Below are 115,343 nucleotides of genomic sequence, written 5' to 3' on the forward strand. Positions count from 1 at the left end.
CGCGACGCGACATGCTGACACGCGCGGCGGCGCTGAGCACTATCACTGCCGCCCCGGCCGCAATGGCGCGCGTTGCCGCCCCGCCCCGCTCGGTGGAGCGCTGGGGCGTTTACGAGATCGCCTTGGACGGCCCGCGCGAGGGTAAACCGTTCGACGACGTTCAGGTCGCCGCCACGTTCGAGGGGTGGGGCACGCGGGTCAAGGTTCCTGGCTTCTATGACGGCGACGGCGTCTATCGCATCCGCTTCAGCCCGCCCGAACTTGGCCAATGGCGTTGGACGAGCGAAAGCAACAATGCCTCGCTCGCCGGGCGTTCAGGCAGTTTCGATGCCATCGCGCCGGCGAAGGATAATCATGGCCCGGTTCGCATCAGCAAGGACGGCTATCACTTCGCCTATGCTGACGGCACGCCGTTCCGGCAGATCGGTACGACCTGCTATAGCTGGGCGCTGCAATCCGATGCGAAATGCGCCGAAACGCTGAAAACGCTGGGGAGCGCACCATTCAACAAGATGCGGATGCTGGTCTTCCCCAACGTGGAATCGGTCGCGACCAACCCGTTCGCGCGCACCGGTGATGGCCTGCGCGCCTGGGATCCGACGCGCTTCGATCCCGCCTATTTCCGGCGTTATGAGGATCGCATCCAGCGGTTGGGTGCGCTCGGTATCGAGGCTGATGTCATCCTCTACCACCCTTATGACGAAAAGCGGGGCTATTCGGACATGAAGCGGGAGGATGACGAGCGTTATGTGCGCTACATTTCCGCCCGTTTCGGCGCCTATCGCAACGTCTGGTGGTCGATGGCCAATGAATATGACGATGTGGAAAGCAAATCGATCGAGGATTGGGACCATCTGTTCCAGATACTCGTCGCGGCCGACCCGCATGATCGGCTGCGATCGATCCATCAGATAAACACCTATTATGATCATCGAAAGCCATGGATCACCCATGCCAGCATCCAGAACGGAGCGGCGGTGCTGGATGATTTGCGAGCCGAACTGCATCGCGCCTTCACGCTGAAGCCGGTGATTTTCGATGAGGTCGTCTATGAAGGCAATTTGGCGGAACGCTGGGGTCAACTGACCGGCGAGGAAATGGTCGAACGTTTCTGGTTCGGGCTGATCGGCGGCACCTATGTCGGGCACAGCGAAACCATTGATCCGGGCCGCAACGCCGATTCGTCCTGGCTGGGCAAGGGCGGCAAACTGGTCGGCAACAGCGCTCCGCGTCTCGCTTTCTTGCGGCGCATCATGGAGGAGGGACCGGTTCCAGGGATCGAGCCGATCCAGCCATGGTGGAACTATCATATCGGCGGCAAGCAGCACGAATATTTCCTGAAATATTTCGGATCGGAACAGCCGACCGAATGGCAGGTGGTCTTGCCGGGGCGCGGCGAAGCGGCGCTGCAAACCTATCGTGCCGATATCATCGATAGCTGGAACATGACGATTACGCCGGTCAATGGCGTGTTCAGGATGGCGCGCAAGAACCAGTATGACGTCCACGACCCCGCACGGCCGACGCTGCCCCTTCCCGGCAAGCCGTGGATCGCGGTGCGTATGGTCAAGGTGTGACGGGCATGTAGGTGACGCGGCGGGAAAACCTGGCGATGGCGTTGGGCGGAACCCTGCTCGCGGGTCATATGGCGGGATGCGGTGAGGCAATGGTGGGGCTTCCGGCGCGGCAAGTCCAGCCACCCCAATGGCGGCGTGGCTTCGATCGTCAGCGGATTGCCGATCTGGGCGACGGGCGCTTTCTCAATCCGCTGCTGTCCGGCGATCGGCTCGATCCAGCGATCTTACTCCGCGCGCTCTAGGACGCCGATAGTGCTTGTAAACCTATTGTGGCGCCAGCGCTACAATGCCATGAAAACTGCTCAAATAATCATCATACCAATTTACAACATTGCAACCAACCTGTAACTTGGTTTCAAACGAGCGAGCAGGGCCGTTTGAAGTACAGGAGGGGATATGGATATGCGCAAAAGCTATCTTTTTGCGAGTGCGGCTATTGCAATCATCAGTTGTCAATCATGGGCCGCCTATGCGCAGACGGCGGAAGGGGCAGGGGGTGCCCTGCCGCAACGTGTCGAAGACCAGTCTGATTCGGATCTGACCCGCAACATCGTCGTCACCGGCAGCCGCCTGCGCAGCCCGACTCTGACCTCGCCCAGCCCGCTGCAGGTGATCGACCAGCAATCGATCAAGCGCGAAGCCTTCATCAATGTGCTGGACGCGATCCAGCTCAATCCGACCTTCGGCAATCCCGGCAACAGCCGCACCTCCTCAAACGGCAGCCGGTCGGGCACCGGATCGTCGCAGATCGGTTTGCGCAATGCGGGGCCGGGCCTGACGCTTACACTGATTGATGGTCGCCGGATGGTGTCCAACGATGTCGGCTTTATCCCGACCGGCTTCGTCGACCGGATTGAGGTCCTCACCGGTGGCGCTTCGGCCGTCTATGGGTCGGACGCGCTGGCGGGCGTCGTCAACTTCATTTTCAAGAAGGATTATAACGGCCTGCAGGCGAACGTGCAGGCGGGCCTGTCGGAACGCGGCGACAATGGCGAATATCAGGCCGACCTGACGCTGGGCCGCAACTTCGCCGATGGTCGCGGCAACGCGCTTTTCTATGTCGGTTGGTCGAAGCAGGAACTCGTCTCTGCCGCGAACCGCGACTTCAGCGCAGGCGGCTTTACCAGCCTTGGCACGACTCAGCGGCGCGGGACGCGGGATGACAACAACCTCATCGCTGCGCAGAATCTGTTCGTGCCAGTGCCAATCTATTCGCAGACGACCCCTGCAGGCCTGTTCACGGCGGGCGGACGCAACTTCACGGTTGGCGCAGACGGTATGGCACGCCCACCATTGGCCAGTGAAACCTTTAACGGCGCGCCCTTCGGTGCGCTCGCCAATCCGCTCCAGAGGTTGAATTCCGCTGCGCGGATCAATTACGAGTTGAACGATAATATCAATCTGTTTGCGCAGGGCACCTATGCCCGCACCACCACCACCGCCTATCTGAACCCATTGGGGCTGGTGTCGGGCGGTGGGCTAGGCGTGTTTGGCAATGGCGGCGTCTACAATATCGAATCCTACATCACGTCGCAGGCCGGGACCACTAGCAAGGTGCGTAACGCATTCGTGCCCGATGCGATCTTCAATGCCGCAACCGATACCAACCGCGATGGCCTGCGCGACATCAGCTTCAGCAAGCGATTGAGCGACTATGGCGGCTTCACTTCCCGTCAGGAACGCGAAACCTATCAGGTGACCGTAGGGGCCGAGGGTGATCTTGGCTCGGACTGGCGGTATGAGGCCTGGTATTCCTATGGTGTTGCACGCGCGAACCAGAATGGCAGCGGCGTCGTCAACGCCGATCGCTACGCGCAGGCGCTGGAGGCCGTCCGTGACATCAACGATTTTGACCGCGACGGCGATGTATCGGAGGTCATCTGCGCCAGCGCCGTCGCCCGCGCGGCGGGCTGCGTACCCGCCAATATTTTCGGAGAAGGCCGCCTTTCTTCTGACGCAATTGCCTATACTCGCGGTACGGTGCTGCGCGATTCACGCCAGACGCTGTCGGACTTTTCGGCCAACATCAACGGTCCGCTGTTCCAGCTATGGCCCGCCGGTCCCGTCCAGATCGCTGCGGGCATCGAACATCGGCGCGAAACCAGCAGCGAGATTTTCGATCCGATCGCCAATGCCGGGCGCAACGGCTATGCGCAGCAGACCAACACCGCCGGGGCGATCACCATCAAGGAAGCCTATGGTGAATTGCAGGTGCCGTTGCTCGCCAATATCCCCTTCTTTCACAATCTGACGGCGCGCGGTGCGGCGCGCGCGTCCAAATATTCGCAGCTTACCCGCACTTTCATCGGCTATAATGTCGGCTTTGAATATGCGCCGGTCCGCGACATCCGGTTCCGCGGCGTCTACGCCCGCGCGATCCGCGCGCCGGGGATCAGCGAGCTGTTCCGCCCCGCGCAGGTGACAATCGACACCGTGGCCGATCCGTGCCTTGGCGTCACGCTCACCAGCGCCGACGCGACGAGCGTGAATTGCCGTCGCGATGCGTCGGTTGTCGCGAACATCAACGCCAATGGCGGCGTCTTCTCGCTCAACACGCAGGATCGGGGGGCTTCGGTGACCACCCTGACCGTGCCGAATCCCGACCTGAAGGAGCAATATGCGATCACCCAAACGCTGGGTGCGGTCATCAACCCGGTGTCGATCAATGCGCTGCGCAATCTGACCGTCACCGGCGATTATTATAAGTTGAAGATCACGGGCGGTTTCGGCGCTAACAATGTGAGCACTACCGCAAACCTCTGCTACGTTCAGGGTTTTGATCAGTTTTGCGACCAAATCATCCGCCGCACCACTCCGGTCGGTCCGTATAGCGTCGGCTCGATCGACCAGTTCCGTGGGCAGCTTGTCAACGGTACCGGCGTCCGCATTGTCGAGGGGCTGGACTTCAGCATGTCCTATTTCACCACGCTTGATAATGTGGGCATCAACGGCAGGCTCAGCGTCTCGGGCAGCTACAGCCACCTCCTGCGCAGCTACACCACGCCGACAGCGGGCGCGGCCAAGCGCAACCTGAAGGGTGAACTTGGCACGCCGTCTGATCCGGCGTCGGGCACCATCAGCTTCGACACCAAGTCGTTCGGCTTCTCGGTCACGGGCCAATATGTGTCGGCCGCCTATCTGGAGGAACCGTTCCGCGCCAACTATCTGATGGCAGATGGCACACCGGTCGATCGCAAATATTTCAAGATCCCGCATTATTTCTACACGAACGTCCAGTTGCGCGTGAATGCGGGCGAAAAATACCAGATGTTCTTCGGCATCAAGAACCTGACCGATACGCAGCCGTTCGTGCTGTATGCAGGCCTGCCGGGCAATGGCTACACCTATGATCCTTTTGGGCGTCGCTTCTACGCCGGCGTGCGTGTGACGATGTAAGCGCCTTCCCTCCTCCCCCCTTGGAACCCGATCCGGCAAACTGCCGGGTCGGGTTTTCTTTGGATTGGATCGGGTGATCGAATGTCGCCGGTCAGGATCGACCGGTCACGGCTATGCGATCCGGGCGGACAGCCGCTTGAGCTTTGCCGAACGGGCAACCACCTTACCGTCGACCAGCAGGGTCAGCCCCTTGCCCTTGCGATAGCGCGCGCCGTCCCGGTCCCACAGGATCGTCAATATGCGCCCGCGATACGGAACCCCGTCAAGGGCGAACCAGTCCCAGGCATCGTCGGGCACCAGCGGATGTACGACCAGCCGCTCTCCCGCTTCAGGCCGCACGCCTACCAGCCCGTTGATCACCAGGTCGCAATAGGTAGAATGGTTATAATATCGGCCGCGTTCCAGATCGTTGTGGAGATATCGGCCCGTCACCTCATCCAGATATTCGCCGATATAGGGCTTGCCGTCACGATAGGTCGCGCGGGCATAGGTGCGCAATGCATCGAAATAGTCGCGCGTGGCGACATGCGGCTGCGCGCCCTTATTCAACAGGTTGCCGAGCGCCGTCAGCGTCTGCGACGTCGCGAATGGCCAGACCGGCCCGTTCCATTCGCACCGCCCCTCGACCCGGTATCGAAAACGCGGATGCCGCCGCTCTGCCGTGGTGATGCCGAAGGGTGCGTCGAAGCCCTGGGGATCGCGAAGCTGCGCCCACGCCGCCTCATAGCCGCGCTCTCGGTCGGGCAGGTCGAAATACCAGGGGATGAAGCCTAACGCCTCGCGCGCATCGCTTAGCGTGCCGTCGTCGGGCTGGCCGGGGTGGACGAAGCGCACTTTGAAGAAATCGGCGCGCTTATCCCACAATCTATCCTGCACCACATGCTTGAGTGTCGCGGCCTTGTCGCGGTAGCCGCGCTCCAGTTCGGGCCGTCCGGTCAGCCGGGCGATCGCCGCCATCGCGACGGCGTTGCCGTACATATAGCTGTTGAGCGGCGGGCGCAGATTGCGATCCGTGCGCGAACCGCTGATCGATTCCTCCATCGCGTCGCGCACGTCATATTGCCAGAATGACCCGTCCGGGTTCATCCTTTCCCGCTCCCAGCCCTGATAATAGATTTGGAACGCATCGAACATGGCGGCCATCCCGGCGGTATCGCCAGTGACCAGCCAGCGCTGCCAGGCGGCCCAGATCGTCCAGCCGCTATATTTGAACAGATCCTTGGGCGCCGCCCCATCGGCACGATCGCCCAGCCAGTAGCGCAGGATGTTGTCGACCCAGCTTGGGTCGCGCAACCATCGTCCTTCCATCACATGATGGCCGACGGCGCTGCTGACCGGTGCGCGATGATAGAATTCCGTGGCGTTTATGCCCTCGGGCGTGCGGACCAGCGCCTTGCGATAGCTCCACCAGCGGAACCAGTAGATTTCCTCAACCTGGGGGTCGGGACATTCGAAGGCCGGGACGTTGCGCATCATCCATTCCCATGCCCCGCTGTTGGGGATCAGGTTGAACGGGCGTTCCGGATCCTGCGCATTGAACCGATCGACATGATGCCCGAAACGCGCATAATCGAGTATGGCGAGTGGTTGCGGTTGCGCAGCGAGTGCGGGAGCGGCGGCGATCGCCACGCCGCCCGCTCCCAGCCCCAGCAGCGCGGCGATTGAGCGAATGGCCCGTTGCCGGGAAAATCCTGTTCTGGGGCATGGCGCTATCCATCCAGCATGTGCGCCGACCCCATGGGGTGACAGCCGACTTCGTGGTGAGCAGGCTACAAACATATAAACATGTTGTAAACCTGTACATCCATCATATCGACCAGCCGCCGTCGATATTGTGAATCTGTCCCGTAGTATAGGTTGCGCCCGCCAGATAGACGACCAGATCGGCGATTTCCTCTGCCTGACCCAGCCGTCCAATCGGCTGCCGCGCGACGAAGGCGGCACGGGTTTCCTCATAATCCCCCTGCGCCGCCAGCCGCGCGTTAAGCGAAGGCGTGTCGACCGTACCGGGACAGATGGCGTTGCAGCGAACGCCCATTCCCACATAATCGGCGGCCACTGCCTTGGTCAGGCCGATTACCGCTGCTTTGGTCACGCCATAGACGAAGCGATTGGGCACGCCCTTCACGCTGGAAGCGACCGAGGCCATGTTGATGATGGCGCCTTCGCGCCGATCGATCATGCCGGGCAGGCAAGCGCGGATCATCCGGGTCATCGCCTTGATGTTCAGGGCATAGGCAAAGTCGAGATCGTCGTCGGAGGCTTCCAGCAGCGTCCCGCTATGGACTACGCCCGCGCAGTTGAACAGGATGTCCGCGCGGGCCATCCGGTCGGCCATGCCGTCGATGGCGGCCGGGTCCAGCACGTCCAGCCGCGCCGTTTCCACCGACGCACCGCTCAGTCCTTCCAGAGCGTCTTCGTCGATATCGGTGGCGATGACATGCGCGCCCGCTTGCGCCAGCGCCAGGACGGAAGCACGGCCTATGCCATGGGCGGCGGCGGTGACGAGGGCGGTCTTGCCCGACAGGTCGATCACGATTTGGCTCTCCTAATATCCGGGCACAGGCGTGCCGGGGCGGGTGTTGGATTGATAACAGGCCTCGACCAGCGCCATGCTGTGCCAGGCATCCTCGACATGGGTGGCGAGGCGGTCATCCTCCCCCGCGGTAAAGCGCTGGAGATTGGCCATCGGGCCGATGAACGCGTCGGGAAACCAGCCGCCGTCCAGCGAATGTTGTTCCCATGGTCCGCCACGCGGGGCAGTCCATAATTCATCTGCCTCGCCGGTGGGATAGTCGAGCAACAGGCCGAGCTTGATCATCGCCGCGCCCTGCGTCCCTTCGATGCGGAAGGCCGCGTCCTGGAAACGACGGCCAAAATCATGATGATGATTGATCGACAGGACCGCGCGCAGCGCACTGCCATAGTCCAGTATCGCGCTGGTGCGCGTGTCCGCCAGCGGGCTGGACGGATGGCCGTAGCTGCGTGCCATCACTGCCAGGGGATTGCCCGCCAGCGCACGTATCGCATCCAGATAATGGATCGAATGCGACACGATTTCCACGCGCGGATTGGCATTGAGATGGGGGAACAGATGCCATGGCGTGACGAGGTTGATATGGACCTCAATCTCGACCAGTTCGCCCAGATCGCCGCGCGTGATCGCATCGGCGACCGCCAGCATCATCGGTGCATAGCGAAGCTGGAAATTGACGGCGGCGATCAGCCGTCGGTCCCGGCATAGCTGCCGGATCGCGGTTGCTTCGGCCAGGTCCAGCCCCATCGGCTTCTGCAACAATATGCTTGCGCCTTCGGGCAGGGCGGACAGGATAGCCCGATGCGCGACCGGCGGCGCAGCCACGTCGAATATGGCATCCGCCGCCGCCGCTTCCTCCAGCGATCCAAAGACGATCGGCACATTCCACGCATCAGCCAGTTCCTGCGCCCGGTGTCGATCGGTATCGAACAGGCCCGCGACGACGAACCCCGCCTTGCGATAGGCTGGCAGATGCGCGTCGCGCACGATCCCGCCTGCACCGATGATGACGATGGGCCGGGGCGCCGTCGGCATCGGCCAATGTTGCTGCAGGGCGCTCATACGATCTGCTCTGCGCGCGTCTGTGCCTGCGCCAGCAACTGCGCAGTCGGCGCGTTACTGGTCATCGCCTGGCCCAGCATGTCATCGACGATCTGCGATATCGCCGCCAGATGCGGCGTCAAAGGCATCTGGCGGGCATGATCGTGCAGCCAGTCGAGCCGGTGGTAATAGGGGATCATGGCGTTGATGTCCGGATCGCTCCAGGTCGACCGGCGCACGCCGATAGCGCCTTCCATCGCCGTGATCCGGTCCATCGGCGCGCTGGCGCAATGGCGCAGGAAATCCCAGGCCAGCGCCTTGTGCCGCGACCCCGAACCGATGCCCAGCACCCAGAAGACGTTGAGCGATACGCTCTGGCCGGACGGGCCAGCGGGCAGGGGAGCGACATCCACCAGCCCGCGCACCCGGCTGTCGTCGGCCGTGTCGGCATAGGCGGCGAAACCGAACCAGTTGGCCATCAGGGCAACCTTGCCCTGCGCGAACAACATGCCCGACGCGACGCTGTCCAGCGTCCGCGCATCGGGCGCGATCGCCCCGTCATCGGCCGCCAGCGCGCGCAGATAATCAAGCGCCGCATGGGCCGGGCCGCTGGTGAAATCCGGGCGTCCGGCCGCGTCGAACGGCTCGCCGCCCCGCGACCAGATGTGGATGCAGAAATCGTAGAAGCCGTTATGCCCATCGGGAAACAACGCCAGCACGGTTCCGTACAGATCGTCCTGCGGCCGGTGCAGCGCTCGCGCCGCCGCATGATAATCATCCCATGTCCGGGGCACGTCCAGCCCGGCGGCGTCCAGCAGGTCGCGGCGGTAGATCAGGCATTCCGGTCCGTCATGATAGGGCATCCCCCAATAGCCGCCGGCAAAGCGCTGCATGCCCGTTAGCGACGGACTCCAGGCCTGCGGAAAGTCCGGCACTGGCGCGCGTGTCATGTGCGGCGCCAGATCCTCCAGCAGACCCGCCGCTTGCGCTTCGGCCAGCCAGTCGGTCGCCATGAAGGCGATGTCCCACGCGCCGCTGGCAAGGCCGCGCTGGCCGATGATGCTCTCATGCAGCGGATTGAGGTCCATCGGCACCGCCTCGATCGACGCATCGATGCCTGTGACCGCCAGGAAGTCGGCAAATTGTTTGATGATGGCGCTCTCGAACGGCCCGAACCGCCGGACGGCGACGCGCAGCGTGGGGGGGGTCATGCCGCTGCTCCCTGTGCGGAAGGGGGTGGGGAGGTGTCGGCTTTTGCCGGACGCCGCGCCCGGCCCGCGCCCACCGTGTAGATCGCCGCCGCCGTGATCACGACGATGCCTTCGATAAGCCCCTGATAGTTGGCGCCCAGGTTGAGGATGTTGAACCCGTTGGTCAGGGTGAAAAGCAGGAAAGCGCCGACCACGGTCTTCAACACGCTGCCAGCGCCCCCCAGCAGCGATGTGCCACCCAGGATCGCGGCGGCGATCACCGTCAGTTCCGTCCCCTGCAGCGCGGTCGGGTTGATCGCTCCCAGACGGCAGCCGAACAATATCCCCGCAAAGCCCGCGGCGGCGCTGGACAGAACGAAAGCGCCGATGCGGTAGGCGTCGACATTTATGCCCGACAGCCGGGCCGCCTCCGCATTGCCGCCCACCGCATAGATGCGGCGGCCCATGACGGTGAAGCGCAGCACGAAGCCGATCAGACAGGTGAACAGTGCCAGATAGAGGACTGGCGCGGCGAGGCTGAGGCCGGGACCGGCCGCCAAAGCCACCGCGCCCAGCGCCGCGCCGCCCAGCACCGTCGGCCCGTGCCGCCGCCATGCGCCGAGCGCGAGAAGCACTCCTGCAAGGATCAGCATCGGCCAGAAGGCGGCGATGCGCGTACTCTCAAACGCCAGCATCTGCGCCAGCACCTGCGGCTGCTCGACCATCAGCGATCGCCCGTCGGTCAGGATTAACACCAGCCCCCGCACGGCGGTCAGCGTGCCCAGCGTGACGATGAAGGCGTTAATGCCGACGAACTGGACGATCGCGCCATTGAGCAGCCCGATCGCGGCGGCGGTGCAGAGCGCGGCGACGGCGGCGGGTACGAAGCCGATCTGACCCGCCAACGCAACCAGCACCGCCGCCGCCAATGCCGCCACTGACGCCACCGACAAGTCAAAGGCGCCGGTGATCAGCATCACCGTCATGGCAACACCCATGATGCCGACCAGCGCAGCCTGATAGGCGATATTGCCCAGATTCTGGCCGCTGATATAGGCGGGCAGGCCGCGGTTGGCGGCGATCGCGGCCAACACCGCGATCAGCAGCGCCAACGCATAATAGACGCCGGCTTCGCGCAATCCGAAGATGCGACGCCAGTCGGTAGGGGCGGTCATGGGGCAACTCCCTGAACAGGATCGGGCCGACGTCCGCCGCCGGCGATGAGGAGGAGGTCGGCTTCGTCCACGCGGTCAGGATCGACGTCGGCGACCACATGGCCGTCGCGCATCACCAATATGCGGTCGCAGATAGCGATCAGCTCGGCAAATTCGGACGAAACCAGCAAGACCGGGAGGCCGTCGTCGGCCAGTGAACGGATCAGCCGCAATATGTCGGTGCGCGCGCCGATGTCGATCCCGGCGGTCGGCTCGTCCAGCATCAACACACGCGTGCGCGGCTTCAGCCATTTGGCGATCACCACCTTCTGCGCGTTGCCGCCTGACAGATCGGTCGGCAGGGCGTCTATATCCTTCGCCCGGATCGCCAGTTGCGCGACCGCTTCGGCGGCGTGTGCGCGTTCGTCGCGCGATGGCTTTATGAACCCGCCGGGGTCGGCCAGCGCGATATTGTCGGCCAGCGACAGCAACGGGACATAGCCCTGTTTCGCCCGATCCTCCGGCACCAGCGCCAATCCGGCAGCGACTGCCTCGTCGGTGCGATGCAGGACGGATTGTTTGTCGACCAGCACCGTGCCGGTGGCATCGCGATCAGCGCCGAAAATGGCATGCAGCAATTCGCTGCGTCCCGATCCCAGCAGGCCCGCCAAGCCGATAATCTCGCCTGCGCGCAACATGAAGCTGGTGGGAGCCAGCCGCCCCGGCGCGGCCAGATCGCGCACCTCCAATATGGCGTCGCCGAAGGCGCGCTTATGGCCGTCGCGCTGCAGGGCCTGCACCGCGCGCCCGGCAATGGCGTCGGCCACGGCCTTTTCACTGAGCTGCGCGGTCGGCGCGTTCAGGACCGCCCGACCGTCGCGCAGGACCGTGACGCAATCGGTCAGGGCGATGATCTCGTCGATGAAGTGGGAAATGAACAGCACCGTCCGGCCCTCTGCCTTCAACCGGCGAATGGTGGCATAGACATTGTCGCGCTCATGGCCTGCGAGCGAAGCGGTCGGCTCGTCCATGATGATGAGTTGCGCATCGGCCGCCAGCGCCTGAACGATGGCGACCATCTGCCGCTTGCCGATCGGCAGGTCGGCGACCAGCCCATCAAGCGGAAAGGGGTTGCCCAGATCGTCGACGATGGCCTGCACATGATCCCGCGCGACCAGATCGCGACGCCACAGGCCGGAACGGTCGAGCTGGATATTCTCGATCGCGGACAGGGTCGGGACCAGCGGTACATGCTGGTAGATGGTGGCGATGCCCGCCGCCCTGGGTGCGGCGGGGCCGGTCCACGTGACGGGCGCGCCCTGCCATTCCATCCGGCCGTCGCTGGGTTGCAGGGCGCCCGCCAATATTTTGATCAGCGTCGACTTGCCCGCGCCGTTGGCGCCCAGCAGGCCATGGACCGTGCCCGGCGCGACGGTCATGTCGACGCCCTTCAGCGCGGCGGTGCCGTTGGGGTAGGTCTTGGCCAGCCCCTGCAGGGTCAGGATGGGCATCACCATTGGCCGACACACGCATCGACATTGGCGCGGGTGACGGCGGGGATGGGATAGGTCAGAAAACGGTCGCCTCCTGCCTTTGCGCCGTTGGCGGCGCGATGCAGCGCGGCGAAGGCAAGCGCGCCCAACGCTTCTGGCTTGAAACAGACGGTGCCGTCCACGGCCCCGGCCTTGATCGACGCGATCGCCAGCCGCGATCCGCCGACCCCGATGAGCCGCGCCTTCGACCCGGCGGCGCGCACCGCGCGGGCGCATCCGATCACCATGTCGTCGGCCTCATTGAAGATCAGGTCGATCCGGGGTTGGGCGGTCAGGATATTCTGGCAGGCCGCCTCGCCCCCCTGCGACGACCAGTTGCCGGGTTGAGAGGCCATAATGCGATAGAGGATGCCCGCCTTGTCCAGCGCCTGCCGGAACCCGCGCGCCCTTTGTTCGACTTCCGGGAAACCGGCGGCGCCCTCGATTACCGCTATCCGTGCCGGTCGGCCGGTCGGCAGCAGGCGCGCGGCGAGCTGGCCGGCCGCTTCGCCCGCCGTCACCTCGTCCTGCGATACCAGCGCGGTCAGCCCCGGATAGACGTCGCGCACCGATCGTTTGCGCGGATCGCCGATCAGTGCTGCGACCGACACGACCGGAATCGCCTGCCGCCCGATGCGGTCGACCCAGCCCTGCGCCACTACGGAATCGATCGGCATGATCGCGATGCCTTTGGCGCGCTGGGCGATCAGGTCGTCAATATCATTGGCCTGCTTTTGTACGTCGCCCTTGGCGTCAAGCACGACCGCCATAGCGCCCGCGCGCGCGGCGGCGTTGCTGAATCCCTTGGCGATGGCGGCGGCGAATGGATAGCTGAGGCCCACGGTGGACAGGCCGTACCGGTCCCCGCCGACCTGCACAGGGGGGGAGGCGGGGCGGCCCGCCTGCACCGTCTGCCGCACCGCGATGAGCGATGCGCCCGCGATCAGCAGGACGACCAGCGACAGCGCGCGCAGGACATGACGGCTCCGCAATATCATGGTTTCAGGCGGCCGCGTCGCGCCGCAGGACCAGATACAGATGCTCGCACGCCAGCACGGTTTCGTCGCGCTGGTTGCGGATGTCGACCGCTTCGGTGACGACGCCATGGTCGATCCGCTTGGCGTGGTCGCGCTTGTCGGCGATGCGGGTGATCGTGTGGATCGTGTCGCCGATATGGACCGGGCGGATGAAGCGCAGCCGGTCATAGCCATAGGACATGGCATGGGGGTTGATGACCGTGGCGGTCAGGCCGATGCCGATGCTGAAGATCATCGTGCCATGGGCGATCCGCTGGCCGATATCCTGTGTCGCGCACCAGTGGGCATCCATATGGTGCGGGAAGAAATCGCCGGTATGGCCAGCATGGACGACGAAATCGGTTTCGGTGATCGTGCGGCCGAAGCTCCGGCGTTCCGACCCGATATCATAGTCCTCGAAATACTGTTCCACGATCATGCGGCACCTGTGATGTCTGACTGGATGGCCTGGCTGTCGGCGCCCAGTCGGGGCGCCGCGCGTTCGTTCTTGATGATCCGGCCATCGATGCGAATGGGGCAGCGGGTCAGCGACAGGGACGCGCCATCAGGCGACGTGACGGACTGCACCGCGTCCAGCGCGGCAAAGCCGGGGTCGGCGATCAGCGTTGGCCAGTCCAGCACCGGCGCGGCCCAGATGCCGGCAGGTTCGAGCCGCGACAGCCAGTGGGCGGTGGATTGGCCAACGAGATGATCGCGCAGCCGCGCCTTGATCGCGTCGCGATCCGCGAACCAGCGGTTTGGCGCGAAATCGGTCAGATCGGCGCAGTCGATCAGCGCGCCCAGCCGGTCGACCGGCGCCATGGCCAGCGCCATATGGCCGTCCGCCGTCCGATAGATGCCATAGGGCGCGGCCAGATAGCCCGCCTTATTCACCAAAAGTGTCCTGAAGGGTTGGCGGGAGTGGCGTAAGCCTCTGATCTGAATTAGGAACTGGGTGTCTAAGCCGAACCTGCCGCAGGGCAGAAAATGCCACGGGCCACACCCGCCATGAACGATGATATCGCAAGCTCATTTGGATTCCCAGCAGTCGGCCGCAAGAAAATCACAGCTGCGTTCGACGGTGGCCGGCTTACCTCGGATGGCGGTGTTCTACTGCTTGCACAGGCCGAGCGCGCGATGGGGATTTGCCAGCGCCTGGCGGCTTGTATTGCCGATCCGCGCGATCCAGCGCGGGTGATCCATCGCCTGGATGACATTCTGCGTGCCCGTGTGTTCGCGATTGCGTGCGGCTATGAGGATGCCGATGATCTCGATGCTCTGCGCGACGATCCAGGCTTCCGCCTGGCGCTCGGCAAGCTGCCGGAATCGGGCGCGGGGCTGGCCAGCCAACCGACGATGAGCCGGTGGGAAAATGCACCGACTACGCGCGAACTGGCCAGCATGATGGCCGCGATGATCGACATCTACTGCGCCAGCTATCCCGCCCCTCCGACAGCGGTCACGCTGGATATCGACGACACGTGCGACGTCGTGCATGGCTATCAACAGCTCTCGTTCTGGAACGGGCATCATGGGGAGCGCTGCTTCCTACCGATCCATATCTACGACACCGCGACCGGCAGGCCGGTGGCCATGCTGCTGCGCACAGGCAAGACGCCTTCTGGAAAGGAGGCGGCGGGGCACATCCGACGCCTGGTGCGTCACCTGCGCCGTAATTGGCCCGATACCCACATCACTATCCGCGGCGACGGGCACTATGGTCGACCCGAGGTCATGGCCTACTGCGATGCGGCCCGCGTCGATTACGTGTTCGGCCTGCCCACCAATTCAGCGCTGCGCGCCGATCCCGCCATTGTTGCGGTCGCCGATGCCTGCGCGGTCAAGCGCGCCCAGCGTCAGTGTCCCGTCCTGCGCAACTATGCCGAGACCCGCTATGGGGCAAAGACCTGGAAGTGCCAGCGTCGCGTCGTTGCACGGATCGAGGCCAGCACGCTGGGCATGGACATCCGCTATGTCGTCACCTCGTTGGCAACAGGATCGGCCGAGCACATCTACGACACGCTCTACTGCGCGCGTGGTCAGGCCGAGAACCTGATCAAGCGCCACAAGTCCCAGCTCGCCAGCGACCGAACCTCGTGCCGCTCGGCCAATGCCAATCAGATGCGCCTGATACTGCACACTGCCGCATACTGGCTGCTATGGCGCATCCAGCAGGCGATGCCCAGGACCGCTGCTCTGGCAAGCGCGGAGTTTACCACCTTGCGCCTGCGGCTGCTCAAGGTCGCTGCGCGCGTCGTAGAAAGTGCTAGCCGCATCCGCATTGCCTTCGCTTCCGCCTGTCCGGATGCCGACCTGTTCCGCGCCCTCGTTCTCCGGCTGAAGCCTGCGCCGACGTAGCCCATGCGGCAGCGCCGCAGAACTCCGAGCCCAGCCCTTCAACCCGAAAAGCCCATCAATCCGAATGCGGTGAAACAAACGCCAGCGATGCCGGTCGTCCGCGCAATACAGCCAGCCGCAGCAAATGCCCAGAGCGGGCCCGAAACCGAGCGTCGTGAATAAGAGAGGATAGAGGTTGGCATTGGCCACCGCGCTACGCTGGGGCATGTCGCCCCCGCGATTGAGATAAACAGCCAGATGCTCGAATTGCAGGTCGATGGCGGTTTCGATCAGGCTCACATCGACGCGCCCGCCTTCGCCAGTCACGCCCCGGCGCACCAGCAGGGCAAGGATGCCCTGCACCAGTTGCGCGCCCGCCATCATGTCGGTGATGGACAGCCCGGCGGGGATGGGCGGTCCGTCGCCATTCCCCGTCAGCCAGGCGATGCCCGACAGCGATTGGACCAGCAGGTCCTGCCCCGGCCGGTCGCGCCATGGTCCTTCCGGGCCATAACCACTGACCCCGGCATAGACGAGGCGCGGATTGACGGCGCTGACCTGATCCCAGCCCAGCCCCAGCCGGTCCATGATGCCGGGGCGAAAATTGTGGATCAGCACATCGGCGCGCGCCACCAACCGCAGCACCATCGCCAGATCGTCGGCGTCCTTCAGGTCGGCGGTCAGGCTCTGCTTGCCCCGGTTGATGGCATGAAACAACGCGCTGTCCCGATCGAACGCCAGGTCGGCAAGGTAGAGATTGCGGCTGGCGTCGCCGCCGTCGGGCCGTTCCACCTTGATGACCCGCGCGCCCAGATCGCCCAGCCGCAGTGCTGCCGAAGGTCCAGCCAGAAACTGGCTGAAATCCAGGATCGTCACGCCTTCCAGGGGAAGGGACATCGGTCGATCGCTGTTGCCCGCTGACAAAAAACCACCCTCTCAAAAATATTTGTCATTTAATATGATATTTGTTCAGGCTATGGATACGGCCATAGTGAGTCAACAGATTTCGTGGCCGGGAGAGAGTATCTGTGCGAGGCATGACATGGGACCATCCGCGCGGTTATGATCCGCTGGCGGCGGCCACGCGCGAATGGCGGGCGCAGACCGGGCAGGACATCCAGTGGGATCGCCGCTCGCTGCAGGATTTCGAGACATTTTCGGTCGAGGAACTGGCGCGTCAATATGATCTGATCGTGATCGATCATCCCCATGTCGGGCAGGTCGCCGACGCCGGATGCCTGCTGGCGCTCGATACAGTCTGCGATCCCGCGTCGCTGGCCGCCATCGCCGCCGGGTCGGTCGGCGCCTCCTTTCCCAGCTATCACTGGAAGGACCATCAATGGGCGCTGCCGATCGATGCGGCGACGCAGGTGCAGTCCTGGGTGCCGGGCAGGTTGCCGGGGCCGGTGACGACATGGGATGCGGTGATGGCCCTTGCCGGGGCGGGAGGGATCGCGCTCGCCCTGCGCCCGCCCCATTCACTGATGTCGCTCTTCACCCTGTGCGGGCTTCAGGGACTGACCCTCGACGTGACGGGGGTGGACCTTTTCCCACCCGAAGCGCGGCTTGCCTATCAGCGCCTGTCGCAACTGGTCGCGCTGCTCGATCCGCAGGCCTATGATCAGGACCCGATCGCCGTGCTGGAGGCGATGGGCGAGGCGCGATCCCGCATTGCGGCGTCGCCGCTGATCTACGGTTATGTCAGCTATGCGCTGGAGGATTTCCGCGACACGCGCATCGCCTTCCACGACCTGCCCCTCGTCGGTGCGGCCGGTCCCGCCGGATCGGCGCTGGGCGGCACCGGCATTGCGGTTTCGGCTAATAGCGAACACCGGGACGAAGCCGCCGCCTTCGCCCTGTGGGTCGCGAGCGGTCCCATCCAGACGCGCGTCTATGCGCCATCTGGCGGTCAGCCCGGTCATGCGCAGGCGTGGGAGGATGCGGCGCTCAACCGCCAGACTATGGATTTCTACACCGCCACACGTGCGACGTTGGACGGGGCCTGGCTGCGGCCGCGCCATGCGGGCTATATGGGTTTTCAGCAGCAGGCATCTGATCGCCTCAATGACGCCCTGCGTGGTGGCGAGGATGCGGACGGGACGATCGCCGCGCTGAACCGGCTGTACCGGGCCAGCCTTTGATGGAGGCCGATCCATTGCCGCCGGACCTGCCCCTTGACGGCTTGCTGGTGCTCGACATGGCGCAATTTCTGTCGGGACCGTCCGCCGCCCTGCGTCTCGCGGATCTGGGCGCGCGGGTCATCAAGGTGGAGCGACCGGGCGCGGGCGATATCTGCCGCAGCCTTTACCTGACCGATACCGATATCGGCGGCGATTCGACCCTGTTCCACGCAATCAACCGCAACAAGGAGGGGATCGCGCTCGACTATCGGATGGAGGCCGACCGCGAAACGCTGTTCCGGCTGGCCGATCGCGCCGATGTCGTGATCCAGAATTTCCGGCCCGGCGTCGCGGACCGGCTGGGCATCGGGCCAAAGGCGCTGGGTGCGCGAAACCCCCGCCTCGTCGTCGGCACCATATCGGGCTATGGCGAGGATGGACCATGGGCCGGATGGCCGGGACAGGATCTGTTGGCGCAGGCCCTGTCGGGCGCGATGTGGCTGAGCGGCAGCGCCGACGACGGGCCGGTGCCCTTCGGCCTGTCGGTCGCCGACATGCTCGCCGGTCATCTGCTCACCGAAGGCCTATTGGCTGCGCTGGTTCGCCGGAGCATCAGGGGACAGGGCGCCCATGTCGAAACCAGCCTGCTGGAAGCGATGATCGATTTCCAGTTCGAGGTGCTGACCACCCATCTCAACGATGGCGGACGCCTGCCCCGGCGGGCGCAGGTGCGCAACGCCCATGCCTATCTCGCCGCGCCCTATGGGGTCTATCGCACGCGCGACGGTTGGCTGGCGCTGGCGATGACGCCTTTGCCTCGATTGGAGGAGGCGTTCGCTATCCCGCTCGCGGGGGACGCCTTTCGCGACCGCGATCGGCTGCGTCAGCTCCTGGCCGATCGCATCGCGCAGGAGGATAGCGAAAGCTGGCTTGCGACGCTGCGAGCGCGCGACATCTGGTGCGCGCCGGTGCTGGACTGGCCACAACTGATGGCGGACGAAGCCTTCCGCCGGCTGGAGATGCTGCAACCCATCGGGCGGGACGGCGACACATTGATGACCACGCGCTCACCGCTGCGCTTCGACGGGCTGCGGGCGCGCAACGGTCGCGGCGCCCCGCATGTCGATCAGCATGGCGCCGCCATCCGCCGGGAAATGGGCGAGGCCTGATCGGACCTAGACGGGCGCGCGCGGATCGATTAGCCCCGCGTCGCGCATCGCGGCCCACAGACTGCCAGGCACGGGTTCGGCCAGATGCGCGATGGCCGCATCCACCTCGTCCTTGCCCGCAAAGCCCGCGACCACCGTGCCGACGACGGGGTGTCTGAGCGGGAAGTGCAGGGCCGCGCGACCCAGCGGCACGCCATGGCTGGCGCACAGAGCATCCAGTCGCTGCACTCGATCGACGATCGCAGGCGGCGGAGCGCCATATTCATAATGGGCCTGACCGGCTTCCCCATCCCGCCCTGCGCTACGCGCCAATATGCCCGAATTATAAGGGCCGCCGATCACCACCTGAACCCCTCGTTCTACGCAGAGCGGGAACAGCCGATCCAGCGGCTCCTGCTGTAGCAGCGTGTAGCGCCCTGCCAGCAGCAGGATGTCGATATCGGCATGGGTCAGCATCTCCTCGCACACCGCCACTTCATTGACGCCGATGCCGATCGCCCGCACCGCGCCTTCGTCGCGCAACCGCCGCATCGCGCGAAAACCGCCGTCCAGAAAGGCGCGCATCTGCGCGGGATGATCCGCGCCATGGGCGAGGCGGCCGATATCATGGGCATAGAGAATGTCGATCCGCTCGCGCTTCAGGCGCTTCAGGCTCTGCTCGTGGGATCGCATCACCGCGTCATGGCTGTAGTCAAATCGGCTTTCAAAGGGTTCGGGTGACAGAAAGCCTTGCCGCACCGCATGCAGGTCGGCTTCGGGAAAGGGGTCCAGCCGCCGTCCGACCTTGGTGGAGATGATTGCCTCGCCACGGGGGTCGAGGAGAGCCAGCGCTTCGCCGAGCCGCTTCTCGCTTAGGCCGAAGCCATAATGGGGTGCGGTGTCGAAATAGCGCAGGCCCGCCGTCCATGCCGCCGCGATTGTCGCTTGCGCCTCGTCATCCGATATGGCGCGGAAGAGGTTGCCGATCGCTGCCGCGCCGAAGCCCAATGGGCCGATGCCGGATATCATGCCATTTTCTCCGTTAGGCCGTAAAAGGCGTGGGCAGCGCCACGGAACAGGCGGGCGCGCTCCTCAATCGACAGCGGCCCGCACAGCCGGAGCGTATCGCGTACCCCATCGGCATAGCTGTCCCCCGCGTGCAGCAGGACCGGCCAGTCGCTGCCCCACATCGTCCGATCACCGAAACTGGTCAGGATATGGCGGACATAGGGGGCAAGGGCATCGGCGGACTGGTCCGGCGCCTGCTGGGTGCGCAGGCCGGACAGCTTGCACCAGATATGCGGCCAGTCGGCCAGTGCCGCCAGATCGTCGCGCCACGGGTCGATTGCGCCGTGCGCGGCGTCGGGCTTGGCGCCATGGTCGATGACGATCGGCAGGGTCGGCCAGCGGTCGGCCAGCCGGGCGATAATGGGCAGGTGGCGCGGCTCGATCAGGGCGTCAAGCCGCAGACGATGATTCACCATCGCCTGCAGAGCGGGCGCGACGGCATCGGACAATATCCAGTCCGGATCGTCGATTCCCTGTAGCATCGGACGCAGACCGACCATCTTGTTGCGCGCTGCCAGGGCACCGATCCGGTCCGGCGCATCGGCCCGGTCCAGCCCGACCCAGCCGACGACGCCTAGAATCATGGGGTCTTTTGCGGCCAGATCCAGCATCCAGTCGGTATCGCGATCATCCGGCTGCGACTGGACCAATATCGTCCCGGCCAAGGGGAGGGGGGCCGCTGCGTCCCGCAGGTCGGCGGGCAGGAAGTCCCGGTACAGCGTCGGCCAGTCAGTATCGGGCCATTGGTGCCCCGGCGCATCGATCCGCCAGAAATGCTGGTGGGAATCGAGAATCTGCATGTCGCTGCCGTCGTCGCTCATGCGACGCGCCTTGCGTCCCGCACGACGATATCGCGGCTGTCCACCTGCGACACCATGGCAGCGGTTGGGTTGGGGGCGATGATGCCCGTAATCAGGGCGTGATCGACATGGCGCAGCGCTACGGTCGGCCGGGCATCGGGCGTCTCGACCAGAAAGCTGCAGTCGCGCAATGTCAGCTCCTTGGCGTGGCGGGCGTAGAAGCCGTGGGCAGGCAGGGTTTTCAGATAGGATATCTCCAGGCTGGTTTCGCGCCGATATTCGGGATTGCGCGCGGCATCCTGCGCCGTCCCGCCGCCCGTCGCCACGACCGAGATGTCGGAAAAGGCGATATCCTCGACCGGCGCATCGGCAATCCCCTCCACCGCGCAGGGAAAGGCCATGCGCGCGCCCGATATGCTGATCTGGTCGAACCGGATGCGACGGATGCGGCCGACGGGCGTCCCGCGCGGTGCCCGCATCCGCGCGCCATGATGGACCGCCAGCGGATGGTTCACCGGATCGCGCAGGCTGATGCCGGAAATGCTGACATCCTCCATCGTGCCGCCATCGACGATCCCGATCAACAGGCCACGGCTGTTGCGGCACAGGCAGTCGGTGATCTGCACATTGCGAAAGCCGCCATTAGTCTCCGTCCCCATCTTGATCCGCCCCAATGGTCCCAGACCGTCGGGCGAGAGATAGTCGGACGGGCGGTAACTGCCATCGAGCAGCGTGCCCATGGCATAGCCGCTGGTCTTGCAGCCGGTAATCAATATGTCCTCACACATGACGGCGCGGCCGAGCGCATAGCTGCTCTTGAGGACGATCGCATCGTCCTTTGGCGCGTTCACGACGCAGCCGGTCACGCGGACGTCGCGGCAGCAATCGATGTCGATGCCGTCGCGGTCGGTGTCGATCACCAGACGGTCGATGGCCATGTTGGTGCAGCCATGGGCGATTATGCCGAAATGCCCGCCCTGCAGGATGGTGAAGCCTACCAGGCGGACGTTGCGGCAGTTCATCAGGCCGATAGTCTTGTTCGCGCGCCCGATCTGCGCGGCTTCCCTGGGGTCGCGCAGCGCGAGATCGCGGGGCGAGATGCCGACCGCTGCTGCCGATTGCCATATAGCCCGCGCATGCCAGCGATCGCCGGGGCCTTCGCGATCCAGTCCGACGCCGTGCAGCATCCCTTCGCCCATGATCGCGATGTCGCGCGCGCCATCGGCGTAGATCAGGCTGTTGTGGACATGGGTGATGCCGAAATCCTGAAACTGTTCCTCCAGATAATTTTCGGGCGCGTCATAGCGGGCGCCGTGGCTGTCCGGGTCCGCCGCGACGATCGTCGATCCGGCGGACAGGTACAGCGTCACATGGTCGCGCAGCCGGATGGAAAAGCAGAGATACCGACCGGGCGGTACGAAGACGATCCCGCCGCCGCGCCGGGCGGCCGCATCGATCGCGCGGTTGATGGCCGGACTGTCGATCGCCTTGCCATCGCCGCGCGCGCCATGCCGCTTCACATCCTCGATTGCGCCGCTGGACAGGCCGCTGGCGGCCAGCGCGGGCGATCCCGCCACCAGTGCCAGCCCTGCCAACGCATGGCGCCGCGACAGCATCGCCCCGTCTTCGCTCACGCTGCCTTCGTCCTGTGGATCTCGCTCTTGCGCCATTCTTATCCTCTCCGCTCAATCGGCGCTTGCGACCGTTTAAAACATACGACATCATACAACATGAATGATGGCTGTCCATGCCGATTGATCCTGCCGAAAGGAAGTGCGGAATGAAATTATGTCGTGTGGGTGATGGCATCGAAAAGCTGGGCGAGCAGCGCCAGCGCTTCATCGCCGCGGCCTGAGACGATGGTCTTGGGACGCCTTGCGGGAAAGACCGCGCTTGTGACCGCCGCTGGTCAGGGGATTGGCCGCGCGACGGTCGAAGCCTTTCTGCGCGAAGGCGCGCGCGTCATCGCAACCGATGTACGCGAAGAGACGCTGGAGGGGTTGGCGGCGGCCGGTGCCGTGACGCGCGTGCTGGACGTTACGGACGCGTCGGCGGTCAGCGCGACCGCCGCCGATCATCCCGACCTCGACATCCTGTTCAACTGCGCGGGCTATGTCCATGCGGGTACGATATTGGACTGCGACGATCAGGCCTGGGACTTTTCCCAGGCGCTCAACGTCACCGCCCAATATCGCATGATCCGCGCCGTCCTGCCCGCGATGATCGCGCATGGTGGCGGGTCGATCATCAACATGTCGTCGGTCTGTTCCAGCATCAAGGCGGTGCCCAATCGCTTCGCCTACGGCGCGACCAAGGCGGCGGTGATCGGGCTCACCAAGTCGGTGGCGGTCGATTTCGTGACGCAGGGCATCCGGTGCAATGCGATATGCCCCGGCACTGTCGAAACCCCTTCGCTGCTCCAACGGCTGCACGACACGGGCGATTTCGACAAGTCCTATGCTGAATTTACCGCGCGTCAGGCGATGGGACGGTTCGGCCATGTCGAGGAACTGGCCGCGCTCGCGCTCTATCTGGCATCGGACGAATCCGCCTTTACCACAGGCACGATCAACGTGATCGATGGCGGCTGGGTCAACTGACGGCGATAAGCATGCCCGGCCGATCTTGGGCAGCGGGCGAGGGAGAGGATGATATGGGGTTGGGCAGAATCATGCTGCGCGTGGTGGCGCTGGCGGGCTGGGCGTTGGCCGCGCCGACTGTCGCGCGGACGGCAGCGGCGGTCGAAGTGCATGTCGCGCCTGCCGGTGACGACGCCAATCCCGGCACGGCCGCGCGACCGGTGCGCTCGCTCGCTCGCGCGCAGGCGCTGGTTCGCACGCGCAATGCCAGGGCGGACTTCACCGTCATATTGGCCGACGGCGCCTATCGGCTGGAACGGCCGCTGATCTTCCGGCGCGCCGATGGTGGACGGAACGGGCATCAGGTGACGTGGCGCGCGGCGGAGGGTGCCAGCCCCATGCTGTCGGGCGGCCAGCCGGTTAGCGGCTTCAAGCTCTATGATGAGGAAAGGCGCATCTATGTCGCCGACGTGCCGCGCGGCATCGACGCTCGCCAGCTATGGGTTGACGATACGCTGGCCGAACGTCCCTGGATCGAGATCCGCGCCACCGACCTGCGCTTTGGACCTGACGGCTTCGATATCGTCAATCCCGACCTCGCCTGGCTGTCCGGCATCCGCCGTCCCGACCGGCTGGAGCTGGAAGCGACCGGCTTCTTCACCGATCGCCGGTCCCCGGTAAAGGCGATCGCGGGCAACCGCGTGACCATGCAGCAACCGGCCTGGGACAATAATAGCTGGGGCTATGATACCGTAACCAAGCCAATATTTCCAGACGATTCACGCCTGTTTCTGGTCAATGCTCTGGAATTTATCGACCGAACCAACGACTGGCATGCGCGACCCTATCAGTGGTTCCTCGATCCGCAGGCGGGCAAGCTCTATCTGCGCATGGGACTGGACGAGGATATCGCCCAACGCCGGGTCATGCTCCCCATGCTGGAAGCGTTGGTGTCGATCAGCGGCACGACCGACCAGCCTGTCGAGCGGCTGCGGTTTGAGGGACTGCGCTTCTCCTACACCTCATGGCTCGGCCCTTCGCGGCCCACCGGCTATGCCAATCAGCAGAGCGGGTCCTTCCTGCTGGAGACCACGCCGATACGTCCCAAGGACGCGTGGACCAGTTGCGGCTGGGGTTGCGTCGAATTTGAATCGATGCGCCAGAAATGGAACCAGATGCCCGCCGCCGTCCAGGTTTCCGCCGCGCGCGACATTCGTTTCACCGGCAACCATTTTTCGCAACTTGGACAGGTGGCGCTGGGCATCGGCAACGACGCCAATGCCCATCTGACCGGCGTGGGCCTTGCCACGCAGGATATCCGTGTGACGCGCAACCGCTTCACCGTCCTGTCGGGCGGCGCGATCATGGCGGGCGGCATCCGGGTGGAGGCGCATCACCCCGACGCACCCGCCCTCATCAATCGCGATCTGGTGATCGAGGATAATGTCGTCGCCACCGTCAGCCAGGATTACAAGGACAATGCCGCCATCCTCACCACCTACATATCAGGCGCGCGGATCGCGCATAACGACGTGTCGGACGCGCCCTATGACGGCATCGCTATGGGCTGGGGATGGGGCTATAACGATGCGGGCGGCAATCCCAATTATGACGAAAAACAGCACGGCTATGTCCATAACCGGAAATATGCGACCCCCACCACGCTGCGCGACACGCTGGTGGAAGGTAACCGCATCCATGGGGTCAAGACCTGGTTCATGGACGGCGGTGCCATCTACAACCTGTCGGCCAATCCCGGCGCGGTGATCCGCGCCAATCATATCTTCGACATCAACAATCGGATCGGCATTTATCTGGATGAAGGGTCCAAGCATTTCCGGGTCGAGGGCAATGTCGTCGAAACCCAGGGCAAATGGCTGAACATCAACACGGCAGGGAAAATGTATCGCCGCCGCATTTCGACGGACAATATCGCGACAGGCAACTGGCATATCTCCAACAGCACCGGCGGTCGCTGGCTGGAGGAGATCGGCAATGTGGCCCGCGACAACAATCTGGTGCCCGATCGCGATTGGCCCGTCCCGGCCCGGCAGGTAATCGATCAGGCGGGCGTCCGGCCCTGACGGCCTGACCCGCCCCAGAAAAATGACGCCGCCCGCTTCATGGAAGGGGCGGCGCCAGGCCAGGCTCCGGGGGAGGGAGACGGTCAGAGGGAGAGGCGCAGACCCAGTTGATAGGTGCGATCGAGCTGATTGGACTGGGCCGGCATGGCGGGCGTGTCATAATATTGGCGCAGATAGGCCCGCTCGATGTTCACCATGTCGAACTTCAACGTCAGATAGCTGGTCAGGTTGTAGGATGCAGACAGGTCGAACGAGGATTGCGGTGCGATCCAGAGCCGCCGCCCGGCAGCGTCGGCCGAATTGGACTGCACGCTGCGCGACCGCCAGTTATAGGAGGCTTGCAAGGATACCGGTCCTTTTTCGTAGATGCCCGTCAGGTTGAAGGCATGGCGTGAAAGCTGGTCGGCAGGCACCCGGTCGGTACGGCCCTGCACCTGCAGCTTGCTGTCGACGAAGGTATAGTTGCCCTGAAAACCCAGACCGTTCAGCAGGCCGGGCAGGAAGTCGAAAAATTGCTGGTAGGACAGTTCGACGCCCCGAATGCGTCCGTCATTGGCGTTACGCGGGCGGTTGATCAGGTAGGTTTGGCCATTCACCGTCTCCTCTGCGCGGAACTCCTGGATGAAGCCGGTCACATCCTTCTGGAACAGCGTCACGGCGGCATAATTGGCCTTGCCAAAATAATATTCGACCGACGCATCATATTGATCAGCGGTGGTCGCGCGCAAATTGGGGTTGCCGCCGCTGCCGGTCAGGCTGTTGACGTCCAGCACCAGCGCGGGTGACAACTGCCCAAATTCGGGCCGGGTGATCGCCTTTGAAAAGGCGAGGCGCAGGAACAGGTCGGGGGTGAAGCGGGCGCGGACGTTTACGCTGGGCAGATAATTGTCATAGGGCGATCCGCCCGCAATCTGTACCAGTTGCCCGGCGGCGTTGCGCTGATAAACGCGCTGGACGCCATCGGTGCGCACGGCGCGCAGGCCCAGATTGCCGTCGATCGGCAGGGCGCCAATGTCGAAGGCGAACTGCGCCTGAACATAGCCGGCCAGCGTTTCCTCGCGATAATCATAGTTGCCGGTCAGCGGATAAGCCGGATCGTCGATCGGCACTTGCGCCAGATAGCGGGTCAGCCGCTTGTCGGAGAGATAGCGCGCGCGGATGGCCGCCCATTGATTGGTGGAGACGCGCTGGTCGCCCCGAAACAGCCGGTCGGGCGTCAACGTGCTGGCCTGTGCAAAGGGTTGGGCCAGGGCGTTGCTGGCGTTAAAGGTATAGACGTCGTAAATGGCGCGATGCTTGGTCCAGCGCCCGCCCGCGAGCAGCGCTGTGATCGGGCTGTCCTCAAATTCATATTTGACGTCGATCCGCGCCGAAGGCTGGCGCGCGGTGGCATTGGTGCCAAGGTCGCTATAGGCGGGTGATGTCCAGCCCGCCGGATCATTCAGGTCCACCCCGCTGGTCGAAAAATTGGGCGCTTCCCCCGTCAGGTCGACGCTGGCGCTCGGCGCGCGCTTGTTCAGCGTGATGCTGCGCGAATAAAAGGGACCCTTGCTTTCGGTATAGGCGAATTGCGCCGACAGGGTGAGGGGACCGGAAATCCAGTCTGCCGTCACCGCGCCATGATAGGTGTCATAAGGGTTTTCGGTCGCGCCCGTCTGGCTGCGCAGTACGGCATTGGCATAGCCGAAGGCGGACGGAACAGTGCTGCCCGGATTGAGCGTCGGCACGCCCACGCCGCGGGTCGCACTGTCGGTCTGCAACGTCAGTTGCTGGGTCGCCGATCGCCCGTTCGAATGGGTATAAAGGCCATCGAGCGACAGGGTGAATTCCGGCGCAGGCCGCCACTGGACGGCGGCGTAGAGAGCCGATCGCGTCCGCTTGCCCAGTTCGTAGCGGGCGCGGACCTGACCCGGCAGGGTGATGGTGTCGGCCGCCTCGTTGCGGATGCCGTTGCCGTTGACGTCGAACAGCGCGCGATTGTCCGCATAGGCGTTGGTGGAGGCCTGATAGCCGCCCGAATAGAAGGTTTCATACTGGCCGCCCAGCATGACACCGAATTCGCCCGATCCCAGTGCCCAGCGGTTGGACACGACGCCCGACAGGCGCGGCGAGGCGCGGTCGTGGAACTCGGAATAGCTGGCCGATGCGTTCGCCGACAGGTGGAACCCCTTATAGTCGAACGGGCGCGCGGTGCGGATGTTGATGAGACCGCCCAAACCGCCCTCGATCTGGTCGGAGGTCGCGGTCTTGTAGACATCCAGTCCCGACAGCACGTCGGCGGAGAAGTCCAGCAGTGATGCGGTGCGGTTGGTGGTGGAGAAAATCTGCCGGCCGTTCACGGTCGTCATTACCTGACGCAGCCCCTTGACCACATAGCTGTTGCCTTCGCCGCGCGTGTTGCGGGAAATCTGGACGCCTGGAATGCGCTGCAGCGTTTCGGCGATGCTGGTATCGGGCAGGTTGCCCAGATCCTCCGCCAGCAACGAATCCTGGATCTGGCCCGCATTGCGCTTGGCATTGGCCGAATTGGCCAGCGTCGCCCGAAATCCCGTGACGATAATATCCTCGCTACCGGATTCGGAGGCCGCCTGCTGTTGCGCGTGAACAGGGGCTGCCGACAGGGCCATGATGGCCGCGCTGCTCAGCAGGATCGATTTCGGGGGCATGCTCTTCCTCTCCATGCGGTGGCGTCTTGCGCGCGTTTTTTGCCTCGCCATTGTTAGCGAGCGTCCGGCTCAATGCAACAATGATATTACATATTATGAATATGGTTATTCAAAGCGGATGGAATCGATCGCCGACTCAGCGCCTTCCGCTAGCTTTATCTGCAACCGATAGCTGCCCGCGTTGATGAAGCCGGGCGTCTGGACAGACGCGACCTGCCAGTCACTGCCGCCCTCTAGCGTCATCGGCATCTGCGCAATCGCGATGCCACTGCTGTCGATCAGGACGATCTGCGCCTGCCGCTCCGCGCCAGGTGGCACCTGGTATCGGATCTGGATGGTCCGGCGGGCGGCGGCGCCGCTTTCCACCGGCAGGGACAGCGTACCGGGTCGCGCGCCGATCGCCACATAGCCCGGACCCGAATGGCCGCGCAGGCGATTGGCGATGGGCGCATCTTTGCCTGTCACGGCCTTGTCCTCCGCCTCGAACAGGGCGCGATCCTTGGCGAAGGTGAAATTGCCCGGCGCATATGGCGACGGCAGCGCGCGGCGCAGCAACAGGGGCGTGGCCAAGGGCAGGCTGATTGCCTCTCCAGTGGCTAGCGCGCGCGTCACGAACCGCATCGGGCGCATCTTTCCGTTGTCCGGACGGATGAGTGTCCCTTGTTCCTCGCTCGCCTGCCAGCCGGTCGGTATCGCGTCGTCCGGGGCGATGGCGCGATACAGCGTCAATGCTTCGCGCGCTCTCAAGCGTATGCTGCCGCGATCGCCCGACCGGTGGGGTTGCACCGCGTCGCTGTCCAGCAGGGCAGGGGACAGCCCCGTCCAGCGCCACTGACCAGAGGCGATGTCGCCATTGTCGACGAACCGCGCCAGGGTCGCGCCCTTGCCCGTCATCGCCGCGACCATATCGCTTTCGGCAGGCGGCGGCGCTATCGCCGCCCTGGACCGATCGTCACGGTTGGCGATGGCGATGGCCGACAGCACAGCCTGCCCAGCTTTCACCTCAGGAAAGTCGATTCGCAATTCACCGCCGCTTATGTCGGCGTCCACCACATGGCGCACTGCCCGGCCAAAGCCCGCTTGTGCGAACAGGTCCAGATCGTCGATCACCGTCCGGCCATTCACCGCCACGTCGAACAGGCGCCACCCGCGTGCGTCGATCCCCGCGCGGCCATACCAGGGTTCGACGAAGTAAAGTTCGATCCGATAGCGCCCGTCCGGTACCCTGAAGCGATAGGCGAGCGCGTCGCGACCAAAGCGCAGGCTGTCGAACAGGGTCGGATCGTCGGTTCCTTCGACGGGATCGAAAACGGGCCGCCTGCTGCCCAGCATCGGGTCCAGCCCGGTAAAAGCCTGCGCCCAGCTTTCCCAGCCCCATTGGCGTCCTGGCGCATATTGACGGTCGGAGTCCCAGCGCTGGCCATGCGCATCGATATGGGCATCGCCACCGGCATTGACCCGATAGAGATAGCGATAGCCCGGCTCTGCCGCCGTGATCGAAGGGATGGCGGGGCGCTCCGTCCGGTCGCCCGGCGCGGCGGGCAGATTGTTCAGCCGCACCTGGTCCCGCGCGGCAATTCGATCGCCGATCAGGCAATGCGCTGCCAGCCGGTCATAACGTACCGGCATGTCGTTCCAGACGAAACGCCCCTCCGCATCGCGGCGCTTGCGCCCCAGGCTGATCGCGGCGCTTGCGTCGTTGAACAGTTCGACCGCCTCGCAATTGGAATAAACCTCAATCCCCGACCGGATGCCGGGCGATCGCCAGCGGTCGGGCCAGCTATGCGACACGATATAGACCATTGGCGCGACTGTCGCGGATACGTTGCGGGCGCGATACATATAATAGGCGTCGGTCGGTTCGCCCCACAGCGTCATCAGCCCCTTGTTGTTGGCCGGACCGATATGATCGAGCGCCCGCACCCCGTCCCATATCTGCGTGCCGTCCGCCCGCATCGGCCGCCCCGGATTTTCATGGGTGGCAAGCAGCCACTGGAAATGACCGACGGCCTTGTCCGCTGCCGTTTCGGCAAGGCGCGCCTTGGTCTGCATCAGCCCGGCGAAATGCTCCTCCGACGTGGGGGGCGTGCCCTTGGCCGGGGCCTCGGCGTGCAGGTCGATCGACCGCCAGCCACCATATTCACCCACCAGCCCCTGCTCCGCCAGTTCCTTGCCGAATTTCAGGGGATCGCCGCCATAGGTGCCGGACCAGTTTTGCGGCACGTTCCAGTCGGCGCCCTCACCGCCGTTGCAGGTCACGACCAGCCTGCCACGCGAGGCTGTCGGGTCCAGTTCGCGAATGACCGCCACCATCTCGCGTGCAAAGTCGGCGGGCAGGCGACTTTCATTCTGCAACCCCCACAGAAAGACCGCCGGATTATTGCGCCGCTCGCGCACCCAATCCTCCAGCCGTGCGCGAAAATTGGCGCGAAAGGCCGGGTTGTCGAACCAGATATGGGCGCTGAACTGCGGCCACCACAGCATGCCCGTCCTGGCGATTTCCTGGCCGTAACGCAGATTATGGGGATAATGGGCATCTCGAAATGCGTTGAACCCCGCCGCACGCGCCTGGCCCACACGGGCGACCACCTGCGCGTCGGAAAAGGCATGCGACCCGCCCAGCATATGCTCATATTCGGCGATGCCGCGCAGGAAGACGGGCTTGCCATTGACCAGCAGGCGCCGTTGGCCATTCGCGTCCTTGCTGATGACGACATCACGAATGCCATAGGTCGTGCGCGTTTCGTCGATGATCCGCCCGTCCTCGCGCACGATGGTGACCAGGCTATGCAGATAGGGCGTATCGGGCGACCAGAGGCGTGGCCGGACGATGGCGGGCAGGGCGCGCTCGACACTGGCCGACTGTCCCGCCGCCAGCCGCTGCGGGAAGCGGGTCGATGTCACCGTCCGTCCATCAGCGTCGATCATGGCGACCTCCACCTCCATCTGGCGCGCGCGGTCCGATCGGTTCTCCAGTTCGACGCGGGCCGTCAGCCGGGCGGCGGCCGCATCGATCGCGCCCGGCGCTCCCCAGGCATAGGCGCCCATGGGCTTCACTCGCAGGGCCGACGACCGCTCGACATGGACCGGGCGAAAGATACCGAAAGGTTGCGATCCTTCGGCGAAACCGTTTTCCGGCTGATCGTCACCCGATATCCAGGGCAGGTCGGTGATGCCCGCGGGATTATCCAACCGCACCGCGATTTGGTTGTCACCGGGGCGCACGGCGTCGGTGATGTCCACGGCAAAGCTCGTCAATCCACCGGCATGGCTGCTGATCGCCTGACCATTGATCCAGATCGAAGCATAGCTGTTCACCCCCTCGAACCGCAGGGCGATCCGTTCGTCGGCGCGAGGGGCGGCGATCGCCACCGTCTTGCGATACCAGGCGACACCGTGGCGGGCGCCGACGCGTAACTGGCGGTTATAGGCATAGCCCTGCCAATTATGGGGGACGGCGACCTGCCGCCAGCCGCGCGTGTCGACATCCGCATCTGCATAAGCGGTAGGTGAGAGGGCGCGCGCGCCATCCTGCGCTTCGATCAGGATCGACGCCCATTGCCCTTCGATGCGGATGCTTTGTTGCGCTTTAGAGGTCGTCGCGCTGGATAGTCCCAGCAGGATCACCGCACAGAACTGAAAGGCCAGTCTCCACACAGGTGGGCGTGATGACAGCATATACTCTCCCATGTGCACCGCTTGGATTTGTATGACGTCTGATATATTGTCGGGCCGACCGGGACAAGCGCCGGAAAAAATTGGAGAGGAAAGCCTATGCGGATCGACAGGCGGGATGTGCTGCGGGGCGGACTGCCGACGATCGCCGGGCTGGGATGGCCCGGAAGCAGAGTAGTCGCCGCAGCACCCGACGCCGCCGAACCGCTGTCCCGATCCCTGCTATGGTACGGCCAGCCCGCCCGCGTGTGGGAAGAGGCGCTTCCGGTCGGCAACGGGCGGCTGGGCGCGATGATCTTCGGCGGGGTCAAGCGCGAACGGCTGCAGTTGAACGAGGATACACTCTGGTCGGGCGGTCCTTATGACCCTGTAAACCCGCGCGGGCGGGCCAGTCTGAAGCAGGTGCGGGCGCTGATCTTCGCCAGGCGCTATGCCGAGGCGGAGGCGCTGGCGGCGCAGGACATTCAGTCGCTGCCCATGCGGCAGATGTCCTACCAGTCGCTGGGCGACCTGCTGATCGAGCTGCCGCTGGTCAACGAAACCGACGTCACCGCCTATCGCCGGTCGCTCGACCTGGATTCGGCGATCGCCGAAACGCGCTTCACGGCGGCGGGACAGGATTATATCCGCACGGTGTTCGCTAGCCATCCCGACCAGCTACTGGCGATCCGCATGACCAGCGACGCCCCGTTCGACCTGTCGATCCGGCTGGAGACCGGTCAGCGCGGCACGGCGGCGATCGAGGATGGCGCGCTGCTGCTGTCGGGTGTGAACAATCAGGATCGTGGCGTTGCAGGCGCTTTGAAATTTCAGGCGCGGGCCATCCTGCGGGCCGATGGCGCGCCGGTGCAGGCGGATGGCGACGCGCTGGTCGTCCGGGGTGTACGCGCGGTGGAGATCATGCTGGCTGCGGCGACCAGTTTCCGGTCGCCGGGCGATCAATCGGGCGACCCCGGACGCCTGACTGCCGACCGGCTTGCGGCGGTGGCGGTCACCGATCATGCGACGCTTCGCGACCGGCACATGGCGTCGCATCGCGCTCTGTTCCGCCGGGTGACGATCGATCTGGGCGATGCCGGGAAGGGCGGACGGCCCACCGACCAGCGCGTGCGGCGTGGCGGCGGGCAGGAGGACCCGGCGCTCGCCGCGCTCTATTTCCAATATGGCCGCTATCTGATGATATGCAGTTCGCGCCCCGGCTCACAGCCCGCCAATCTGCAGGGCATATGGAATGACAGCAACCGGCCGCCCTGGGGATCGAAATATACGCTGAACATCAATGCCGAGATGAATTATTGGCCCGTGGACAGCGCTGCCCTGTCGGAATGTTTCGATCCCTTCGTCACTCTGGTCGAGCAACTGGCGGAAAGCGGGCGCAGGACCGCGCGCACGCTCTATGGCGCGCGGGGATGGGTGGCGCATCATAATACGGACCTGTGGCGGGCATCGGCCCCGGTCGATAATGTGCGGACGGGCCTGTGGCCCTGCGGCGGGGCCTGGCTCGTCTGTCAGCTATGGGATCATTGGGACTTTCACCGCGACGACGCCTATCTGGCGCGCATCTATCCGCTGATGCGTGATGCGGCCCTGTTCTTCGTCGATACGTTACAGGCTGAACCCGGCACCGACTATCTCGTCACCAACCCTTCCAACTCACCCGAAAACCAGCATCCCTACGGATCGACGCTATGCGCCGGACCGGCGATGGACAGTCAGATATTACGCGACCTGTTCGACCGCACCGGCGACGCCGCGCGCCGCTTGGGCCGGGATGCGGCGCTGCGGCGCGCCTTTGCGCAGACGCGGGCGCGGCTGGCGCCCGATCGGATCGGGGCGGCGGGCCAGCTTCAGGAATGGCGGCAGGATTGGGACATGGCCGCACCGGAGCCGCAGCATCGCCATGTCTCGCATCTCTACGCCCTTTATCCCGGTCAGCAGATCGATCGGGACGCCACGCCCGACCTTGCTCGCGCGGCGCGGCGGACGCTGGACCTGCGCGGCGACGATGCGACCGGCTGGGGATTGGGATGGCGGCTCAACCTGTGGGCACGGCTGGGCGACGGGGAGCGCGCGCATGCCATATTGGCGCGGCTGCTGGCCCCTGAGCGGACCTATCCCAATCTGTTCGACGCACATCCGCCCTTTCAGATCGATGGCAATTTCGGCGGCACGGCGGGCATTATCGAAATGCTCGTGCAAAGCCGGGAGGAGGTGACGCGCCTGCTCCCCGCGCTCCCCCGCGCCTGGCCGAGCGGGTCTATCGCCGGCATCGCCCAGCGCGGCGGCGTCACGATAGAACTGACCTGGCGCGAGGGGCAGGTTGAACGGCTGACGCTCACTGCCCGCCATCCGATCCGCCGACGGATCATCGCGCCCGCCGGCGTCGCGACCGTCGCCCTGCGCGCCGGGGAGCGGCGGACGATCGGCCCCGCCGATTTTACCGCCGCCTGAACGGTATCAGGGGCGGGTTGCGTACCGCCAGGCCACCTTGTCGGTCAGCATCTTGGCCCCGGCGCCCGCGCGCGCCTCGACATTGTTGTCGCCCATAGCCAGATCGATGGTCCAGCTCGCGATATGATCGTCGGCCTTGACCCGTGTCCACGCGCCACCGTTCAGGCGCAGTTCGACCGATGGCTGGTTGGTGAAGACGGCGACGGTCACGCGCTGTGTCCGCTTCTGCACGTCGCGGCGGCTGGCGATATGCAGCATCGGCACGTCCGACCAGTTGGCCTGATACCAGTAATAGGCGTCCTTGCGGACCTTGCGATCCTCCGTCACCAGCCCCTTGTCGTTGATCGCCGGGCGGTCCCCTTCGTTGCGCTTGAATGACGGGAAGTCGATGCCGACCCAGATGAAGGTCGACCAGAGGAAGGGCCGCTTCTTCATCTCACGCCAATGCTTGATGTGGAAATCGGTCTGATATTGTTCGGGATGCCAGTATCCGTTGGATTCCGGGCGTTTCACCACCGGGTCCTCCTGATGCAGGATACTGGCCCCCGCGCCATATTCGCTCACCCCGATCGGGCGGCCCGGCAGCTTGGCGTGAAGCTCGTCGGCCCAGGGGCCAATATCTTCCGACTTGGTCCAGTACCAGCCGAAATAGCGGTTATAGGACACGGTGTCGCTATGCTGCGCGATCGGATCGCTATCCTCCAGGCAACAATGGGCGTAGGTCGTCGGGCGCGTGGGGTCCAGCGTCTTGGCCGTCGCCTGCAACTCGGCCAGGATACGGTTGGACGCGGCGTCGGATTTGCGGATTTCGTTGCCGATCCCCCACAGAGCGACGGCGGGGTGATTGCCGGTTTGCGCGATCAGCTCGCGCATCTGCTGCACCAGATTTTCGCGGAAGGCGTCGGACGGATCATGATCGTCGATCAGCGGCACTTCGGTCAGCAGCAGCAGGCCCAGTTCGTCTGCTCGTTCATAGACGCGCGGGGGATGCTGCATATGGGCAAGGCGGATGGCCGTGGCCCCCATCTCGTGGAAAATGCCCAGATCCTCGTCAATCTGCGCGTCGGTGACGATCGGTCCCTGCCCGAAGCGGGTGGGATGTTGCAGGTTGACGCCATAGAGCCTGTAGGGCGCGCCGTTCAGCAGCACCGAACCATCGGGTTTGACCGCGATGGTTCGGACGCCCAGCGGCACCGTCTGGCTGTCCAGCGTCCGATCATCCTCGGCAACATCGGTCACGACCCGATAGAGATAGGGGGCCTTGCGCCCTTCCCAGCGATGCGGATTGCGCAGCGTGAAGGACTGGTCGACCGACCGCGCCTCACCGGGGGCCAGCGACAGGGCGGTCGTGCCCTGCGCCACCGTCTTGCCCGCGGCATCGACGATCCGGCTCTTGAGGGAAAAGCGCACCGTGCTCGTCCGGTCGTTCTTCACCGCGATCCGGGCGGAAATCGCTGCCGATCGGGCCGTCAGTCCGGTGGTGCGCACCTGCATACCCGGACCAGCATGGTCCATCCGGTCGATGTGCAGGTCGTTGGTCGTGATCAGCTTGACCGACCGATACAGGCCGCCGAAGATATTGAAGTCGCCGTTCAGCGGGGCGTAGCGCGTGTTGCGCGCATTATCGACCCGCACCGCGAGCAGGTTGTCGCCCGCTTTCAGCACATCAGTCACATCGAAGCGGAAGGCGGCATAGCCCCCTTCATGTGTGCCCAGCCTGCGCCCGTTCAGCCACACATCGGCCTTCAGCGTCGCGCCGCCGAAATGCAGGATGGTGCGCGTGCCCGGCGCGGGCTGGTACGCGATCACGCGCCGATACCAGGCGGGGCCGCGATAATAGACACCCTCCGGCTCGCCGCGCGCCTTGGCCCCGCCAATCCCCGAATCCTCGACATTGTAACTGTGCGGCACCTGAACGCGCGCCCAGCCGCTGTCGTCGAAGGTCGGCGCCGACGCATTGTCCGCATCGGCCTTCAGGAAACGCCATCGATCGGCGAGCGGTATGTCCTGCGCGGCACGCGCTGGCGTCAGGAGGCACAGGAACAGCAGCGACAGGATCGTGGCGGCGACGCGGGGGGGCAGGCGGGTGATGGCGATCCTCCTCAACTCAGGACATGGATATTGCCGGTCGCGATGTCGCGACTGGCGATGGCGCGAACCGCGTCACGCGGCGATCGGGTGGACCGCAGGCCGTCGACCACGCCGCCCGCCACATCGTCGAACAGGATGGCGGGGCGCGCGTCGGGCTTTTCGACGTCGAAGCTGACGTCGCGCAAACTGATGTTGCGGGCGTGCCGAATATAAAGGCCGTGCGCGGGCAGCGTGCCCATATAGCTGGGTTCAAGGCTGGAGCCGGGGCGCTCCGGAATCGCGCGGGCAGCGTCCGCAGCCGTGCCCCCGCCCGCCGACCGGACATGGACGCCCGAAAAGCTGATATCCTCGATCGGCTGGCCGGGATTGCCGACGATCCCGCAGGCATAGGGGCCGGATGCGCCCGACACCTGAATATCCGAAAAGCGGACACGGCGCACCCGCGATGGACCATTGCCGCGCGGTGCGCGGTTGCGCGCGGCCAGCCGGACGAAGATCGGATGATTGACAGGTGCGCGCAGATGGATGTCGTGGAAGGTCACGTCTTCCAGCACGCCGCCGTCGATCGCGCCCAGTTGCAAGCCCCGTGTATTGTCGCAGGTGCAGCCGCTGATCAGGATGTTGCGAAATCCCGTGGCCGAATCCGTGCCCAACTTGATGCGGCCCAGCACGCCCAGATCGTCAGTCGATCGATAAGGGGAGGGGCGATAGCTGCCGTCCACAATGGACCCCAGCAGATAGCCGCTGGTCTTGCAGCCGATGATCGTCACCTCCTCGCAGAAGCGTGCCTCCTGCAAGGCGTAGCTGCTCTTGAGGACGATCGCGTCGTCCTTGGGCGCGTTGACGATGCAGTTGCTGATCCGCACGTCGCGGCAGCAGTCGATGTCGATCCCGTCGCGGTCGGTATCGACCGTCAGATTGTCGATGGTGACGTTGGTGCAGCCCAGCACATAGCAGGCGAAATGGCCGCCCTGCAGGATGATGACGTCGCGCAGCAGTACATTATGGCAGCTGCGCAGGCCGATCGCCTTGTTGCCCCGGCCCTCATAGCTCATTTCCAACGGGATGGCGCGGCGCGCGGCATCGGCGCTCAGGCCCTGTTCCGCGGGGGATCGCCAGCCCGCAATGCCGTGCCAGCGGGGCGGCGGCCCTTCGCGATCCAGCCCCAACCCATGGATGATGCCGCGCCCGACGATTGCGACGTCGGTTTCGCCGTCAGCATAGATCAGGCTGTTGTGGAAATGGGCCAGCCCATAATCGACCAACTGCTCCTCGAACACGCCTTCGGGCAGATCATATTGCCCCTTGTGCCGCTTGGGGTCTGCCGCCTCGATGATGGCCCCGGGCATCAGCAACAGGGTGATGTGGCTCTTCAGCCGGATCGAAAAGCAGAGATAGCGTCCCGGCGGCACCACTACCGTACCGCCGCCTGCCGCGCTGGCCGCCGCGATGGCACGGTTGAAGGCGGGCGAATCGATCGTCGCCCCGTTCCCCTTCGCGCCATGGTCGCGCACATCGTGAAAGCCGGTGAGCGACCCGGCGGCGCGGACGGGCCGCGCGGCAAGGGCGAAGGCAGCGCCAAGGCCCAACGTCACGGCCCGGCGCCCGAACAGCGCGCGATCGATCAGGAGTGAAGATTGGGCCACAGACAGGCAGTCGGTCGCTTTGTCGGGCATGTTCGGCAACGCAGCCAATGGGCCATCCATCCTTATCCTCCACCATTCATATGATGTATTATAGGATGAAGATCGCCCTGCCAAGGACTTAGGTCAGGCTGCTCCGGTCGATTTCTCCCACGGAACGCACGCCGTTGAGCGCCATGGACACAGTCATGCCCTGTGCGATGAGGTTCAGCAAATGAGTCACCCCTTGTTCGCCGCGCGCGGCCAGCGCGTAAATATAGGCGCGGCCCAGCAACACGCCCCGTGCGCCCAGCGCCAGCATCCGCACGACATCCAGCCCGGTGCGGATGCCGCCATCAACCAGCACAGTCAGCGCGTCACCCACGGCGTCGACGATGGCGGGCAGGGCGCGGGCGGTCGACAGCGCGCCATCCAGTTGCCGCCCGCCATGGTTGGACACGATGATGCCATCCGCGCCGAAGCGCACGGCGTCGCGCGCATCATCGGGATCCAGCAGCCCCTTGACGATCATCTCGCCTTTCCAGAAATCGCGGATCCATTCCAGGTCGCGCCAGGTGATGGCCGGATCGAAATTGGCGCCCAGCCAGCCGATATAGTCCGTGAGGCTTGTGGGCTGCCCGCGATAGTCGGTAATATTGCCCAGATCATGCGGTCGTCCCCGTAGTCCCACATCCCATGCCCATCCCGGTCGCCCGACCGCCTGCATCATCCGGCGCAGCGGTGCATGCGGGCCGCTCATGCCGGAATGGGCATCGCGATAGCGGGCGCCGGGGACGGGCATGTCGACGGTGAAGACCAGCTTGGTCGCGCCCAGCGCCTGCGCCCGTTCCAGCGCATGGCGCATGAAGCCGCGATCCTTGAGTACATAAAGCTGGAACCAGACTGGCCTGCCGCAACTCTGTGTGACCTCGGCGGCGGAACAGACGCTGACGGTCGAGAGGATATAGGGAATGTCGGCGCGGCAGGCGGCGCGTGCCACCTGCACTTCGCCCCGGCGGCGCATCATTCCGCCCAGACCGATCGGCGCCAGCAGCACCGGCATCGCCATCCGCTCACCGAACAGGCTGGTTTCCAGGCTGGGCGCGGACACATCCCGCAGCACCCTCTGGCGCAGGCGTATGGCGGAAAGGTCGGCGCGGTTCGCGGCCATCGTCTCCTCGCCGAACGCGCCGCCGTCGACATAATCGAACAGGAAGCGGGGCAGCCGTCGACGCGCCGCTTCCCGATAGTCGAGCGGGGACGAAAGGATCATGGGCTGCTCCGGGGCTGGCGATGGCTGTCGAGGGGAAGGACCAGATCGGCATATCCCGGCATGTCGGCCAATATGTGGCGAGTCAGGCGCTCATAATGCTGGACGAAGCGATCGAGCGCGGCGTCGTCCATCACGCCGGTTTCGTCCCGCCCCGTGACCGACAGGCTTTCGCGCAGGGCGGTTTCCTGTTCGCCCCGCCAGCACCGGACGATGGCGAAGCCGGGCGCGGCGAGCAGCGCCAGCCGGTCGATCCGCGCAAACAGGTCGGTATAGGAGCCGCTCAGCCTGTCGTTTACATATCGCCGCCAGAGGCCCGCCTCGTCCTCGTCGCGTTCCAGCGCGTTGCAGGGGTCGGCGAGCGCGGCATCGCCCTGCGCCCGTGCGCCCACGCACCACCCCTCAAAGATCAGCAGGTCGACCGGGCCGTCGATGCGGTCCCATTGATCAGGCGGGGCCTGTTCGTCACGCGCCTTGTCGAAACGGGGCAGGGGCGCGGCGATTCCCGCATGAACGGCGTCCAATATGGCGCATCCGCGTGCGACATCGTGCGTGCCGGGGACGCCGCGCGTGCGCAATAGCGGGTGGATGGTGTCGGCCAGTTCCTGCCGCTTCGCGCCGGGCAGGTAGAGATCGTCGATCGACAGGATGGCGATCCGCAGGCCCCGCCTGGCCAACCGCTCCGCCAGCGCCGCCGCCAGCGTCGACTTGCCCGATCCCTGCGCCCCGCAAAGCCCCAGGACAAGGGGACGGTCAGCCGCCGCCATCCAGCCCATGGCGGCTTGGTCCAGCCGGTCAATCGACGGGGTCAAGCAATGCCATTTCGTCGAAGAAGCGGTCCAGATTATCGGCGACCTTCATGCCCATCGCCGTCCGCGTCTCCAGCGTCGCGCTGCCCAGATGGGGCAACAGCACGACATTGGGCAGGGTCAGCAGGGCGGCATGGACACGCGGTTCATGTTCATACACGTCCAGCCCGGCGGCGGCGATGCTGCGATCCGCCAGCGCGGTCGCCAGCGCCGCTTCGTCGATCAGCGACCCGCGCCCGGTGTTCACCAGCACGGCGGTCGGCTTCATCCGCGCCAATATGTCCGCGTCGATCATGTGCCGGGTTTCGGCGCCGCCCGGTGCATGCAGAGACAGGATGTCGGCCTGCGTGGCGAGTGTGGCCAGATCGGGATGATAGGCCTCGTCCGGCATGTCCGGCGCCGGGCGGCGGCTATGATAGGCGATGCGCAGGCCGAATGCGCTGGCCCGGTCCGCCACGGCGCGGGCGATGCGGCCGAAACCGACCAGACCGAGCAGATTGCCGTCCAGCGAATGGCCCAGCATGTGGGTCGGTCGCCAGCCGCTCCATGCGCCGCTGCGCACCTCCCGCTCGCCTTCCGCCGCGCGCCGCGTGGCCATCAGGATCAGGGTCAGGGCGATATCGGCGGTCGCGTTGGTCAGCACGTCGGGCGTGTTGGTCACGGCGATGCCTGCCTCTCGCGCGGCGGACAGGTCTATATGCTCGACGCCTGCGCCGAAATTGGCGACGATCCGCGCGCGACGGTCCGGGGCCAACAGCAGGTCGCGGTCGATCCGATCAGTCACCGTGGGACACAGCGCGTCATGATCGCGCATCGCCTGCGCCAGCGCGGCGTCGTCCATTGGTTCGTCCGACAGGTTGGGCGTCACCGCGTAGCGATCGGCGAGCCGCGCTTCCACCGCATCGGGCCAGCGGCGGGTCAGCAGGATGCGGGGACGATCATCCATGGCGGCGCGCGCCGGGCGGGAGCGTTAATGGCATGGACCGACCATAGCCGGTGCAGGAACGGCGCAAAAGCGATACGTGCATCTCAGCGCCGCTGGAATTTGGGCGCGCGCTTTTCGGCGAAGGCGGCGCGCCCTTCGGCGGCGTCAGCGGTTGCGAAGCAGATCGCCTGCAGGTCACGCTCATATTCGATCGCCTTGTCGAACGGCATCTGGTGCGCCGCGCGCAGGTTCAGCTTGGCGGTTTCGGCGGCGATCGGCGCGCGCTGTGCGATCGTGGCAGCGATGGTGACGGCGCGCGGCATCAACTCGCCGGGGGGCACGACCGCGCTCACCAGTCCCCATGCCAGCGCGCGGTCGGCATCCACCATGTCGCCGGTCAGGATCATCATCGCCGCGTTGGACATGCCGGCGGAATGGGCAAGGCTGACCGCCATGCCGCCGCCGCCGATCCAGCCCAGCTTGATTTCCGGCGCGGCGAAGCGGGCGTTGGTGGAGGCGATGCGTATGTCGCAGGCCATCGCCGTTTCCAGCCCTCCACCCAGCGCATAGCCGTTGATCGCCGCGATCACCGGCTTGCGGCACCCGCGCAGCGCGTCGCAATAATCCTGGCGGTTGCGGAAGTCCCAGGGCGTCGCATAGCCGTCCAGCGTCGATATGTCGGACCCGACCGAAAAGGCGCGATCACCCGCGCCGGTGACGATCACGCAACGTACGGCATCCGATCCGTTGCAGTGGGCCACCGCCTCGACCAGCGCCTGCGCCATGTCCGGAGTCATGGCGTTCAGCTTGTCCGGCCGATTAATGGTAATGGTCGCGATGCGATCGGCGATGGCGACGGTCAATTGAGCGTTCATTCGGTTTCTCCTCGACGGGACAGCCGCTCAGCCATGCTGGCGCACGACGCCGGATTCGACCAGTTGTGCGATCTCGTCGTCGCTCCGCCCGATTTCGCGCAGCACGTCCGCGCTATGTTCACCGACCAGCGGGGCGCCGCGCGTGACCGTGGAGGGCGTGCGCGAAAAGCGGATGGGAAAGCCCGGCGTCTTGACCCGGCCCTCGGTCGGATGGTCATATTCCACGAAGGTGCCATTATGCCGTATCTGCGGATCGTCGATCAGGTCGGCATAGCCATAGACCGGCCCCGCCCATATGTCGGCGGCGCGAAATATCGCCAGCCAGTCGGCGCTGTCGCGGGTTGGCAGATGTTCCTTCAGCCGGGCGAAGATCGCGTCGCGCTGGGTCCAGCCATCCTTTTCCTCGTCCATGTCGGCAAAGAAGGGATCGTCCAGCACCTCGCCTAGCTTGCGCAGCGACGCCATCGCCAGCGTGATATAGCCATCGCGCGTACTGAAAACGCCATAGGGCGCGCGGATATAGCTGTGTGCGTGGCGTTCGGCCGATCGCGTCTGCGGCTTGCCGCCGACGGTGAACACCGACAATTCCTGCATCTGGATGGTAGTGATCGCGTCGAGCATGTTGACCTGCACCAACTGCCCCTCGCCGGTGCGTTCGCGGTGGAACAAGGCGGCAAGCGCGCCCTCGAACGCCGAATAAGCGGTGATCGCGTCGACCAGATACTGGCCGGCGGGAGCAGGCGGTTCGCCCTCGGCCCCGGCGGACAGCATCGCCCCGGACATGCCTTGCAACAGCAGGTCCTGCCCCGGATAGCTGCGATAGGGACCATCCTCGCCATAACCCGACATGGAAATATAGATGAGGCGCGGGTTGATCGCGGAAAGTGTCGCATAATCGACGCCCAGTCGCTCGGCCACGCCCGGCCGGTAATTTTGCAGGAACACATCCGCCCCGCGCACCAGGTCGATCAGGACCGTCTTTCCTTCCGCCGCCTTCAGGTCGATGGCCAGCGACCGCTTGTTCCGGTTCAGCGACAGGAAGGACACGTTGATCTGATTGCCCGTCGCGCCGCCCGCCGCAGCGTGCCGTTGCCATTCGCCGCTGGTCGGTTCCACCTTTATGACGTCCGCGCCCATGTCGCCCAACCGCTGGGCGGCGAACGGGCCAGCCATCGCAATCGAACAGTCGATGACCCGAATATCCTTCAATATGCTCATGATCGTTCCTTCAGGCCATGACCCAGCCGCCGTTTACATGCAGCGTTTGTCCGGTGATGAATCCCGCTTCTTCGGCTGCGAAGAAGCCGATGGCATGGGCGATGTCGGCGGCCGTGCCGCGCCGTTTCACTGCCTGCGCGTCCAGTACCATGCGGTTGTAGCCGTCGGGGTCGGGGTAGATTTTCTCCGCGTCGGTCGGGAAGGCGCCCGGCGCGATCGCGTTGACGGTGATGCCGTTGGCGCCGAATTCGCGCGCCCAGGCCCGCGTAAGCCCGATCAGCGCGCCCTTGGACGCGATATAGGGCGACAGGTTCGCCCAGCCGCCCGACAGGGTGATGCTGGCGATGTTGATGATCCGGCCAAATTCCTTGGCCTTCATGCCGGGCAGCGCGACCTGTACGGCGACGATTCCGGCATCGACATTGACCCGCTGGACCAATTGATGCTCATCGATCGAAAAATCCTCAAAGGGCTTGGACGGGTAGATGGCGGCATTGTTGATGACGATGTCGAACCCACTATGCTCGGCGCTCAGAGCCTCCAGCGTGGTGCGCAGGGCCGGAAGGTCGGACAGGTCAGCCTGCGACACGATCAGCCTTCCCGCCTGCACGCCAGCGGCGGCATGGGTCAGCCGCTCGACCTTCGCAGCGTCCCTGTCGACCGCGATCACCGTGGCGCCCCGCGCCAGCAGCAGCAACGTGCTGTCCAGGCCCAGCCCGCCCGCCGCGCCGGTATAGAGGATGACCCGACCCCTCATGCCGCCGCGCCGATTGGCGGAAAGCGCCCGGACGGCGCGGGATAGTCGTCGGCGGGCTGGATGGCGACGCCTTCGATCCGGCGGACCGCATCGGCGACGGCGGCTGTGTCAGGCAGCACGTGCAACTCGGTTTCGTACAGCCGCTCCTCGCCATGTTCCAGTTCGATCAGCTCGCCTCGGTCGCGGGCGAAATCCTTGCCCAGCACATGGTTGGTCGATGGCTCGATGCCCACGGCATAATGGCCCGCATGCAGGTTCTGCCATTCAAACATGGCCGGAAATTGATCCTTGCGGGTGATGACGGAAAAACCGAAGCCCAGCGCTTCGTTGACCAGCGCAACCTCGACCCGGCCCTGCGCATCGGGGGCCATGTCATGTTGCCACACCTGTTCGTGGAAGTTCGGGATCGGGGCGGGCAGGGTGCGATAACCGACCCCCTGGGCGCGATACTTGTCGGCATGGGCGGCCCAGATCACGTCGCGCACCGGCGCGACATAGCGCGATCCTTCCGCCACCACCGGATGGCCGACATTGATATGGTAACAGAACATGTGCGGCGTGCGGTAAAAGCCGTGATTGACGACCCGATCCGTCAGGCGGATGGCGTCGCCGCCCATATCGGCCTCGATCCGGCGGATGAGGTGCAGGTCTTCGCCGAATACGGTCGATTGCTGCACCACGCCCTCTGCCCACAGGATGCAGCGGTCGCCATCCCACCGCTCACCATAGCCGGTCAGCCGCGCCGGGATCGTGCCGACCCGGCCGTGCAAGGAGGATGCGACCGCCTTGCGCGGGCCATAATGATAATGGCCCGCCGGATCGTCGTGCATGAACAATATGTGATCGAGGCCGCAGGTGATATTGAGACCGGACATGGACCGGAACCAGCCCAGCCCGCTCTCGCCTTCATAATCGTGCAGCCCCGGATGGCGGAAGCCCGACGGCGAATGCCACCCGACCGCGCGCCCGGCATGGTCGCATTGCGCGATGTCCATCGCCCGATCGACCAGCACGGTAAAGCGCAGGCCCGAACCGGTGGAAAAGTCCAGCATCCGTATGCCGCGTTCCACCCCGTCGCCCAGCGTGACCAGGCGCACGCCCGCAAATTGCGACAGGGCGCCCGATCGCATGGCGAGTTCGCACCGCGACAGGTTCTGGCCATAAAGATATGGCATATATCCTCTCCCGCTATCTTGTAAGACATATGATGAATAGGCAGGCTGGAGAGAGGCGTCAACCATGGGAGGTCATCGCGCATGAATCAGGTCATCCGCCGCTGCTTCGTCGTCGATCTTATCGATGACGACGACATGATTGATCGCTACCGCGCCTGGCACCGCCCCGGCGGCCCGCCCCAGACGATCAACGATGCGATCCGGGCCGATGGCGTGCGCGACCTTCAGATATGGATGGTCGGCGATCGCATGGTGATGATCATGGAACAGGATATGGCGATGGCCGCCGATCGGGATGGCAAGGCGGCGCGCGACGCCGCCAATCCCGATGTGCAGGCGTGGGATGCGCTGATGCGCCGGTTCCAGAAATCGCTGCCCTTTGCACCCGATCGCACATGGGTGGAAATGGAGCGCATCTATGATCTGGGCGAACAGCCCTGACCGCGACGCCGGGTGCCCTAGTCGTGCGGCAAGGGCGCCGACCGGCGCTTCGCCCAGGACGACTCGATATGGTCGCGCATGGCGCGACTCGCAGCGTCGGGGTCGCCCGCAACGATCGCGGCGTGGATGCGACGATGGGCTGCATGAGTGTCGCGCACATGGTCGACGTTCAGCCGACCGCTATAACCGTGCGTCTGCAACGCCTTTGACTGGACGCCATCGATGATCGCCTTGCTCAGCCGATCGCCTGACATACGCATGATGATGTCGTGGAAATTCACATCTTCATGCACATAGGCGGCGGGCATGGGGATCAACTGTTCCAGCTTGTCGATCTGGGCAGTCAGTTCTGCGACCTGTTCGGGCGTTGCCCGCCGCGCCGCCTTGGCCGCCATCGCCGCTTCCAGCGAGGCGCGGATTTCCGACAGGTTGTCGAGGTAGGACAGGCCGTCTTCGCGCCGGAACAGCGCCGACAGGATCATCGGGTCCAGCAGATTCCAGGCCGAAGAATCCCGCACGATCGTGCCGCGTCCCTGCTGCGACACCACCAGTCCTTTTTCGGTCAGCGCGGTCGTCGCCTCGCGCACGACCGTCCGGCTGACGCCATATATGTCGCACAGCATGTTTTCAGGCGGCAGGGCGGTGCCGGACGGATAGATTTCGGTGACGATCGCGCTGACCAGGTCGTCGACGACCGCCGTGGCAAGGCGCGGTCGCTTGCGCGCGCGCTGGTTCGCGATGTTGAAGGGGACGCCGGGCCTGCCCTGTTCGCTAGTCACTCTGTTTCCCTATAGTCGGCCTTTAAGCCCTCTGAAAATGTCGTGGACCCGATCATCCCTCATCGTCAAGTCTTGCTATTCTACAAAGATAATACATAGTATGTTTGTCATTGGCGGATGCGGGCGTAAGGAACGACAAGTATGAAAATAACGGGGTATCGCAGCCTTTCGACGGTTCACCAGTGGGGACGCCCCGTCGGCGATGTTAATGGCGTGGTGCAGGATGGCGTGACCGAAGTGCCTGTACTGCTGCTCGAAACCGATGGCGGGCTGACCGGCGTGGGGCTGGGACCGCATGACGACATCGCGCGGGTATTCCCGGCGGTGGAGGGGCAGGATCCTCGCGCGGTTTCTGCACTTTACGATGCGATGCTGGCGCAGGTGTTCAAAAGCGGCCATGCCGGGGCCACCTATGGTTCGATCGCGGCGATCGACATGGCTCTGTGGGATTTGAAGGCGAAGATGGCGAACGAGCCGCTTTGGCGGACGCTGGGCGCGGCCGACCGCTTCGTGCCCGGCTATGCATCGGGCCTTTGTTACGGCCTGGACGACGACGCTTTCGCATCGCTTTACCGGTCCTGGGCCGATCGGGGGTTCAGCGCGGCGAAGATCAAGGGCGGCGCCGACATCGGCCGTGATATTGCCCGGTTGGAAACGGTTCGCGACATATTGTCGGTCAACAGTGCGCGTCCCGCATTGATGCTGGACGTGAACGAGATGTGGAACCGCAAGCAGGCGGTACGACATCTGGCCGAGATAGAGGCCCGGATCGACCTGACCTGGATCGAGGAACCGGTGCGGCGCTGGGACGCGGATGGCCATGCCCAGATCACCCGCGCTGCCCGCGCGAGCGTGGCCAGTGGCGAAAATTTGACTGGGTTGGAGCAATATATGCCACTGATCGCGGCGGGCGGGGTCGATATCGTCCAGGCCGGTAGCGTCTGGGGCATCACCCATTTCAATCGAGTGGCGATGGTCGCCCATGCCCATGGTCTGCCGGTGTCCCCGGTCGCCTATAACGCCAATCCGCTGGCCCATGCCGCGGCGGCCGTGCCGAACATGATCGGCGTGGAGATTCAGGATTTCGGCTGGCCCGATCATCTGGACGTGGATCAGCAAATCGTCGACGGTGGCATCCTGCTGGGTGACCGGCCGGGGCTGGGCATAGAGGTGGACGAAACCGGCATCGCCCAGGCCGCGAAGGCGGCCGGTTGGGGCGCGCAGGGCGGTCCGCACCGCCGCTCGCGCGAGGCGGGATTGCGGCTGGTGCCGGAACCGCAGGCCAAGGCCAAGTGACACGGCACGAAGCCCCGATGATCGATATTGCCGCGCCCTTCCAGGTTCCGGGGCACGTCACCGGCGCGCGGCGGATGCGGCTGCAACTGTCGCTGATGGTCAATTTCTTCCTGCTGATGGCGCTTTACAGCGGCGTGCTGGGCGTGCTGCTGCCTAACCAGATCGCGGAACTGGATGCGGGTAACAAGGCGACCAATCTGGCGATCCTGTTCGCCATCACCTCCATCTTCTCCACGCTCGCCACGCCGATCGCGGGCGCGCTGTCCGACCGGACCCGCAGCCGTTGGGGACGGCGCAGCCCGTGGATCGCCATCGGTTCGCTGATCGGATCGCTATGCCTGTTCGGCGTGTCGTGGATGACCAGCTTCTGGTCGCTGATGATCCTGTGGGTGATGGCGGCGACGGCGTATAACAGCATGCAGCCCGCCCTGACGACGCTGATCGCGGACCGCTTCGCACCGGAAACGCGCGGTGCGGTATCGGGCATCGTCGGCGCGGGAATGACCGCCGGGCTGACGGCAGGCACGGTGGTCGCGGGCTATCTCGCTGGGGAGCGCATATTGGCCTATGGCCTGTTCGCGGCCGCAATCGCCATGGCTTGTCTCGTCTTCGTGCTGATCAACCGAGAACCGCCGAGCGACGCCATGCCGCCCCGGCCAATTCAGTGGGGCGCCTTCTTCCGCAGCTTCTGGATCAGCCCGCGCGCCCATCCCGATTTCGCCTGGGCCTTTGCCAGCCGATTCACCATCTATATGGGCTATCAGGCGGTCGCCGCCTATCTGCTCTACATATTGCGCGACTATATCGGGCTGGGCGATAATGCCTCCAATATCGCGATCGCGAACATGGCGATGGTGACGTTGGTCTGCCTGGTTCTGTCCTCGCTGCTATCGGGTTGGTTGTCGGACCGCTACCAGCGGCGCAAGCCCTTCGTCATCCTGGGCAGCCTGGTGATGGGCTGCGCAATGGCCGCGCCGCTCGCTATGCCGTCGATGACCGGCATGTGGGTCTATGCCGCCATCATCGGCGTGGGTTACGGGATGTTCATGTCGATCGACATGGCGTTGATGACGCAGGTTCTGCCCCAGAGTGCCGATGGGGACGAGGGCAAGGATCTGGGCGTGCTGACCACCGCCGTCAACATTCCCCAGATCATCAGCCCGATCATGGCGGCCCTGCTGCTTGGACTGTTCGACAATGACTATCGCACCATCTTCGTCGCCGCACTGATTTTCGTGTTCGGATCGGCGCTGTGCATCCTGCCCATCAAATCGGTGCGATAATTCATATTACATATGATGATAATTTGACATATCTGTTTCCGTAAGGCATGTTTCGATCAACAATAATGCCGGGGAGAAGATGTCATGCCGAAGGCTGCAAACCTTCATTCGTTCCTGTTGCTTTCGACCGCCGCCATGGCGATCGCGATGCCGGCCATGGCGCAGACGACACCGCCGACAACGCCGCAGGCACAGGCAGGCAACGAGAATATTCAGGACATCATCGTCACCGGCATCCGCGCCAGTCAGAAGGCGTCGATCGACCTGAAGCGCGATGCCGTCGGCGTCGTCGATTCGATCGTGGCGGAGGATCTGGGCAAACTGCCCGACCAGAATGTCGCGGAATCGCTCCAGCGCATCGCGGGCGTCACCATCGAACGCAACCGGGGCGAGGGGCGGTTCATCACCGTGCGCGGTTTCGGGCCGAAGTTCAACGCAGTGACGGTCAACGGCCGCACCCTGGCCACCGACAATAATGGCCGTGAATTTTCGTTCGACGTCCTGCCGTCCGAAGTCATTTCCGGCGCGGACGTCTACAAATCGCCGCAGGCCAATATCAATGGCGCGTCGATCGGCGCGACGGTGGATGTACGCACCTTGCGCGCGATCGACCAGAAGGAAGCTTTCTCTCTGACCGGATCGGGCGGTTTCCAGTGGGCGGAACTGGCCGACACGTTCAACCCCGAACTGTCGGGCGCCGCAGCCTGGCGGAACGAGGATCGCACCATCGGCCTGTCGCTGTCGGCGGTCTATACCAAGCGCGAGACGCGCAACGACGAATTTACGATCGGCGCCGGACATGTTCGCCGGTCGAGCACCGATTCCTACTATAATCGCGGCGGGGTCGCGGGTGGACGTATCGGACCGGGTGTCGCGCCCTTCTCGCGCATCTCCATGCCGTCCAACCTGTCGCCCTTTTTCTTCGAGCGCGACCTGGAACGTTACGGCCTGTCGGGGTCGCTCCAGTTCCGCCCGGTGGAGACGCTGACCGTCACCTTCGATGGCCTTTATTCCAAAGCCAAGTTCACAGAACAGCAGACCGGCCTCGCCTACGACTTTGCGGGCGGCACACTGGTGGATCAGGTGGTCGAGGGCAACGAGGCGGTGTTCCAGCGCTATCAGGGTGGCTTCGTCGACCAGATCATCCAATATGACCAGCGCAACGTGACCACCGATCAACTGGGCGTCAATATCGACTGGAAACCGTCCGAAACCTTCACGCTGAAGCTGGACGCCTCGCGTTCCAACGCGCGGCGCCGGGGCAAGGAGAATAACCTTTTCACGACCATCCGGCGCAAGAATGTGGATATGTTCTTCGATCGGCGGTCGGGCAGCCCGATCTATGACTATGGCTTTACCAGTTCGCTCTATCCCAACGCCGCGACCAATCCGCAGGGGCTTACCGCCCACTATTATATCTGGGGTGGCGGTACCGATGTGGATGACGAGATTCGCGAATATCGGGCCGATGCCGAATGGAAGCCGACCAGCAATCTGACCTTCGCCATCGGCGGCATGATCGCGGATCGCAAGAAAACGCTGACCGGCGACGAAATGCCGTTCGACCAGCAATGCACCTATTGTGATTCCAACCGGGTGCTGCCGACATCGCTGTTCAGCCCAACCAACCGCAATTTCTTCCAGGGCGGGGGCGCCGGCAATATCCTGCGCGACTGGCTGATCTATGATCCCTTGCAACTGGTGCAGACGATCGACCAGTTCGCGCAGCAGGACGGCAAAGCCTTCGATCCGGCAATCTTCTCCCCCTCCGCTTCGTCCGTGGTCGATGAAAAGGTGCGGATCGGTTATATCATGGGCACATGGGAAACCAGCATCGGGTCGATGCCGCTGACCATCAACGCCGGGCTTCGCTACGAAAATACCGACTATACGTCGACCGGCGCCTCGCGGACGGTGATCAGCGCCCGACCCAATCAGGGCGGGCAGAATATCATCGTCGTGTCGCCGGTCGTGCCGGTGGGTTTCCGCGGCAAATATGACGACTGGCTGCCCTCGCTCAACGTGAAGCTGTCGATTACCGATACGCTGCTGTTGCGCCTGGCCGCTTCGAAGGTGATGACGCGCCCGACCCTGACCGACCTGTCCCCGCGCCAGTCGATCCAGACCAATCCGGGCAATGAGACGATCCGGCGCGGCAATCCCGATCTGGCGCCTTTCCGGGCCGACCAGATTGAGGGTGGCGTGGAATGGTATTTCTCGGATTCCTCGCTGCTGTCCTTCGCGGCCTTCTACAAGGATATCAAATCTTTCGTGACGCTGGTGACGACGCCGCAACTGGTCGATCAGGTGACATTCCAGGTGACCGTGCCAGACAATGGCGAGGGCGCGACCGTCAAGGGGATCGAAGTCGGTTATCGGCAGGCCTTCACGGCGCTGCCCGCGCCGTTCGACGGTCTGGGCGTGCAGACCAGCTTCAACTATACCAAGTCGAACGCCAGCTACCAGAATAGCGTGGCCAATGTGTCCTTCGGCCTCGAAGGCCTGTCGAAATATTCCTACAGCCTTGTGGGCTTCTACGAAAAGAACGGCATTCAGGCCCGGGTAGCTTATACTTGGCGCGATAATTTCCTGCAGGTCGCGTCCGGCCGGAATGGCGAGCCGGAATATTTCGACGCTTATGGTCAGCTCGATGCGGGCCTGTCGCTGGACGTGACGCCGCAATTCACGCTGTTCGCCGACGCGACCAACCTCAACGACGCCAAGGAGTTCATCTATTCGGTCAGCCCCGACCGGACGAAGGAATATCGCAAGACCGGGCGGCGCATCTCGGCGGGCGTGCGCCTGCGCTTCTGATGCGAGTGGCGACCTGACAAGGTGATTTACAAGATTGACGAATAACCGATCATCTTTACAAGTTTGACGATGTTCCGGATTCTGCTTTTTCTGACCGTTGCGGTTGTCGTCACGATCCCCGCTTTTGATCGGGTGGCGGAAGCGGCCGCCGACAGCGATGTTAGCATCCGGGTGCGACCCGGCGGCGATATACAAGCAGCGATCGATGCGCTGCCCGCGAAGGGCGGCACGGTGCGGATCGCGCCCGGCGCCTATCGGGGGCAGGTGCGGATCGGCAAGCCAGATGTGCAATTGATCGGCGAGGGCGAGAGGCCGCAGGAGGTGCGGATCGTCGCGAGCGAAAGCGCGGCGACTCAGGGATCGATCTACGCGTCGGCGACCGTCCATGTGGCTGGGGAGGGCTTCCGCGCCCGCAATCTCAGCTTCGTCAACGACTGGGAAAGCCGCAATCGCGGTTCATCGCAGGCGGCGGCGCTGGCGGTGTCGGGCGACCGAGCGCTGTTCGAGCAGGTGGTGGTGTCGGGCGGACAGGACAGCCTTTATCTTGCCCGACCGCCGGGGCGGATGACGCGGCAGGTCTTTCGCAATTGCCGGGTGGAAGGGCATGTCGATTTCATCTTCGGCAATGCGAAGGCCTATTTCGACCGCTGCACCATTCACGGCCTGCGCCATGACAAGGTGATGTACACCGCGCAAAGCCGCAATCATGCGACCGACGAGAGCGGCTTCGTCTTTCACCGCTGCACCTTCACGGCGGACCAGCCAAGGGAGATCTATCTGGGCCGACCGTGGCGACCCTATGCGCGCGTCATCCTGATCGACAGCCAGATTGTAGCCCCGCTGTCACCGGGCGGCTGGCGCGAATGGAAGCCTGGCCTCACCAATGATGCCAAGACGGCGATGTTCGCCGAATATGGCACGGTCCATGCGGCAGGGCCGCCGCAGCGATCGAAGATCCGGCAACTGACGACGGCGCAGGCGCAGGCATGGACGCTCGACGCGTTTCTGGGCGGCGATACTGGCTGGGCACGATAGCAAAGGGGATACAGCGATGATCGATGAGTGGAATCAGGGGCCGCGCGACATGGCCAGACGGTCGGTGCTGGCTGGTGGTCTGGTGGCGGCGATGGCTGCGACACTGCCACTGGTCGCCGCCGTGACGGGCGAGGATGACTGGGCGCCGGCCCGCGCGATCCTGGCCCGCATCCGGCCACCCAGATTTCCCCGGCGGGATTTCGACATCCGCCGCCATGGCGCCGATCCGGCAAACCAGGCCAAGACGAGCGCCGCGATCCGCGACGCCATCGCCGCCTGCGCCAAGGCGGGCGGCGGTCGGGTTGTCATCCCCGCAGGACTGTGGCCGACCGGCGGCATCCGCCTGCTGAGCCGGGTGGAGCTGCATCTGGAGGATGGCGCGACGTTGCGCTTTTCGACCGATCCCGCCAACTATCTGCCGATGGTCCTGACCCGGTTCGAGGGGGTGGAGTGCATGAACTACGCGCCGCTCATCTACGCGCATGAGGCGCATGACATCGCGATCACGGGCAAGGGGCGGCTGGAGGGGCAGGCCGACTGGACCAACTGGTGGAACTGGATTTCGCGCAAGGATGAGGTGATCTCCTCCGGTCGCCGCGCCGCGCAGAAGCGTCTGGCCGACATGGCCGCGAAGGACGCGCCGGTCGCCGACAGGATCATGGGGCCGGGCGCCTATCTGCGGCCCAGCTTCATCCAGCCTTATAACTGCCGCAACGTGCTGATCGACGGACCGACCATCACTGGATCGCCGATGTGGGTGATCCATCCCGTGCTGTGCAGCAACGTCACGGTGCGCGATGTCGTCATCCAGTCGCTTGGTCCCAACAGCGATGGATGCGACCCCGAATCCTGCCGCGACGTGTTGATCGAGGGATGCGACTTCACCACCGGCGACGATTGCATCGCCATCAAGAGCGGCCGCAATCGCGACGGGCGGCGGGTGGCCATGCCCAGCGAGAATATCGTCGTCCAGCAATGCCGGATGCGCGACGGCCATGGTGGCGTATCGCTGGGCAGCGAGGCGTCGGGCGGCATCCGCAATGTCTTTGTCCGCGATTGCCGCATGGGCGGGTCGGACCTGCTGCGCGCTCTGCGGTTGAAGACCAACAGCTATCGTGGCGGCTATATCGAAAACATTCTGTTCCGCGATGTCGTGGTCGACAGCGTCAAGGAAGGGGTGCTGGAAATCAGCCTTCTCTATGGCGAGGGTCCGGGCGGTCCCAATCCGCCGCGGCGTGTGGGCGGGGTAACGATGCGCAATGTGCGCAGCAGCGGCAGCCTCTATGCGCTGGATATTCAGGGCGATGCCAGCCTGAAAGTGGACGATGTGACAATCATCGATTGCGCCTTCGACAATGTTCGCAAGGGCAACCAACTGGTTCGGGCAGAAGTGGAGGCGCGGGGCGTCACCATCAACGGGCGGGCCTGGAACGGGTTAGGGCAGGCATGATCCGCTACTGCCTGGCGCTGCTGCTGGCGCTGCTGGCGCATCCCGCCCTGGCGGAAACGGTCCGCGTATCGCCGAAAGCAACGCACGCCTATCGCACGGTCGGCGCGGCGATCGAGGCGTTGCCTCCCTTCGGCGGCGAAATACGCATCGATCCGGGCGAATATCGCGAAAAATTGTGGATCACCAAGCCCAACGTCCACCTGATCGGAACCGGCGCGCGGCCGCATGACGTGGTACTGGTCTATGGCGACAGTTCGGCCTCCGTCGGCAATACCTATGAAACGCCGAGTGTCTATGTTGCGGCCAGCGGATTTCGCGCCGACAATCTGACGATCGCCAACGACTGGGCGCGCGATCCGGCGCATCCCAACTCTCAGGCCGTCGCGCTTGCGGTGTCCGGCGATCGCGCCGTCTTTACGCGCGTCCGCATCCTCAGCACGCAGGATACGCTCTATCTGGTTCATCCGCAGAACGAACAGAGCCGCCAGCTTTTTCGCGACTGTTATGTGGAGGGGCATGTCGATTTCGTCTTCGGCAATGCGAAGGCCTATTTCGACCGTTGCGAACTGCACGGTTTGGCACGCGACAATATATTCTACACCGCGCAGAGCCGCAGCCGCCCCGACGAGGACAGCGCCTTCGTCTTCAACGATTGTGTGCTGACCGCCTCACCCGACGCCAAAGGGATTTATCTGGGCCGGGCGTGGCGCCCCCATGCACGGGTCATCTGGCTGTTCACCCGCATGGAGGCGGTGATCGAACCGGCGGGCTGGCGTGAATGGTATCCCGGCCGGTCCAAGACGCTCGATACCGCCTATTTCGCCGAATATCGATCCAGCGGTCCCGGCGCATCCCCCACGACCCGCGATCCGCGTTCGCATCAATTGACCGACACACAAGCCGCGCGCTGGTCGCTGGCGCGGTTTTTCGGCGACGATATCGGCTGGATTGATCGGGGTGGGACTCCGTGATTTTCACACTTCGGCGTATCGCTGGGAAGCTTCAAAGGGTACCGAGGACGGTTCATCCTCAACTGAATGACCGAACCAGCCCCACAACCATTTGAACATGACATCTACCTCGTAGAAACCATGTTAGCGCTCGTTACAAAACTCGGCAAACGGTGAAGTTTGACGCGCTTCGAAATGCCCGGACGTCAGCAAGCCTTCTGCCCCTTCATCGCCCCCTAACGCAGTTGCGCGATGTTGGACGCCTGCACATCCTCGCAGGCGATCTGGCGGAGCGCATTGCCGGGGTCCGTGTCCGCCCGCATCCCGTCGATGATCGCTCCATGCACCTTGTCCAGCACGATGGCGGGGCGCGCGTCGGGCTTTTCCAGGTCGAAGGTCATGTTGGACAGGCGCAGATTGCGGGCGTGGCGCGCCCAGAAGCCAAAGGCGGGCAGGGTGCGCAGGAAATTGACCTCCAGGCTGGATTCCCGCCGTTCGGGCGGCACCAGCGCGGCGTCGGCTGCCGTGCTGCCGCCTGCACTGGTGACATGGATATTGTCGAACGTCACATCGTCGATCCATCCGTCCACGATCCCTGCCAGGCCGCAGGGAAAGCGGGCGTCCGCGTCCGACACCATGATGTCGCTGAACGCGATCCGCCGGACAGCGCCCACAGTTGTTCCCTGTGGCGCGCGCAGCCGCGCGGCCTGTCGCACGAACAGGGGATGGTTCAGCGGCTGGTGCAGGTTGATATTGCTGATGGTCACATCCTCCATCACACCGCCATCGACTACGCCCACCAATATGCCGCGGCTATGATCGCAGCGGCAATTGGTGATGAGGATGTTGCGGAAGCCGCCATTGCTTTCGGTGCCCATCTTGATGCGGCCGATGATCCGATCCCATCGGAACTTGGTCTGATAGGTGCCGTCCAGCACTGTTCCCATGTCGAACCCGCTGGTGCGGCAGCCGGTGACGGTGATATTCTCGCAGATCTGCTTGCGGTCGAGCGCATAACTGGACTTGAGGACGATAGCGTCGTCGAACGGGCAGTTGACGACGCAGCCGGTGACGATGACGTCGCGGCAGCAGTCAATGTCGATGCCGTCGCGATTGGTGTCGATGGTCAGGCTGTCCAGCACTGCATTGCTGACCCCCAGCAGGTGCACGCTGAAATGCCCGCCCTGCAACACGGTGAAGTCGGACAGGCGGACGTTGCGGCAATTCTTGATGCCCACGGCGCGGATGCCCTGACCTTCGAGCGCCGCTTCCTTGGGGTCGCTCAGGCGTGCCTGCCGCGGGGTCATGCCCCGGTCGGCGGGGGTGCGATAGCCCTTCACCCCGTGCCAGCGTGCGCCGGTATCCTCGCGCAGCAGGCCCTTGCCATGGATCAGGCCCTGGCCGCCGATAGCGATATTTTCCGCCCCGTCCGCATAGATCAGGCTGCAATGAAACTGGGTGATGCCGAAATCCTGATATTGCGCGGCGAAATCGCTTTCGGGGAGGTCATAGGTTCCGCGATGCGTGGCGGGATCGGCCGCCTCCAGCACGCAGCCGCGCGCCAGCAACAGCGTGACGTTGCTCAACAGGCGGATGGAAAAAGAGAGATAATGGCCTGGCGGCAGCAGCACCGTGCCGCCGCCTGATCGCGATGCGTCGCCGATCGCCTGATTGATCGCGGCGCTGTCAACCGTGCGGCCGTCGCCGCGCGCGCCATAGTCGCGCACATTGTAGATGCCATCGGCGGGCCGCGCACGGATGGCGGCGCGGGCGGCGACCGGAGCCGCCAATATGGTGGCGAAGGAGGATGCGAAAGCGCGGCGGGTGAAATCCATGGATTGTCAGACCTTCGTCAGTCGGATGGCCATCCAGCGACGGCCGGGCAGGGCAATGATCGGGCGGCGCGGATCATGATGGGTGTAATGATCGCGCACGGCCATGGAGAAGACGCCGTCGACGGGGGTGATCGTCATGTTCCAGGTGTCGATCACGTCGGCGCGATAGCGGACCATGGGGTCGTCGCCGCGCCCCGGCAGGACTAATGGCCACTGCGTCGGCTGGGCATCGCCGAAATAGCGCAGATAATATTCAAAGGGCTTCCCGCCGAGATGATATTCATACCATGTCTCGATCGGCTCGATGCCCGGCGTCGGCCCTGCTTCCATGATCTTGCGCAGGAAGTGAAGGCGCGGGGCGCTGGTGCCGACCAGTTTGCCGCCCTGACCCAGCCATGACCCATCGGTCCCGCCGGGTTCGGAAAAAGCCTCGCTATGCCCGACATAGGTGCCTGCGATCGTACCCCACCAGAAGCGGGTGACAAGCTCTTCGCCCGATAGCTGGCCCCAGCGCCGCTCCGAATTGCCCTCATACAGCACCTCGTCGAAGATCACCGCCTTCTGCGCGAAATTGCGGTGCGGTTGGGCGCGGGCATCGTCCAGCACGACGCTGCCATTCTGGATGCTGGCATGGGTGATCCATGGCCGTCGATGGTCGTAATAATCGTTGATCTGATGGATGGATCGCAGCCGGTCGTGGGGATCGGCGGCCTGAAGGATCTGGAACAGATAGTCCCAGTCGGCCATCTTCTTGCTCTTGATCCCGTCATATTCATTGGCCATCGACCACCAGACATGGCGATAGGCACCGAAACGCGCGACGACATAGCGCAGATAGCGTTCGTCGTCGGTGCGGCCCATGTCGGAAAAGCCGCGGCCCTTGTTATAGGGATGGAACAGGATGACATCGGCCTCTATTCCCAACGCGGCCAGTTGTTTCAGTCGATCCTCGAACCGGCGGAAATAGGCGGGGTCAGGGCGCGCCGGATCCCAGTCGCGCGGTCCGGGGCCGGTCCGCTGGAACGGGTCCTCGGCCACGGATTTTACATTGGGAAACACGCACATGCGGATCTTGTTGAAGGGCGACGCCTTCAGCGTGGATAGCGTTTCGTCGCATTTGGCGTCGCTCTGCTGCGCCCAGCTATAGCAGGTGGTGCCAATCTGGCGGAAGGACGTGCCGTCGGCGTAGGCGAAATGATAGCCGTCCTTCGTCACCCGCACCGGCCCGTGGTTGGCCGGGCCGGGGGCGACACAATGCAGGACGCCCTGTTTCCCGTCCAGCGCCGGGGCCGAACTGGTCGTGCGCCACTGCCACGGTCCCGTCGATGGCGGGCTGAAGCGGATTCGATAGAGGCCCTCGCCATCGTAAAAGCCGGGGATCGTCAGTTGGACATCCCCCGAACGGAAGGTGGCGGCCAGGCTAACGTCGACGAAGGGGTTGCCGGTCGACGGCCCTGACAGCGTGATCTCGCCCACGCCCCAGCGTTCGACCCGCATCGCGGTCGGCGCCGTTGCTGCGCCGCCGGGGCTCGCAGCGGCGGCGGCGCCCCATGCAGCGGTCGTTGCCAGTACATCCCTTCGCGTCACGCTCATTGGTGTTGTCCCTCTCATTGGACCATCTTGTAAATTGTTGTTCTATCCGCCTTTGCGCTTGATCAGCAGATATTATGATTATATTTCAATGCACTGTTCTTTTTTGGTTACATCGCCCAGAGTAAAATTGTTAAGCGCTGCATTACATATTTCTACACAGCTTTTCTGTATCGTCCAATAATTTGCCATTCATATGACAAATTATTGGACGGAATGGCATGGAAATAGCGCTGGCCAAGGTGGAATGGCGTCGAGTCTGCTGTATCGGGCTTTACAAGTCCTCCCTTCACAAAATCGGCTGGACCCGCTAGCCTGGGGTAATGCAGACCAGCTTTATAGAATCGGGAATTTCGCCGTTTGATCGACCGGATGGCGCGAGCGATGTCGACGGCGATGGGCGGGGCATGTTGTTGTCCGACATCGTGTACGATCGGCTGTTCCAATGCATCTCTTCCGGACAATTTTCCCAGGCGACCAAGCTGCCCAGCGAAAATGCGCTGGCCCGGTCGTTCGATGTGTCGCGGCCAGTGGTGCGCGACGCCCTGAAACGGCTGCGCGACGGCGGCATCATCTACTCGCGGCAGGGTGCGGGGAGCTTCGTTACGAAACAGTGGGACGATAATCGGGCAGCGCACGGCCTGGTCGATGGCGGTCAGGTGGGAAGCGGGGGCGATTGGAGCGCCACCGTTTTCCGTCCGGCCGAAACGATCGCCGACATCCAGCGCTGCTTCGAGTTTCGCGAGACGATCGAGACGCAGACCGCCATGCTTGCGGCCCAACGGCGCAATACCGACATGCTCGACCGATTGGACCTGATCCTCAAGCGGCTGGAGCAGGCGACGGCGGGCCATGTCCATCGCGAGGACATCGATTTCGAATTTCACCTGACGGTTGCCAGGGCATCGAACAATCAATATTTTTCGACTGTGCTGCTGGGTCTGCGTGAACAGGTTGCGGTGGGCATGCACCTGCATGGCATGGCGTTGCTAAGTCCTGATGGACGTCTGGGGGAATCTACGGACGAGCATAGCCACATTCTGCAGGCGATCCGCGCCGGGGACGCTCAGGCAGCGGGGCAGGCGATGGCCGCCCATATCCGCAATTCGCGTGATCGGCTGTTCGGAGGTGGTTTGATGGACCTGCGCCTCTGACGCCTCTGCGAGCCGTCGGCGGGTGGATCAATTAATAATATGTATTACAACATTTATGTTGACAGGTTTGATCAAGCCCATAAGGCTTGCGAGCCTGCAGACGCTTGGTCGCTCTATGCCATCGCAACCCCTGCTAGGCACCGCCATCGTGATGATCGCATGAGTTTCGCCTCATGGGTGCAACGGCGCGTGGCCCAATTCAGCGCCATTTTTTGGGAGGTGGATGATGTCGGGTTATTGGAATGTGGATGATGCCCTGCCGTCCGATTGGCGGGCAGGGCGCTTTGTGGGGCGGGTGCTGACGCAGCATGGGCCAAGCCCCATGCTGATCGTTGACGGCATCGCCCACGACATGGCGCGCGTCGCCCCCACGGTCGCCCAGTTGATGGACCAGCTTCCCCTCGATCCTGCCGATGGCATCATCCTTGGTCCGCTCGACAGCCTCGCCCTGCCGCTGCTCAGCCCCGTCGACCTGCAATGCATCAAGGCGTGTGGCGTGACCTTCGCCCTCTCGGCCATCGAACGGGTGATCGAGGAGCGCGCGCGCGGCGACGCAGGCGCGGCAGCGGACATTCGCGGACGGCTGGAGGAGCGTGTCGGTAGCTCGATCCGCGCCGTGGTTCCCGGCTCGCCCGAGGCGGCTGCGCTGAAAGCCGCGTTGATCGAGGACGGCCTCTGGTCGCAATATCTGGAGGTTGCGATCGGCCCGGATGCAGAAGTCTTTACCAAGGCTCCGGTGCTTTCCACCGTTGGCGCGGGCGCCCTGATCGGCATCCGCTCCGATTCCACCTGGAACAACCCCGAACCCGAAATCGTGCTGATCGTCGATTCTCGTGGGCAAGCGGTTGGCGCGACGCTGGGCAATGACGTCAACCTGCGCGATTTTGAAGGGCGCTCGGCCCTGTTGCTGGGCAAGGCGAAGGACAATAATGCCTCCTGCGCGCTTGGGCCGCTGATCCGTCTGTTCGACAATGGCTATACGATCGATGATGTGCGCAATGCGGACGTGACGCTGACCATCGACGGGCCGGAGGGCTATCGCCTCGAGGGCATCAGCGCGATGAACCAGATCAGCCGCGATCCGCTGGACCTCGTTCGCCAGACGCTCAGCGAACATCACTATCCCGACGGCTTCGTCCTGTTTCTGGGCACGCTCTTTGCCCCCGTGCAGGATCGTGACGATCCGGGGCGGGGCTTCACCCACAAGGTCGGCGACGTGGTGACGATCGCCACCCCGCGCCTCGGCCGCCTCACCAATCAGGTCACGACCTCCAAGGAGGCACCACCCTGGACGATGGGCCTTGGCGCCTTCATGGACAATCTCGCGCAGCGGGGCCTGCTGCAAGGCTAATCATCGCTTGGGCTTAGCGCGATGCCGCCCTATATCGGCAGGCATGACTGACATCACCTCGCACTTCACCGATGCCCGTGGCCTGCTTTACCGTCCGGGGCTGCTTGATCCCGACACTGCAAGGCGCTTGACCGCAGACGCGCTCAAGGCTTGCGATGATGGCGAACTCTATCTCCAATATCGCGCGAGCGAGAGCTTCGGCTTCGACGATGGACGTCTGAAGACCGCCGACTACTCCACCGATGCAGGCTTTGGCTTGCGCGGCGTGTCGGGCGAAATGACAGGCTTTGCCCATGCCAATGACATTAGCGAGGCCGCGATCCGCCGGGCGGCCCAGACGCTGACGTTGCTCGACCCGGCGAAGGGGCAGCCCGCGCCGCCTCCAGCACGCACCAACCGTCATCTCTACACCGACGCAAATCCGCTGGAAATCGTCCCCTTCGCCGAAAAGGTGATGCTGTGCGGAGAGATTGACGCCGCCGCCCGTGCGCGTGACCCGCGTGTGGCGCAGGTGTCGGTCAGCCTCGCAGGCAGCTGGTCGGTGATCGAGGTTGTGCGCGCGGATGGTTTTACCGCCACGGACATCCGCCCGCTGGTGCGCCTCAATGTTTCGATCATCCTGGAGGAAGATGGCCGCCGTGAAAGTGGCAGCTTCGGTATTGGCGGGCGCTATCTTTACGATCAGGTCATGGAGCCGGCCGTCTGGAACCGCGCCATTGATGAGGCGATTGCCCAGGCGCGCGTCAATCTCCGTTCGGTCCCGGCCCCTGCGGGCGAGATGACCGTGCTGCTTGGCCCCGGCTGGCCCGGCGTGCTGGTGCATGAAGCCATCGGGCATGGGCTTGAGGGCGACTTCAACCGCAAGGGTACCAGCGCCTTTTCCGGCCGTATCGGCGAACGCGTCGCCGCCCCTGGCGTCACCGTGGTTGACGATGGCTCGATCGCGTCGCGTCGCGGCTCGCTCAGCATCGACGATGAAGGCACGCCGACGCGCGAAACCGTGCTGATCGAGGACGGCATTCTCAAGGGCTATATGCAGGATCGCCTCAATGCCCGGCTGATGGGTGTCGAGCCGACCGGCAACGGTCGCCGCGAAAGCTATGCCCACGCCCCCATGCCGCGCATGACCAACACCTTCATCACCGGCGGCAACGATGATCCCGAGGAACTGCTGGCGGGCATGAAGTCCGGCATCTTCGCCAAGAGCTTCGGCGGTGGTCAGGTCGACATCGTCTCGGGCAAGTTCGTCTTTTCCTGCACGGAGGCGTATAAGGTCGAAAATGGCAAACTGGGCGATCCCATCAAGGGCGCCACCCTGATCGGCGACGGGCCGACCGCGCTGACCAAGGTCATCGGCATCGGGAATGACTGGGCGCTGGACGAGGGCATCGGCATGTGCGGCAAGGGGGGGCAAAGCGTCCCCGCCGGTGTCGGGCAACCGACCCTGTTGATGGAAGGCCTGACCGTCGGCGGCACCGCGACCTGAAGGACGGACGCGCCGGATCGCGCCAATCGGAGCCACCTGTGCCATCGGCTGCGGAACGCATCCGGCGCAGACGCGTCTTTTGCCTATGAACATGCTGACCAACAGCCATGACGCCGTGACCGAGGACTGGGCCGCAGGGGTTGTCGATTTCTGGTTCAACCAGGTTGGCGAATCTGGCTGGTGGAGTCATGATGAGGCGCTTGACCGTCGCTGCAAGGCGCGCTTCCTGAAATTGTGGGAGGAAAAGCGCACTCTCCCGGCAGAAGTCTTTCTCGACAGAGCTGATGAAGCGCTTGCCGCCGTGTTGCTGTTCGACCAGCTTTCCCGCAACATGTTCCGGGGCGCTGCCCGCGCCTTCGAAACCGATCCGTTGGCCCGCGACATCGCAAAGGGGGCCATCGCCCATGGCTATGACATCCAGATCGGCGGCGCTGGCCGTGCATTTTTCTACATGCCTTTCCAGCATAGCGAAGCGATCGAGGATCAGGACCTGTCCTTGACCCTGTTTGAAGGACTGGGCGACGATCAATCGCTGGACTTCGCTCGTCAGCACCATGCCGTCATTGCCCGTTTCGGTCGTTTCCCCCACCGCAACGCCGTGCTTGGCCGCCAAACCCGCCCTGAAGAGGCCGCCGCCGTCAGCGAAGGCACGGGCTGGTAGAAAAGTTCGAATCCTCCACTCATATGCTGCCCAAAAATTAGGCAGCACCGCGCATTTGCACAATTTTTTAGCGGCCATCGCCCTCCGTTGGGATCAGGCACAGCGCATTTGCCTCGTATTAACGCTCATTTAAGAAACTGGCACGGCTCTTGCTGTGTTCCTCCTGCACACCAGCAACAGGGGGCGACATGAAACTAGTGATGGCTATCATCAAGCCGTTCAAGCTTGACGATGTCCGCGAGGCACTGTCCTCGCTGGGGATCGCCGGCATGACCGTAAGCGAGGTCAAGGGGTTCGGGCGGCAGAAAGGCCAGACCGAAATCTACCGCGGCGCCGAATATTCGACGAACATGGTTCCGAAGATCAAGATCGAGGTAGTCTGCGACGACGACCTTGCCCCGCGCGTGGTGGAGGCTGTTCAGGCCGCCGCTAATTCGGGCGCCATCGGCGATGGCAAGATTTTCGTCCTCGATGTGGGTCAAGCCGTGCGGATCCGCACCGGTGAGACCGGCGAAACCGCGCTGTAACAAGGGGGGAATGATGACAGTTTCCAAGACACTCTGCGGCGCGCTGGGGGCCACCGGCCTCTCGCTGTTCGCCGCTATGCCCGCCTGGGCGCAGGAGGCCGCGACCGCAGCTGCTGCCGCGCCTGTGCCTAACAAGGGCGATACGGCGTGGATGATGATATCGACCGTCCTCGTCCTCGCGATGATCCTGCCCGGCCTCGCGCTGTTCTATGGCGGTCTGGTCCGGACGAAGAACATGCTCTCGGTCATGACGCAGATCGGCGCCGTGGCGTGTTTGGCCATGCTGATCTGGGTTATCTATGGCTATACAATGGCGTTCGGCGGCACCTATGGCACCGGCCTTGACGGCTTCATCGCCAATTTCGACAAGCTGTTCCTGAAGGGCATCACGCCGGATTCGACGGCAGCGACCTTCACCGATGGCGTCGTCATCCCTGAATATGTGTTCGTTTCCTTCCAGATGACCTTTGCCGCGATCACCGTGGCGCTGGTGCTGGGTTCGGTGGTCGAACGCATCAAATTTTCAGCGGTCATGGTCTTTGCCATCATCTGGCTGACCATCGTCTATTTCCCGATCGCGCATATGGTCTGGGCAGCGGGCGGCATCTTCTTTGAGATGGGCGCGCTCGACTTCGCGGGCGGCACGGTCGTTCACATCAATGCGGGCGTTTCCGCGCTGGTGGCCTGCTTGATCCTGGGCAAGCGCATCGGTTTCCCCAAGGAGCCTATGGCGCCGCACTCGCTGACGCTGACCGGTGTCGGCACCGGCCTGCTGTGGGTTGGCTGGTTCGGCTTCAACGCCGGCTCGGCGCTGGAAGCCAATGGCTCGGCTGCACTGGCGATGATCAACACCTTCGTCGCCACGGCGGCAGGCGGCCTCTTCTGGATGCTCGCGGAAAGGCTGAGCGGTCACAAGGGTTCGGCTTTGGGCTTCTGCTCGGGTATCATCGCCGGTCTCGTCGCCGTTACTCCGGCGGCTGGCAACAGCGGCCCGTTCGGCGCGATCATCCTGGGCGCCGTCGCTTCAGTCATCTGCTTCTATGCCGTTACCGTCCTCAAGCCCAAGCTCGGCTATGACGACTCGCTGGACGCCTTTGGCATCCACGGCATCGGCGGTATGATCGGCGCCATCGGCACCGGCATCGTCTACTCGCCATCCTTTGGCGGCCCCGGCGGCGCGGACTTCTCCATCGGCAGCCAGCTCGTCACCCAGATCATCGCGGTTGTATCGACCATCGTCTGGGCGTCGGTCGGCACCGCGATCGCGATCTTCGTTGCCAAGGCGGTCACTGGCCTGCGGGTCAGCAAGGAAGTGGAGATGGAAGGTCTCGACCTCGGCGAACATGGCGAGCGTGCATACAACAGTTAAGATTTAGGCAGGGCGGGCCGACACGAAACGGCCCGCCCGCCACACGAGGTTCCTCCTGCGAACATGCCTTGGGCCGGTGCGAAAGCATCGGCCCTTTTTTTGCGCCTCGCATTGCGCGGCTCCGTCTTGGCGGCCTATTGGGGCGCATGATCCACTTTCATCAAGCGCAACGGCGTGGGATCGCCTGATCCATGTGCATCCTCGCTCTGGCATGGCAGGCGCATCCGCGCTGGCAGTTGGTGGTGGCCGCCAATCGGGATGAATATCATGATCGCGCGGCGGCCCCCCTGGCGCGCTGGGGTGAGCGCGATGTGATTGCCGGGCGTGATCTTCAGGCGGGGGGCACCTGGCTAGGGGTATCGGAAGGGGGACGGTTCGCCGCCGTCACAAACCTTCGCGGTTTTGACGCGCTCGACCCTGCACCCGCGTCACGGGGCAGTCTTGTCGCCGATCTCGTGGCTGGAAATGGCCCCTATGCGGACCTCGATCTGGAAAAACTGACGCTTTTCAATCCCTTCAATGCGATCGCGATTTCACCCGAAGGCGCGCTCCATTTGTCGAACCGCCCCCATGCGATCCGGCAGGCGCTGTCGCCGGGGCTGCACGGCATGTCGAACGGCCCCCTCGATCCGCCCTGGCACAAGACCGCCCGCCTGACCCGACAGATCGAACACTGGCTCGATGATCCCGCCGCCACTGCCGAACGCCTCCTAATCGCGCTGCGCGATCCTGAGCAACCCAACGGCAAGCCGGGCGATACATCCACGATCTTCGTCAAGGATGCGGTCTATGGCACACGGTGTAGCACGGTTGTCATGATCGATCATGCAGGCGTGGGGTCAATCATCGAGCGGCGCTATGATCCTGCGGGTCAGCCAGTCGGCGATGTGATGATCCCCTTCCACTGGGATACTAGACCCGCCTGAACGGATAGGGCGCCGCCCGCCGCTCATAGCCATGCAGGTCCAGCGCCCGCGTCACCGGCGGCAGCGCCCGGTCCGGGCAACCGCGCCGTTCGCACAGGTGACAGGTCGGACCAACCGTTACCGGCTCATCCCGCTCCAGATCCAGCCCATCGGCATGGACCAGCCGCGCGCCATGTTTCGTCTCACAGCCGATGGCGATGGCAGAGCCTGTGCCCGGCAGCGCGATCGCCAGCGTCACGAAGCGCGTGCCTTCCACCGTCTCGATCAGTTGCGGCAGCACCGTGCCCGGCGTCGCGAAGCTGCCATGCGCGTTCCAGCGCGGACAGGTGCCGCCCAGCCGCGCGAACGGCCAGGCCTCACCGTCGAACCGTTTGGACAGGATGCCCGCCCGGTCGATCTTCACCATGAAGAAGGGCACCCCCCGCGCGCCTGTGCGGTTGAGGCTGGTCAATCGATGCGCCAACTGTTCCACCGAAACGCCAAACCGGGTGGACAGCAGGGGCATGTCATAGCGACCGGCTTCAGCGGCGCTGCGAAATCGGTCATAGGGCATGATCAGCGCGGCGGCGGCATAGTTGGTCAGTGCGATGCTCGCCAACCGCCTGCTGTCCTCGTCCGGCGGTGCGGCGCGCGCCACGCTGGTTGCGATCAACGCGTGCAACTCCTGCCCGCATAGCTGATAGGCCAGCGCGAACAGCCGCCCGGACGCGGGCATCCGTTCGTTCAGCATCAGACGGCGGCGGTGCATGTCATAATGACGCAGGGCGCCATCCAGCACGGCTTCCGGCGCGATCTGCACGCCGATGCCATGTTTCTCCTTCAGCCGTGCGCGCAGGTCCGCCGCCAGCAGCGCCGGTTCGTCCGCCAGTTCCTGCGCGATCGCTTCGGCCCCGGCGTCGATTTCGGCGAAATGATTGCCGCGCTGGCTGATCGTTTCGCGCAGCCAGTCGAGCGGCTGGGGCAAGGTGCCGCCCTCCCCTTCTGTCATCTGGCCGGGCATCCGGCGCAGGTCATTGAGCGCACGGTACAGCCGGGCCACCGCCTCGGTCACACCGGGATAATTTTCCGCGACCTCCAATATCTCGTCACGGGCAATGCCGATGTCGCGCACCAGCGGGTCGGACAATATTTCGCGCAGTTGCGTCGCGGCTCCCTCGCCGCCACCCGCTACGAAATCGCGAATATCGATGTCATAGGTATTGGCCAGCCGCAGCAGCATCTGCGCGGTGAGGGGGCGCTGGTTGCGTTCCAGATGGTTAAGATAACTGGGCGAAACCCCCAGTTCCTCGGCCATCTGCGTCTGGTTGATCCCCAGTTCGCGCCGCAGCACGCGAAGCTTTGGTCCCAGATAGAGTTTGCGATCCGCTGCTTCTGCCATTCAGACATATTGTCATGATATGACAATATGAACAAGTCGCGTCATGACACGCGGCCACTCATAGGCCTTACCCGCCATCACTTCCGCGTCCATATGCAGATCAAGGCCAGCAGGCCGCAGGACAAAAGGATGCAAGACCGATGACCCAGGATACGATGGAGCCAATTCAGCCGACCCGCTCGCGCGCCGTTTTCTCGCAAGAGGATTTCGGCCTGATCCGTACCGCCATCGCCCATTATCTGCGCGAGGTTCAGGACCAGCCGGAATCAGTCAAATATGCCAATCTTTACCACCGCCTCGGCCGGGTGGCGTAAGGACGAAAGCCGTTCGGGAGAGCCTAGGCGAAAGCCGTTCAGGAGAGGAAGGGCGCGGCGGGCAACCGACCGCGCCCTCAAGCGATTTCCAGTCAGATGGACTCATCTGACGGTTAAGAAATCGCGGCCACGCAACAACACCATTTTAGAAGAATGTCGCGAGCCAGTAGAACAGCGCCCCGATCAGCGCCGCAGCGGGCAGGGTCACGACCCAGGCGACGATGATACTCGACGCAACATTCCATCGCACAGCCGAAAGCCGCCGCGATGCGCCGACGCCAACGATCGCACCGGTAATCGTATGGGTTGTCGAAACCGGAACACCCAGATGCGTCGCCATGAACAGGGTGATCGCACCGCCCGTTTCCGCGCAAAAGCCCTGCGCCGGGGTCAGCCGGGTGATCTTCGACCCCATGGTATGGACGATCTTCCACCCGCCCAGCAGCGTACCGATCGCCATCGCCGCCTGGCAGGAAATCACGACCCAGAAGGGTACATGAAAATCCCCCTCCATCATCCCCTGCGAGTAGAGCAGCACGGCGATGATCCCCATCGTCTTCTGCGCGTCGTTACCGCCATGCCCCAGCGAATAGAGCGAGGCGGAGACAAGCTGGAGTTTCCGGAAGACCCGATCCGCGCCCTGCGGCGTGAAGCGGCGGAAGACCCAGGATATGATGAGGACCAGGAATAGCGCCAGGATCAGGCCGATGGCGGGCGAGATGACGATCGCCGCGCTGGTCTTGAACACGCCCGACCACACGACCGCTGATAGGCCTGCCTTGGTGATGCCCGCGCCCAATAATCCCCCGATCAGGGCGTGACTGCTCGATGACGGGATGCCCAGCGCCCAGGTGATGAGATTCCAGGCGATGGCCCCCATCAGCGCGCCAAAGATCACTTGTGCGTCGATGATGTTCGTCCCGACGATACCCTTTCCCACCGTCTCGGCGACATGCAAGCCAAAGAAGAGGAAGGCGATGAAGTTGAAGAAAGCGGCCCAGGCGACCGCATATTGCGGCTTCAGCACGCGGGTCGACACGATCGTCGCAATCGAGTTCGCCGCGTCGTGCAGGCCATTCAGAAAGTCGAAAGCCAGCGCAATGCCGATCAGGCCGACCAGCAGCGGAAAAGTGATATGGGCGTCCATTGATCCGGCTCAGGCGTGGTCGATGACCAGGCCGGAAATCTCGTTGGCGACATCCTCGAACCGGTCTGTCACCTTTTCCAGATGGGCGTAAATCTCGTTGCCGACGACGAAGTCCATCGGGTTGCCCGCCCGCGCGGCATGATAAAGCGTCTTGAGGCCCGCTTCATGTAGAATGTCGGCATGACCCTCCAGCTTGACCAGCCGTTCGGTCAATTCATGCAACCGCCCGCCATTGATGTTGAGCGAACGCAGCAGCGGCATCGCTTCGGCGGTGATCCGCGCGCATTCGACGATGATCGCGCTCATATCCTGCATCTGCGGCGCGAAGTCCTGGACTTCAAACAGCGCGATCGCCTTGGCGGTCTGGTTCATCTGGTCGATGGCGTCATCCATGACGCCGATCAGGCCGGTGATGGCGCTGCGGTCGAACGGGGTGACGAAGATGCGACGCACATCCTGCAACACGTCGCGGATGATATCATCAGCCTCATGTTCCTTGTCGGAAATGGCCTTGATATGCTCGGCCATGTCCGGCCCGCCCTTCAGCAACCGTGCGAGGGAATCGGCGCCAGCGACTAGCGTCACGGCATGATCCTCGAACTGTTCGAAGAAACGCCCCTGTTTAGGCATCAGGGCGTGGAACCAGCGCAACATGCCTGTCCTTTCATTTCTTTTGTCTTGCAGCCACAACAGCATCCGGAAAAACCATCCAGGGTTGCGCGGTGGCTCGCGGAAGGCCGCGATCAGGGATTGGAGGTCGGGCTCGTCCACTGCACAGGCAGCTTCGGCGACCGGAAACCAGCGCAGCTCGCGCTGGCCTTGTTCGGGCCATTGCCCCAATTGCCCGGTGACCGCCAGTGGAAAGACGTCGACCGTCGCTTCGCGATCGCCGCCCTTGCGCCGCCGCTTGGCATAGCGATAATGGCCCAGTGGCGCGGGGCAGGCGATGCCATGGATACCGGCTTCCTCATAGGCTTCCAGCTCCGCCGCGCGGTGGCCCGGTAGTCCCTTGATCCGGTTTCCCTTGGGAATGACCCAGCGTTTTGTGTCGCGCGATGTGATGAGGAGGATGCGCATCGATCCGTCTGGATCGGTGGTGTAGGGTAAGGCAGCGATCTGACGCATTGGTCGGCCGGTCAAGGCCATGTCTGCGCGCTCCACGCGGCTGCCGCCGCTCTCTGCCAGCTTGTACCCCCTTGGTTCCATCCGCACCTTGTAACGAAATTGTCATATTGCGCAATGGTTGCCCGCTTGGTGGTGCCTCAGAATCGGACATCGCCAAGCGGGAGCAGGGTGGTCAGGCGGCTTCCGTCACGCTCACACGCTCCAGCCGGGGAGAGAGTAGATGTACTGCCGCCAGCGCCACGAAATAGGCACTGCCAGCGACCGCAAACAGCGGCGTATAACTGCCGATGCTGTCCAGCACATAGCCAGCATATTTGGCCATCACCATGCCGCCGATGGCGCCGACCGTGCCGCCAATGCCCACCACCGATCCGACTGCGCCACGCGGAAACAGATCGGACGGCAGGGTGTAGAGGTTCGCGGAAAAGGCCTGATGCGCAGCCGTGGCGATCCCGATCACCAGCACGGCCAGCCACAGATTGTCGATCGACTGGGCGAAGAAGATCGGCAGCACCGCGCAGGCGCACAGCAACATCGTCAGCTTGCGCGCGGCATTGACGCTCTTGCCGGCCTTCATCAGCCGCCCCGACATCCAGCCGCCAAAGACGCTGCCGCCGTCGGATAGAAGATAGATGGCTACCAGCGGCGGCCCGAAACTGATCAGATCGAGGCCATAGCGGGTACCCAGATAGCCGGGCAGCCAGAAGAGGAAGAACCACCAGATCGGGTCAATGCAGAATTTGCCGATCGCATAGGCCCAGGTTTCCTTGACCGTGATCAGCTTGCCCCAGCCGATCGGTACGACCGGATCGGCCGGATCCTGCTGGATATATGCCAGTTCTTCCTGGCTGATCTTGGGGTGCTGATCCGGTCGGCGATAAAAGACCAGCCAGGCGATCAGCCAGACGATGCCGAAGATGCCGGTGGCGTAGAAAGCGACCCGCCAGCCATAGGCCACGGTCAGCCATGGCACCAGCAGCGGGGTTATGATCGCGCCGATATTGGCCCCGGCATTGAACAGGCCAATGGCGAAGGCGCGTTCCTTTTGCGGGAACCACTCGGTCACGGCCTTGATGCCTGCGGGGAAATTGCCGGACTCACCGACGCCCAGGCCAAAGCGGGCCATCGCAAACTGCGTCACGCTATGCACGCCGCCATGCGCCATATGGGCGACGGTCCACACGACCACGGCAATCGCATAGCCAAAGCGGGCGCCGATCACGTCGACGATCCGGCCAAAGCCCAGATAGCCGATCGCATAGGCGGCCTGAAACCAGAAGACGATATTGGCGAAGTCGGTTTCCGACCAGCTCATCTCAGCCGACAGCGTGGGCTTGAGCACGCCGATCATCTGCCGGTCGATATAGTTGATCGCGGTCGCCGCAAACAGCAGTGCTACCACCACCCAGCGATAGCGCCCAACCGGTGGCACCTGAACTCCTGCTTCGCTCATCAACCCGCTCCTATTTTTTCCGGTATCTGGCCGCTTCAGCGCGGCTCTTGTGCTGTCATCGTGCAGTGCAGGCAACCCAGCGGACCGAAATCCGTCTCAACCACCTGTCCCGGATGGGCCGGATGAACCCCTGTCACCGCGCCTGTCGAAATCCACCAGCCCGGCTCTATGGCGATGCCGCGCGCCGCCAGATTCTCGATCAGGAAACGCACGGAACCCATAGCGCCATTGTTGAAGGAGGCGGCCGTGCCGGTTCCGACCTCGACCCCATCGATCCGCGTGGCCACTGGTGTGGTCGCATAGGCGCCATCACGCCAGTCGGGGATGGCCGAGCCGATCAGAAGGCCGTTATTATTGCCAAAATCGGATATCGTCACTGCCGGGCCAAGCTTGTTGATCGCGCCGAGCGGCGAGCTGGCAATCTCGATGCCGATATGCACGGCATCGACCAGTTCGGCGGCTTCTTCCAGGGTGAAGCTGGTTTTACCCGCGGCCGGCGCCACGCCCAGACGAAACAGGAACTCCGCTTCCACGGCGCCGAAGCCTTCGGCAAAGACCAGGCCGGTCGACTGCTCGTCCGCCGCGAAGACGGTCGAGGCAAAGATCGGTCCCGCCAGCCGGTCGCATCCAAATGTCTCTGACAGTGGCGAAGGAATGCGCCCGACCTTCCATCCCGCTACCGCATCCGTAGCGCGCGCCAACGCGGCGTCCTGAATCGCATAGCCTTCGTCCAGAGAGGTGGGCAGGGTTCCTGGATAGTCGGCAAGGCCGGTGGCATTTTTTCTGGCCGCCAGAAAGCACTCGGCTGTCGCCTGCGCTGCGCTGCTTCCCGTCACGCGAAATCCCTTTCAAATCACTGATCGGATGACGGCTAATGGAAACCGGTGTCATTTACAAGCGGCCTTGCGTTACGGACGGCTGGCGGCGTGAGGATTGTGCGCTATAAGGCCGCATGGCAAAGCAAAAACAGGATGAGGGACAGCCGCCGAAGCTGACCATAAATGACATTGCCCGGATGGCCGGCGTATCGAAAAAGACGGTCAGCAGGGTCATCAACCGCTCACCGCTGCTCAATCAGGAAACACGGGGTAAGGTGGAGGCGATCATCCGCCAGACCGGCTATGTTCCCAATCCACAGGCGCGTGCTCTTGCTTTGGGCCGCAATTTCCTGATCGGCCTGGTTTATGACAACCCCAATGCCCAGATGATTCTCAGCATGCAGCAAGGCATATTGGAGGCGCTGCACGATACCGAGTTCGAACTGGTGATTCGCCCTGTCGATCGCGGTTCCAGTCGGGTGATGGAGGATATTCGTAGCTTCATAACCCGCCAGCGCCTGTTCGGCGTTGTCATCCTGCCGCCCATGTCCGAAAATGACCAGTTGGCTCGGATGCTGGATGAGGAGGGGTGCCGCTATGTCCGTATGGGGTCGGCGGTGCTTGACGATCCCGAACATATGGTTGCTTCCAACGACCGGGAAGCGGTGGCCGACGCCGTGCGCCATTTGATCGCCGTGGGCCATCGCCGCATTGGCCTGATCGCGGGACCGCATGGCTTCCGTTCAGCGCGTGAGCGGCGCGAAGGGTTTGAATTGGCGCTGACGGAGGCAGGGATCAGCCTGCCGCGTAGTCTGGTGGCGGACGGGCAGTATACGTTCGAATCCGGCGTATCTGCATCGGAAAGCCTGTTCGATCTGGCGCCCCGCCCGACCGCGATCTTTGCCAGCAATGATGAGATGGCGGCGGGCGTTCTCTACGCCGCGCGATTGCGTGGGATCGCCGTGCCGGAGGAGCTTTCGATCATCGGGTTCGACGATACCCCGCTCACCACGCGCGTCTGGCCGCCGCTCAGCACCGTGCGTTGGCCGATCGTGGCGATGGGTCGGGCCGCTGCGCTCAAACTCATCGGCACGGCCATCGGTGAGGAAGGGGAAGTCAACGAACCGTCGATGTTCAGCTCAACCCTGATCCGCCGCGCCTCGGTTGCACCTCCACACCAATCCTGATAGTTGAGATTTATTGACACCGGTGTCCAAGACGAGTGTCGCCAATCATCAGTGGCTGAGGTTCAACCATGTACGAGAAGACATTTTACGGGACGCATCCGGATATGATGGAGTGCGTGAGCAATGAGGAGTTGCGGGATCGGTACTTGATCCAGGGGCTGTTCCGGACAGGCGAATGCGTGTTGAACTATACGCATGCGGAGCGGTTCGTGATTGGTGGCGTGGCGGTTGCGGACGGCGCAGTGAAGCTGCCTGATCAGACCGAGCCTGCGTCGGCGGCGGGGCATCCGTTTTTGGAGCGGCGTGAGCTTGCGGTCGTCAATGTGGGCAATGTCGAGGGCACCGTGACCGTCGATGGCGAAGTCTTCACGATGGGCAACAAGGATTGCCTCTATGTGACGATGGGTGCGAAGGACGTACAGTTCTCCGGCGCTGGCGCGCGTTTCTATCTGGCCTCCTGCCCGGCGCACAAGGGGTTCGCGACGCGCCTGATCTCGGTCGCCGACGCGACCGCGCTGGAGCGCGGCAGCCTTGAGGAATCGAACGAGCGGACCATCTACCAGATGGTCATTCCGGGCATTTGCGACAGCGCGCAACTGGTGATGGGCCTGACCGTGCTCAAGCCCGGTTCGGTCTGGAACACCATGCCCCCCCACATCCATGAGCGCCGCAGCGAGATCTATTTCTACTTCGAGCTGGATGGCCCCTCTGACCGCGTCTTCCATTATATGGGCGAAGGCGAGGCCATGCGTCACATCGTCATGGGCAATGAGGAAGCGGTGATCTCCCCGCCCTGGTCGATCCACATGGGGTCAGGCACCAAGGCCTATGCCTTCATCTGGGCGATGGCCGGCGAGAACCAGGACTATACCGACATGAATGTGCTGGACATCTGCCAACTGGCGTAAGGCCTTCTTTGTTCCCCTCCCTTTCAAGGGAGGGGTTGACCGGAGGCACGTGTCTCCAGTCAAGGTGGGTGCGCGCGGCCTTCCGCGCGCTTCACCGCCAGCGTTGAGCGCCCCGCTTCGCGAGGCGCACCCTCCCCCAACCCCTCCCTTAAAAGGGAGGGGGGAAAGTAAGACCATGACCAATCCCTTTGATCTTTCCGGCAAGGTGGCCGTCGTCACCGGCGCCAACACCGGCATTGGCCAGGCGATCGCGCTGGCGCTCGCCGGGGCTGGCGCGGACATTGCCTGTGTGGGCCGCACGCCTGCTGAAGACACCGTGACGCAGGCCCGCGCGCTGGGCCGCCGGGCAGAGATCGTCTCGGCCGACCTGTCGAGCATCGAGCCTGTGAACCGCATCATCGACGAGACGGTAGAGAAGCTGGGTCGCATCGACATATTGGTCAACAATGCCGGGATCATTCGCCGCGCCGACAGCATCGACTTCACCGAGGAAGACTGGGACGCGGTGATCGACACCAATTTGAAGAGCGTCTTCTTCCTGGCGCAGGCCGCGGCCAGGCAGATGCTGGCCCAAGGCTCCGGCAAGATCATCAACATCGCCTCGATGCTGACCTTTCAGGGCGGCATCCGCGTGCCCAGCTATACCGCGTCCAAGAGCGGGATCGGCGGCCTGACCAAGCTGCTGGCCAATGAATGGTCGGCCAGGGGCATCAATGTGAATGCGATCGCGCCCGGCTATATCGCCACCAACAACACCACCGCCTTGCAGGCCGATGAGGTCCGCAATAAGTCCATCGTCGACCGCATCCCGGCGGGCCGCTGGGGCAAGGCGTCCGATCTGGGCGGCGCGGCGGTGTTTCTTGCGTCGTCCGCGTCGGACTATGTCGATGGGCATATTCTTGCCGTCGACGGCGGCTGGCTGGCGCGTTAAGCGGAAGGATCCTGATCGTGACCCAGAAGCCGACCCTTGCTTTCTTTGGTGAACTGCTGGTGCGCCTGTCGCCGCCCGACAAGCTGTTGCTGCGTTCCGCGCGCAGTCTCGACATCCATGTCGGCGGGGCGGAGGCCAATGTCGCGATCGGGCTGGCCAGCCTTGGCCATGCCACCCGCATGGTCAGCACGGTGCCCGACAATGCGCTGGGCCAGATGGCGCGCGGGGCGTTGATGGGCGCGGGGGTCGATTGCACCCATGTCGCGGCTGCGCAAGAGGGGCGGATGGGCCTTTACTTCCTGACGCCCGGCGCCGGGCTGCGGGCGTCGGACATCGTCTATGACCGGGCCGACAGCAGCTTTGCCCGCGCCAGCGAGGCGGATTTTGACTGGGACGCGGCGTTTGATGGCGCGACCCATCTCCATCTGTCGGGCATCACGCCTGCGCTGGGGCCGCGCTCCGCCGCCGCTGCGCTGGCCGCCGCCAAGGCCGCAAAGCAGCGGGGCATGACCCTGATCTTCGACGGCAATTATCGCGCGCGGCTGTGGGAAGCGTGGGACAGCGATCCCAAGGCGATCCTCACCCAACTGGTGAGCCAGGCCGACATCCTGTTCGGCAACCATCGCGACATGGCGCTGCTGCTCGACAAGCCCTTCCATGGCGACGGATCGGACCGGCGGCGCGAAGCAGCCCAAGCCGGGTTCGCGGCCTTCCCGAACCTCAAGCTGATCGCGTCCACCGCCCGCCATGTCGAGGACGCCGACCGCCACCGCATCGCCGCGCGCATCGACACGCCGGATGCGGCGGTCCAGACTGACGAAATCGCCGTCTCCGGCATCGTCGACCGGATCGGCGCGGGTGACGCCTTCGCCGCCGGCATCCTCCACGGCATCCTGTCGGGCCAGAACATCGAGGACGCCGCCAACACCGGCCTCGCGCTCACCGCCCTCAAACACTCCCTCCCCGGCGATGCCTCCCTCTTCACCCAGCCCGACATCATAGCCTTCCAGCAAGACGGCCTCGACGTCAGACGCTGAAAGGAAAAATTCATGATTGGTCGTCGCCCCTTTCTGACCAGCACAATAGGTCTGATGGTGACGGCTGCATCCGCGCGGGTCGGGGCTGTGGCCAATAGCGTCGTTGCAACGACCCATGGCCGCATAAGGGGCACGCGCGAAGGCGGGCTGCATGTCTTTCGCGGGGTGCGCTATGGGCAGGATACGACGCGGCGTCGATTCATGCCGTCGGTGCCGCCCGAACGGTGGAGCGGCATTGTCGATGCCACCCACTTTGCCCCCTCCTGCCCGCAAAAGGGCAAGCAGGCCGTGACCAGCGAGGATTGCCTGTTCCTTAACATCTGGACACCGGGAACAGAGGGGCAAGCGAAGCGTCCGGTGATGCTCTATATCCATGGCGGCGCCTATTCGAACGGCAGCGTGGTCGATCCGCTGAACCATGGCGATCGGCTGGCGGCGCGCGGCGACATAGTGGTGGTGACGGTCAATCATCGCCTCAATGCCTTGGGCTATCTCTATCTCGCTGGGCTGGACCCGCGCTTTGCCGACAGTGGCAATGTGGGGCAGCTCGACCTGATCCTCGCGCTGCGTTGGGTACGGGACAATATCGCGGCTTTCGGCGGTGATCCAGCTAACATATTGCTGTTCGGCCAGTCCGGCGGGGGCGCGAAGATCGCGACGATGATGGCTATGCCTGCGGCCAAGGGCCTGTTTCACCGCGCGATCACGATGAGCGGGCAACAGGTGACGGCATCCGGCCCGATCAACGCGGCCCGCCGGACCGCCGCCTATCTCGATCGGCTGGGCGTCAGGCCGACCGATCTGGAACCACTGCTGACGATGCCGGTGGAACGGTTGATCGAGGGACTGTCGGTGGAAGACCCGATATTGGGCGGCGGCGTTTATATGGGGCCTGTGCTGGATATGCGTTGGTTGTTGCGGCACCCCTTCTGGCCCGACGCCGCGCCGCAGGGTAATGCAATCCCGATGATGTTGGGCAACACGCGTGAGGAAACCGGCGCCTTCATTGATCCCGGCGGGCCGATCGCTCGGGGCTTGAACTGGGATAATCTCGCTGCCCGAATGGCGCCGGAGTTGCGGATGGACCTGCCGCCTGAATGGATTGTCGCGCAATATCGGGCGCGCTTTCCCGACTGGTCGGCCGAACGCATCCTTTATGCCGCGACAACAGCAGGACGCAGCTGGCCGGGACAGGTGCTGGAGGCGGAGGCGCGGGCGCGCGTCGACGCGCCGACCTGGGTCTATCAGGTCGATTTCCAGTCGCCGACGCAGCCGAGACGCGGTGCGCCGCACACAATGGACATCGCGCTGGCCTTTGGCACGCTGGATGCACCCGGATCGTTTACGGGCACAGGGCAGGGCGCACGGGCCGCATCGGCAGCGGTGATGGCGCGCTTCCTGCACTTTGCGCGCGCGGGCAATCCCGACGGGCCGGGGCTGGAAAGCTGGCCCCAATATCGACTGGATCACCGCAGCACGATGATTTTCGACACGGCCAGTCGGGTGGAAGATGACCCGCGCGGATGGGAGCGCGAGCTATTCGCGCGGGTGCCCTATATTCAGCCGGGAAGTTGAAGGGTGTTATTCAACAGCCACGGGTTACGATGGCCCGCTCCTCTATTTCACCACCGGGTAGGAGATGATGAGCGCCAGCGGCTCCTTGCCGGTCTGTCGGATGCCCACCTGTGCACCGGTGTATAGATAGGCGGCCATGCCCGGCCCCACGGCGCGGGTGACGCCATCGGAGGTCACGTCGCCGGTGCCGGACAGGACATAATAAACCTCGTCATGCGCGATGGGGTGGAGGCCGATGGCCGAGCCGGGGTGCAGGATGCGCTTGCGAAACTCCATGGTGCGCGGTTGGGGCACGGCGTCGCTGATACGGTAAGCGGTGCTCATGCCGATCTGCCCGTGTGGGTTCGGCTCTTCCTTCCGGACGTCCTTTTCGTCGACGATTGCCATCGGCGGCGCCGCGCCCGCAAGCAACAGGGTGAGCAGCACACTCATGGTTTTTCCCCTTGGCGCATCATTTTGTCCCGATCCGACAGATGTTCGGCGATCTCTGCCTTCTGTCCCGGATAGCGACCGGATTTCGGCTCCATCGTGTCCAGGTTCCAGTTGGCCTCCACGAACGGCGCGCGGGTCGTCGCCATCTTCGGATAGCCGCCGACCTGTTTTTCATCGTTCAATATCTCGCCGCGTCCCTCAGCCACGAAGAACAGGACGCGCAGGTCGTCGGCATCACGATCCCACGGGCGTGCGCCGGCATGAGCCAGAACATGGGTTTCGACGTCGCGCGTCGGCAGGATTTGGGTGCCTGCCCACCAGACCGGCGGGGCCGACACCTCGTTCAGTTTCGCGCGGGTTTCGCCGTAGCGGCCAAACATCGGCAGCGGCTTGCCCCACTGGTCGACGGCAATATTGTCCTTGCCATAATAATCGAGGTCGCCATCCCCGCCCAGCATGAGGAACGGCATGCCCGGCTCGGTCGAGGGGCCACCACGAAGCACATTGCCAACCGCCGACAGCTTGCCATTCTGATAGGGATTATCCCCCCATTCCAGCGCCATCAGGTTATAATGCACGGCCCGCTCGCCCGGGTCGTAAAGGATATTGTTGACCAGCTCGACCTGCGCGCCGCCCTTTACCAGTGGGTTGCGTTCCTTGTTGTGTGCATAGATGTTGCGATAGATCAGGATCTCGCTGGCATTGTCGTGGATCAGTGTGCCCTTGCTATGCTCGCCCTTTGGGTGGCTCGCCTCGGCCAGACCCTCCGCCGCCAGATTATAGGAAAAGGTGATGGCGTGGGACGTGTTACGCCGCCACTCCTCGGGCGTTTTCCCATCGAAGCGCGGGCCGGAGGCGGACATATTCTCGTCGATCGCCCAGGTGAAGGTGCAATGGTCGATGACGACATTATGCGCCTTCACCGTCGACATGGCGTCAGCTTCCCAGCCACTTAATTTGGGTTGTCCATCGACGCCCGTGCGAACCCGGATATGACGGATGATGACGTCGTGGGTGGCGACGTCGATGCCGGTGCGGATCAGGGTGATGTCGGGGGAGGGGGCCGTCTGGCCAGCGATAGTGACGAAAGGTTCGGTGAGGCTGAGTGCCTGTCGCCCCATGTCGATCACGCCTGCGACCTCGAACACGATGATGCGCGGCCCTTTTGCGTTCAGCGCGGCCTTGAAGCTGCCGGGGCCGTCTGCGGCCAGCGTAGTCACGCGGATGATCCGTCCGCCCCGCCCGCCCGGCGTGCTCGCTGCCCAGCCGACGGCGCCGGGGAAGGCCATGGGTGTCGTGGCAGGCGCCTTTGCGAGCGCGGGTATTGCACAGCTCATGGCCAGCAGCGACAGGATCAGCGGCGAGCGTTTACGCATCATCTTTTCAGGTCTCCTCTTCGCCTGTTCTTGACATTGCGGTCGATCCACCGCAACTCTTTTTGACACCGGTGTCCATACTTCCGAACCTGTCGCCACTTTTCGGGTCGCTCCGGGTGGTGTTGCTCCCGTGGCCGAGGGGGTGGACCGGGACCGGCCAGCATCTGCACATGCTGGCCGGCCTTTTTTCGTTCAAAACCGGACAGATGAGCGCAATTCCATATGACATTCCCATTATTGGAATGCGATCCGCTGTCCCTTCCTCTTAAGCCAAAGATTGACTGCTATTAAGCGCCAAAAAGCGGGGAATGCCGCAGAATCTGACAGGCTTTTCCCACTTTCATGTATCATTATTGCGATCGGATATTGACAGGTTCATGAGTGCAGCGCATTTATGACACCGGTTTCCAAAGGCGTCGTATAGACCAGTAAAAACTGGCGATGGCTTTGGGGGAGAGGGGTGCCGCATCGTTTCTGCACGCCAATCCCGAACGTATAGCATGCGTTTTTCCGGCCCAGATAAGGCCGGAAAAACGTCGCGTAACAGGGAAGGAGCAGAAGGGTGACTGATCGTGAAGGGGTGAAGAAGGCAGGCGTCGGCCGCTGGATGATGGGTGCGTCTTTCGCGGTGATCGCGCTGGCGCTGCCCACTCAGGCATTGGCGCAGAGCGCGCAAACGGCCGATACAACAGCTACGCAGGCAAGTGGTGAAGGCGAAGTCGCCGATATCGTCGTAACCGGCTTCCGCCAATCGCTGGGGGCCGCCATCAACCTGAAGCGCGAATCGGTTGGGTCGGTCGACGCGATCGTGGCGGAGGACATCGCTAAATTCCCCGATCAGAACCTGGCTGAATCGCTTCAGCGTATTCCCGGCATCTCGATCCAGCGCGATGGCGGCGAAGGCCGCGCCATTACCGTGCGCGGACTGGGCGCGCAGTTCACCCGTGTTCGCGTCAATGGGTTGGAAACGGTTGCCACATCGACTGACGGCGCCAGTTCCAACCGCGATCGCTCCTTCGATTTCAACGTGTTTGCGTCGGAACTGTTCAGCTCTCTGGTGGTGCACAAGACAGCCGAAGCCAGCCTTGACGAAGGCTCTTTGGGCGCGGTGGTCGATCTCAACACCGGCAATCCGCTGGGTGGTAAATATGGGCTGACGCTCGTCGGTTCGGCTACAGCCGCCTATAATGACCTGTCGAAAAACTGGGGGCCGCGCTTTGCCGGTATTGCCTCGTGGAAGTCGGCGGATGGCCGCTTTGGCGTTGCCTTGTCGGCCGCCTATTCCAAGCAGAATAATGTCGAACTGGGCAATAACAGTGTGCGATGGGCACAGGCGCGCTTTGATTCCGTCGACAGCACCAATTGCTGGACCCAGCCCAATTCGGGCGGAACCTATATCGCCAGCGCGGCCTGCAACGCCGCCGCGCTTTCCTTCCACCCGCGCATTCCTCGCTATGGCGAGGTGGGGCATGATCGTGAACGGCTGGGCCTGACCGCATCGGTTCAGTTCGCGCCCAGCGACAGCACGAAAATTTCGGTCGATGGCCTCTATTCGCGATTCAAGGAAACCCGCGAAGAGAAATGGGGCGAAGTGCTCCTGCGCTCCAACGAGCGGTCGATCAACATCGTCAATCCTGTCTATGACAGCAACAATAATATGATCTCGGCGACGCTGAACGACGCATGGGTGCGGACCGAACATTATCTGCGCAAGTCCCGCACGGAATTCTATCAGCTTGGTGCAACCTGGGATCAGGATGTAAGCGATACGTTCCGCTTCACCCTGTTGGGCGGTTTTTCCAAGTCGGACGCCGATATCCCGGTCGAAACCACTATGGTGTTCGATGACCGCGATGCGCAGGGCTACGGCTATGACTATAGCAACAGGAACCAGCCCAAGCTGACGTTCGGGACCAGTGTCACCGACCCTGCCAATTTTCAGCTTGCCGAAATCCGTGATCGCCCGTCCAACACCACTAACCGGTTCAAGACGGCGCAATTGCGGACCGAGTGGGACTTGACCGAAGGTTTCACCGTCAAGGCAGGCGGAATGTGGCGCAAGTTCGATTTCGACGCCGTCGCCTATCAGCGCGATACCGCCGTGTGCGGTAACGGCGGCAGGGATCTGGTGCTGGGCACCATCACCTGCTCACCCACCAGCCTGTTTGGGCCAACGGCGGTCTATGGTTTCCAGGCGACGCCGGCGCTCAGCGAACTGTTCACCCTGGGACGGGCTGGTCAGCCCGCGGGCACGACCACCCAATGGCTGATCCCCAATCTGGACGCGGCCACTGACTTCACCAAATTATATGATCGACCGCTGACGCTGGATGTCGGCAATAACCGATCCGTGACGGAAGAAGTGACCGGCGGTTATCTTCAGTTCGATGCGAAGGGCGATTTTCTGGGTCTGGACTATGCGCTGAACGCGGGCATCCGTTATGCGCGAACGGGGCAGACATCGACCGGCATCAACGGCACGACTGAAGTCACCATCAAGCGCAGCTATGAAGACTGGCTGCCGGCGGTAAATCTGGCGCTGTTCCCGATGCGCGATGTCGTCATCCGCGCGGCGGTCGCCGATGTCGTGACCCGTCCGTCGCTGGGCAGCCTGACGCCGGGTGGATCGGCCGATGGCTTTCAATATCGCGTGAGCTTCGGCAATCCGCAGCTCGATCCTTATCGGGCGACATCCTATGATCTGGCGGTTGAATGGTATTTCGCGCCGCAGTCGATTTTCTCGGTCGCCCTGTTCAAGAAGGATGTGCAGAGCTTCCCGGTTTCCACATCCATTTCCAACGCCACCTTCACAGAAACTGGCCTGCCCGCCTCCGTGCTGGTCAGCAGTTCTCCTGCGGCGCTCAACCCCGCGCAGCAGTCACTGCCGATCTGGACGATCGCGACAACGATCAACGGCACGGGCGCCTCGCTCAAGGGGGCGGAAATTGCGTTGCAGATGCCCTTCTCCTTCCTGCCGGGCATCTTCAAGAATTTCGGCATGATCGCGAACGCTACCTTCATCGATTCCGATGCTGACTATAACGTGCAGGGTCCAGCCGTCGTGCCGGGTGGCGGGCTGGTTTCGGGCATACGGACGAACACGCTCTTTGGTGTGTCGAAGCGTGCCTATAACGGCACCCTCTATTATGAGGATGCGAAGTTCAGCGCCCGCGTTTCGGCCAGCTATCGTAGCGCCTATGCGGATCAGAACAGCGCCACCGGCAATGTGTTCGAGGGGTATAACAGCACCGTGAACGTGGATGCCGCGGTCCGCTACAAGCTGACGGACTGGGTTGAGCTTTCGCTGGAAGGGATCAACCTGACCGACGAATATCGCGATCGCTACACCGATCTCGATGCCAACCGGAACTATGAATATAATCATTTTGGCCGCACCTTTCAGATCGGCGCGCGCTTCAAAATGTAGGGATTGTGGCCGGGCCACCCGTCAGCAGGGCGGCCCGGCCTTTTATTTACGGAAGGGCTATAGAATGACTATCAGTCGGCGGACGGCGATGACGGGGGCGATGGCGGGTGGCGCGCTTGCGTTGGTCCGTCCCGATATGACCGTTGCCGCTTCGCAAGGGGCGGGCGTATCGATCGACTGGAAACGTGGCTTCGACAATCAGCGGATCGCCGATCTGGGCGATGGCCGTTTTCTCAATCCGCTGCTGTCGGGCGATCGGCCCGACCCCGCCATTCTGAAGGACGGGGCGGATTATTACATGACCTTCTCCACCTTCGACAGCTATCCTGGGCTGACGATCTGGCACTCACGCGACCTGATCAACTGGCAACCGCGTAGCGCCGCGCTCCACAAGAATATCGGGTCGGTCTGGGCGGTCAGCCTGGAAAAGCATGAGGGCCGCTATTTCCTTTACATTCCGGTCAAGGCCAGCCCCAACAGCATCTTCGTCATCCATGCCGACAGTATCGACGGGCCATGGAGCGACCCCATCGACCTCAAGCTGCACGAGCATATCGACCCCTGCCATGCGGTGGGGGAGGATGGCAGCCGCTGGCTGTTTCTGTCGGGCGGCGATCGCATCCGCCTTTCCGACGATGGCCTGTCGACCGTTGGCGCGGTCGAGCATGTGTACGATCCGTGGCGCTATCCCGACACCTGGGATGTCGAGGGGTTCGCGCCGGAAGGACCGAAGATCCACCGCCATGGCGGCTGGTTCTACATGCTGACCGCCGTGGGCGGCACGGCTGGGCCACCGACCGGCCATATGGTCATCGCCGCGCGTTCGCGTTCGATCAACGGGCCGTGGGAACAGCATCCCAATAACCCGCTGGTCCATACGGAAAGCATCCATGAGCGCTGGTGGTCACGCGGCCACGCCAGTCTGGTCGAGGGGCCGGATGGCAGTTGGTGGGCGGTCTATCATGGCTATGAAAACGGCCTGTGGACACTGGGGCGGCAAACGCTGCTGGACCCGGTGGAATGGACGGCGGACGATTGGTTCCGCATGACCGGCGGCGACCTGTCACAGCCACTGTCCAAACCGCGCGGCGGCAAAGCTCTGCCCCATGGTCAGGCCCTGTCGGATGATTTCAAGCGGCTGGATCTGGGGGCCAAGTGGAACTTCTTCCGCCCCGCACCGGACGAGGCCAGCCGCGCGCGCGTAGAAAAGGGCGCGCTGATATTGAAGGGACGGGGGACAGCACCCAGCAATTCCTCTCCTCTGCTGTTGATCGCGGGCGACCCGGCCTATGAATTTTCCTGCGATATAGAGATTGCGCCGGGCGGCACGGCGGGCCTGCTGCTTTTCTACGACGACAAACTCTATTGCGGCCTCGGCTTTGACGAGCAGCGCTTCGTCACCCATCAATATGGCATAGAGCGCGGCCGTCCCGCCAATCCCCATGGCCGCCGGATGACGATGCGGGTCACGAACAACCGCCATATCATCTCCTTCCACCTGAGCGGCGATGGCGGCAGGACATGGGCACGGTTCGACCGGGGAATGGAAGTGTCAGGCTATCACCACAATGTTCGCGGCGGCTTCCTGATGCTGCGACCTGGCCTCTATTCGGCGGGGCCGGGCGAGACGCGGTTTCGGGATTTCCGGTTCAGGGCGTTGTGAGGTTCTGATGCGACGGGGCCTGCGTGCAATGGCCTCACACCCTAATTCAGATAGAAGTCGACCGTCGTGACCACCCGCACTTTCTTGTATGGGGTGTCGGCGGCGCTGTCGCCCTCGCCATCGCGAGCCTCGATCGAGAAATAGCCCTGCGTCGCGCTCTTGATGCCGCCGACGCTGGTGCGGCTGTCCTTGGCGAACTGTTCGGCGGAGGCGCGCGCGTCCTTGGTGGCGGCGGCGACCATGGTCGGCTTCACATCGTTCAGCTTGGTGAAGCTGTAGCGCATCCCCGACCCCTCTTGTAGCGTGACGCCGCGCCGGACCAGATCGAACTGTTGCGCGACGGCGCGCTGGGCGCGGGCGATGTCAGTGGTCCGCAGCAACATGCGTTGGGTGATGGTGATCGTGTTGACGCCATTATTGATATACTGGTTCACGCCCGCGCCGCTGGGGGTAAGGTCGGTGGGCTTGAAACCGAGTGCGGTGAAATAGGCCTTCAACTCGCGGGTGTTGTTGTCGATCTCCGCGCGCACGGTGGGCAGGTCGAAGCCGTTCGCCGAATAGCTGATCGACCAGGTGGCAAGGTCGGCGGTGACATTCTTTTCCGACAGGCCGCGCACCGTCACCGAACGGTCTGCCGCCCTGGCGCGGGTCAGGCCGTCACCCAGAAGATAGCCGCCTGCGATCAATCCCACGCCCAAAATCGCCGCGCAGCCCAGTAAGACCTTGTCGCGAATATCGATTGCCATCGCTCTATCCCCTCTTTCGATCGCCAGAGTGGCGACTTATCTATAGAATGACTGCCATTCAGAAGATGAACCGTTGCTTTATAGAGACGAACGGAGTGTTCCCCTTGCCCAAATATCTGCACAGCATGATCCGTGTTACCGATGTCGACAAGAGTATCGCCTTCTTCGACCTGCTCGGCCTGAAGGAAGTCAAGCGGATGGAGAGCGAACAGGGGCGTTTCACCCTCGTCTATCTTGCCGCGCCGGGTGACGAGGATGCGCAGGTCGAACTGACCCATAATTGGGACCCGGAACCCTATGATGGGGGCCGCAATTTTGGTCATATCGCTTATCAAGTCGAAAATATCTATGAGACCTGCCAGCGGTTTATGGACGCGGGAATCACTATCAACCGCCCGCCCCGCGATGGGCACATGGCCTTCGTCCGCACGCCCGACAATATCTCCATCGAACTGTTGCAGGACGGGCGGCTGGACCCGATAGAACCCTGGGTCTCCATGCCTAATATCGGCGTCTGGTAAGGCGATGCTGGAGATCGTCCGTGTTCCCGTGCTCAGCGACAATTATGTCTGGCTGATGCATGATGCCACATCCGGCGAGACGGTGGTGATCGATCCTGCTGTTGCCGACCCGGTGCTGGAGGCTGCCCATGCGCGGGGCTGGGTAATCAATCAGATCTGGAACACGCACTGGCACCCCGATCATGTTGGAGGCAATGCCGAAATCAAGGCGCAGACCGGTTGCACCATCACCGGTCCTGCTGCCGAGGCCGCCAGGATCAGCACGCTCGACCGGGGTGTGGGAGAGGGCGACACGGTGCGGATCGGCGATCACAGCGCGCAGGTGCTGGCGGTGCCCGCGCACACCGCCGGGCATATCGCCTATCATCTGGCGGATGATCGGTTGATCTTCGTTGGCGATACGATGTTCGCCATGGGCTGCGGTCGTCTGTTCGAGGGAACGGCGGCGCAGATGTTCGCCAATATGCAGCGCTTTGCCACATTGCCCGACGATACAATCGTCTATTGCGCGCATGAATATACGCAAAGCAATGGCCGTTTTGCGCTGTCGGTGGAGCCAGATAATCAGGCGATACGGGACCGGATGGCTGTGGTCGATGCCGCCCGTGCGCGGGGCGAGGCGACCGTGCCGACCACCATCGGCGCAGAACGGGCGACCAACCCTTTCCTGCGCGCCGACAGTGTGGAAGAACTGGGCCGCAGGCGCGCGGCAAAGGATGCGGCCTGACGGTTTTTGTGTCAGGATGCCGTCCTTATAGACAAGGACTTTTGACAGGAGAGTGACCATGCGCGCGATAATCGTCCCGATGGTGGCCTCACTGGCGCTGGCAGGCTGCGCGGGCAGCTATGAACCCACGCCACTGACTGCAAAACAGGCAACCGAGCTGGAAAAGGCGCTGGAGGGCAAGGTGCCGGGTGAAAAGGTCAGCTGCATCACCAGCTATCCCCAAAGCAGCCTGCGCGTCATCAGCAATAATGTGCTGCTCTATCGGGTCAGCAGCAAGCTGGTCTATCGCAACGACCTGATCGGCAGTTGCAATGGCCTGACGCGCGGCGATACATTGGTGGTCAACACTTTTGGATCGCAATATTGCCGGGGTGACATCGCGCGATCGGTCAACCTGACGATCGGCACCCAGTCGGGTGGTTGCGCGCTGGGCGACTTCATTCCGTATCGCACCCCGGCCAAATAAGCGCGGATCAGCTTTTGTAGAGCTGGTTCAGCCGATCTTCATATCGGGTGCGGATGATGTGGCGGCGGATCTTCATCGATGGCGTCATTTCGCCATTTTCGATGGTGAAAGGTTCGTCGGCCAGGATGAAGCGGCGCACCCGCTCGACCACGGACAGGTCCGTATTGACCCGGTCGACCGCCGCCCGCAGCGCTGCCTGATAGGCCGCATCGCTTGCTATTCCATCCACGGCCCGTCCCTGCGCGGCGGCCCATTCCCGCGTCCATTCGGCATCGGGCACCAGCAGTCCGACGATGTGCGGCCGCCGGTCGCCATGGATCATGGCCTGTCCGATTTCCGGCTGCAGCGTCAGCATCCCCTCAACCTTTTGCGGCGCAATATTATCGCCCTTGTCGTTGACGATCAGATCCTTCTTGCGGTCGGTAATGCGGATGCGCCCGGCCGCGTCAATCTCGCCAATGTCTCCGGTGTGCAGCCAGCCGTCCTTCAGCACCCGCTCGCTTTCCGCCGGGTTGCGCCAATAGCCGTGCATGACCAGTTCGCCGCGCACCAAGATCTCGCCATCCTCGGCGATCTTCACCTCCACGCCTTTGAGCGGTGGACCGACGGTGTCCATGGCGATCCCCGCGCTGGGGCGATTGCAACTGATGACCGGCCCGGCCTCAGTCTGGCCATAGCCCTGAAGCAGGGTGATCCCCAGCGACTGAAAAAAGATGCCGACATCGGGATTGAGCGGTGCGCCGCCCGATACCATCGCCTTCATCCGGCCACCGAAGCGCGCCTGGATCTTGGGCTTGATGGTGTGGGCCAACAGGGCCTTGAGCGGCGCGTCGACTATGGACCTGCGCCCCTTCCGCTCTTTCGTGCCGATCCGCAGTGCCTGGGCCAGCAGGAAATTGGGCAGCTTGCCCTGCTTCTCGATGGCCTTGATCACGCGCGCGCGCAGCACTTCGAACAGGCGGGGGACGACGACCATGATCGTCGGGCGCACCTCCTCGATATTGCTGGCCAGTTTTTCGAGACCCTCGGAATAATAGATCTGCCCGCCCAGCAGGATCGGCAGATACTGGCCGCCGCTATGTTCATAGGCATGGGAAAGGGGGAGGAAGGACAGGAACACTTCCTCGCCCCAGCCAAAATCTTCCGCCAGCAGCGCCGCCGCGCCCTCGACATTGCACAGGATGGAGCCGTGATGCTGCATCACTCCACGCGGCGCGCCGCCCGTGCCGCTGGTATAGATGATGCAGGCCAGGTCGCCCCGTTGCGCAGTTTGCTCGACCGCGCAGGCCTCCACATCGGCGATATGATGTGCGACCAGATCGTCCCACAAATGGCAGGCGACCTGTCCCTGGGCGCTGCGGATCGGTTCCATGCCGATCACCAGACTGGCCTGTGACCGCAGCACAGCGGGCATCAGCGTCGTCGCCAGCTTCGCGGTGGATACGATGACCGCCCGAGCCCCACTGTCGGTCAGGATATGCTGATGATCGCGCGTGGTATTGGTGGTATAGGTCGGCACGGTGACGCAGCCTGCCGCCATGATGGCAAGGTCCGCGATGCAGAATTCGGGCCGGTTCTCGCTGACCAGCATCACCGGATCGCCGGGTCGCAACCCCTGCGCCTTGAGCGCGGAGGCCAACGCCGCGACGCGGGCCGCGACGTCCTGCCAACTGATCGAGGCCCATTTTCCGTCCGCCTTGCGCCACAGCATCGGCATGTCGCCCTTTTGCGCGGCGCGGGCGAAGAACATCGTCACCAGATTGGGAAATGACTCGATGGCTTTCAAACTCTCGACTCCTGCCGGGCGCGCCTCTGCCGGGCGCATTCGCTCATGGATTTTCTATAAGGGTGCGATTCCGTAACGGCCATGCCTAATCGCCGTTCCATGACACGCATATGTCAGTCGAACAGGCCATCCTGCGCGCCGGCCGGCGGGTTGAGGCCCAGATGCTTCCACCCCGGCCCGTTGAGGCATCGCCCCCGCGCGGTGCGGGCGATAAGGCCAAGCTGGATGAGATAGGGTTCGATCACTTCCTCGACCGTATCACGCGGTTCGGAAAGGCCCGCCGCCAGCGTCTCCACCCCCACCGGGCCGCCGCGATAAATGTCGGCGATCATGTGGAGATAGCGCCGGTCCATGAGGTCGAGACCCAGATGATCGACCTCCAGCCGGTTGAGGGCGGCGTCGGCGACCTTCGCATCGACGCGCGGCGCGCCAGCGACATTGGCGAAATCGCGCACCCGGCGCAGCAATCGCCCGGCGATGCGCGGCGTGCCCCGTGCGCGACGAGCGATTTCGGTCGAGCCATCTTCCGTCATGACCAGATCAAGCAGCCGCGCAGCACGGCGCACCACCAGCTCCAGTTCGGGCACGGTATAGAATTGCAGTCGCACGGGAATGCCGAAGCGATCGCGCAGCGGGGTCGTGAGCAACCCCTGTCGCGTCGTCGCGCCGACCAGCGTGAAATTGGGCAGGTCGATGCGAACCGAGCGGGCGGACGGCCCCTCGCCGATCATCAGGTCGAGCGCACGATCCTCCATCGCGGGATAGAGGATTTCCTCCACCGCCGGATTGAGCCGGTGGATTTCGTCCACGAACAATACATCACCCTCGTCCAGATTGGTGAGAAGGGCGGCAAGATCGCCCGACTTCGCAATGACGGGACCGGACGTGGCGCGAAAACCCACGCCCATTTCCTTGGCGACGATCTGCGCCAGCGTCGTCTTGCCCAACCCCGGCGGGCCGAAGAAAAGCACATGGTCCAGCGCTTCACCACGCGACCTTGCCGCCTGAATGAAGATACGCAGATTTTCCCGCGCAGCCTGCTGGCCGATAAATTCGTCCAGCGATTTGGGGCGCAACGCGGCGTCGACATCCTCTACGCGGCGGGCAGGCGTGAGGAGACGCTCGGTATCAGTCACTTCGCCGCCTTCCGCAGCGCGAGCCGTACCAGCGCGTCAAGGCCAGCATTCTCGCCAATGTCCGCTTCCGCAGCGGCGACGGCGGCGCTGGCTTCGGCGGGGCGGAAGCCCAGATTCTGGAGGGCGGAAATGGCATCGGCAGCATGGCCGCCGGTCGGCATCGCCGTGAAACCCATCCCGCCACCGCTCACAGGAACCGGCACGGTGCCGACCTTGTCCTTGAGTTCACGCACGATGCGTTCCGCCAGCTTCGGGCCAACGCCGTTGGCGCGCGCGACCATCGCCTTGTCGCCCATCGCCACCGCGCGGTGCAGGTCGGCGGGTTCGAGGGCGGAGAGGATGGCGAGTGCCACCCGCGCGCCGACGCCCTGTACGCCGGTCAGCAGGCGGAACCAGTCACGTTCGCTCGCGCTGGCAAAGCCCATCAGGCGGATGGAATCCTCCGACACCAGCATTTCGGTGTGAATGGTGACGGCTTCACCCACGGTGCCAAGCGCCGCCAGTGTCCGCGACGACGCGCCGACCAGATAGCCAACGCCCCCCACATCGATGACGGCATGGTCAATGCCGGTGCTGTCCAGCAGCCCCTTCAGTTTCGCGATCATGGGGAACAGGGATAGAACAGAGAAGGCTGTCCGTCACCCCGCGCAATGCGATTTTTGGCACATTTCCTGTGTTCGTTAATTCCGTGTCGGGATCAGCCAGCCGGCAGGCGCGTGAGGTTGTCCGCAGCGGCCTTGCCCATCGCGGATTCAGGCGCCAGTTTCACGGCCCGCTGCCAGGCTGACCGGGCGACATCGTCATGGCCGGTCAGTACCGCGATATTCCCTTCCTCCAGCGCCACTGAAGCATCGTCGGGGGACAATTGCACGGCGCGCGCAATGTGCGCCTGCGCCAGCGGCATTTCCCCCGCTCGCCGTGCCAGCGTGGCTGACAGCAGCCAGCCCAGCGGATCTCGCGGCGCCTGCTCCAGTGCGATGTCGAGCGAATCGCGCGCACCCTTGGGATCGTTCAGCGCCACCAAAGCGCGGGCGCGGTCCAGATGCACCTCGCCCTTTTCCATGCCGTCGGGGATACCGCGCGCCAGCGCCGCGTCCAGATCGCTGCGCGCCTTCGCCGGGTCGCCACCCGCCAGTGCGGCATTGCCTGCCTGCGCCCACAGGCGCGCGCTTTGGGGCATGGCGCCCGCACGCTCGGCTTCTTCGGCCGCCTGTTCGAACGTGACGATTGCGGGCGCCCAGCGTTCGGCCCGCGCATAGGCAAAGCCCAGGCATTGGCGCGCATAAAAGCTGCCGCCCTTGATGCGCCATGCATTGGCGTGGGCAATGCCCTTTTCGGGCGATTCTACCGCATCGTCGAGGCAGGCCTGAAACGGCGCGGCAACCTCCGGCGGAACGGGCAAAGCGGTGGCGGCGGTCGTTGCCGCATCATGAGGTGGGGGCGGGGACGCGGCAGCGCTGCGCGCCTTCTCCGCACGGTCCTTGGATCGGTTCATCACCGCCTCCACCTCTGGCGCATAGGCCTGGGGAGTGAGCAGCAAGGCCAGCAGCAATGTCATGGAACTATATCCGCAAGCGAGGCGACGGTACGGATCAACAGGGCAATATCCGCGTCGCGGGAAAGGCGATGGTCGCCGTCCTTAATCAGCAGCGTCTGCACATCCGATGAACGCAAACGTCCGGCCAGCCGCGTCGCGACCTGCCAGGGCACGTCGGCGTCCTCCTGCCCCTGCAACAGCCGCACCGGGCAGTCGATCGCGATGGGGTTGCTCAGCAGCCGCGATGCCTGTCCCGACTCCCAAAAGGCATGCGTGGTGACATAGGGCTGGTCGCTATAGGGGGTCGGCTCGACAATCCGGCCTTCGGTCGCCAGCAGCGCCTTGTCCGCGTCGGTAAAGCCCCAGTCGGTGAAATCGGGCGCGGCGGCAATGCCGACCAGCGCCTGCACTCGCGCAGGCCGCGCCAGCGCCACCAGCAGCGCCAGCCATCCGCCCATGGACGACCCCACCAGGATCACCGGCCCCTGTATCAACTTGTCGAGCAGCAGCAGCACGTCGTCGCGCCAGCTATGGAGTGTCCCATCCTCGAACCGTCCGTCGCTGGCGCCACAGCCCACATAATCGAGCCGCAACAGGGGCCGGCCCTGCTGTGCGGCCCAGTTATGAAGCGCCACCGCCTTGCTGCCCTCCATGTCCGACATATAGCCGGGAAGGAACAGGATGGTCGGTCCCGTGCCCCGGTGCTGACGGTACGCAAGGCGCAGGCCATCGGGTCGGGCGAAGAAATCGGGTGTGTCGACAGGGGCGATATCCGCCACGGGCATGTCCAGTGCTTGCTATGTCCAGAACCGCCTATATCCCCGCCTGCTCGCCACTGTTCAAGCTAAGCCTCTCCGAAAAATAGTCATTCCCCAAATTAATGCGCCCATCGCGATTGACAGCCCCCCTGCCAGCGGCTAATCGCGCCGACCTACCCCGTGCCCAGATGGCGGAATTGGTAGACGCACCAGCTTCAGGTGCTGGCGATCGCAAGGTCGTGGAGGTTCGAGTCCTCTTCTGGGCACCAATACTGGCTCTGGCAGCGTCCAGATAAGTCCAGTAAGCGGCTGGTTTCACAGCATTTCTTGACCGAGAATCGCCAGACACCGTCCGGCGAAATCCGGCTAAGGGCAACAGCAGCGACCACAAAATGTGGTTCTTTTTGTTGCCCTCGGATCGACCCGGCCTTGCTGGGAAAACGACCATGCTGACCTACATTCAGATCAATGCCGCCAAGCCAAGAGCGAAGGCCTGGAACCTATCCGATTCTCAAGGCCTCTATCTCGTCATCCAGCCCAATGGCTCGAAGCTATGGCGCTTCAACTACCGATTTCTGGACAAGCAGAAGAAGCTTCATCTCGGCGGGTGGCCAACCATAAGCCTCGCTGAAGCGCGTGTTCGGCGCGACGAGGCCAAGAGAAAGATTGCCGAGGGGATCGATCCGGCGCTGGAGAAAAAGCGCGCGCGGATCGCCGCCAAGTACGCCGCTGCCAACACGTTCCAGGCGGTCGCCGAGGAATGGCTCGTCAAATGCGAGCGGGACGGTCTCGCGCCGGTGACCGTCGACAAGATCCGCTGGCTGCTTGCCAAGGCCTATCCATTGATCGGCACGATCCCGATCGCGCAGATCACGCCGCATGAGGCGCTCGCCGTCCTTCGCAAAGTCGAGGCGACCGGCGCCTACGAGAGCGCACGGCGCATGCGCAGCGTCCTGAGCCGCGTGTTCCGCTATGGCGTGGCGACCGTTCGGTGCGACAAGGATGTTGCCGCCGACCTTCGCGGCGCGATCGCCGTGCCCAAGGTCAGGCATTTCGCGGCCATCACGCGGCCGTCCGAGGTCGGCGCTTTGCTCCGGGCCATTGACGGCTATAGCGGCCACAAGGTTACCGTCATGGCAATGCGGCTCTCCCCACATGTGCTGCTTCGGCCCGGCGAGCTGAGGCAGGCCGAATGGACCGATATCGATTTCGACGAGGCAATCTGGTTCATCCCTGCGGAGCGCATGAAGATGCGACGGCCGCACCGAGTGCCGCTGTCACGGCAGGTGATCGCGATGCTCAAGGAGCTTCACGAGCACACGCACTGGTGGAAATACCTGTTCCCGTGCCTCGGCAAGCCGCGCAAGGCGATGTCGGAGAATGCCGTCAACCAGGGCTTGCGCAAGCTCGGCTACACGACCGACCAGATGACCGCGCACGGTTTCCGGGCGATGGCCGCGACGCTGCTCAACGAGATGGGCGAATGGAACCCCGACGCGATCGAGCGCCAGCTCGCCCATGTCGACACCAATCAGGTCCGGCGCGCCTATGCTCGCGGCGAATATTGGGACGAGCGCGTCGTCATGATGCAGCGCTGGTCGGACTATCTCGACCAGCTGCGCGACGGTGGGAAGATCCTACGGCCAGCCTGTTGATTGCCGTTGAGAAGTGACCCGGGGAAGCCAGTAATTTCCACTGAGAAGTGACCCATGTTTGAACACGTCCCTGGCTTTGACGAGCGGGGGACCATGGAGTGTTGGACATGGCATTATTGAGCGTTATCCGGCGGTGGCATTACCGCGATCATCTATCGATCCGGGAGATAGCCAGGCGCACCGGTCTTTCCCGCAACACCGTTCGTAAATATCTGCGGTCGGACACGATCGAGCCGCAGTTCAAGGTGCCGGAGCGACCGAGCAAGCTGGACCCGTTCGTCGAGCGGCTGACAGCCTGGCTGAGGCGGGAGATGGGCCGTCCGCGCAAGCAGAAGCGCACGGTCAAGCAGTTGTATGCCGATCTGGTGAGCCTCGGCTTTGACGGTTCCTATGGCCGTGTCGCGGCCTTTGCCCGGGACTGGCGTGATGATTATCGCCGCCAGCAGCAGATGAGCGGCAGAGGCACCTTCGTGCCGTTGTCCTTCGCACCGGGTGAGGCGTTCCAGTTCGACTGGAGCGAGGACTGGGCGATCATCGATGGCGTGCGCACCAAGCTGCAGGTCGCGCACTTCAAGCTCAGCTACAGTCGCGCCTTCTTTGTGCGGGCCTATCTACTGCAGACCCACGAGATGCTGTTCGACGCCCATAATCATGCGTTCCGCGTGCTGGGCGGCGTGCCGCGACGCGGCATCTACGACAACATGAGGACTGCCGTCGACAAGGTCGGGCGCGGCAAGAGCCGGACCGTCAACGCCCGCTTCCTGACGATGGTGAGCCATTATCTGTTCGAGGCCGAGTTCTGTAATCCGGCCGCTGGGTGGGAGAAGGGCCAGGTCGAGAAGAACGTGCAGGATGCACGGCATCGCCTGTGGCAGCCTGTCCCCCAGACTCAGAGCCTCGACGCTTTGAACATCTGGCTGGAGGAGCGCTGCAAGGCGCTATGGCAGGATATTCCGCACGGAATCGAGCCCGGGTCTGTCGCTGATGCCTGGGCGGATGAGGTGGCGAGCCTGATGCCGACAGGCAGGGCGTTCGATGGCTTTGTCGAGTATGGCAAGCGGGTCTCACCGACCTGCCTCGTCCATCTCGAGCGCAACCGCTACAGCGTGCCGGCGTCGTTCGCCAACCGCCCCGTCAGCCTGCGCGTCTATCCCGACCGCTTCCTGGTGGTCGCCGAGGGACAGTTGCTGTGCGAACACCAGCGTATCATCGAACGATCCCACGATGGGCCGGGGCGCACCGTCTATGACTGGCGCCATTATCTGGCGGTGGTGCAGCGCAAGCCAGGTGCCCTGCGCAATGGGGCGCCGTTCCTTGAACTGCCTGATCCCTTCCAGCGGCTGCAGCGGCATCTGTTGCGGTCTCCTGGCGGTGACAGGGAGATGGTCGAGATCCTGGCCCTGGTGCTGCATCATGACGAGCAGACCGTGCTGACGGCCGTCACGATGGCGTTGGAGGGGGGCGTTCCAACCAAGACCCATATCCTCAACCTCCTGCACCGTCTGCTCGACGGCAAGCCGCTGACAACGCCGCCGGTCACGGCGCCACAGGCGCTGAGACTGGTCAGCGAGCCGATGGCCAATGTCGAGCGCTATGACGCTCTGCGTCGGGAGAGCCGCCATGCGTCATGATCCCGCCAGCGGCGCTATTATCGTCATGCTGCGCAGCCTCAAGATGCACGGCATGGCGCAGGCCGTTACCGATCTCATGGAACAGGGTGCACCGGCGTTCGATGCCGCCATCCCGATCCTGTCCCAGCTCCTGAAGGCGGAGACTGCTGAACGAGAGGTGCGATCGGTATCCTATCAACTCAAGGCTGCGCGGTTCCCGGCCTATCGCGACCTGGCAGGCTTCGACTTCGCCAGCAGTGAGATCAACGAAGCGCTGGTGCGCCAGCTTCACCGCTGTGAGTTTATCGACGTTGCCGACAACATCGTGCTGGTCGGCGGCCCCGGCACCGGCAAGACCCACATCGCGACAGCGCTGGGCGTTCAGGCCATCGAGCATCATCGAAAACGGGTGCGGTTCTTCTCCACCGTCGAGTTGGTTAATGCGCTCGAACAGGAGAAGGCCCAGGGCAAGGCAGGCCAGGTCGCCGGAAGGCTCGCCCACGCCGATCTCGTGATCCTCGATGAGCTCGGCTATCTGCCGTTCAGCGCCTCAGGCGGTGCATTGCTGTTCCATCTGCTCAGCAAACTTTACGAGCGCACCAGCGTCATCATCACCACCAACCTCAGCTTCAGTGAATGGGCCACCGTGTTCGGTGATGCCAAGATGACCACAGCGCTGCTCGATCGGCTGACCCATCACTGCCACATCCTTGAAACCGGCAACGACAGCTTCCGGTTCAAAAACAGCTCTGCTCAGCAGCCCACAGCGCGAAAGGAGAAAACCTCATCTTGACCCAACGGTGACATCCGAAACATAATCGCAAGGTGGGTCACTTCTCGATGAAAACCCCGGGTCACTTCTCAACGGCAATCAACAGTTCGGGATACCGATCGTTTGAATCTCACTCAGAGTGACAGCGCGCTCGCCAAGGCAAAATTGACTGAGGCAAACGAGACCATGAGGACGCGTTTGAAGGAGGCGTGGTGCTATCTGCATTACCCGTCCCAGGATAGCGCACAGGCTGATGTTGAATGGATGTCTGGCAAGATCCCAGCCCAGGATGGATTACTGGCGCGTGCCAGCAAGAAGCTCTTAGCTGAGGAAGGCTTGCTCACGGAACTCGGACCGACGCGCCTGGATCGTGATCTCCAAAAGTATATTTGGAACGGGAAGCATCACCTCAGTTTGAAAGATCTGCGGGAGTACCTCAACAGGTACGTTTACCTGCCGCGCCTGAAAAATCAGGAGGTGTTGATCAAGGCAGTACAGGCGGCCGTGAGTGGCATGCTTCCCGGCCCTTTCGCCTATGCTGAGCGTTGGGACGAAAAGTCAGACACCTATCTGGGCCTTGCCATCGAGCGATCGGCGAATGCCGCAGTCGTAATTGACGGTGACAGCATCATCATCAAACCGGATGCAGCTGAGGCACACCGCCCGGCACCTAGGCAGCCTACTTCTGGCGGCGGCGACACCAGCGGTGGTGCTGGGGAACCGGCACCAGGTCCCGGCGAGACCTCGCCTGGAGGCCCGCCTGAACCGCCACCAGCTGAAAAACTGCCAACGCGTTTCACCGGTGCGGTCATGATTTCAGCTGACCGCCCTGCGAGGGAGATTCATCAGATCGTGGAGGCTATCGTTGAGCAGCTCACGACCTTGCCCGGCAGTGCGGTGAGGCTCAGGTTGGAAATTGAAGCCGATGTGCCCTCGGGTCTTGATCGAGCGAAGGTCAGGACACTGGTCGAGAACGCTAACACATTGGGTTTTGTTGAGAAGTCGATCGAATAGCGATGCCGACACTCGGTAAAACTCTTGCAGTCCCGCTAAATTATCTTCGTCCGGGCAGCGGAGATTTGCGGCCGACTATGTAAACGCGATTCGCGAAGAGCCGAAATTTCTGCATACCGACACGAGCTGGAACTTCATTCTCGTCGCCAGCGAGTTCGAGCCGGAGATCGAGAGCCGAATCTATAAGACGGATCTCCCGCATGCCTGTTCCTCAACAGCGACAATTTCCAGTTCCGGATCAAGACCTGGGCAGAGGTTGCGACTTCTCAAGCCTATGATTTGATTGAGAAATCAATTGCTTAGGTGCTCCACTAGAAAGCTCTTCTGAATCCGCCTACATCTATTAACGTCCACGGTCGTTCAGCTGGCTTAGGCATGGCGCTGCGTTCCAGAAGCGAGGATCAATCTCAAGCTTGCTCACGCGGCACGCGCTAGCAATCCATGCGTTCGGCCTCGAAAGCGTCGCCAGCTTTTCAAGAAGGCCCTTGAGGGTTTCCCTCTGCAGATTCTGCCACCTCATTCTGTTCCTCATAATTTGTCAGAAAAATACATCATGAACCTGACAAATTCGTTTTGCAATTTGTCAGAACTGCGCATACACGCTTCTGACAAAGGAACTGGCATGCGCGGACCGGGCCTCGATCTCAAAAGTGCCATATTGGACCGAATGGTCTCCGGAGGCGTGCCTTCAGTCTGGACGCCGCAGGACTTTCTCGACCTTGGCTCTCGCGACGCCGTTGATCAGGTGCTCCATCGACTGACCCGCAATGGCGATGTTCGCAGGATTGCCCGCGGCCTGTATGACAAGCCGAAACTCAACCACCTCACGGGCAAGCCCACGCACCCCGATCCGCGCGCCGTCGTCGATGCACTGGCTCGGCGGGACCAAGCCCGTGTCCTCGTCGATGGCGTAACCGCGGCCAACGATCTAGGACTCTCCGATGCCGTCCCTGCTCGCATCGTCGTCCATACCGACGCAAGATTGAAGCCCATCACGCTCGGCAACCTCAAGATCGATTTCAAAACCACTGCGCCAAGTCGACTGCACTGGGCGGGGCGGCCAGCGATGCGTGTCGTCCAGGCCTTGCATTGGTTGCATGACGCCGGGGGAGATACCGATCCGGATGTTGCCAAGCGTCTGCGCACCATTTTCGCCCACCCTGATCACGGCGCCGACATCGTCAACGACCTTCAGGCCGATATGCTGACGCTCCCGCTCTGGATGCAGAATATCCTGCGCGATACGATGCCGGCTACCTTGTCAGCTGACCGTCTGAAGACCAAGCGAGCATGACAATGAACGCCGCCTACGCCCAGTTCCTAGCATCCGATCCGACGGATCGACGGGATGTGTTCATCGGCGCCGGCCAGCGGCTCGGCACAGCGCCCCAGAATATCGAGAAGGATTTCTGGGTCTGCTGGACGCTCGATGCACTGTTCAACGGTCCGGCGTCCCACGGCCCGCGCTTTCTGTTCAAAGGGGGTACGTCGCTGTCGAAAGGCTTCGGCCTGATTCAGCGTTTTTCCGAGGACATCGACATCACGGTGTTTCGCGAAGACATCGGCCAAGATGCAAGCGTCGAGGCGCTGGAGGGGATGTCCGGCAAGAAGCGACAGGCCAAGCTCGATGCCATTAAGGCGGCATGCCAAGCCTTCATAGGCGGAGACCTGTTCGTCCAGCTTTCGGAGACACTGGCCAGTGCAGTGGGCGAGGGCATGGCAGGCGCGAAGGTCGAACTCGATCCGGACGATGAAAGCGCGCAGAGCCTTCTACTTTGGTATCCAAGCGTGACAGCCGATCCCGACGGGTACATCCGCAAAGCCGTCAAAATAGAATCCGGGGCCAAATCCGCTCTCGACCCTCATGCACGCCATAGCGTCACTCCCTATCTCGCCGACGACCTGCCCGCCCTCGACCTGACGGTCGCCAACGTGACCATCGTCGACGTGGAACGCACCTTCTGGGACAAGGTCGTCATTCTCCATGGCCTGCGCCGCTGGTTCGACGCCCGGCAGGTTTTGCGTGCGGGTGGCCAGCGCGTCTCACGCCATTATTACGACGTGCATCAAATGATGGTCGCCGGAACCGGCGCTTCAGCGATGGCCAACCCCGAGCTCGGCAGGGATTGCGTCGCACACGCCCGGATGTTCTTTAACAGCCGCGACCTCGATCTTGCTCATGCTGAGCCCGGTAGCTTCTCCCTGATACCGACCGACGCGATGATCGCTGACCTCCGCCGCGACTATGGTGCCATGGCCGGCATGATCTTCGGCGATGTGCCCGACTTCGATGCCGTCCTCGCAACCGTCGAAACGCTCCAGCGCTCGTTGAACGAACCGGCCGCATGATCATCACGCGACATTGCTCTGGCTGATATCGCCCGCATCGCGCGGCTGCTCTCCGGACCGTGCGAAGTGCAAAGAGCGCTCAGGAACCTCCCTTGGGAGTGGTCGCCACGTTCACCTTGTCATGCGCTGCCATTAGGTTTTTCTGCTGCACGATCTTTAGGTTATCGTGTCAGGGAATGCGATGATCCCCTCACTTGTCCGAAATTTGTAGCCATATTTCGGACAATCCGGCCCAACGCCCAGACGGATACGATCCGCCCGTCGATTTACGTCCAGCGCTCGAATGACATTGGATTTTAGGCCATGGATATACCATGAGCTTATCTGGGGCATAAAAATTGAGGCAATTACTCGACGCATGGAAGTTCCTCGCGCCCATGATCTCGAATTGGCCAGCGCTCGAGCCGAGCCGGGCTTGAGCAGAGCGTCCATCCACATCCAGCCTTTTCCACGAATCCAGATCGTGCTAATGATGCCTTTGGCGAGTTCGTAAGTCTATGATTTGACTGCGAAATCAATCGCTTAGCTGCCCAGCAATCAAGCTCTTCTGGGCACCATTTGTTCTTCCGGGGACATCCGAGAACGTCCGAAAGGTGGCTGATTTCAGCCGTTTTTTGTGCTAAGACCGTCCGGTCAAATCCGGGCTGATCCGGCACCAATCGGGAACAAATATGGTATCCTGCATGGTATCGAAGGCCCCTTATGGACGGGCCGATACCATGGGAAAACTTTACGCCACGACCGTTACCAGCGCCAGGCCGAGGGAGCGCGAATACAAGCTCACCGACGGCGCCGGCCTCTATCTCCTCGTCAAGCCGAACGGCCGCAAGCTCTGGCGGCTGAACTATGCCTATCTTGGCAAGCAGCGCACGCTCTCCTTCGGCGCATGGCCCGATGTCGGTCTCGGCGATGCGCGCGAACGGCGCGACGAAGCGCGCAAGCTGATCGCGGCCGGCCTCGCGATCCCTCGCACGAGGCCAAGCTCGCCGTGGCCCGCGAGATGCTGTCCGAGGAGAACAGCTTCAAGCTGGTCGCCGAGGAATGGGTCGCCAAGCAGGAACGCGAAGGGATGGCCGAGATCACCCTCAGCAAGATTCGCTGGCTGCTCGACAAGGCCTATCCCAGGATCGGCAATCGCCCCGTCGCCAAGATCACCGCGCAGGAGGTGCTTGTCGTGCTCCGCTCGATCGAGGCCACCGGCCGCTACGAAAGCGCACGGCGCATGCGCAGCGTGCTCGGTCGCGTGTTCCGCTATGCCATCGCGACCACGCGGGCCGAAACCGATCCGGCACGCGACCTGCGCGGCGCGCTCACCGTGCCCAAGGCCAAGCATCTCGCCGCCATCACCACTGACAAGGGCGCGGGCGAACTCATGCGCGCGATCGAAGGCTATACCGGCCATGCCATCACCCTGTTCGGGCTCAGGCTGTCGGCACATCTGTTCGTGCGCCCCGGCGAATTGCGTCAGGCGGAGTGGAGCGAATTCGAATTCGACCGTTCGGTCTGGAACATCCCCGAGCAGAAGATGAAGATGCGGCGGCCGCACCGGGTGCCGCTGTCCACGCAGGCAACCAAGCTCTTCGAGCAGCTCTGGGAGCTGACGGGCACGGGGAAATACTGCTTTCCCTCCTTCCGCTCGCCGCGTCGCCCGATGTCCGAGAATACCGTCAATGCGGCGCTGCGGGCGCTCGGGTTCGGGCAGGAGGAGATGACGGCGCACGGTTTCCGGGCGATGGCGGCGACGCTGCTCAACGAAACAGGCAAATTCAATCCCGACGCCATCGAGCGCCAGCTCGCCCATATGGAGACCAACGCCATCCGGCGTGCCTACACCCGCGGCGAATATTGGGACGAGCGCGTGCGCATGATGCAGCACTGGTCCGATCATCTCGACCAGTTGCGCGACGGCGCCAAGGTGCTGAAGCCGAACTTCGCGCGCGGCTGACAGGACGCACATCCGATCACCGATCACGGTAGGTCCAGTTCGTCACATCGGCGATCGATTCGAACACATCCAGCGGATCGGATGCGAGCGGATCATATTGGGTCGCCCGCGCCTCCGCCCAATCCAGCCATTCGGACGCCGGCTTGTCTTCTATGACCATGGTCGGATCCGGAATCGCGGCGCGAAGCGCGGCGACGAAACTCCGGGCAAGTTCGGCATCGCGCCACCGGCCGGCATGCTCGAGCAGGCGCCGAAAGCGGTTCTCCTCGAGCTTGCGTTGCTGTTCCAGTTCGTAGCGCCGCTGCGCCTCAATCCGTCGCCGCTCCTCCGCTTTCTCGCGCTGCTCGCGCTCGACCGCCATCAGCGGGAACGCGGCGACCAGTGTCGCGAGAATGTCGCCGGCCATCATCTCAACTGTGCCCTTGCGGCCGTCCTGCCAGTTGCGTTGCAAGCCGCCGGGCAGCCAGCCTTTCACCTCGAAGATGAGGATGTCGGTCTCGACAAGTTCCAGCCTGTAGTCCTTGTCACCGGACGAGCGCCAACGCTGCTCATCGGCCGTGAGCGGCCGTCGGACCTGCTGCAGCTTCGTCCTGAGCTGAAATTCGATCCTTTCGCGCCCGAGCGTGGCGACAAGGTCACGCCGGTCGCTTTCTGTGATCGCCACATGCTCGGCTTCCAGCGCCTTGAGCAACGCATCCAGCGCCCTGTGGCGCCGCCGTTCCTGCGGAGTGAACGGCGCTGGGTGGACCAGCCGCTTGAGCCGATGGTCATAGATCTGTTCCCGCTTGCCGATGTCGCGCTCTCGCTTCGCGATCCAACCAGCAATGATCGGATGCGGTCGGGCGAGACGGTCGACGATGCGGGGCGGGCTGGCCTTGTCACGCGCTGCCGCGAGGGCAATCTGAGTTGCCGGGGCAACGGCGCGCCCGGCGGCGACCGGGACGATCCTGATCGTCTCGTCCATGCCCGGCCCGGCTGGCGGCAATGCCCTGGTTATAACGGGCTTGCCTGCAGCGAGCTTGTTCCAATGACCCTGGACTGGTCGCGGAACTTCGAACCGATCACAAATCTTGGCCAATCCCTGGTCGGATATCCCGAACCTCTTTGCCAGATGGCTGACGGGATGCGCCCAGACCAGCGCATGAAGTTCCTGGCGAGTCAGGCTGGTCGGGCCAATCGGGTCATTTTCGGAATTCGTCTGCCTTACACTGTTCACTGCCATCTCACCAACAACACTGTCCTTCATCCTATGTCGCCTGACGGCAGACACTTAAGGCGCGATCATTCCTGGTAGTTTCTCGCGCCAGATTGCCCAGGCCCGAGCGTCCGGCGATCGGTGCGTCGTGCGTGGGCCAAGGCAACAGATCGTCAAGGCCGCGGATCGACCACAACCCGGAAACCCCGGGCTTGCTTCTCTTCGATCCTGCATTAGTCTGATCTGGCACCGCTTTTTGGCGGTGCCGAGGCGTGAGAACCTCGCATGGGATGATTTACCCGCCATCGTGCGGCCGGGTGGCCGACGCGCATGTCCAAGCCGTTCGCGGCCAAAGGCGTCGGCGCGTGTTCTCATGCACGTTCTCAACACCCGGCTCCGGCCGGCTTTGCCTCGGATGACGAGGCGAGCCAGGCATGGAAGATGGACTGACCAGATTTCGCCGCGGACGCGGCCATTTCGGCATCGGGCAAGGACAGGCCCGATGCGACTGATCGCCGACGCCTTGACATCCTTGTCGGCTGCGCGGATTGCCGAGGGCGACCCACTGCCGCCCGACGATCGTGTCGCCGCTGGATCGGTACTGGCGCTCGAAGACCTTTACCGGACGCAGGGGCCGGGCCTGCGTCGCTACTTCGCGCGTCGCGCCCACGGCCAGGACGTCGATGACCTGATGCAGGAGAGTTTTGCCAGGCTCGCCGACGCGGCAAACGTCCCCGACAGGACAATCGAGCAACCGGAAGCCTATTTGAACCGGATTGCCACCAACCTGCTGCGGAACCGGGCGCGATCGGCCCTGCAACGCTCGCTTGCGCAGCATGTCCCGGTCGAGGAGGAATCCCTGGCCGGGCCTGACATGACCGCCGCACTGGAGGCCCGCGACCTGCTGGATCGGCTCCAGAACGCGCTGATACGACTGAAGCCGAAGACACGCGGCATCTTCCTTGCCCATCGCGTCGACGGTCACAGCTATAACGAGATCGCCAAGCAAACCGGATTGAGCGTAAAAGGCGTCGAGTGGCATATGACAAAGGCAATCGCCCATCTCGACCGCATGCTGAGGTCCCGTTGACACCCGACGTCGGTAAGGAAGCTGGCACGGATGAGGCCGTGCGCGACGAAGCGATTGCCTGGCTGGGCCGTCTGCGCGGGCCTGACGGCGCCGAATATCACGCCGCGTTCGAAGACTGGTACACGGCCTCCCCACACAATGCCGAAATCTATGATGACGTTCTCGGCAATTGGGAGCGCATGGCCCTGGCCGGCCGAACACCGATCGGTGAAGCATCGCGACGGCAGGCCGCAACATCCGGTGCCCGACGCTGGCCGAGGATTGCCGTTGCCGCAGCGGCCGCCATGATCCTGGTCGTGCTTTCAGGCGTCGGACTGCATCGCTTCGGCGTGATCGGAACCAGCCCGGCGGCCCCGACCGAAGTCGCAAGCCGGACGGGCGAGATCCGGACGGTCACGCTCGCCGATGGTTCCCGCGTGACGCTCGATACCGACACGTTGCTCGAAATCGCCTACACGACCGGCGAGCGCCGGCTGACGCTCGAGCGGGGCCGCGCCCGGTTTGACGTGGCGCATGACCCGGCGCGCCCGTTCATTGTCATGGCCGGAAGCGGGACGGTCATTGCCCACGGGACGCTCTTCGACGTCGAACGACTGGGCGCGCGCGTGCTGGTGTCGCTGCTGCGAGGTTCGGTCGAGGTCACCGGCCTCCCAGCTGATACGAATGGACTGGCCAGCAAGGGCCGCTTCCTCAAGCCCGGCCAGCGACTGGCGATCGAAAGCCGGGCCGCACCAGGTTCGCCCACGGCGCTCAGCGCCACCGAGACGCGCTGGACATCGGGGATGCTCTCGTTCGACGACACGCCGCTTGCCGAGGTCGCGGCGGCTACCAACCGCTACAATGGCGTGAAGATCGGTCTTGCCGATCCCGCGCTTGGCGAGCTGCGGTTCAGCGGCACCTTCACCGCGCGCGATCCCCTTGGCCTGGCCCGGATGGCGGCCGCGATGTTCGATCTCTCCCTGTCTCGCGACGATCAGGGCAACATCCTGCTCGGGCGCCCGTCGGCGGCCTCAAAATAATCCCAGGGTAAACCGCCGCTGCGTTGTCGAGGTCCCCAAGCGATGCCGTGTCCGTGCGTCGCAGGGGGAACTTGCAATGGGAATATTGCGTGACGCGTTGATTGCCGCCTCGATCTCGACAAGCATGGCGGCTCTTGTCCTTGGAACCGCACCCGCTATGGCCGGCGAGATCGGGCGGAAGACCTATCATCTCCCGGCGCAGCCGCTCGCGGCGTCGCTGCGCGCGGTCGCCATCGCGTCCGGGCGCAACATCGCGGCGCCCGCGGACCTTGTGAACGAGAAGCGTGCGCCGGCGCTGGACGGCGACTTCTCGGCGGAGGAGGCCGTCGCCGCACTGCTCGACGGGTCCGGCCTGTCGTTCGACCGGGTCGGGGGCAGTTTTGTCGTGCGCGCTTTGCAGAAGGCCGCGGGTCCTGCAGTCGTGAACAGCGAACAGGACATATTGGTCACCGGCACGCGGATCCGGGGTGCCGGGCCGGTCGGGTCAAATGTCGTGACCGTCGACCGTAAGGAGATCGACCGCAGCGGCTACTCGACCACACAGCAACTCCTCGCCGCTGTCCCGCAGAATTTTGGCGGCGGCGCCAATGAAGGTACTGTCGGCTTCTCGGTGCGCAACAACAGCAGCACCAATTTCGGCTTTGGCTCGGGCATCAACCTGCGCGGGCTGGGCACCACCTCGACGCTCACCCTAATCGACGGCAACCGTCCCCCGCTCGGCGGCGGCGCAGGCAGCTTTGTCGACCTGACCCTTATCCCGTCGAGCGTGATCGACCGGATCGAGATCCTCGCCGACGGCGCCTCGGCGATCTACGGCTCTGACGCCGTCGCAGGTGTGGTCAATGTCCGGCTGCGTCGCGACCTCGACGGCGCCGAAACCCGGCTACGCTACGGCTTTGCCGACGGTTTCGACGAGGTGCAGGCAAGCCAATTGGGCGGATTCCATTGGACGGGCGGCCGGTTCATCGCCGGCTATGAATATTACCGCCGGGGGCGGCTGGGCGCTGACGACCGCCGCTACGCGACCGAGGATCTCCGCGCCTATGGCGGTCCCGACTATCGGCAGGACTATGCCAACCCGGCGACGATCGTCACTGCCAACGGGCAGGTGTTCGGCGTCCCGCGCGGCCAGAACGGAACCGGCCTCACGGTCGGCGACCTCGTGGCGGGCGCCGCCAACCTCGCCGACGGGCGCCAAGGGACTGATATCCTGCCCGAGCTGGATCGGCACTCGGCCTATGCCGCGGTCGAGCAGGATCTGGGCGGCATCTTCAAGTTCCGCGCCCAGGGTTTCTTCGCCGACCGGCGATCCTCGGCGCGCTATTTTCCCAGCAACTATGGCGGGGTCGTCGTCACGCCCGACAATCCCTTCTATGTCGACCCGCTCGGCACGGGACAGCCGATCACCGTCCATTATGACTTCCGGCCCGACCTCGGCTCGCCGACGCTCAACGCCCATGTGACCAACTGGGCGGGCGCGGCGTCACTCGACGCATCGCTTGGCCGCTGGTCCGCCGAATTCCACGGCGCCTATGGCGAGCAGCGCGAACGGCAGACCACGATCAACGTCCCCAATTATTATCGGCTGGCGGTCGCGCTCGCCGATCCCGATCCGGCGACCGCCTACAATTTGCTCGGGGATGGCTCAGTCACCAACCCCGCCACGATCGACCGCGTCCGTGGCGGTTTCGTCCAGACCGGCCGTTCCCGGCAATGGTCGACAACGCTGAAGTTCGAAGGCCCGCTGTTCGCGCTCCCGGCCGGCGATGTCCGGATGGCGATCGGCGGCGAATATCGGCACGAATGGTATGGCTATTCTTCAGCCGACGACGAGTTCACGCCGGGACCGGTGGATGCAGGGTCGGCGGGCTTCCCGCTCGGCCGCTCGGTCGTCGCCGGCTATGCCGAATTGCTGGCGCCCTTGATCGGTCCGGAACAGGATATCCCGGGCATCGACCGGCTCGACCTCTCGGTCGCCGGGCGGATCGAACGCTACAGCGATGTCGGGACGACTGCCAATCCGCGTCTCGGGCTGAGCTGGACGCCCGTGCCAGCGCTGACGCTGCGCAGCACGTTCGGCACGTCCTTTCGGGCGCCGAGCTTCAGCGACATTCGCCATGGTCCCGGCCTCAATCAGATCATCCCGCTGCCGCTGCCCGATCCCGCGTCGCCGACCGGGAACAGCAATGTGGTGGCGCTGTTCGGCAACCGCCCCGATATCGGCCCGGAAAAGGCGCGGACCTGGACCGCGGGGTTCGACTTCCGCCCGGCAGGCCTGCCCGGCCTCTCGGTCAGTGCCACCTATTTCGATATTTCCTATCGTGACCGCATCAGCAATGTCGCCGCCGAGCTTTTCTCGTTTCTGTCGCAGCGCAGCCGGTTCCAGTCGCTGATCACCGACAATCCTGCCGCCGCTACGACCGCGCTCTATGCGGACCCGACCTTCGTCAACCCTTACGGGATTCCCGTCTCGGCCGTGACGGTGCTGATCGACGGACGCAACGCCAACCTGTCGCGGACGACTGAGCGCGGGCTGGATTTCGATATCGGATATCGCGGTGGCGAGAAGGACCGCAGCTTCGAACTCGGGGTGAGCGGCACCTGGCTGTTCACCCTCAAGCAGCAGATCACCGCAACGTCCGATGTCGCCGATGTCGTATCGACCATCGGCAATCCAATCGACCTGCGGCTGCGGGGTCGCGCCGCGGCCACGCTCGGAAAGGCGAGTGCCGCCGCCTATCTCAACTTCGTCAACGGCTATCTGAACAACGGCGTCGCCCCGGTCGAGCGCGTGCAGAGCTGGACGACGCTCGATCTTCAGCTCGGCTACGAACTCGGCGGGGATCGCGGACCGCTGCACGGCGCCAGGCTGGCGCTCAGCGTCACCAACCTGTTCGATTCGTCACCGCCCTACGTCAATAACCGCACGCCCTTCTCGGCGTCGGGCTTCGACCCCGAAAATGCCAGCCCCGTCGGACGCATGATCGCCTTCCAGCTGGTGAAGTCATGGTGAAGCGGCGGCTGTTGCTCCTGTTCGTGCTGCTTGCCCTTGCCGGCGTCGCCCACGCCCAGCGCACGCCATCTATGCGCGAGATGATCGAACTGACTGACCTGTCCAGCGTCGCCCTCTCGCCTGACGGCCGGACGGTGGCGTTCCGCGAGGAGAGCGTGTCGATCGAGCGGAATGCGCATGATCTCGCCTGGTTCGTCGTCCCGGTGGATGGCAGCGCGCCGCCGCGCCGGCTCGCGGACGCCGGCGAAGGCAACTGGCTCAACGGCACGCTGCTGTCCGAGCCGCCGGTGTGGTCGGCGGATTCGCGCTTCATCCTATATCGCGCCGTGATCGACGGCGAGGTGCAGGTCTGGCGCGCGGCGGCCGATGGCTCGGGGGTTGCCCGCATCACCCGCGAGGCCGGCAACGTCATCGACATGATGCTGGGGGTCGACGGCCGCACGATCACCTACCGGGTCGGGGCTTCGCGCGACGATATCGTCCAGGCCGAACACGAGGAATATGATCGGGGCGTCCTGATCGATGCCAGCGTCGACCCCTCGCGCCCGCTCTATCGCGGCGGGCGCATCGACGGGCGCCAGGCCACCGAACGGCTGAAGGGGTTCTGGTTCGGCCATGGCGGCCTGCTCGCCGACCAGGCGCCGCATGTCCGGGCGGTGGACATTGTCTCGGGAATTGCCCGGGACGCGGACGCGGCGGAGAAGGCGCGGCTCGCGCCCCGCCTGGACTATTTCGACAAGCTCGACGGGCGGCTGATCATTGCGCGCGTCGCATCGGGCGATATGCGCTCGACAACGGCGCATGGACATCATTCCAGCGTGGCGAGCCCTTTCATGTCGCCGCGTTCGAGAGGGCCGTAGCGCGGCTTGGACCGGATGCCGACTGGATCGTGGTGCCCGACATCGTCATGGGCGGTCTCGCCTCGCTGCAATTCACGCGTGGTTGGCTCGACAGGCTTCGGCGGCGTCGCACACTGTCTGGCGCGACCTTCCTGATCGCAGTCCAGAACGGCATGAAGCCTGAGCATGTCCGCGGCCTGCTTGACCCAAGAGTGGGGATCTTCGTCGGCGGTGACACGCGCTGGAAGCTGGCGACCATGGCCCAGTGGGCGCGCCTTGCGCACGCGCACGGCGCGGTCTGCCATGTCGGACGGGTCAATAGTGCGCGGCGCATCCGCCTGTGCGCGGCGGCCGGCGTCGATAGCTTCGACGGATCGGGCGTCTCGCGCTTCGCATCCGCCCTGCCGCCGCTCGATCTCGCGCGGCGACAAGGCGATGTCGAGGGCTGGTTGGCACGAAGGATCGCGCAATGACGCTCAACTGCCTGCGATCGCGGCCATGACGAGATCGCCGACCATCGAAGAACGCAGACAGGCGAGGCAGGAAGCCCTCGCCGCTCTGGAGACATTGCCGACTGAGCCGATCAGCGTGCGGGTCTCCACGGCAGTGAAGCTCACGGGCATCCCCCGATCGACGCTTTACGAGTTAATCAAGTCCGGCGAGATCGAGACCGTCAAGATCGGCAGGTCGACATTCATCCCGTATCGCTGCCTGACGAAGCTCTTGGGCGGCTAGACCTTGCCCGTTTCACGCGCCCGGTCAATTCTGAGGCGGGACTCGACCAAGACCGGTTAGGTCCAATCTCGAATGAAACGCGATTCCAAGGCTTGGACGCTTGCAGGTAATTCGCCGGCTGCGCAGGTGATGCCCAAATAGGTCGCCGCTCGCGTTGTACCGACGTACAGGTAGCGTTCGAAGAGCTCGGGACGCACGCGCTGCAACTCGTCGACGTCGACAAAGAACACAGCCTCGAATTCCAACCCCTTGATATGCTGGACATCGAACACGCGCACTTCGCTCTGTTCACCGATCATGCGGCCCTCAATGCAGGCCGTGGCGCGCAGATTGCGCAGCATGAGCCGCGCGTCGAGGCGCTCGGCAAGCGGGCGGACCCGCGCCTCGTCGTTAACGAGCACCGCAATCGAAGGCAGTCCGCGTCCGCCGGAGTGCCCTTCAATCTCGATCAGCCGCTGGTCGAGCCATTCAGCAAGAGCTCCGTCACTGTCCAGGTTCATTCCCAAGACCGGATCGACGCCTTCGTTGTCGATATCCGGCGGGAGTGATGTCGGCGCGAATGGCGAGCCGGTGGCCTCCAGAAGGGCGACTGAGAGGTCGTGGAGCTGTCGGCTTTGGCGATAGGAGATGGCAACATTCTGGATTTCGACTGCCGGCAGCGCCCACAACAGGTCGTGCTCGGTTCGGCTGCCCCATATGGTCAGCCGCTGGTTGAAATCGCCACAAAGGAAGATCGAGTCGAAGGCGGGATTGGCGAGCGCTGCCATACAGCCAAGCTGGAGCGGCGAAAAGTCCGTCGCTTCGTCCACCATGACCTGATTTCGGAACTCGCTCGCGACGGTCGCGAGCCAGGAGAATGGAGCCGAACCTGTCACGGGTGCGATGCGCGCGTCAGCGAGCAGCGCGCGGGCCGGCCGTAAGATCGCCAGCAGCATCAGGTCTACCTCGGCCGTATGAACCACCTGCGTCGCGCCACTGTACCAGCGGTTCTCCGCCCGGCGCTCCCGACGAAATTGCCGATAGCGCCGTCCTATCCGCTGGAAGTAGGCCCGTGCCGGCGAGATCATCCGTCGCGTGTCCGCCTGCACGATCAGACTGCGACCAAGTTCGAGCAATGCATCGTCGGGAAGCCCCCGATCACCAAGCCATTCGGTGATCCGGGCGGTACGGCCACGGAGCGTCCGGCGGCCCCGCGCCCGCGCCCGGGCCTGGGTTCGCAGCGTCCGTCCAAACGCAGCTATGGCGGCGGCCCTACCGATGCGCGGCGCGGTCGGCTCGTCGTCGTCTTCCTCGTCCGCGTCGACATCGTCGTCGTCGTCAGTTCCCGCAGCCAGCTCCGCCGCGTCCGACAACCCGTCGAGGACCGCGGCCAAGGCATCTAGGAAGCCTCGATCGCTGTTGACCTGAAGGTTGAGGGCGCGCCGGATACGCTGGTCGCTCTCGGTTCGCAGGCGATCGACGAGCGCGCGCGTCTCTTCCTCAAACCCAGCGATCGCCAGCAAAACGCTTGCGAGAGGAGTGCCGGGAGCGCGCTCGATCGCCGCGGCGAGGCGCGAACCGAGCGACGATATGCCAGGATCGGCGTTCGCTGCGAGCCGCGCCGCCGCCCCGGCCAGCTCCGTCCAGAAGGTATTGGCCTGCCAGGCATCGAAATCGTCGTGCCACGCGATCTGGTCGGCCAGCGTGGCTGGCAACAGCGTTGGGGCGTCTGGAGGCATGATGAAACCGGAACCCGAGCCGGCGCGCAGAAGCCCGAAGACATTCCGCGCTAGTCGCAGACGCTCATTGTCCCAAGTGACGATCCGATCGTCCGGCGCCGGAATCTGGTGACGGCCGAAAGCGCTGCGGACATATTGCTTGAGGAGGTCGGTCGGCGTGAACATCAACCAGCTCAGGGCGTGATTGGTCGAAACGCCTTGCGCGTCGAGCAGTGCCTGTTCGCGCGCGTCGAGATATTCCGGTCGGATCTTCTGTCCCAGGCGGACGATGAGGGTCGTGGTCTTGCCAGTGCCTGGCGGCCCCATGATCGCGAGCCGACTGTCTATGGGCAGGCGGAAGATCGCGTCTTGGTAGAGATCGAGCAGGCGGGTGTCGCGCAGGCTTGCCTTTTCGATTGTTCGCCGCTGGCGCGCGACCCGGATCGCATCGTCCATGGCCTCTTCGGCCAGCAGCCGCTCGACGGCGTCATCGCTGTCCGCGTCGAAGGTTTCTCCCGCAAGGAAACGGCGCAGCGAGTCGATGGTGAGCGACCGTGGCGCGGTGCTGGCGTTGCGCACCTTTGTCTCGATGCCGTCCCAACCGTCCTCGATACGGCGAGGATCGAGAGCTGCCGCCTCGACCACTTCGAGGAACTGGACGCCATTCGGCGTCCCGAGTTCGATCCCGTCGCCAAGGGGAAGCACGGCGAGCCGGCCGGCGGGTGACTTGTAGCTGGCCAGCCGCGCGCCGCCGAGGCTCGCATCCTGCGGCGCCACGCTCGAGATGTAGAAGACATATCGTTCGCCATCTTCGCTGGTGGTGACGATCCGCGCGATCGCCGGCTCCCGACTGAGTCGCTCACACGCCTCCCGCCGTTCCTGGTCGACGCTCCCGAGCGCGCCCACTGCCTTGGTATCGTTGAGGCTGTTGGCGAAAGCGAGGGCTTCCGGGCCGACTGGCCTGCGCGTTGCCAGCCAGTGATCGGCAGATCCGGCAATGCGCTCGAAAGCGCCCAGGACTTCGCGGGCTACCTCGCCAAGGTGCTCACGATCGCTGTCATTGACTTCCATCCATCCCCCGGTTGCCGATTGCCCGCCACGATAACATGGAGCCTATTGTCTAAGTGCCGTGACGCAAGCATCGAATGACCAATGCTTTTATGAGATGCTGCTGCAAATCCGCCATCCGGCACGCACCACCAGTCGACCGTTGCTGGCCCAGAGCTAATGATTTGGCCCATTTATCGGCATAGGCCCGGAGGTGGGAAGGGGCGCGCGTCGTTCGGCAGGTATCGGTTTCTCGTCAAAGCCGGATGATGCGGAGCCCGGCCGGCTAAATGCGCGGGCGAACTTTCGCTTGGACGCATCGAAAATTACGCCATAAATATACCATGAGTTCATTACGATCAGAAAAATTGAGGTCTCTGCTCGATGCTTGGGAGCCCCGCAGCGTCGCGACCACTGCCTATCTCAAGACCCTCGGCATAACGCCGCAGGATCTTCAGAATTACACTTCATCGCGTTGGCTGATGTCGCTCGGCCGGGGCGCCTTCAAGCGTCCGAAGGAGGCGGTGACCTGGCGAGGCGCGCTGCACGGCCTGCAGTCCCAATTGCGGTTGCCTGTCCATGTGGGGGCGCTGACCGCGCTCGAGATGTGGGGCAACAACCATTATGTGCGGTTCACTGCCACGCGGGCCTGTCTGCTTTCGCCGCTCAACGTCGCGCTGCCGCTCTGGTTCAGAACCCATTGGGGCGATGAGGTCCGCCACGTCCAGACGAAGCTCCTCCCGCCGGACTTGGGCGTGATCGAGCAGGCAACGCCCGAGGGATTTGCCTTGAGGACTTCCACTGCGGAACGCGCCGCGCTGGAACTGCTGCATCTCGCGCCGAAGATATTCGGCCTCGTCGAGGCCGGGTTGATCATGGAGAGCATGACCTTGATACGGCCAGAACTCATGCAGAGCCTGCTGGAGCAATGCGCCTCGATCAAGGTGCGCAGGCTGTTCCTCTACCTTGCGGAGCGCGCCGATCTGCCGGTCATGCACCATCTCGACCTTGATCGGATCGATCTCGGGGTGGGCGACCGCAGCCTCGTGCAAAATGGACGCTATGTCGCGAAATATCGGCTGCTGCTACCCAAGGAGTTGGTCGATCATGGTTGAGCCTTATCGCGCCAGTTTCGGCTGCTCCTCGACATCTTGCCGTTGGTGATGGCGGAGCCGGTCTCGCACTCACGCCTGTGCATCGCCCCCTCGTCTCTCTTATTTAAGCCGGCTTACCTTAATCTGTTTGCTAATTAAGCCAGGAGCCAGTTGCTTAAATAAGAGGGCCAACCTGCTTGGTCTTGCATGCCCAATCACTGGGTAACTTCTGGTGCGCGTCTGCAACCGTTTGCCGACGACTATGGGCTGCCGCCTGGCCTGATCCTCGGAACGGTGCGGTTCATTTTTCCGCGCAGGAGTTCAGGATCGGCGTCATCGCTTTCACATGGGCGTCGATACGCTCCAGCACCGTCGCGGGCACGATGCGGCGTTCTGGTAACTGCCACCAACGCTCGTTGACGAGGGCAACCGTCTCTACCACGGCTTGGAGAACCGCTGGCTCGGGCAGCCTCGCACGGTTCGCGAAGGATTTCCAGCGAGGCGCCGATAGCGCCTTGAACGACCGTTCGCCACCAAGCGACAGCGCCATGCTGTCTGAGGGAATGTATGGGATGGTCGATAACACGTCGTAGATCGGCGTGAGCGCGGGCGTGCCGCCGTCTCCACGATAGATCAGCGACCAGTTTTTCAGGTGCATGTCGCCATTACCGGTCACCACCGCCAGCGCGAGCCGGCGCACGAATTCGAGCGCGGCGGCGGGGGATATGGCCGCGTTCACGGCGGCGGCCACATCGTGATAGGCCGCCCCCTCATATTTACGGGAGGGATAGACGCCAAACACCTGGGCGAAGTCCTCGATGTGGATTCTCTCACCCTGTGGGCCACGGTCAAAACGCCTGACGAGAAGAACCTTACCTTCCGACAGTGTGTCGAAATCTTCCGGAATGCCTTCAAAATCGGATTTCTCGACCAGTTCGCGCTCGGGCACGTCCATGCCGATCGCGGCCGCCAAGGCGAGATTGGCAAACTCGTTCTCGGACACACCAGGAAATGCCGTGGAGGGGAACTTCGCGATATATTGCCCCTGGCCGTCATCGAGCGGAAGCGTCAGTCCGCCCCCCTTGCCGGTGTTCTTCATCACCGAAAGCTTCATCTGCACGCCCGCGAGCGAAAAACGCGCCTTCGGCTTTCCCTTTGCACTGTCCTGCGGCGTTACCTTCGTACCGTCACTGGGTAGAACCCGGACGGCCCCCGGCAGATCCGCGCCGAGCGCCGCCAACAGGTCGAAATCATTGCCCGGACGGACGGCGCCTGCATGATGCTTTTCCATCGCCTCGCGCAGCTTGTCCTCTGGCAGCAGGTTCGCAAAGAAGGCCGGCAATGCCCCGCTCACCGGCTTGGGATCCTTGCGCAAGCCCCCGGTAGCCGCGCGGAAGGACAGGCTGAGGATCGGCAAACCGCCCGTCGCCCGATACGCCTCGTCAAAGCTGAACGCGTTGAAGTCGCCCGGCGTCCTGACGATCACACCGACCTTCAGCGCATTCAGGAACACGTCGAGGGACTGGATCGCCTGAGGTGTGTGAGGAGTTTGAGCCATGACGTTCGTCTTCAATCGGGTTGTGAAACAAAGGCGGGCAAGTCGTCGTCGTCATGCGGACGCATCAACGCCCGGACGGCGGGGACCATCGCTTGCGGCACCAGCATCATCTCCAGCCCGAGCGCACGAGAGACATTCATGAGCGTCGTGGCGCGCGCTGCAGCAATGCCCGTTTCGATATCGCGATAGCGTGGACGGGATATG

90 protein-coding genes, 1 tRNA gene and 2 pseudogenes (2 of these 93 running past the window's edge) are annotated in these 115,343 nt (G+C 63.6%); 49 read left to right on the forward strand and 44 right to left on the reverse strand.

From position 1 onward, the window contains the following. From WFR25_RS05135 to WFR25_RS05145, 3 genes are all read left to right on the forward strand, one after another. Positions 1 to 1,577, forward strand: partial view of a DUF5060 domain-containing protein gene (locus WFR25_RS05135; RefSeq protein ID WP_336969172.1) — the 3' portion only. 10 nt of this gene lie to the left of the window's left edge; the window shows 1,577 of its 1,587 coding nt (coding positions 11-1,587); its start codon lies beyond the left edge, outside the window; it ends in the stop codon at positions 1,575 to 1,577. Positions 1,578 to 1,588: 11 nt separating this feature from the next. Continuing rightward, positions 1,589 to 1,819, forward strand: coding sequence for a hypothetical protein (locus tag WFR25_RS05140; RefSeq protein WP_336969175.1), 231 nt, complete (start codon positions 1,589 to 1,591; stop codon positions 1,817 to 1,819). 154 nt (positions 1,820 to 1,973) lie between these two features. Further along, positions 1,974 to 4,973, forward strand: coding sequence for a TonB-dependent receptor domain-containing protein (locus tag WFR25_RS05145; protein ID WP_336969177.1), 3,000 nt, complete (start codon positions 1,974 to 1,976; stop codon positions 4,971 to 4,973). Between the two features lie 111 nt (positions 4,974 to 5,084). On the opposite strand, the gene WFR25_RS05150 is transcribed toward WFR25_RS05145, so the two are convergent. From WFR25_RS05150 to WFR25_RS05190, 9 genes are all read right to left on the reverse strand, one after another. Next, positions 5,085 to 6,602 (reverse strand): MGH1-like glycoside hydrolase domain-containing protein, encoded by a 1,518-nt coding sequence (locus WFR25_RS05150; RefSeq protein ID WP_336969179.1) that lies wholly within the window; start codon positions 6,600 to 6,602, stop codon positions 5,085 to 5,087. Positions 6,603 to 6,780: 178 nt separating this feature from the next. After that, complete coding sequence (locus WFR25_RS05155; RefSeq protein WP_336969181.1) at positions 6,781 to 7,509, reverse strand: SDR family oxidoreductase; 729 nt, start codon at positions 7,507 to 7,509, stop codon at positions 6,781 to 6,783. A gap of 12 nt (positions 7,510 to 7,521) precedes the next feature. After that, positions 7,522 to 8,571: a Gfo/Idh/MocA family protein gene (locus tag WFR25_RS05160; protein ID WP_336969183.1), complete on the reverse strand. Its 1,050-nt coding sequence runs from the start codon at positions 8,569 to 8,571 to the stop codon at positions 7,522 to 7,524. Next, entirely contained in the window at positions 8,568 to 9,761 is a 1,194-nt protein-coding gene (locus WFR25_RS05165; RefSeq protein WP_336969184.1) for an ABC transporter substrate-binding protein, read from the reverse strand. The genes WFR25_RS05160 and WFR25_RS05165 overlap by 4 nt, the downstream gene beginning before the upstream one ends. Then, positions 9,758 to 10,915: an ABC transporter permease gene (locus WFR25_RS05170; protein WP_336969185.1), complete on the reverse strand. Its 1,158-nt coding sequence runs from the start codon at positions 10,913 to 10,915 to the stop codon at positions 9,758 to 9,760. The genes WFR25_RS05165 and WFR25_RS05170 overlap by 4 nt, the downstream gene beginning before the upstream one ends. Further along, the gene (locus WFR25_RS05175; RefSeq protein WP_336969186.1) at positions 10,912 to 12,411 is read right to left on the reverse strand and encodes a sugar ABC transporter ATP-binding protein; all 1,500 of its coding nucleotides are present in this window, start codon (positions 12,409 to 12,411) and stop codon (positions 10,912 to 10,914) included. The genes WFR25_RS05170 and WFR25_RS05175 overlap by 4 nt, the downstream gene beginning before the upstream one ends. Then, positions 12,405 to 13,424 (reverse strand): sugar ABC transporter substrate-binding protein, encoded by a 1,020-nt coding sequence (locus WFR25_RS05180; RefSeq protein ID WP_336969187.1) that lies wholly within the window; start codon positions 13,422 to 13,424, stop codon positions 12,405 to 12,407. The genes WFR25_RS05175 and WFR25_RS05180 overlap by 7 nt, the downstream gene beginning before the upstream one ends. Before the next feature lie 4 nt (positions 13,425 to 13,428). Further along, complete coding sequence (locus WFR25_RS05185) at positions 13,429 to 13,881, reverse strand: MaoC/PaaZ C-terminal domain-containing protein (protein ID WP_336969188.1); 453 nt, start codon at positions 13,879 to 13,881, stop codon at positions 13,429 to 13,431. Then, on the reverse strand, positions 13,878 to 14,336 hold the full coding sequence (locus tag WFR25_RS05190; protein WP_336969189.1) for a CoA transferase: 459 nt from the start codon (positions 14,334 to 14,336) through the stop codon (positions 13,878 to 13,880). The genes WFR25_RS05185 and WFR25_RS05190 overlap by 4 nt, the downstream gene beginning before the upstream one ends. Before the next feature lie 114 nt (positions 14,337 to 14,450). Between WFR25_RS05190 and WFR25_RS05195 the strand changes: the two genes are divergently transcribed. Further along, the gene (locus tag WFR25_RS05195; RefSeq protein WP_013039775.1) at positions 14,451 to 15,800 is read left to right on the forward strand and encodes an IS1380-like element ISSp1 family transposase; all 1,350 of its coding nucleotides are present in this window, start codon (positions 14,451 to 14,453) and stop codon (positions 15,798 to 15,800) included. A gap of 186 nt (positions 15,801 to 15,986) precedes the next feature. Here the strand turns inward: WFR25_RS05195 and WFR25_RS05200 are convergent. Beyond that, positions 15,987 to 16,676, reverse strand: a pseudogene (locus WFR25_RS05200) (CaiB/BaiF CoA transferase family protein); the annotation flags it as partial. Positions 16,677 to 16,816: 140 nt separating this feature from the next. On the opposite strand from WFR25_RS05200, the gene WFR25_RS05205 reads away from it, so the two are divergent. Further along, positions 16,817 to 17,920 (forward strand): extracellular solute-binding protein, encoded by a 1,104-nt coding sequence (locus WFR25_RS05205; RefSeq protein ID WP_336974703.1) that lies wholly within the window; start codon positions 16,817 to 16,819, stop codon positions 17,918 to 17,920. Continuing rightward, entirely contained in the window at positions 17,920 to 19,068 is a 1,149-nt protein-coding gene (locus WFR25_RS05210) for a CaiB/BaiF CoA transferase family protein (RefSeq protein ID WP_336969191.1), read from the forward strand. Before WFR25_RS05205 ends, WFR25_RS05210 begins: the two co-directional genes overlap by 1 nt. A 6-nt stretch (positions 19,069 to 19,074) precedes the next feature. Here WFR25_RS05210 and WFR25_RS05215 read toward each other — a convergent pair whose 3' ends face one another. The 3 genes from WFR25_RS05215 to WFR25_RS05225 are packed head-to-tail and all read right to left on the reverse strand — an operon-like array spanning position 19,075 to position 22,585. Continuing rightward, on the reverse strand, positions 19,075 to 20,076 hold the full coding sequence (locus WFR25_RS05215) for an aldo/keto reductase (protein ID WP_336969192.1): 1,002 nt from the start codon (positions 20,074 to 20,076) through the stop codon (positions 19,075 to 19,077). Then, complete coding sequence (locus WFR25_RS05220) at positions 20,073 to 20,936, reverse strand: amidohydrolase family protein (RefSeq protein ID WP_336969194.1); 864 nt, start codon at positions 20,934 to 20,936, stop codon at positions 20,073 to 20,075. Before WFR25_RS05220 ends, WFR25_RS05215 begins: the two co-directional genes overlap by 4 nt. Beyond that, positions 20,933 to 22,585, reverse strand: coding sequence for a rhamnogalacturonidase (locus tag WFR25_RS05225; RefSeq protein WP_336969197.1), 1,653 nt, complete (start codon positions 22,583 to 22,585; stop codon positions 20,933 to 20,935). The genes WFR25_RS05220 and WFR25_RS05225 overlap by 4 nt, the downstream gene beginning before the upstream one ends. Before the next feature lie 189 nt (positions 22,586 to 22,774). On the opposite strand from WFR25_RS05225, the gene WFR25_RS05230 reads away from it, so the two are divergent. Together WFR25_RS05230 and WFR25_RS05235 are read left to right on the forward strand one after the other, a co-directional pair. Beyond that, on the forward strand, positions 22,775 to 23,515 hold the full coding sequence (locus WFR25_RS05230) for an SDR family oxidoreductase (protein WP_336969199.1): 741 nt from the start codon (positions 22,775 to 22,777) through the stop codon (positions 23,513 to 23,515). Between the two features lie 53 nt (positions 23,516 to 23,568). After that, complete coding sequence (locus WFR25_RS05235; protein ID WP_336969201.1) at positions 23,569 to 25,578, forward strand: right-handed parallel beta-helix repeat-containing protein; 2,010 nt, start codon at positions 23,569 to 23,571, stop codon at positions 25,576 to 25,578. Positions 25,579 to 25,661: 83 nt separating this feature from the next. Here WFR25_RS05235 and WFR25_RS05240 read toward each other — a convergent pair whose 3' ends face one another. Further along, positions 25,662 to 28,244: a TonB-dependent receptor gene (locus WFR25_RS05240; protein ID WP_336969203.1), complete on the reverse strand. Its 2,583-nt coding sequence runs from the start codon at positions 28,242 to 28,244 to the stop codon at positions 25,662 to 25,664. 105 nt (positions 28,245 to 28,349) lie between these two features. Next, on the reverse strand, positions 28,350 to 31,922 hold the full coding sequence (locus WFR25_RS05245) for a malectin domain-containing carbohydrate-binding protein (RefSeq protein WP_336969205.1): 3,573 nt from the start codon (positions 31,920 to 31,922) through the stop codon (positions 28,350 to 28,352). A 96-nt stretch (positions 31,923 to 32,018) separates the two neighbouring features. On the opposite strand from WFR25_RS05245, the gene WFR25_RS05250 reads away from it, so the two are divergent. Beyond that, entirely contained in the window at positions 32,019 to 34,370 is a 2,352-nt protein-coding gene (locus WFR25_RS05250; protein ID WP_336969207.1) for a glycoside hydrolase family 95 protein, read from the forward strand. Positions 34,371 to 34,376: 6 nt separating this feature from the next. On the opposite strand, the gene WFR25_RS05255 is transcribed toward WFR25_RS05250, so the two are convergent. The 9 genes from WFR25_RS05255 to WFR25_RS05295 form a co-directional block, all read right to left on the reverse strand. Continuing rightward, on the reverse strand, positions 34,377 to 36,476 hold the full coding sequence (locus WFR25_RS05255) for a glycoside hydrolase family 2 protein (RefSeq protein ID WP_336969210.1): 2,100 nt from the start codon (positions 36,474 to 36,476) through the stop codon (positions 34,377 to 34,379). Then, entirely contained in the window at positions 36,473 to 38,167 is a 1,695-nt protein-coding gene (locus WFR25_RS05260) for a rhamnogalacturonidase (protein ID WP_336969212.1), read from the reverse strand. The genes WFR25_RS05255 and WFR25_RS05260 overlap by 4 nt, the downstream gene beginning before the upstream one ends. 58 nt (positions 38,168 to 38,225) lie before the next feature. Beyond that, positions 38,226 to 39,356 carry an FMN-dependent L-lactate dehydrogenase LldD gene (gene lldD / locus WFR25_RS05265; RefSeq protein ID WP_336969214.1) on the reverse strand — a complete coding sequence of 377 codons (1,131 nt, stop codon included), beginning with the start codon at positions 39,354 to 39,356 and terminating at the stop codon, positions 38,226 to 38,228. Next, entirely contained in the window at positions 39,353 to 40,129 is a 777-nt protein-coding gene (locus WFR25_RS05270) for a kinase (protein WP_336974705.1), read from the reverse strand. Before WFR25_RS05270 ends, lldD begins: the two co-directional genes overlap by 4 nt. Before the next feature lie 19 nt (positions 40,130 to 40,148). After that, positions 40,149 to 41,108 carry a 2-hydroxyacid dehydrogenase gene (locus WFR25_RS05275; protein WP_336969217.1) on the reverse strand — a complete coding sequence of 320 codons (960 nt, stop codon included), beginning with the start codon at positions 41,106 to 41,108 and terminating at the stop codon, positions 40,149 to 40,151. 83 nt (positions 41,109 to 41,191) lie between these two features. After that, positions 41,192 to 41,962, reverse strand: a complete 771-nt coding sequence (locus WFR25_RS05280) for an enoyl-CoA hydratase/isomerase family protein (protein ID WP_336969220.1) — start codon at positions 41,960 to 41,962, stop codon at positions 41,192 to 41,194. A 27-nt stretch (positions 41,963 to 41,989) separates the two neighbouring features. Beyond that, positions 41,990 to 43,180: a CaiB/BaiF CoA transferase family protein gene (locus WFR25_RS05285; protein ID WP_336969223.1), complete on the reverse strand. Its 1,191-nt coding sequence runs from the start codon at positions 43,178 to 43,180 to the stop codon at positions 41,990 to 41,992. Between the two features lie 10 nt (positions 43,181 to 43,190). Further along, entirely contained in the window at positions 43,191 to 43,937 is a 747-nt protein-coding gene (locus WFR25_RS05290) for an SDR family NAD(P)-dependent oxidoreductase (protein WP_336969225.1), read from the reverse strand. Further along, the gene (locus WFR25_RS05295) at positions 43,934 to 45,112 is read right to left on the reverse strand and encodes an aldose 1-epimerase family protein (RefSeq protein WP_336969228.1); all 1,179 of its coding nucleotides are present in this window, start codon (positions 45,110 to 45,112) and stop codon (positions 43,934 to 43,936) included. Before WFR25_RS05295 ends, WFR25_RS05290 begins: the two co-directional genes overlap by 4 nt. Positions 45,113 to 45,193: 81 nt before the next feature. On the opposite strand from WFR25_RS05295, the gene WFR25_RS05300 reads away from it, so the two are divergent. Beyond that, positions 45,194 to 45,553, forward strand: coding sequence for an L-rhamnose mutarotase (locus WFR25_RS05300; RefSeq protein ID WP_336969231.1), 360 nt, complete (start codon positions 45,194 to 45,196; stop codon positions 45,551 to 45,553). A 17-nt stretch (positions 45,554 to 45,570) separates the two neighbouring features. Here WFR25_RS05300 and WFR25_RS05305 read toward each other — a convergent pair whose 3' ends face one another. Then, positions 45,571 to 46,332 (reverse strand): FadR/GntR family transcriptional regulator, encoded by a 762-nt coding sequence (locus WFR25_RS05305; RefSeq protein WP_336969233.1) that lies wholly within the window; start codon positions 46,330 to 46,332, stop codon positions 45,571 to 45,573. A 141-nt stretch (positions 46,333 to 46,473) separates the two neighbouring features. On the opposite strand from WFR25_RS05305, the gene WFR25_RS05310 reads away from it, so the two are divergent. The 6 genes from WFR25_RS05310 (at position 46,474) to WFR25_RS05335 (ending at position 55,181) form a co-directional block, all read left to right on the forward strand. Next, positions 46,474 to 47,628: a mandelate racemase/muconate lactonizing enzyme family protein gene (locus WFR25_RS05310; protein ID WP_336969236.1), complete on the forward strand. Its 1,155-nt coding sequence runs from the start codon at positions 46,474 to 46,476 to the stop codon at positions 47,626 to 47,628. After that, complete coding sequence (locus WFR25_RS05315; RefSeq protein ID WP_336969238.1) at positions 47,625 to 48,911, forward strand: MFS transporter; 1,287 nt, start codon at positions 47,625 to 47,627, stop codon at positions 48,909 to 48,911. Before WFR25_RS05310 ends, WFR25_RS05315 begins: the two co-directional genes overlap by 4 nt. An 84-nt stretch (positions 48,912 to 48,995) precedes the next feature. Next, positions 48,996 to 51,725 (forward strand): TonB-dependent receptor, encoded by a 2,730-nt coding sequence (locus WFR25_RS05320; protein WP_336969241.1) that lies wholly within the window; start codon positions 48,996 to 48,998, stop codon positions 51,723 to 51,725. 69 nt (positions 51,726 to 51,794) lie between these two features. Further along, complete coding sequence (locus tag WFR25_RS05325; protein ID WP_336969244.1) at positions 51,795 to 52,760, forward strand: pectinesterase family protein; 966 nt, start codon at positions 51,795 to 51,797, stop codon at positions 52,758 to 52,760. A 16-nt stretch (positions 52,761 to 52,776) separates the two neighbouring features. Continuing rightward, positions 52,777 to 54,210 (forward strand): glycoside hydrolase family 28 protein, encoded by a 1,434-nt coding sequence (locus WFR25_RS05330; RefSeq protein WP_336969247.1) that lies wholly within the window; start codon positions 52,777 to 52,779, stop codon positions 54,208 to 54,210. Then, positions 54,207 to 55,181, forward strand: a complete 975-nt coding sequence (locus WFR25_RS05335) for a pectinesterase family protein (protein WP_336969249.1) — start codon at positions 54,207 to 54,209, stop codon at positions 55,179 to 55,181. Before WFR25_RS05330 ends, WFR25_RS05335 begins: the two co-directional genes overlap by 4 nt. Positions 55,182 to 55,396: 215 nt before the next feature. Here WFR25_RS05335 and WFR25_RS05340 read toward each other — a convergent pair whose 3' ends face one another. Both WFR25_RS05340 and WFR25_RS05345 read right to left on the reverse strand, forming a co-directional pair. Next, a complete protein-coding gene (locus tag WFR25_RS05340; protein WP_336969252.1) occupies positions 55,397 to 56,995 on the reverse strand; it encodes a rhamnogalacturonidase in 1,599 nt (532 codons plus the stop codon). A gap of 6 nt (positions 56,996 to 57,001) precedes the next feature. After that, positions 57,002 to 58,588, reverse strand: a complete 1,587-nt coding sequence (locus WFR25_RS05345; RefSeq protein WP_336969255.1) for a DUF5060 domain-containing protein — start codon at positions 58,586 to 58,588, stop codon at positions 57,002 to 57,004. Positions 58,589 to 58,908: 320 nt separating this feature from the next. On the opposite strand from WFR25_RS05345, the gene WFR25_RS05350 reads away from it, so the two are divergent. From WFR25_RS05350 to WFR25_RS05380, 7 genes are all read left to right on the forward strand, one after another. Then, positions 58,909 to 59,739, forward strand: coding sequence for a FadR/GntR family transcriptional regulator (locus tag WFR25_RS05350; RefSeq protein WP_336969257.1), 831 nt, complete (start codon positions 58,909 to 58,911; stop codon positions 59,737 to 59,739). Between the two features lie 226 nt (positions 59,740 to 59,965). After that, positions 59,966 to 61,090, forward strand: a complete 1,125-nt coding sequence (locus WFR25_RS05355) for a fumarylacetoacetate hydrolase family protein (RefSeq protein WP_419723194.1) — start codon at positions 59,966 to 59,968, stop codon at positions 61,088 to 61,090. 43 nt (positions 61,091 to 61,133) lie between these two features. Then, positions 61,134 to 62,576, forward strand: coding sequence for a metalloprotease TldD (gene tldD / locus WFR25_RS05360; protein ID WP_336969263.1), 1,443 nt, complete (start codon positions 61,134 to 61,136; stop codon positions 62,574 to 62,576). Positions 62,577 to 62,661: 85 nt separating this feature from the next. Next, positions 62,662 to 63,237 carry a DUF924 family protein gene (locus tag WFR25_RS05365; RefSeq protein ID WP_336969265.1) on the forward strand — a complete coding sequence of 192 codons (576 nt, stop codon included), beginning with the start codon at positions 62,662 to 62,664 and terminating at the stop codon, positions 63,235 to 63,237. Between the two features lie 188 nt (positions 63,238 to 63,425). Then, the gene (locus WFR25_RS05370; protein WP_196224712.1) at positions 63,426 to 63,764 is read left to right on the forward strand and encodes a P-II family nitrogen regulator; all 339 of its coding nucleotides are present in this window, start codon (positions 63,426 to 63,428) and stop codon (positions 63,762 to 63,764) included. A gap of 13 nt (positions 63,765 to 63,777) precedes the next feature. Beyond that, positions 63,778 to 65,133 (forward strand): ammonium transporter, encoded by a 1,356-nt coding sequence (locus WFR25_RS05375; protein ID WP_336974707.1) that lies wholly within the window; start codon positions 63,778 to 63,780, stop codon positions 65,131 to 65,133. A 191-nt stretch (positions 65,134 to 65,324) separates the two neighbouring features. Then, a complete protein-coding gene (locus WFR25_RS05380) occupies positions 65,325 to 66,059 on the forward strand; it encodes an NRDE family protein (protein ID WP_336969272.1) in 735 nt (244 codons plus the stop codon). On the opposite strand, the gene WFR25_RS05385 is transcribed toward WFR25_RS05380, so the two are convergent. Further along, complete coding sequence (locus WFR25_RS05385; protein ID WP_336969274.1) at positions 66,046 to 67,437, reverse strand: helix-turn-helix domain-containing protein; 1,392 nt, start codon at positions 67,435 to 67,437, stop codon at positions 66,046 to 66,048. The genes WFR25_RS05380 and WFR25_RS05385 overlap by 14 nt on opposite strands. A 140-nt stretch (positions 67,438 to 67,577) precedes the next feature. On the opposite strand from WFR25_RS05385, the gene WFR25_RS05390 reads away from it, so the two are divergent. Further along, positions 67,578 to 67,751, forward strand: a complete 174-nt coding sequence (locus WFR25_RS05390; protein WP_336969275.1) for a hypothetical protein — start codon at positions 67,578 to 67,580, stop codon at positions 67,749 to 67,751. Between the two features lie 145 nt (positions 67,752 to 67,896). On the opposite strand, the gene WFR25_RS05395 is transcribed toward WFR25_RS05390, so the two are convergent. From WFR25_RS05395 to WFR25_RS05410, 4 genes are all read right to left on the reverse strand, one after another. Beyond that, positions 67,897 to 68,898, reverse strand: a complete 1,002-nt coding sequence (locus WFR25_RS05395; RefSeq protein WP_336969278.1) for an inorganic phosphate transporter — start codon at positions 68,896 to 68,898, stop codon at positions 67,897 to 67,899. A 9-nt stretch (positions 68,899 to 68,907) separates the two neighbouring features. Then, on the reverse strand, positions 68,908 to 70,023 hold the full coding sequence (locus WFR25_RS05400; protein WP_336974709.1) for a DUF47 family protein: 1,116 nt from the start codon (positions 70,021 to 70,023) through the stop codon (positions 68,908 to 68,910). A gap of 172 nt (positions 70,024 to 70,195) precedes the next feature. Further along, positions 70,196 to 71,476: an MFS transporter gene (locus WFR25_RS05405; RefSeq protein ID WP_336969281.1), complete on the reverse strand. Its 1,281-nt coding sequence runs from the start codon at positions 71,474 to 71,476 to the stop codon at positions 70,196 to 70,198. 35 nt (positions 71,477 to 71,511) lie between these two features. After that, positions 71,512 to 72,312: a 2-keto-4-pentenoate hydratase gene (locus tag WFR25_RS05410; RefSeq protein WP_336969283.1), complete on the reverse strand. Its 801-nt coding sequence runs from the start codon at positions 72,310 to 72,312 to the stop codon at positions 71,512 to 71,514. Positions 72,313 to 72,428: 116 nt separating this feature from the next. On the opposite strand from WFR25_RS05410, the gene WFR25_RS05415 reads away from it, so the two are divergent. The 5 genes from WFR25_RS05415 (at position 72,429) to WFR25_RS05435 (ending at position 77,932) form a co-directional block, all read left to right on the forward strand. Further along, positions 72,429 to 73,481, forward strand: coding sequence for a LacI family DNA-binding transcriptional regulator (locus WFR25_RS05415; protein ID WP_336969286.1), 1,053 nt, complete (start codon positions 72,429 to 72,431; stop codon positions 73,479 to 73,481). A gap of 68 nt (positions 73,482 to 73,549) precedes the next feature. Beyond that, positions 73,550 to 74,389, forward strand: a complete 840-nt coding sequence (gene kduI / locus WFR25_RS05420) for a 5-dehydro-4-deoxy-D-glucuronate isomerase (protein ID WP_336969288.1) — start codon at positions 73,550 to 73,552, stop codon at positions 74,387 to 74,389. A 175-nt stretch (positions 74,390 to 74,564) separates the two neighbouring features. Then, the gene (kduD, locus tag WFR25_RS05425; RefSeq protein WP_336969291.1) at positions 74,565 to 75,320 is read left to right on the forward strand and encodes a 2-dehydro-3-deoxy-D-gluconate 5-dehydrogenase KduD; all 756 of its coding nucleotides are present in this window, start codon (positions 74,565 to 74,567) and stop codon (positions 75,318 to 75,320) included. A gap of 17 nt (positions 75,321 to 75,337) precedes the next feature. Further along, positions 75,338 to 76,357, forward strand: a complete 1,020-nt coding sequence (locus WFR25_RS05430) for a sugar kinase (RefSeq protein ID WP_336969294.1) — start codon at positions 75,338 to 75,340, stop codon at positions 76,355 to 76,357. Between the two features lie 12 nt (positions 76,358 to 76,369). Next, a complete protein-coding gene (locus tag WFR25_RS05435; protein ID WP_419723143.1) occupies positions 76,370 to 77,932 on the forward strand; it encodes a carboxylesterase/lipase family protein in 1,563 nt (520 codons plus the stop codon). Between the two features lie 42 nt (positions 77,933 to 77,974). On the opposite strand, the gene WFR25_RS05440 is transcribed toward WFR25_RS05435, so the two are convergent. Further along, on the reverse strand, positions 77,975 to 78,364 hold the full coding sequence (locus tag WFR25_RS05440; RefSeq protein WP_336969296.1) for a cupin domain-containing protein: 390 nt from the start codon (positions 78,362 to 78,364) through the stop codon (positions 77,975 to 77,977). Further along, positions 78,361 to 79,701 carry a pectate lyase family protein gene (locus WFR25_RS05445; protein ID WP_336974715.1) on the reverse strand — a complete coding sequence of 447 codons (1,341 nt, stop codon included), beginning with the start codon at positions 79,699 to 79,701 and terminating at the stop codon, positions 78,361 to 78,363. The genes WFR25_RS05440 and WFR25_RS05445 overlap by 4 nt, the downstream gene beginning before the upstream one ends. 649 nt (positions 79,702 to 80,350) lie before the next feature. Here WFR25_RS05445 and WFR25_RS05450 point away from each other — a divergent pair. Both WFR25_RS05450 and WFR25_RS05455 read left to right on the forward strand, forming a co-directional pair. Continuing rightward, positions 80,351 to 83,167: a TonB-dependent receptor gene (locus WFR25_RS05450; RefSeq protein ID WP_419723195.1), complete on the forward strand. Its 2,817-nt coding sequence runs from the start codon at positions 80,351 to 80,353 to the stop codon at positions 83,165 to 83,167. Between the two features lie 64 nt (positions 83,168 to 83,231). Next, positions 83,232 to 84,830, forward strand: a complete 1,599-nt coding sequence (locus tag WFR25_RS05455; protein ID WP_336969298.1) for a family 43 glycosylhydrolase — start codon at positions 83,232 to 83,234, stop codon at positions 84,828 to 84,830. Positions 84,831 to 84,871: 41 nt separating this feature from the next. Here the strand turns inward: WFR25_RS05455 and WFR25_RS05460 are convergent, their stop codons facing one another. Next, a complete protein-coding gene (locus tag WFR25_RS05460) occupies positions 84,872 to 85,576 on the reverse strand; it encodes an SIMPL domain-containing protein (RefSeq protein WP_336969300.1) in 705 nt (234 codons plus the stop codon). 104 nt (positions 85,577 to 85,680) lie between these two features. Between WFR25_RS05460 and WFR25_RS05465 the strand changes: the two genes are divergently transcribed. From WFR25_RS05465 to WFR25_RS05475, 3 genes are read left to right on the forward strand one after another with little or no spacing between them, the layout of a single operon-like run. Further along, positions 85,681 to 86,097, forward strand: a complete 417-nt coding sequence (locus tag WFR25_RS05465) for a VOC family protein (protein WP_336974719.1) — start codon at positions 85,681 to 85,683, stop codon at positions 86,095 to 86,097. 4 nt (positions 86,098 to 86,101) lie between these two features. Further along, positions 86,102 to 86,824: a hydroxyacylglutathione hydrolase gene (gloB, locus tag WFR25_RS05470; RefSeq protein WP_336969303.1), complete on the forward strand. Its 723-nt coding sequence runs from the start codon at positions 86,102 to 86,104 to the stop codon at positions 86,822 to 86,824. A 58-nt stretch (positions 86,825 to 86,882) separates the two neighbouring features. Next, positions 86,883 to 87,290 (forward strand): hypothetical protein, encoded by a 408-nt coding sequence (locus WFR25_RS05475; RefSeq protein WP_336969305.1) that lies wholly within the window; start codon positions 86,883 to 86,885, stop codon positions 87,288 to 87,290. A gap of 7 nt (positions 87,291 to 87,297) precedes the next feature. On the opposite strand, the gene WFR25_RS05480 is transcribed toward WFR25_RS05475, so the two are convergent. The 5 genes from WFR25_RS05480 to WFR25_RS05500 form a co-directional block, all read right to left on the reverse strand. After that, a complete protein-coding gene (locus tag WFR25_RS05480) occupies positions 87,298 to 89,076 on the reverse strand; it encodes an AMP-dependent synthetase/ligase (protein ID WP_419723145.1) in 1,779 nt (592 codons plus the stop codon). A 113-nt stretch (positions 89,077 to 89,189) separates the two neighbouring features. After that, positions 89,190 to 90,212: a Holliday junction branch migration DNA helicase RuvB gene (gene ruvB, locus WFR25_RS05485; RefSeq protein WP_336969306.1), complete on the reverse strand. Its 1,023-nt coding sequence runs from the start codon at positions 90,210 to 90,212 to the stop codon at positions 89,190 to 89,192. After that, positions 90,209 to 90,817, reverse strand: coding sequence for a Holliday junction branch migration protein RuvA (ruvA, locus tag WFR25_RS05490; RefSeq protein ID WP_336969309.1), 609 nt, complete (start codon positions 90,815 to 90,817; stop codon positions 90,209 to 90,211). The genes ruvB and ruvA overlap by 4 nt, the downstream gene beginning before the upstream one ends. Before the next feature lie 92 nt (positions 90,818 to 90,909). After that, positions 90,910 to 91,770 carry a tetratricopeptide repeat protein gene (locus tag WFR25_RS05495; RefSeq protein WP_336969312.1) on the reverse strand — a complete coding sequence of 287 codons (861 nt, stop codon included), beginning with the start codon at positions 91,768 to 91,770 and terminating at the stop codon, positions 90,910 to 90,912. Next, entirely contained in the window at positions 91,767 to 92,534 is a 768-nt protein-coding gene (locus WFR25_RS05500; RefSeq protein ID WP_336969314.1) for an alpha/beta fold hydrolase, read from the reverse strand. Before WFR25_RS05500 ends, WFR25_RS05495 begins: the two co-directional genes overlap by 4 nt. A 155-nt stretch (positions 92,535 to 92,689) precedes the next feature. On the opposite strand from WFR25_RS05500, the gene WFR25_RS05505 reads away from it, so the two are divergent. The 8 genes and pseudogenes from WFR25_RS05505 to WFR25_RS05540 all read left to right on the forward strand — a co-directional run bounded on the left by WFR25_RS05505 (position 92,690) and on the right by WFR25_RS05540 (position 101,852). Further along, positions 92,690 to 92,776 (forward strand) — tRNA-Leu (locus tag WFR25_RS05505). Positions 92,777 to 92,953: 177 nt separating this feature from the next. Next, positions 92,954 to 94,162 (forward strand): tyrosine-type recombinase/integrase, encoded by a 1,209-nt coding sequence (locus WFR25_RS05510; protein ID WP_336969315.1) that lies wholly within the window; start codon positions 92,954 to 92,956, stop codon positions 94,160 to 94,162. A 107-nt stretch (positions 94,163 to 94,269) separates the two neighbouring features. Continuing rightward, positions 94,270 to 95,793, forward strand: coding sequence for an IS21 family transposase (gene istA, locus WFR25_RS05515; protein WP_336968217.1), 1,524 nt, complete (start codon positions 94,270 to 94,272; stop codon positions 95,791 to 95,793). Continuing rightward, a complete protein-coding gene (gene istB / locus WFR25_RS05520) occupies positions 95,783 to 96,565 on the forward strand; it encodes an IS21-like element helper ATPase IstB (protein ID WP_336968219.1) in 783 nt (260 codons plus the stop codon). The genes istA and istB overlap by 11 nt, the downstream gene beginning before the upstream one ends. 102 nt (positions 96,566 to 96,667) lie before the next feature. Continuing rightward, a complete protein-coding gene (locus tag WFR25_RS05525) occupies positions 96,668 to 97,558 on the forward strand; it encodes a hypothetical protein (RefSeq protein WP_336969317.1) in 891 nt (296 codons plus the stop codon). Between the two features lie 553 nt (positions 97,559 to 98,111). Then, positions 98,112 to 98,852 carry a DUF6088 family protein gene (locus WFR25_RS05530; protein WP_336969320.1) on the forward strand — a complete coding sequence of 247 codons (741 nt, stop codon included), beginning with the start codon at positions 98,112 to 98,114 and terminating at the stop codon, positions 98,850 to 98,852. Positions 98,853 to 98,908: 56 nt separating this feature from the next. Beyond that, complete coding sequence (locus tag WFR25_RS05535) at positions 98,909 to 99,907, forward strand: nucleotidyl transferase AbiEii/AbiGii toxin family protein (protein ID WP_336969321.1); 999 nt, start codon at positions 98,909 to 98,911, stop codon at positions 99,905 to 99,907. A gap of 719 nt (positions 99,908 to 100,626) precedes the next feature. Next, positions 100,627 to 101,852 (forward strand): annotated as a pseudogene (locus WFR25_RS05540) (tyrosine-type recombinase/integrase). Positions 101,853 to 101,868: 16 nt separating this feature from the next. Here WFR25_RS05540 and WFR25_RS05545 read toward each other — a convergent pair. Continuing rightward, entirely contained in the window at positions 101,869 to 103,098 is a 1,230-nt protein-coding gene (locus tag WFR25_RS05545) for a hypothetical protein (RefSeq protein WP_336969323.1), read from the reverse strand. 451 nt (positions 103,099 to 103,549) lie between these two features. Here WFR25_RS05545 and WFR25_RS05550 point away from each other — a divergent pair, with 451 nt between their 5' ends. The 6 genes from WFR25_RS05550 (at position 103,550) to WFR25_RS05575 (ending at position 109,743) form a co-directional block, all read left to right on the forward strand. Then, positions 103,550 to 104,137 (forward strand): RNA polymerase sigma factor, encoded by a 588-nt coding sequence (locus WFR25_RS05550; protein WP_336969326.1) that lies wholly within the window; start codon positions 103,550 to 103,552, stop codon positions 104,135 to 104,137. Next, positions 104,134 to 105,156, forward strand: coding sequence for a FecR family protein (locus WFR25_RS05555; RefSeq protein WP_336969329.1), 1,023 nt, complete (start codon positions 104,134 to 104,136; stop codon positions 105,154 to 105,156). Before WFR25_RS05550 ends, WFR25_RS05555 begins: the two co-directional genes overlap by 4 nt. A 76-nt stretch (positions 105,157 to 105,232) precedes the next feature. Further along, positions 105,233 to 108,169 carry a TonB-dependent receptor domain-containing protein gene (locus tag WFR25_RS05560; protein WP_336969330.1) on the forward strand — a complete coding sequence of 979 codons (2,937 nt, stop codon included), beginning with the start codon at positions 105,233 to 105,235 and terminating at the stop codon, positions 108,167 to 108,169. Beyond that, positions 108,163 to 109,029, forward strand: coding sequence for a hypothetical protein (locus WFR25_RS05565; RefSeq protein WP_336969333.1), 867 nt, complete (start codon positions 108,163 to 108,165; stop codon positions 109,027 to 109,029). Before WFR25_RS05560 ends, WFR25_RS05565 begins: the two co-directional genes overlap by 7 nt. A gap of 29 nt (positions 109,030 to 109,058) precedes the next feature. Continuing rightward, on the forward strand, positions 109,059 to 109,481 hold the full coding sequence (locus tag WFR25_RS05570) for a hypothetical protein (RefSeq protein WP_336969335.1): 423 nt from the start codon (positions 109,059 to 109,061) through the stop codon (positions 109,479 to 109,481). A 25-nt stretch (positions 109,482 to 109,506) separates the two neighbouring features. Next, positions 109,507 to 109,743, forward strand: a complete 237-nt coding sequence (locus tag WFR25_RS05575) for a helix-turn-helix domain-containing protein (RefSeq protein WP_336969337.1) — start codon at positions 109,507 to 109,509, stop codon at positions 109,741 to 109,743. A gap of 56 nt (positions 109,744 to 109,799) precedes the next feature. Here the strand turns inward: WFR25_RS05575 and WFR25_RS05580 are convergent, their stop codons facing one another. Next, on the reverse strand, positions 109,800 to 112,346 hold the full coding sequence (locus tag WFR25_RS05580; protein WP_336969340.1) for an ATP-binding domain-containing protein: 2,547 nt from the start codon (positions 112,344 to 112,346) through the stop codon (positions 109,800 to 109,802). A 509-nt stretch (positions 112,347 to 112,855) separates the two neighbouring features. Between WFR25_RS05580 and WFR25_RS05585 the strand changes: the two genes are divergently transcribed. Further along, entirely contained in the window at positions 112,856 to 113,602 is a 747-nt protein-coding gene (locus tag WFR25_RS05585) for a type IV toxin-antitoxin system AbiEi family antitoxin domain-containing protein (RefSeq protein WP_336969342.1), read from the forward strand. Positions 113,603 to 113,882: 280 nt separating this feature from the next. Here WFR25_RS05585 and WFR25_RS05590 read toward each other — a convergent pair whose 3' ends face one another. Together WFR25_RS05590 and WFR25_RS05595 are read right to left on the reverse strand one after the other, a co-directional pair. After that, positions 113,883 to 115,154, reverse strand: a complete 1,272-nt coding sequence (locus WFR25_RS05590; RefSeq protein ID WP_336969346.1) for a type II toxin-antitoxin system HipA family toxin — start codon at positions 115,152 to 115,154, stop codon at positions 113,883 to 113,885. Then, positions 115,151 to 115,343 carry the 3' portion of a helix-turn-helix domain-containing protein gene (locus WFR25_RS05595; RefSeq protein WP_013848070.1) on the reverse strand. The gene runs 101 nt beyond the window's last position, so only the last 193 of its 294 coding nucleotides appear in the window; the start codon falls outside the window, past its right edge — the gene reads right to left on this strand; it ends in the stop codon at positions 115,151 to 115,153. Before WFR25_RS05595 ends, WFR25_RS05590 begins: the two co-directional genes overlap by 4 nt.

The organism is Sphingobium aromaticiconvertens (assembly GCF_037154075.1).
Lineage (GTDB): Bacteria > Pseudomonadota > Alphaproteobacteria > Sphingomonadales > Sphingomonadaceae > Sphingobium > Sphingobium aromaticiconvertens.

What these genes read in the sequence shown, in the direction of transcription:
- WFR25_RS05145 (WP_336969177.1), top strand. Translation starts at nt 1,974, where the DNA reads ATGGATATGCGCAAAAGCTATCTTTTTGCGAGTGCGGCTATTGCAATC.
- WFR25_RS05160 (WP_336969183.1), bottom strand. Translation starts at nt 8,571, where the DNA reads ATGAGCGCCCTGCAGCAACATTGGCCGATGCCGACGGCGCCCCGGCCC.
- WFR25_RS05165 (WP_336969184.1), bottom strand. Translation starts at nt 9,761, where the DNA reads ATGACCCCCCCCACGCTGCGCGTCGCCGTCCGGCGGTTCGGGCCGTTC.
- WFR25_RS05170 (WP_336969185.1), bottom strand. Translation starts at nt 10,915, where the DNA reads ATGACCGCCCCTACCGACTGGCGTCGCATCTTCGGATTGCGCGAAGCC.
- WFR25_RS05175 (WP_336969186.1), bottom strand. Translation starts at nt 12,411, where the DNA reads ATGGTGATGCCCATCCTGACCCTGCAGGGGCTGGCCAAGACCTACCCC.
- WFR25_RS05180 (WP_336969187.1), bottom strand. Translation starts at nt 13,424, where the DNA reads ATGATATTGCGGAGCCGTCATGTCCTGCGCGCGCTGTCGCTGGTCGTC.
- WFR25_RS05185 (WP_336969188.1), bottom strand. Translation starts at nt 13,881, where the DNA reads ATGATCGTGGAACAGTATTTCGAGGACTATGATATCGGGTCGGAACGC.
- WFR25_RS05195 (WP_013039775.1), top strand. Translation starts at nt 14,451, where the DNA reads ATGAACGATGATATCGCAAGCTCATTTGGATTCCCAGCAGTCGGCCGC.
- WFR25_RS05205 (WP_336974703.1), top strand. Translation starts at nt 16,817, where the DNA reads ATGACATGGGACCATCCGCGCGGTTATGATCCGCTGGCGGCGGCCACG.
- WFR25_RS05210 (WP_336969191.1), top strand. Translation starts at nt 17,920, where the DNA reads ATGGAGGCCGATCCATTGCCGCCGGACCTGCCCCTTGACGGCTTGCTG.
- WFR25_RS05215 (WP_336969192.1), bottom strand. Translation starts at nt 20,076, where the DNA reads ATGATATCCGGCATCGGCCCATTGGGCTTCGGCGCGGCAGCGATCGGC.
- WFR25_RS05220 (WP_336969194.1), bottom strand. Translation starts at nt 20,936, where the DNA reads ATGAGCGACGACGGCAGCGACATGCAGATTCTCGATTCCCACCAGCAT.
- WFR25_RS05225 (WP_336969197.1), bottom strand. Translation starts at nt 22,585, where the DNA reads ATGGCGCAAGAGCGAGATCCACAGGACGAAGGCAGCGTGAGCGAAGAC.
- WFR25_RS05230 (WP_336969199.1), top strand. Translation starts at nt 22,775, where the DNA reads ATGGTCTTGGGACGCCTTGCGGGAAAGACCGCGCTTGTGACCGCCGCT.
- WFR25_RS05235 (WP_336969201.1), top strand. Translation starts at nt 23,569, where the DNA reads ATGGGGTTGGGCAGAATCATGCTGCGCGTGGTGGCGCTGGCGGGCTGG.
- WFR25_RS05240 (WP_336969203.1), bottom strand. Translation starts at nt 28,244, where the DNA reads ATGCCCCCGAAATCGATCCTGCTGAGCAGCGCGGCCATCATGGCCCTG.
- WFR25_RS05245 (WP_336969205.1), bottom strand. Translation starts at nt 31,922, where the DNA reads ATGCTGTCATCACGCCCACCTGTGTGGAGACTGGCCTTTCAGTTCTGT.
- WFR25_RS05250 (WP_336969207.1), top strand. Translation starts at nt 32,019, where the DNA reads ATGCGGATCGACAGGCGGGATGTGCTGCGGGGCGGACTGCCGACGATC.
- WFR25_RS05260 (WP_336969212.1), bottom strand. Translation starts at nt 38,167, where the DNA reads ATGGATGGCCCATTGGCTGCGTTGCCGAACATGCCCGACAAAGCGACC.
- lldD (WP_336969214.1), bottom strand. Translation starts at nt 39,356, where the DNA reads ATGATCCTTTCGTCCCCGCTCGACTATCGGGAAGCGGCGCGTCGACGG.
- WFR25_RS05270 (WP_336974705.1), bottom strand. Translation starts at nt 40,129, where the DNA reads ATGGGCTGGATGGCGGCGGCTGACCGTCCCCTTGTCCTGGGGCTTTGC.
- WFR25_RS05275 (WP_336969217.1), bottom strand. Translation starts at nt 41,108, where the DNA reads ATGGATGATCGTCCCCGCATCCTGCTGACCCGCCGCTGGCCCGATGCG.
- WFR25_RS05280 (WP_336969220.1), bottom strand. Translation starts at nt 41,962, where the DNA reads ATGAACGCTCAATTGACCGTCGCCATCGCCGATCGCATCGCGACCATT.
- WFR25_RS05285 (WP_336969223.1), bottom strand. Translation starts at nt 43,180, where the DNA reads ATGAGCATATTGAAGGATATTCGGGTCATCGACTGTTCGATTGCGATG.
- WFR25_RS05290 (WP_336969225.1), bottom strand. Translation starts at nt 43,937, where the DNA reads ATGAGGGGTCGGGTCATCCTCTATACCGGCGCGGCGGGCGGGCTGGGC.
- WFR25_RS05295 (WP_336969228.1), bottom strand. Translation starts at nt 45,112, where the DNA reads ATGCCATATCTTTATGGCCAGAACCTGTCGCGGTGCGAACTCGCCATG.
- WFR25_RS05300 (WP_336969231.1), top strand. Translation starts at nt 45,194, where the DNA reads ATGAATCAGGTCATCCGCCGCTGCTTCGTCGTCGATCTTATCGATGAC.
- WFR25_RS05310 (WP_336969236.1), top strand. Translation starts at nt 46,474, where the DNA reads ATGAAAATAACGGGGTATCGCAGCCTTTCGACGGTTCACCAGTGGGGA.
- WFR25_RS05320 (WP_336969241.1), top strand. Translation starts at nt 48,996, where the DNA reads ATGCCGAAGGCTGCAAACCTTCATTCGTTCCTGTTGCTTTCGACCGCC.
- WFR25_RS05325 (WP_336969244.1), top strand. Translation starts at nt 51,795, where the DNA reads ATGTTCCGGATTCTGCTTTTTCTGACCGTTGCGGTTGTCGTCACGATC.
- WFR25_RS05330 (WP_336969247.1), top strand. Translation starts at nt 52,777, where the DNA reads ATGATCGATGAGTGGAATCAGGGGCCGCGCGACATGGCCAGACGGTCG.
- WFR25_RS05335 (WP_336969249.1), top strand. Translation starts at nt 54,207, where the DNA reads ATGATCCGCTACTGCCTGGCGCTGCTGCTGGCGCTGCTGGCGCATCCC.
- WFR25_RS05340 (WP_336969252.1), bottom strand. Translation starts at nt 56,995, where the DNA reads ATGGATTTCACCCGCCGCGCTTTCGCATCCTCCTTCGCCACCATATTG.
- WFR25_RS05345 (WP_336969255.1), bottom strand. Translation starts at nt 58,588, where the DNA reads ATGAGCGTGACGCGAAGGGATGTACTGGCAACGACCGCTGCATGGGGC.
- WFR25_RS05350 (WP_336969257.1), top strand. Translation starts at nt 58,909, where the DNA reads ATGCAGACCAGCTTTATAGAATCGGGAATTTCGCCGTTTGATCGACCG.
- WFR25_RS05355 (WP_419723194.1), top strand. Translation starts at nt 59,966, where the DNA reads ATGTCGGGTTATTGGAATGTGGATGATGCCCTGCCGTCCGATTGGCGG.
- tldD (WP_336969263.1), top strand. Translation starts at nt 61,134, where the DNA reads ATGACTGACATCACCTCGCACTTCACCGATGCCCGTGGCCTGCTTTAC.
- WFR25_RS05365 (WP_336969265.1), top strand. Translation starts at nt 62,662, where the DNA reads ATGAACATGCTGACCAACAGCCATGACGCCGTGACCGAGGACTGGGCC.
- WFR25_RS05370 (WP_196224712.1), top strand. Translation starts at nt 63,426, where the DNA reads ATGAAACTAGTGATGGCTATCATCAAGCCGTTCAAGCTTGACGATGTC.
- WFR25_RS05375 (WP_336974707.1), top strand. Translation starts at nt 63,778, where the DNA reads ATGACAGTTTCCAAGACACTCTGCGGCGCGCTGGGGGCCACCGGCCTC.
- WFR25_RS05380 (WP_336969272.1), top strand. Translation starts at nt 65,325, where the DNA reads ATGTGCATCCTCGCTCTGGCATGGCAGGCGCATCCGCGCTGGCAGTTG.
- WFR25_RS05385 (WP_336969274.1), bottom strand. Translation starts at nt 67,437, where the DNA reads ATGGCAGAAGCAGCGGATCGCAAACTCTATCTGGGACCAAAGCTTCGC.
- WFR25_RS05390 (WP_336969275.1), top strand. Translation starts at nt 67,578, where the DNA reads ATGACCCAGGATACGATGGAGCCAATTCAGCCGACCCGCTCGCGCGCC.
- WFR25_RS05395 (WP_336969278.1), bottom strand. Translation starts at nt 68,898, where the DNA reads ATGGACGCCCATATCACTTTTCCGCTGCTGGTCGGCCTGATCGGCATT.
- WFR25_RS05400 (WP_336974709.1), bottom strand. Translation starts at nt 70,023, where the DNA reads ATGCGTCAGATCGCTGCCTTACCCTACACCACCGATCCAGACGGATCG.
- WFR25_RS05405 (WP_336969281.1), bottom strand. Translation starts at nt 71,476, where the DNA reads ATGAGCGAAGCAGGAGTTCAGGTGCCACCGGTTGGGCGCTATCGCTGG.
- WFR25_RS05415 (WP_336969286.1), top strand. Translation starts at nt 72,429, where the DNA reads ATGGCAAAGCAAAAACAGGATGAGGGACAGCCGCCGAAGCTGACCATA.
- kduI (WP_336969288.1), top strand. Translation starts at nt 73,550, where the DNA reads ATGTACGAGAAGACATTTTACGGGACGCATCCGGATATGATGGAGTGC.
- kduD (WP_336969291.1), top strand. Translation starts at nt 74,565, where the DNA reads ATGACCAATCCCTTTGATCTTTCCGGCAAGGTGGCCGTCGTCACCGGC.
- WFR25_RS05435 (WP_419723143.1), top strand. Translation starts at nt 76,370, where the DNA reads ATGATTGGTCGTCGCCCCTTTCTGACCAGCACAATAGGTCTGATGGTG.
- WFR25_RS05440 (WP_336969296.1), bottom strand. Translation starts at nt 78,364, where the DNA reads ATGAGTGTGCTGCTCACCCTGTTGCTTGCGGGCGCGGCGCCGCCGATG.
- WFR25_RS05445 (WP_336974715.1), bottom strand. Translation starts at nt 79,701, where the DNA reads ATGAGCTGTGCAATACCCGCGCTCGCAAAGGCGCCTGCCACGACACCC.
- WFR25_RS05450 (WP_419723195.1), top strand. Translation starts at nt 80,351, where the DNA reads ATGGGTGCGTCTTTCGCGGTGATCGCGCTGGCGCTGCCCACTCAGGCA.
- WFR25_RS05455 (WP_336969298.1), top strand. Translation starts at nt 83,232, where the DNA reads ATGACTATCAGTCGGCGGACGGCGATGACGGGGGCGATGGCGGGTGGC.
- WFR25_RS05460 (WP_336969300.1), bottom strand. Translation starts at nt 85,576, where the DNA reads ATGGCAATCGATATTCGCGACAAGGTCTTACTGGGCTGCGCGGCGATT.
- gloB (WP_336969303.1), top strand. Translation starts at nt 86,102, where the DNA reads ATGCTGGAGATCGTCCGTGTTCCCGTGCTCAGCGACAATTATGTCTGG.
- WFR25_RS05475 (WP_336969305.1), top strand. Translation starts at nt 86,883, where the DNA reads ATGCGCGCGATAATCGTCCCGATGGTGGCCTCACTGGCGCTGGCAGGC.
- ruvA (WP_336969309.1), bottom strand. Translation starts at nt 90,817, where the DNA reads ATGATCGCGAAACTGAAGGGGCTGCTGGACAGCACCGGCATTGACCAT.
- WFR25_RS05495 (WP_336969312.1), bottom strand. Translation starts at nt 91,770, where the DNA reads ATGACATTGCTGCTGGCCTTGCTGCTCACTCCCCAGGCCTATGCGCCA.
- WFR25_RS05500 (WP_336969314.1), bottom strand. Translation starts at nt 92,534, where the DNA reads ATGCCCGTGGCGGATATCGCCCCTGTCGACACACCCGATTTCTTCGCC.
- WFR25_RS05510 (WP_336969315.1), top strand. Translation starts at nt 92,954, where the DNA reads ATGCTGACCTACATTCAGATCAATGCCGCCAAGCCAAGAGCGAAGGCC.
- istA (WP_336968217.1), top strand. Translation starts at nt 94,270, where the DNA reads ATGGCATTATTGAGCGTTATCCGGCGGTGGCATTACCGCGATCATCTA.
- istB (WP_336968219.1), top strand. Translation starts at nt 95,783, where the DNA reads ATGCGTCATGATCCCGCCAGCGGCGCTATTATCGTCATGCTGCGCAGC.
- WFR25_RS05530 (WP_336969320.1), top strand. Translation starts at nt 98,112, where the DNA reads ATGAACCTGACAAATTCGTTTTGCAATTTGTCAGAACTGCGCATACAC.
- WFR25_RS05545 (WP_336969323.1), bottom strand. Translation starts at nt 103,098, where the DNA reads ATGAAGGACAGTGTTGTTGGTGAGATGGCAGTGAACAGTGTAAGGCAG.
- WFR25_RS05550 (WP_336969326.1), top strand. Translation starts at nt 103,550, where the DNA reads ATGCGACTGATCGCCGACGCCTTGACATCCTTGTCGGCTGCGCGGATT.
- WFR25_RS05560 (WP_336969330.1), top strand. Translation starts at nt 105,233, where the DNA reads ATGGGAATATTGCGTGACGCGTTGATTGCCGCCTCGATCTCGACAAGC.
- WFR25_RS05565 (WP_336969333.1), top strand. Translation starts at nt 108,163, where the DNA reads ATGGTGAAGCGGCGGCTGTTGCTCCTGTTCGTGCTGCTTGCCCTTGCC.
- WFR25_RS05575 (WP_336969337.1), top strand. Translation starts at nt 109,507, where the DNA reads ATGACGAGATCGCCGACCATCGAAGAACGCAGACAGGCGAGGCAGGAA.